This window comes from Mitsuokella sp. UBA4253 (genome assembly GCF_002395285.1).
GTDB classification, from domain to species: domain Bacteria; phylum Bacillota; class Negativicutes; order Selenomonadales; family Selenomonadaceae; genus Mitsuokella; species Mitsuokella jalaludinii.
This window is the reverse complement of sequence record NZ_DGWR01000016.1, coordinates 171,041-268,151: the sequence shown is the minus strand read 5'-3', so window position 1 is coordinate 268,151 and position 97,111 is coordinate 171,041. Positions and strand designations below refer to the sequence as shown.

Below are 97,111 nucleotides of genomic sequence, written 5' to 3'. Positions count from 1 at the left end.
CGTTTCATGTGTATCACACTCCTTTTCTTTTATTATAGCGATATATTGCTTGTTAGGCAATCTCATATGTTGTATAATAGAAGTAGGAAGGAGGCGAATAAAATGGAACATAAGAAGATGGCGGATTATGCCTATCATTACGGCCTGAAAGTCCGCATCTACCCCAGCCAGCAACAGAAAGAGATGATTCGACGCAATGCGGATGCGGCACGCTGCGTCTACAATGAACATGTCGCTGTGAACAAGGAGATCGCACGATTCGGCAGACGGAGCATCTACATCGACTTCATCGAGAAGCGCATCGAGGCACTGCGCGAGCGAATCCGCACGGTAACAGCATTGAAAGACCGCTATCCATGGCTCCGGCATCCCGATATCGATGCGCAGTCCATTGCCAATGCACGGCAGAATTACCAACGTGCTTGGAAGCAGTTCCGTGCCGTCCATCATGCTGGTGTGCCGAACTTCCACAAGAAAACGTCCGTCGAGTCGTATCAGACGAATCCGCATTACAGCAAGGGTACGGAAATTTCTCTGTTTACCAGTAACGCCCGCTTCCTCGACAAGCATCATCTGATGCTGCCCAAGCTCAAACGCATCCGCTGCCAAGGCTCGCGTAAAATACTGGACCGACTTTTTGCCATGAAGGAAGTCCGCATCGGCACGATTACCATCACGAAAGACAGTCGGCACCGCTACTTTGCGTCATTCCAACTCGGCTCCGATGAACCGTTCGTGAAGACCAGCCCGAAAACAAAGGCAGAGATTGGCATCGACCTGAACGTCGAGAACTTCTATGCCGACTCGAATGGCGAGATTGTGGCCAATCCTCGTTATTACCGCAGGCAGAAACGACGGCTGGCCAACGCACAGCGCAAGCTGAGCCGTCGGATTGTCCGTGCCAAGAAAGAGCATCGCCCGCTCCGTGAGGCAAAGAACGTCAAGAAACAGCGCTTGCTCGTCGCCAGGCTCACGGCACAAGTCATGCAACGCCGCAGAGATTTCCTGCACCGCACTTCCGCGACACTGATCAAGAACCACGATCTGGTCGCAGCAGAAGAACTGCGGAGCCGGAACTTGCTGAAGAACCATGCCTTGGCTATGAGCATCCAAGACAATGGCTGGCGGATGTTCCTTAGTATGCTGACTTATAAGGCAGCACTATACGGCAAGAACTTCGTCACCGTCGACCCGCGGAATACGACACAAACCTGCCACGCTTGTGGCCATATCATGAGCGGCAAAGAGAAACTGACGCTCAAGGACCGCGAGTGGATCTGCCCGAAATGTGGGATACACCACATTCGCGACGTGAATGCGGCCAAGAACATCCTGGCGCGAGCCAAAGCAAAGCTCGTATCCATGCATTGATGCAAACCTATCTTGTCCGTTTGGCAACTTGCGGACGCTAATGGCTTTGGTAATTACCGGACCTCTGCTGTACCTCGCAAGACTGCGAATGCAGTAAGCCTGGCCTATCTAAGCAAATTGAGGTATCGAAAGATTCCCTCAAGCTCGCGACTTCAGTCGCGGGTAGTTGACTAAAGTGCATACCGCATAATTTTTCTTAGCGTTCTGTCGCATTTGTGACAGAACACAGCGATGCTCTTTCCTTATAATAAAGGCGAAGAAAAAAGTGATGGTCACTATTGAAAACAAATCTCATCTATGTTATACTGGATTTGTAAATGAGAACGAATATCAGGAGGTAATCCCCATGAAAGCATACTTACAGATCATGCAGGTCATCGGCCGTGAAATCATCGATTCGCGCGGCAATCCGACGGTCGAGGCAGAAGTCACGCTCGAGGACGGCTCCGTCGGCCGCGCCGCTGCTCCGTCGGGCGCTTCGACGGGCGAGTTCGAGGCGCTCGAGCTCCGCGACGGCGACAAGGCGAAGTTCGGCGGCAAGGGCGTCTCGAAAGCTGTCGCGAATATCAACGAAAAAATCGCCCCGGCTCTCATCGGCGCGGATGCGTCGGACATCTATGCGGTCGATGCCATCATGCTCAAGCTCGACGGCACGGAAGACAAGTCGAACCTCGGCGCGAACGCCATCCTCGCCGTCTCGCTCGCAGCGGCAAAGGCCGCGGCCGTATCGCTCGACCTCCCGCTCTACCGCTTCCTCGGCGGCATCAGCGGCAATCACCTGCCGGTGCCGATGATGAACATCTTGAACGGCGGCGCGCATGCGACGAACTCGGTCGACACGCAGGAGTTCATGATCATGCCGGCCGGCGCACCGTCCTTCCGCGAGGGACTGCGCTGGGCGACGGAGGTCTTCCATGCGCTGCAGGCGCTGCTCAAGAAGGAAGGGCAGACGACGGCTGTCGGCGATGAGGGCGGCTTTGCTCCGAACCTCAAGAGCGACGAGGACACGATCGAGCACATCCTGACGGCCATCCGCAATGCGGGTTACGAGCCGGGTCGCGACTTCGTGCTGGCGATGGATGCGGCTTCGTCGGAGTGGAAGAGCGAGAAGGGCAAGGGCTTCTACAAGCAGCCGAAGTCGGGCAAGGAGTTCACGTCGGATGAGCTCATCGCGCACTGGAAGAGCCTCATCGAGAAGTACCCGATCTACTCCATTGAGGACGGCCTCGATGAGGAGGACTGGGAAGGCTGGCAGAAGATGACGAAGGAGCTCGGCGACAAGGTACAGCTCGTCGGCGATGACCTCTTTGTCACGAACACGAAGCGCCTGAAGAAGGGCATCGAGCTCGGCTGCGGCAACAGCATCCTCATCAAGCTCAACCAGATCGGCACGCTGTCGGAGACGCTGGAGGCCATCAAGATGGCGCATGAGGCGGGTTACACGGCAATCGTCTCGCACCGCTCGGGCGAGACGGAGGACACGACGATCGCGGACCTCGCTGTCGCGCTCAACACGAACCAGATCAAGACGGGCGCCCCGTCCCGCTCGGAGCGTGTCGCCAAGTACAACCAGCTGCTGCGCATCGAGGAAGAGCTCGGCGCAAGTGCGGTCTATCCGGGCAAAGCAGCTTTTAGATTCCAGAAGTAAGGTGTAGTACTACTCGCACGAAGGGGCAGGGGGGACAGCGCTGCGCGGCGGCAATCTGCTAAATCGATTTTTTCCCTTTCAATGCATCCTGACAAAAGCGCGAAACGCGCTTCGCTTGGACGATGCTCTTTTGCCAGGGTCTTGGTGGGGAAAAAATCGATTCTTCACGCAGATTGCCGAACGCTTCGCTTATGTCCACCCTGCCCCTTCGTGCGGAAGCTGCTATATCCAATCTTCGCGATGGCAAGTCGCTGGAATGGCGGTTCGCAGGCAGTATCGTCTTGCGGCGCTGCTCTAGCGTTTGAGCGCAGGGAGGTATTTCGCCTGCAAGAGCGGAGCGATTTGCCCGAAGGGCTGTGCCCTGACCAAAAGCAGCTTAGCATGCGATGTCGGAACGCCGTGGCAGGCGGCGAGGCGGCTTCTATGGGAGGCCTGTCATAGGGCACATTCAGCGGAGCGATGAAGCCGAAATACCTCCCTGCGCGCTCATTTTTGCGAAAAAGCGGTAAGCCGCAAGTTCATAGATACTTGCAGCTTACCGCTTTTGTGATGCGATTCTCCTGTGTTTCAGGAGAGTATGCCGGCCATCTTGAGCAGGTAGCGGGCGTTGGTGGTGTGGCAGCGTCCGGGGCGGATCTTGAAGTCAAAGTGGATCTTGTCATCCTGGTACGACTCTTCGAAGTGGAAGTTCTCGATAGGCAGGCCATTTGGCGACTGGAGGTCGCAGAGCTCGAAGTCGTGGGTGGTGACGAGGGTGATGCACCAGTCGCGCGTGAGGCGCTTGATGGCTTCGGCGGCTCCTGTGATGCGGTCGGCGGAGTTCGTGCCCTTGAAGATCTCGTCGATGCAGAGCAGGAGAGGGCGCTCTTCCTGGCTGGCTTCGACCATCTGGCGGATGCGCAGGATCTCGGCGTAGAAGGTCGAGATGCCGCGTGAGAGGTCGTCGCTGACGTGGATGGAGGTGTAGACCGCCATCGGCGTCAAGGCAAAGGCTTTGGCGCAGACGGGGGCGCCGGCGTAGGCGAGGATGGCGGAGGTGGCAAGCGTGCGCATGTACGTCGTCTTGCCGCTCATGTTCGAGCCCGTGATGATGCAGGTGCCGGCCTGGAAGGCGGCGTCGTTCGGCACGGCCTTTGCTTCTTCAATCAGCAGCGGTGTCACTGCCTGTGCCTCGAGGCTCGGGCTGCCGGCGCGCAGTCTAGGCCAGCAGAAGGTTTTGCGCGTGAGTGCGGGCGTGGCAAGGGAGAGCAGGGCTTCGACTTCGGCCCAGGCTGCGAGGTGGCGGCGCAGCTGGCGGCCGCAGGCTTCCTTCCAGGCGAAGGCGCGCGCCGTGCAGTGGAGGTCATAGAGGCAGGCGGCGTTGGCCACGAGAAAGAAGAAGATGTTGCGCCGCATGGCGGCGAGGTCGGCGAGCTTTGCAAGGCGGTGCAGTCCCTCTGAGGCGCGCTGCTCGCGCATGTTCTTCTGGATGGTGAGCAGCAGCGGACTCTTGTAGTCTGTCGCTTCCATCTTGGCGAGCAGCTGCTCGTAGACGCTGAGTTCCTGCGGCAGTGCCATGAGCGGGGCGAGCAAGGCTTGGCTGCGGCGCAGCAGCAGGAAGGTGAGCAGCAGCTGCAGCGAGAAGAGCAGGCCCGGCACGGTGATGTCCAGCTGGCCTGCGAGGGAGAGCGCGAGCGCGATGAAGGAGAGGCCCGGCAGCAGGTAGGAGAGCAGGCGCAGGGCTGTGCTCTTCCTGACGTTATCCTGCTCGAGCATCGTGCAGAAATCCGAGAGGTCGGTGCCGAGCGGCAGCAGGTGGCTGCGGGCTTCGAGGGCCAGGAGCTCCTGTGGAGACTCGCTGAGCTCGCGGACGGCTTGCTGGCGCAGCAGGATTGCGTCGGTGGACTCGGGGAAGGGGGAGAGCCAGCTGGCGAGCTTTTGGCGGCCGGCTTTTGTCCGCGCAGACGTGAGATACTGATAGAGAGAGGCGCGGCCTAGGATGGGCAGGTCGGCTTCCTGTGGGCGGTCTTCACGCATGAGGTCGTGGCCGTCGTCTGCGAAGCCGCGCCACTTGCCCGACTTTCGGTCGAGGAAGGACTGCACGCAGCCGAGATGGCTCTCCGTCAAGAGCTTTTCGAAGGAGGCCTGCTGGTGGCGGCGGACGAGCAGCAGGAAGGCGGCGAGCAGCAGGACGCCGAGGAGTGTGCCGAGGCGGTGCCCGTCAAAGCCCGCGGCAAAGGCGAAGATCATGGCGAGGAAGGAAGCGCTGCGCAGCAGCACGAGGCGCTGCAGGCGTTGCTTCTGCTGCCCGATGGCCTGCAGGTCGCGCTGCTGCAGTTCGTGGAAATCGATCATCATATCACCTCATGTTTTGGATTCTTTGTACATTGACTCCAGTATACCATGATTTGCTGGGGAAAATCTGACCGGCCTTCTCGATTGTCGGCGCCTTTATTTTCCTGTATAATAGGGAACAAGAGCAAATCACGAAAGGAAGTCATACTATGGCAGAGAATGAAGCCGTCCGGCGCCTGCAGGCCAGCATCGACCTGCTCAAGGAGCGCATGCGCATCGACTCGAATGACCTCGAGTACGAGTCGCACCTGCGCCAGAAGCGCCAGCTGCAGCGCATCCTGGACCGCCTGCTGGCAAAAGAAGCGGCGGAAAAGAAGCTCTGACGTCTTGCCGCGTCTCGTGGGATTTCCATTTTTTCAGGAAGTATTCAGCATGGTTCGATAAAATGTAAACATCAAAAAGTCAAAGATAAAAGAGAGGATGACATATATGTCAAAGCGCATGACGATGGATGAGGTACTCAAGGAATACGGCGTCCCGCAGATCAAGCTCGATATCCACGCGACGCGCAGTGAGCTCTTGAAGCTCCGCGAAAAACTCATGGCCATCCGCGACCTGTCGGGCGGCAAGGAGCAGGGCTATCTCGATATTGACTGCAAGCTCTACATCGATGTCGATGACATCGACCGCTATCTGTCGGGCGAGCTCGACACGATCGGCGAGATCTACGCCTTCCCGGAGGACATCAAGTCGTACCGGGAAGAGTGATGGATACAGAAGACATTTTGTATTTTTGTTTGATATAAAGGAGAATCGTTGATGAATATCAAGAAGACACTGTCAGCTCTCATGGTCGGTGCCATGGTTCTTTCCGCTGCACCGGTCCTGCCCGCTTCTGCGTCCTTCGTGAGCATGGCCTATGCGGCCAAGGGCGGCGCGAAGATGAGCATCCCGAAATCGGCTCCGGCGCCGAAGGCTCCGGCCGCTGGCGCGACGAATAATGCTAATACGAGCAAGTCAGTCTCGGGCAATGGCTCTTCGTATGCGCCGTCCAAGGACGCCAAGAGCCTCGACAAGAATGCGCCGGCCGCAAATGCGAAGTCGAACACGGCCGCTGCCAGCACGAACGCGCAGAGCTCGAGCCGCCTCGGCAGCATCATGCGCGGCATCGGCATCTTTGCGGGCGGCATGCTGCTCGGCTCGATGCTCTCGCATCTCTTCGGCATGGGCAGCGGCATGTTTGCCGACATCCTGGGCCTCTTGATGAACGGCCTGCTGATCGTCGTCGCCATCATGGCCGTGCGCTGGCTCTGGAACAAGTTCCGCGGCAATAAGACGAGCGCTAGCAGCCCGCGCGATCACCGCCAGGACCTTGAGATGCGCCAGCAGTCGATGGACGGCCAGCAGATGCGCACGCCAATCCAAGATATCAAGCCGCGCGGCAACGACTACGAGTCGAAGTCCACGGCTGACCGTTACCGCAATCGCTGATATATCGTTCCTACGCATAGAAAGAAGTGTATCTCATGCCCAAAACATCCACACTTGCGAAGGTCGATGACCTCATCGCACGTTATCCTGCCCTCTCCGTTTGCCGCGATGACCTCATCGAGGCCGTCAAGGCCATCTGCGAGAGCTATGCAGCCGGCCACAAGCTCATCGTCTGCGGCAACGGCGGCAGCGCTTCAGACGCCGAGCACATCGTCGGCGAACTCATGAAGGGCTTCCTGCTGCCGCGCAAGCTCGATGACGATATGGAAGCGAAGATGCGTGCCGTCTGCCCGGAGGAGGCGGATTACTTCATGGAGAACCTGCAGGGCGCGCTGCCGGCTCTCTCGATGGTCAACCAGGTCGCGCTCAACACGGCCTTTGCCAACGACCAGGCACCGGACCTCTCCTTTGCCCAGCAGCTCCTGGGCATGGGTGACGCGGGCGATGTCCTGCTCGCCATCTCGACTTCCGGCAACTCGACGAACGTCATCTACGCCCTGCAGATGGCCAAGGTCAAGGGCGTCCGCACGATCGCGCTGACGGGCAAATCGGGCGGCAAGATCAAGAGCCGCGGCCTCGCGGACATCACGATCTGTGTGCCGGACGATGAGACGTTCCGCATCCAGGAACTCCACCTGCCGGTTTACCACATGCTCTGCATCGCCGCAGAGAACGAATTCTTCGGCGACTGACAAGCGCCATGCGCCCTGTTTCCCGCTATTCGGGGAGCAGGGCTTTTTTGCGTGACCGGCTCAGCCATGTGGTGCTATGATAGAGGGAAAAGGGGGAATCTACATGCTGACCGCTTATCTCGTGGGCCTCGAGGCTCATCTGGCACCAGCCTTTGTCATCTTTTTCTCGGCCGTCCTGCAGTCTATCACAGGCTTTGGCCTCGTCATCGTGGCGGCTCCACTGCTGATGATCTTCTACGATCCGAAGCTCACCGTGCCGATCATGCTGCTCCTGGCCTGCTGTGCCAATTTCTGCCAGGGCCTCTTTGCGCTGCGCACGGCGAATCTCCGCCTGGTCTTCTGGCTCTACCTCGGCGTGCTCTGCGGCCAGCCGCTCGGCTTCTGGGCCTTCGACCACGCCTCGAGCGCGATGCTCAAGGTCTTCATCAGCGCTATCGTGCTCTTCTCGCTCGGCACGATGCAGGCCTTGCACCTGCGCATCCGCGAGCGCCCGCGCAACTCGTGGATCACGGGCATCTTCTCGGGTTTCACATCCATCACGGCCGGCATGGGCGGTCCGCCGTTCCTCATCTATCTGGCCCACAGCAGGATGACCGTCGAGGTCATGCGGGCGACCTGCTTCGTATTCTTCTTCCTCTGCAATGTGACTTCCCTGACGAGCTATGAGCTCGGCGGCTTGCCGATTGCGCCGGCCCTCGGCGAGTGCATCTACCTGCTGCCGGCGCTCGTGCTGGGCATCCTCATCGGCCACGCCATCTTCGCCTACGTGCCCAAGGCGCTCATCCGCCGGCTGATCTTTGTCCTGCTCTACATCACCTGCCTCTACACGATCCTCTCGGTACTTGTACATTGAATACATTCCTGTCATCTGAATATTTGATTTACATTGTCAAATATTATGATATAATAGACTTTGTGTTTGTGCGCCCTAGACGTACAAACATAATTTACCGGACTCGTTCCGGATAAGGAGCTATTTACATGAAACAGGAAGAAAATGAGTTCATGCGGCACGAATTGCGGCTGCCGGAGCTCACGGTCCGCGGCATGCTGCTCGGTGCTCTCTTGACGGTCATCTTCACGGCATCGAACGTCTACCTCGGACTCAAGGTCGGACTGACCTTCTCGTCGGCCATCCCGGCAGCTGTCATCTCGATGGCTGTGCTCAAGATGGCCAAGAACTCGAACATCCTCGAGAACAACATGGTGCAGACGCAGGCATCGGCCGCTGGCACGCTGTCTGCCATCATCTTCATCATCCCGGGCATGCTGATGATCGGCTACTGGCAGGGCTTCGAGTTCTGGCAGACATTGCTCGTCTCGGCCTGCGGCGGCTGTCTCGGCGTGCTCTTCACGATCCCTCTGCGCCGCGCGATGGTCGTGCACAGCGACCTCGCCTACCCGGAGGGCGTCGCAGCGGCTGAGATCCTCAAGGTCGGCAGCCACGAAAAGTCGGCCAAGGAGTCGAAGGGCGGTTCGGGCATCAAGGAGATCGGCGCGGGCGGCGTGCTCGCCGGTGTCATCGCCTTCTGCACGAATGCCCTGCAGGTGCTCGGCTCGGAGCTCTCGCTCTGGATACCGGTCGGCCGCGGCATGACGCAGCTGCCGCTCGGTTACTCAACGGCACTCGTCGGCGCTGGCTACCTCATCGGCATTGCGGCGGGCCTCTCGATGCTCGTCGGCATCCTTATTGCCTGGGCCGGCTTTGTGCCGTACTACACGATCACAGGGGCGCTTCCGGACGGCATGACGATGCAGAAGTTTGCGGGCACGGTCTACTAGGAGCGCGTCCGCCTCATCGGTGCCGGCGCCATGGGCGTCGCGGCCGTCTGGACGCTCATCATGCTCGCGAAGCCGGTCGTCGACGGTGTCAAGGAGTCGCTGGCTGCCATGCATGCGCCGGACTCGGATAAGGGCAAGCATCGCATGGACATCGATATGAGCGTCCAGAGCATCGCAATGGTCTTCAGTGTGACGGTCATGGGGCTCCTGGGCATCTTCTATGCATTTGTCAGCCCGGAGGGCCTGCCGGTTTCGGAGAACCTGACGTTCACACTCGTCGGCGTCGGCGTTGCCATCCTCATGGGCTTCTTCGTGGCCGCTGCCTGCGCCTACATGGCCGGCCTCGTCGGCACGAGCTCGAGCCCAATCTCGGGCATCGGCATCCTCGCCATCATCGTGGCCTCGCTCGTCATGTATGCGCTCTGCTCGTCCTTCGGCATCTTCTCCATGCCGGGCGGTGAGAAGTTCGCGACGGCTACGGCCATCTTCACGACATCCATCATCATGGCGATTGCCTGCATCTCGAACGACAACATGCAGGACCTCAAGACAGGCTATCTCGTCGGCGCTACGCCGTGGCGCCAGCAGGTCGCCCTGCTGCTCGGCTGTGTCGTCGGCGCGCTCGTCATCGCGCCGGTCCTCAATCTGCTCTACGAGGCGTACGGCTTCCCGGGCGCCCTGCCGCGTCCTGACATGGACCCGTCGCAGGCACTCGCCGCTCCGCAGGCAGCCCTGATGACGACAATCGCACAGGGCATCTTCTCGAGTACGCTGGCTTGGGAGTACATCTACATGGGCCTCGGCCTCGGCGTCATCCTTGTTGTCGTCGACCAGCTGCTCAAGCGCACGACGCGCAACCTCTGCCTGCCGCCGCTCGCCGTCGGCATGGGCATCTACCTGCCGCCTTCCGTGCAGACCCCGCTCGTCGTCGGCGCCATTCTCGGCTACTTCCTGCGCAAGCACATGAAGGAGAAGCACGGTGAGGAAGAGGCAAAGGCTGGATTCCGCCGCGGCACCTTGTTCGCCTCGGGCCTCATCGTCGGCGAGTCCATCGTCGGTGTCGTGCTCGCCGGTGTCATCGTCGCGTCTGTCACGAACGGCGGCTCGGAAGCGCCGCTGGCCATCGTCGGCAAGGACTTCGCCGGCACGGCCGAATACCTCGGTCTGGCCGTCTTCGCTGCGTCGCTCGCAATCTTCTCCAAGATCGTGCTCGGCAGCAAGAAGGGCTGATTGGCTCTCAAGCATGAAAAAGAGGCCATCACCATGGGTGATGGCCTCTTTTTGCTGTCGGTCTTTCTCCTTTTGCAAGCAGGATTTTGTAGAGTGGCTATGGAATAGAGAGAAGTAGCAATAACATGAAAACAGCAAGAATGAATCTTGCAGGGGGGTAATCATATGCCGATATCCGAAAAGAATCTGCTCAAGCTCGCCAATGGCAGCGATGTGCGCGGTGTTTCTATAGAGGGCGTGGCCGACGAGCCGGTGACGCTCAATGCCGAGGCCGCCAACCGCATCACGAGCGGTTTCCTCGATTTCCTCGCACAGAAGACGGGCAAGAGGGTCAAGGACCTGCGCGTTGCGGTCGGTCACGACTCACGCCTTTCTGCGCCGATGCTCAAGGAAGCCGTGCTCGAGGCGCTGACGTATGCGGGCGTCGTGACGGTCGACTGCGGCCTTGCGTCGACGCCGTCGATGTTCATGTCCATCGTATTCCCCGAGACGAAGATGGACGGCTCCATCATGATCACGGCCAGCCACCTGCCTTACAACCGCAACGGCCTCAAGTTCTTCACGAAGGACGGCGGCGTCGAGCATGAGGACGTCATCGCCATCCTCGAGGCGGCAGCGCGCAATCCAGAGGTCAAGGGCGACCTTTCTAAGGTCCAGAAGTACAACCTCATCGACCGCTACTGCCACCACCTGCGCAAGAAGATCCGCGCGGCGCTCAACATGGGCGACACGCCGCTCAAGGGAATGCACGTCGTCGTCGATGCCGGCAACGGCGCGGGCGGCTTCTTCGCGACGCAGGTGCTCGGCCGTCTCGGTGCTGACACGTCGGGCAGCGTCTTCCTCGAGCCGGATGGCCACTTCCCGAACCACATCCCAAACCCGGAGAACAAGCAGGCCATGGCCGCCATCCGCAAGGCCGTGCTCGACAGCCATGCCGACCTTGGCCTGATCTTCGACACGGATGTCGACCGCATGAGCGCCGTCCTCAAGAACGGCAAGGAGATCAGCCGCAATGCCCTGATCGCCATGATGGCCGCCATCCTCGCGCCGGACTATCCGGGCAGCACGATCGTCACGGACTCTGTCACGAGCGACGAGCTCACCGAATTCCTGCAGGGCGAGCTCGGCCTACGCCATCTGCGCTTCAAGCGCGGCTACAAGAACGTCATCGACGAGTGCATCCGCCTCAACAAGGAAGGCACCATCTCGCCGCTGGCCATCGAGACGAGCGGCCACGGCGCCCTCTCCGAGAACTACTACCTCGATGACGGCGCCTACCTGGCCGTCAAGCTCCTGATTGCCGCCGCCAAGGCCAAGGCACAGGGACGCCATCTCGCAGACCTCGTCAAGAAGCTCGGCGAGCCCGTCGAGAGCCGCGAGTACCGCATGAAGATCATGGGCGAGGACGACTTCCGCAGCTACGGTGAGAACGTGCTCAAAGCCTTCGAGCAGCGCGCCGCCGAGGCCGGCATCCGCGCGGCCAAGCCGTCGTACGAAGGCGTGCGCCTCGTCTTCCCGAATGGCTGGGCCCTGCTGCGCATGAGCCTGCACGACCCGCAGATGCCGCTCAACATCGAGAGCCGCAAGAAGGGCGGCGTCGCCGAGATTGCCGCAAAAGTCCAGGAATTCCTCCAGGGCTTTACGAGCCTCGACATGAGCGTCTTCAAGGACTGACAAACTCATAATAAGCATAAAAAAGCTGCTGCACCCGATGGTGCAGCAGCTTTTTTGCATGTGAAGTTGTGGGGCGTGTGGGACGTTGTTAGGGCAGTGTTAGGAAGTTTTGCAAGGGGGCGAGGGTGCCGAGAACCTGTCCTAGGTACGTCTCGTTCCCGAAGCATATCTGAGGGAGGGGGCATGTATTTCGCCTGCAGGAGCGAAGTGACCGCCCGCAGGGCTGCGCCCCACTCCGTCAGTCTCTTAATAAGCCGATGTCAAAGCGCCGCGGTAGGCGGCGAAACAGCTTGACATTGGCATCCTGTCATGGGGCGCATTTAACGGAGCGACGAAGCCGAAATACATGCCCCCTCCCCTTGAACGATGTAAACCCACACCCTTCTTCGTTGCGCTTCCCCTTAAATAACTCCTGACTTCAAATTACTTCAGCAGCAAATCCTGATGGTCGAGCACGAATTTGCCGTTGGTGCAGGCCGGGCAGAAGCAGGTGTCGCCGCCGGCGGCCTTGACTTCCTGGCCCTTCTTGAGCAGGGCGGCTGCCTGCTCCTCGCCGAAGAGCTCTTTTGCCTTGTCGGAGGCGAAGAACGGCAGGACGTCGTCGATGCCCTCGACGCATTCCTTCAGGGCGGCGATGAGCTTCTCTGCCTTTTCCTTCTCGTCTGCCTTGCCGACAGAAGCGAGGTAGTCCTTGGCGACTTCCTTGAGACCTGCGTAGGCGCTCGGCGCGTCGATGACGCCCTGTACATGCTGCAATACTTCTTTCTTCGTCATGATGATCATCCTTTCTGAATGGTAAATGCTAAAAGGTTCTGTCAAATCCTTACTGAGTCAAGCATAGCACGTGCTAATTGTAAAGTCAATAGTTACATATAATGCAGGGCACAAAAAAAGCAGGCATATGCCTGCTCGATATTCTACTTGGTGGAGACGAAGGGGATTGAACCCTCGACCTCTCGGATGCGAACCGAACGCTCTCCCAGCTGAGCTACGTCCCCAAGACGTATTCCAGTATAGCGCGTTTTATTCCATATTTCAAGTTTTTTTATGATGATTCGAAATATATATCACATCGATTCTGAAAAGGAATGGTAAAGGTAGAAGAATCAAGAATAAACAGCAGGAAATCTGCCTTTTTACAGCGAACAAAAACGTAGTCGACCCAGTAATTATACGTTGGATAATCTCTATTTATTTCTTTATTTATTCAATCTATTGTATTCCAATCATCAATAAAATTTATAATGAATTGATAGGAGAATAGATATAGATATTTTACTCTATTCAGCGTATAATGAAATGAGAAGCCACAATAACGCGTCTGCCTTCTGCCTGTAACGGAAACGAGCCGCCGTTGCCAAAGGAGTCGCACACGATCCGCAAGGATTACATGAGGAGGTAACAAAGTGGACAAACGGGAGAGTATGTGGGATGTATATCTCAGAAAAGGCATGAGCCGCCGCAGCTTCGTCAAGGGCTGCGTTGCACTGACATCTCTGATGGGCCTGAGCACGGACAAGCTCGAGAAGGTCGTCGAGGCTGCCGAGAAGAAGCCGCTTCCAGTCGTCATCTGGATTCACGGACACGAATGCACGGGCTGCGATGAGTCCTTCATCCGTTCCGGTTCTCCGTACGCTTCGGATGTCATCCTGAGCCAGGTCGCACTCGAATACGATCATCTGCTTTCCGCTGCCAGCGGCGAGCCGTTCGAGGCCCATCTCGAGGAAACCATCCAGAAGTACAAGGGCCAGTACATCCTGGCCGTCGAAGGCGCTGCCTGCACGAAGGACAACGGCGTCTACTGCATGAGCGGCGGTCATCCGTTCACGCATACGCTGCAGCGCGCTGCTGAGAATGCCGCAGCTGTCATCGCTTACGGCACCTGCGCTGTTTCGGGCGGCATCCAGGCCGCCAACCCGAACCCGACGGGTTCTTCGGGCATCACGAACTTCACGGGCAAGACGCCGGTCGTCAATGTGCCGGGCTGCCCGCCGATCCCGGAAGTCATGACGGGTGTCATCATGCACGTCGCTCTCTTCGGCACGGTACCGCCGCTCGATGGCGAGGGTCGTCCGAAGCAGTTCTACGGCAACCGCATCCATGATACGTGCTACCGCCGTCCGTTCTTCGATGCCGGCATGTTCGCTGAGAGCTACGACGATGAAGGCTCGAAGGCAGGCTGGTGCCTCTACAAGCTCGGCTGCCGCGGCCCGGAGACGTACAACTCCTGCGGCAACATGCGCTGGTTCCAGGGCATGAGCTATCCGATCCAGTCCGGTGCACCGTGCATCGGCTGCTCGAATGCGCATTTCTGGGATGAAGGTAAGATGAGCGAGCGCCTGCCGAAGTTCGGCCAGCCGATCGGCGACGTCGATAAGATCGGCGCAGCCATCGCCGGCGTCACGGCTGTCGGTGTCGCAGCACACGGCGCAGCCAGCGTCATCCAGAAGAAGAAACGCGATGCAGCGAAAGAGCAGGAAGAGAACGGGGAGCAGGTGAATAAATGAAACACGTAGTAGTAGATCCAATCACAAGAATTGAAGGCCATCTGCGCGTTGAGGTGCAGGTCGATGAAGGTTCGGGCAAGGTAACGGACGCGCTTTCGTCTGGTACGGCATGGCGCGGCCTCGAGCTCGTCATGAAGGACCGCGACCCGCGTGATGCCTGGGCATACATCCAGCGCATCTGCGGCGTCTGCACGAGTGCACACGCCCTGGGCTCCCTGCGCGCTGTCGAGGATGCGCTCGGCATCAAGATCCCGAAGAACGCCAACTACATCCGCAACATCATGGCTGCGACGCTGACAGTACAGGACCACATCGTCCACTTCTACCACCTGCATGCACTCGACTGGGTCAGCCCGGTCGAGGCGCTCGCCGCTGACCCTGTCGCGACGGCCAACCTGCAGGTCGCAGCGCTCAATGCCTACAAGCTGCCGTTCAGCGCACCGGGCACCTCGGTGACGGAAGCATACGACCATGCGTTCCCAGCTGCTACGCCGCAGTACTTCGCTGAGATCAAGAACAAGGTCCAGGCCATCGTCGAGAGCGGCCAGCTCGGCATCTTCTCGGCCAACTGGTGGGATCATCCGGATTACAAGCTGCTGCCGCCTGAGGTTCATCTCATGGCGATTGCACATTACCTCGAGATGCTCGACAAGCACCGCGATCTCGTCACGCCGCAGGTCATCTTCGGCGGCAAGAACCCGCATCCGCATTACTGCGTCGGCGGCATGCCGTGCTCCATCTCGCTGGAAGATGGCAACGCGCCGGTCAACACGGCCCGCCTCGGCATCGTCGACCGCGCCATCAACCTCGGTCGCACGCTCGTCAACAACTTCTACATCCCCGACGTCCTCGCCATCGGCGCTGCCTATGTCAAGGCTGGCCGCGTAGACGGCGGCGGACTCGCCAAGGAGCGCGTGCTCGGCTACGGCTCCTACCCGATTGAGCCGTTCTCCGGCACGGCAAACGGCGACTTCTTCAAGAACCTGCTGGTCCGCACGAACGGCGTTGTCGAGGACTTTGGCAAGGGCATCGATGCAGCGAAGGTCTATGAGATCGACGCAGAAGATCTCACGCAGCCGGAAGTCTTCACGGAAGGCGTCGAGCATTCGTGGTATGAGTACCCGGCAGACGGTGAGCACGACCGCAACCCGTGGGACGGCGTGACGGCACCGAAGTTCACGGCACCGAAGGAAGGCACGCCGACGGACTGGAAGGCACTCAACGAACAGGGCAAGTACTCCTGGCTCAAGACGCCGAAATGGCGCGGCAAGCTCTGCGAGGTCGGTCCTCTGGCACGTTACATCATCATCTACACGAAGGCCAAGAAGGGCATGCTCGGCGAGCCGACCTGGGCTGAGAAGATGATGCTCGATCAGATCGACGCCGTATCGAAGGTCCTCGGCCTCGCACCGGAGGTCTGGCTCCCGACGATGGTCGGCCGCACGGCTGCCCGCGGTCTCGACTGCCAGCTCAATGCAGAGATCAACAAGTTCTTCTTCGACAAGCTCATCGCCAACATCAAGTCGGGCGACACGAAGACGGCCAACATGGAGAAGTGGGATCCGTCGACGTGGCCGAAGACGGCTAAGGGCGTCGGCCTCTACGAGGCTCCGCGCGGTGCGCTCTCGCATTACATCGTCATCAAGGACGGCAAGACGGACAACTATCAGGCTGTCGTCCCGACGACCTGGAATGCATGCCCGCGCGACGACGAAGCTGGCCACGGCGCTTACGAGAAGGCCATGATGGACACGCAGGTCAAGATCGCAGACAAGCCGCTTGAGATCGTCAAGGTTGTCCGCTCCTTTGACCCGTGCATGGCCTGCGCTACGCACATGTTCAATGCGAAGGGCGAGAAGATCAATGTCATCACGACGGACCCGTACTCTGGCACGCGCGTTGAGAAGTGAGCCGGGGTCCTGGTGGAAAGGAAAGGAATAGTAGAATGAAAGAAGAAAAACGGAAAGTCTACTACCTGTTCAGTCCGTTTCTGCGGATCTTCCATTGGATCATGGTGCTGTCGATTGTCACGCTGTTCATCACCGGCCTTCTGATCACGAAGCCGGTGACTGTGATGGGCATTGAGCCGACGTACACATCCATGTCCATGGACTGGGTAAGGAATATACACTTCATCGCGGCCTTTACGTTCTGCGCAGCGTTTATCCTGCGCATCTACGGCTACATCCGCTATCCGGGTGACCGTCTCTTCCCGCGCGTCTGGAAGGGCCACTTCTACCGCGATACGATTGACGTCGCCCTGCACTACATGCTGCTGAAGCCGGGCCACGACCCGTACCTGCGCAACCCGCTGGCACGCACGTCGTACGTCGGCCTCTACGTGATGGTTCTCATCGAGATCCTCACGGGCTTTGCCATGTACTACATGACGGAGCCGAACAACATCGGCGGCATGCTCTTTGGCTGGGTCAATGTCGTGCTCGGCGGCGAGATGGTCACGCACTGGGTGCACCACATCGTTGCCTGGCTCATCATCGTCTTCGCCATCGGCCATGTCTACATGGTCCTGCGCGCAGATCTCATGGAAGCAGAGGGCGAGGCATCCTCGATGTTCTCCGGCGTGAAGTTCCTCGAGCACGTACCGCTCGATGCCCCGGAGATCAATGAGGAAGGCCCGAAGTCCAAGAAGAAGGATTGACAAAGGAGTACTGTAGCAATGTGTAAAGAATGTGGCTGCGGCGAGACGAACGGCAATACGCGTCTCCAGTTCACAGTCAAAGGCTATACGGAAGAGAGTGCGAAGGAAGTAGAGAAGGCGCTGCTCGGCCTGCCGGGCGTGCTCTTCGTCCACATCCATGCGCACGACGGTGAGACGACGGTGGATTACAGTCCCGCAAAGACGAAGCTCATGGACATCCTCGGTGTCCTGCAGGCACGTAATCTCGAAGCCGCGTTATAATCGACCGGTGATTTGATGGAACGCCTTCCCGGCTGTCAGGTAAGATGGCGGGGAAGGCGTTTTTTGATGGAGGAGTATCATGCATGAAATGGCGATTGCCGAGGGCGTGCTCGACATTGCTCTCGACTACGCAAAGCAGAACGATGCGAAGTGCATCCGCGAGATTGGCCTCTTGATCGGGGATATGTCGGGCGTCGTCGTCGACTCCCTGACGTTCTCGTTCGATATGATTGCGAAGGGGACGCTCGCGGAGGGGGCCGAGATCAAGGTCAAGCACGTGCCGCTCGTCGGCCGCTGCACGAAGTGCGGGAAGGACTTCCGCATCGAGCACTACGATTTCTGGTGCCCGGAGTGCAAGGACGGCGTCCTCAAGATCGTATCGGGACGCGAGATGCAGGTAGAATATCTGGAGGTGGATTGAATGGCTGAGATCCAGGTCATGAAGAATATCTTAGGTGAGAATGACCGCGTGGCGGCTGAGAACCAGGCGCTGTTTGCGGAGAAGAATGTGTACGTCATCAACCTCATGGGCTCGCCGGGCGCCGGCAAGACGTCTGTGCTCGAGAAGACGATGGAGAAGCTCAAGGACAAGCTCAAGATGGCTGTCATCGAGGGCGACCTCTTCACGAGCAAGGATGCGGACCGCATCGAGAAGCACGGCGTGCCGGTCATCCAGATCAACACGGCTGGAGGCTGCCACCTCGACGCGCCGATGGTCCAGAAGGTCGCGCAGAAGCTCGACCTCGATGACCTCGACCTGCTCGTCGTCGAGAACGTCGGCAATCTCGTCTGCCCGGCAGAATTCGCTGTCGGCGAGGACGACAAGGGCGTCGTGCTCTCCATTACGGAGGGCGACGATAAGCCGATGAAGTACCCGCTGATCTTCAAGGAGTCGGCCATTGCGCTGCTCAACAAGGCAGACCTCTTGCCTTACTGCAACTTCGACATGGCGGCGGCCAAGGAGGACATCACGACGCTCCATCCGGGCATGGATGTCATCGAGGTCTCGTGCACGAAGGACCAGGGACTCGATGCCTGGTGCCAGTGGCTGATGGACCGCGTCGCGGCGAAGCAGAAAGGCGAATGACATGGCAGACGTATTTGGCAATGGCAGCGCGGTGGACCCGCGCATGGACGATGTGCTCCATCCGGCTGAGGTCACGATCCTCGGCGTCGGCAATGTCATCCTGCGCGACGAGGGCTTCGGCGTGCGCGTCGCAGAATACCTCGATGCGCACTACGACTTCCCCGAGTCGGTGCAGGTCATCGACGGCGGCACGCTCGGCATCGAGCTCACGCAGTACGTGACGGGCACGAAGAAGCTGCTCGTCATCGACTCCATAAACGGCGGGCAGGCGCCCGGCACGCGCTTCTACTTCCACAACGACGATATCATGGCGCACTTCCAGGACAAGCTCAGCGCGCATGAGGTCGGCATCCAGGACGTCCTAGCGCTCCTGACGGTCACGGGCCGCAAGATCCCCGAGGTCGTCGTGCTCGGCGCACAGCCGTATGACCTCGAGGCGGGTGTGGAGCTCAGCCCTGAGATGAAAAAACTCCTGCCGCTCATCGCGCAGGAGGCCATCGATGTGCTCAAGGAGTGGGGCATCGAGGCGAACGAGAAAGAAGCGGGCCGCTCGCTCGACTACGGTGTCGTCGCCGAGGAATGTGTCCGCGAAGAGATGAAATGAGATGGAGGTAACGATATGTGTTTGGCAGTTCCTGCTAAGGTGAAGGAGATCCATGACGCAGTGGGCAAGGTAGATATCTCGGGCGTGACGCGCGATATCAGCCTGATGCTGCTGCCGGAGACGCAGGTCGGCGACTATGTGCTCGTGCATGCCGGCTTTGCCATCCAGAAGGTCACGGAAGAAGAAGTCGCCGAGACGAACGCACTGCTCGCCGAGATGAACGGCGCGCCGCGCACGGTCACCGGCATCGCAGAAGAAGCAGGTGGCACGGAGATATGACAGCTATGACAAAAGAAGAAGAGCGCGAGCTCGCCAAGCGCCTCGTCGCAGAGATTGGCCGCATGGCTGAGGGCGCAGATCACAAGCTGCGCTTCATGGAAGTCTGCGGCACGCACACGGTAGCAATCTTCCGCGCGGGCCTGCGCCAGATGCTCCCTGAGAATGTCGAGCTTGTCTCGGGCCCTGGCTGCCCCGTCTGCGTGACGCCGGACGACTACATGGACAAGGCCATCGCCTACGCCAAGCGCTCGGATACCATCATCACGACGTTCGGCGACATGCTCAAGGTGCCGGGCTCGAAGTCGAGCCTCATGGAGGCCAAGGCAGAGGGAGCGGACATCCGCATCGTCTACTCGCCGCTCGACAGCATCCAGGTGGCGAAGGACAATCCCGAAAAGAAAGTCATCTTCCTCGCCGTCGGCTTCGAGACGACGGCGCCGACGGCTGCTGCGACGGTGCTGGCTGCCAAGCAGCAGGGCATCGTCAACCTCTACATGCTGTCAGCCCAGAAGCTCGTGCCGCCGGCACTGCGTGCGCTGCTCGATGACCCCGATGTCCGCGTCGACGGCTTCATCCTGCCGGGTCACGTTTCCGTCATCACGGGCACAGAGGTCTTCCAGTTCCTCACCGAGGAATATCACATGCCGGGCGTTGTCACGGGCTTCGAGCCGCTGCAGATCCTGCGCTCGCTCTACCGCCTGATGAAGCAGGTGACGGAGGGCGCGGCGCGCATCGAGAACGAGTACGGCAGTGTCGTGCACGCGGGTGGCAGCCCCGCTGCCAAGCACGCGACGGACCTCGTCTACGAGCCGGCTGACGCGGCCTGGCGCGGCATCGGTGTCATCCCGCTGTCAGGCCTGCGCATGTGCGAGCCCTTCAAAGATTACGACATCGAGCGGCTGCTGCCGCTCGACGTGCCGATGGGCAAAAACAAGCCGGGCTGCCGCTGCGGCGAGGTGCTGCGCGGCATCGTGACGCCGAAGGAATGCCCGCTCTTCGGCAAGGCATGCGTGCCGACGCACGCCATCGGCCCCTGCATGGTATCGGTCGAGGGTGTCTGCGCTGCTTGGTATAAATACGGTCAGGGGAGATTTTCATATGGCAGATGAACGCATTACGATGGCGCACGGCGCCGGTGGCAAAATGAGTCAGGAACTCATGCAGGAGGTCATCCTGCCGGAGTTCTCAAACCCGTACCTCAATGAACTGCACGATGGCGCGACCGTGGCGATGAGCGGCAAGGTCGCCTTCACGACGGATTCTTACGTCGTGCAGCCGCTGTTCTTCAACGGCGGCAATATCGGCAAGCTGGCCATCTGCGGCACGGTCAACGACCTCTCGATGACGGGCGCTGTGCCGCGCTACATCTCGGTCGGCATGATCCTCGAGGAGGGCTTCCTCATCGAGGACCTGCGTAGGATAGCGCACACGATGCGCGAGATGGCCGAGGAGGCCGGCGTCGCGATTGTCACGGGTGACACGAAGGTCGTCGAGCGCGGCAAGGCCGACGGCATCTTCATCAACACGGCCGGCATCGGTGACATCATCCCGGGCACTTCCATCTCGCCGCATCACGTGAAGCCCGGCATGAAGGTCCTGCTCTCCGGTTTCATCGGCGACCACGCGGCGACAGTGCTCGCCGGCCGTCACGGCCTCGAGCTGCCGGATACCATCAAGACGGACTGCGCGCCCTTGAATTCGCTGACGCGCGCCATGCTCGAAGCCGCGCCGGACATCGCCGTGCTGCGCGATCCGACGCGCGGCGGCGTGGCGGCCGTGCTCAACGAGATCGCTGAGGCCTCGCACTGCGGCGTCCTCATCGACGAGGACGCGCTGCCCATCCGCGAGGAGGTCCGCGGTGTCTGCGACATCCTGGGCTTTGATCCGCTCTACCTCGCCAACGAGGGCAAGTGCATTGCCTTCGTGCCGGCGGAGGAGGCCGATGAGGTCCTCGCCGTCATGCGCGAGAACCCCTATGGCAAGGACGCCTGCCTCATCGGCGAGGTCACGGCCGAGGCGCCGGGCCAGGTCGGCCTGCGCACGGCCATCGGCGGTATCCGCATCGTCGATATGCCGCTCGGCAACCTCGTGCCGCGCATCTGCTGACGCAATCCAGAGTGCTTGACGATGCAGGCGGATTTTCCTATAATAAGAGAGATAGTGAATCCTGCTTGCAAGAGGTCTCCGTGATGGGGATGAAGAAAGGACGATGAAGGGATGGGAATCCGCAAGATCGGTTGTCTGCTGGCCGTCTGCCTGATGGTGTTCATGAGCCGCGCCTACGCCGAGAACATGCAGTTTGTCGATGCGAATGGCTCGACGGGGTATTACGTCGACACGGATTCGATCTCCTCGGATCAGGTCGTAGAGAACGACGTGCAGAAGACGCTCTGGACGGCGCGCGTCGCCGTCATACGGGCCGACCTCAACCGCCGCTACATCTACCTGATGCAGTTCGACCCCGCGAAGAGGACATATCAGATCTTCGCCTCGGAGGTGCAGCGCTACGACACGAAGGACGTCCTCCAGTCGAGCGACCAGGCAGAGCCAGCGAGGCCCTACCTCGTGACCTCCCCGATGAATGAGATCGTGCAGTTCGTCATGACAGCGAATGCTTCAGGCAGTGAATGACAGGGAAATAAAAAGAGCTTGCCCCTCAGGGGGCAGGCTCTTTCTGCAAAAACGGCAAAAAAAAGAGACACTCGCGTGTCCAAAAAGCAAGAAACAATATGAAATATAAGTGCTTTTGAGTATGTCGATTGCTCGACAGACTCATTATAGCGGGGCAGATCTGCTTTGTCCAGCTTTTTCTCGGAATACCACAACGATTTTTTTAGGGGGCATATTCATGTCAAGGAATGCTGCCTTGAAGCAGCGGACAGCTTACTTGTCCATCATCTCGAATACGACGCTCGTCGTCCTCAAACTCATCGTCGGCATCTACATCGGCGCGGTCAGCCTGATCTCGGAGGCGCTCCATTCAGGCGTCGATCTCATCGCCGCGCTCATCGCCTTCTGGGCCGTGCGCAAGTCGGTGACGCCGCCTGACGTGGAGCACGACTATGGCCACGGCAAGTACGAGAACCTTTCGGCAGCCGTCGAGGCTGTGCTCATCGTGGCGGCCGCGCTCGGCATTGTCTACGAGGCCGTGGACAAGTTCCATGCGTCGGCCGTGCCGGAGTTCTTGAGCTACGGCATCGCGATCATGGTCATCTCGATCGTCATCAACTTCTTCGTCTCGCACCGCCTCATTGTCGTGGCGAAGAAGACGGGCTCGCAGGCACTCGAGGCCGACGGCCTACACCTGCGCGCGGACATCTGGACGTCCGTCGGCGTCCTGACGGGCCTCGTGCTCATGCAGGTCACGGGCTGGGCCTGGCTCGATCCGGTCATCGCCATCTTCGTCGCCGGCATCATCTTCCGCGCGGGCTGGCGCATGATTGTCGATTCGACGATGCAGCTGACGGATGCGAGCCTGCCGGAGACAGAGGAGCAGCGCATCCGCAAGATCATCGAGAGCGTGCCCGAAGTCAAGGGCTGCCACTGCCTCAGGACGCGCCGTTCGGGCTCCTACAAGCTCCTGGACGTGCACGTGCTGTTCGACGGGAACATGCATCTCTCACAGGTCCACGCAATCTGCGATGAACTCGAGCAGCTCATCCGCGAGGAGCTCGGCACGTTCGACATCATGATCCACCCGGAGCCGGCCGGCTACCATGACGTCGAGACGAAGGTCAGCCTCTACGAGGAATCGCAGGCCGAGGGCGCCCACCCAAAAAGATGAGCGGCTTTCCTTGCTATTTCCAAGGATCTATGCCAAAATAATAGACATAGGCAACATTCAAAGACAGAATGCCGGGAGAATCCCGACAATACGGGTCAAGGGGGAACGATACATGAAATTCCGCAAGCTCGTCAGCGCCGTCATGAGCGCTGTATTCTTCGTCTCGTCGATGGGCATCACGGCGGCCGCGACACCGGAGACGGTCCAGGACAAACTCGGCGCGATCGAGAAGGACACATACGGTACCATCCAGACGGGCGCGCTCGTCGACCGCATCAACAAGATCGAGAAGGACTACGACGGCTCGCACCGCAGCGGCAGCATGATGGCGCGCGTCAACGCTATCTACAACGAAGTCTACACGAACAGCACGAAGCCGTCGCTGCTCGCCGACCTCAATGCCGTCGAGTGGAATATCGGCCACGAGGTCAGCATGGAGCCTGTCGATTCCCGCATGGCGGACCTCGAGATGAGCATGATGGGCAAGACGGGGACGGGCACCTACAAGCAGCGCCTCACGGCGCTCTCGAAGGCATCGTTCGGTACGGCCGTCCTGCCGCTCGACCAGGTGCGCGTGCCGGCTGATACGCTCGTCAAGATTGCGCTCGTCACGCCGGTCGACTCAGATAACCTCAAGGTTGGCGACACGATCCGCTACAAGGTCGCGGACGATGTCATCGTCAACGGTAAGCTCGTCTTCGCCAAGGGGCTGCCGGGCGAGGGCACGGTGACGAAGGTCAAGCAGGCGCGCAACTTCGGCCGCAATGCAGAGGTCAACATCGACTTCAACAAGACGAAGTCGATTGATGGCACTTACGTCGACACGCACGTCGGCGAAGCGGCCAAGAAAGAGATGAAGAGCCTCGCGATGGCCGCCGGTGCAAGCCTCGCGGGCATCGCCGTCCTCGGTCCTGTCGGCATCGTGGCCGGTGCCTTCGTGCACGGCAAGGATGTCCGCCTGCCGGCCGGCACGGAGCTCTACATCCAGACAAAGGCCGATACGACGCTCTACGGCGTCGTGACAACGCAGGCACAGTGACCGGTCAAAGCAGTATATTGCTATGGAAAGACCTCGCGCAGCAGCGCGGGGCCTTTTTGCTAGGGGCAGATGCTTTAGTACCTGCTGGCAAGACAGGAACCGGTTCTTCTGATATAATGAAGAATAGTCTTAGTTTTGAAAGGATGAAGACATGACTTCACATAGAATCACGCCGCTCACAGAGAGTGGTCTCTTGTCGGCGCTGACGGTCATCCTGGCCCTCGCGGCAGTCTACCTGCCCGTGGTCGGTGTCGTGGCCTCGCTCGTCTGGGCCATTCCAGTCACCGTGCTCGTCGTGCGCCACGGCCTGCGCTGGGGCGCGATGGCCGTCCTCGTCTCGGGTGTCATCATGGCGCTGTTCATCGAGCCGACCATCTCGCTGCGCATGGTCCTGTCCTTCGGGCCGACTGGCCTCGTGCTCGGCTACGCCTTCCGGCGCAGATGGTCCGGCGCGCAGGCCTTCGGCACGACGCTCGTCGCGTCGGTCGCCGGCAAGCTCCTGACGTTCGGACTGCTGTTTCTCTTGACATCGGTCAACCCGCTCAACATGCAGATGGACGTCATGCAGCAGAGCTTTGACGAGACGTTTGCTGTCTATGAGCAGATGGGCATGGACAAGGCAGCCATCGAGGCGAGCCGCGCGCAGGTGCAGGAGGCGCTGACATACCTCAATCTGCTGCTGCCGTTCGTCGTCGGCGTCATGGGCCTGCTCGACGCGGCCGTCGCCTACATCGTCGGCAGTCGCGTGCTGCGCCGGCTCGGCGAGTCAGTGCCGCAGCTGCCGCCCTTTGCGGAGTGGCGTTTGCCACAGTTCTTCCTGTACCTGCTCGGCTTCGCGCTCGTCGGCATCTACTGGGGCGGCTCGCGCGAGATCCAGCCGCTCTACCAGGCGGCCTTTAACCTCAACATGGTGGCGATGGGCGCCGGTGTCATCCAGGGGCTCTCGCTGATGAGCTATGTGATGGACCGCTTCCGCGTGGGCAAGGTCATGCGCATCTGCCTCTACGCTTTCGTGCTGCTGGGCGGTGTCCTCATGCAGATCCTGGCCTTCACGGGCCTTTTCGATATGCTGTTCGACTATCGGCGCCGCTTCGGCCAGAAGAAGAGCTGACAGCAGGCATATCCGCATACTTGGGAATGAGGTGAAACAATGCCGCGGAATCTCTCGGCATGGATCGATCTTTCGATACATCTGTTCGTAATACTGATGCTCATCGGCATCCTGTCTTGCTACAACTATTTCATCGCTGCGATCGCCTTTGTCATCTGGCTCTGCCTTGCGTTCTTCGTGAAGGAGCGCTGCCACGACAGGTCGCGCCGCTTTGAGCGCTACTGCCGCAATGTCGTGCGCAACCTCAATGAGATGATGAACTACGCCATCGAGGACCTGCCGCAGGGCATCCTGATCGTCAATCAGGAGGGGCGCATCCAGTGGTGCAATGAGCGCATGGCGGAGTACGCCGGCAAGAAGCCGGAGCAGGACACGGATGTCAAGGATATCTGGCCCGCCGTCATCATCGGTCCCGTCTGGGGCACGGTCGGCGAGTACGTCTTTGCCAACGAGGACCGCTACTATCAGGTCCGCTACCGGCCTGTGCCCGTGCCGCCGCACCAGGCGCCCTTGATGGCGCTCTACGTGCAGGATATCACGGGCTTCGAGACGCTGCGCAGCTCGTACAAGCTCAGCCGCACCGTTCTCGCCTACATCCAGATCGACAACTACGATGAGGTCATCCAGGGGCTCGACGAGGCGGCTCGCACGGCGCTCCTGCTCTCGGTCAACCAGCAGCTCGACACCTGGATGAAGAGCCTCGGCGGCTTCATGCGGCGCGTGTCAGATGACCTCTACGTCGTCATCCTCGAGCGCAAGGGGCTCGACAAGGCCATCGCGGCTCGCTTCGACATCCTCGACAAGGTCCGGCAGCTCCACAGCGCGAACCGCCTGCCCGTCACGCTTTCGATGGGCGTGGCGGTGGCGGACTGCCAGAGCATGGCCGACCTCGGCACGCAGGCCCAGGCGGGGCTCGACCTCGCGCTCGGCCGCGGCGGCGACCAGGTCGCCGTGCAGATCGGCGGCAAGACGCAGTTCTTCGGCGGCCGCGCCAAGGCTGTGGAGAAGCACACACGCGTCAAGGCGCGCGTCGTCGCGCACGCCATCCGCGAGATCATGGAGGGGGCCGATGCCGTCTACGTCATGGGCCACCATAACGAGGACTTCGACTGCTTCGGCGCCTCGATGGGCGTGGCCAAGATGGCCCGCCAGCTCGGCAAGCCCGTCAAGATCGTGCTGTCTGACATGAACGAGGGCATCGGCAAGTTCGAGGACATCCTCAAGGACAACGAGGAATACCGGGACATCATCGTGCACGCGGATGATCTCGTGGGCACGACGGCACTCAATCCCGTGCTCGTCGTCGTCGACACGCACATCCCGCACCTCGTCGCGGCGCCGGCGCTCTTGGAGCGCATCCCGCGCGTCATCGTCATCGACCACCACCGCCGCAGCGAGCACTTCATCAAGAACCCGCTGCTCGTCTACATCGAGCCGGCTTCGAGCTCGTCGAGCGAGCTCGTCACAGAGCTCTTGATGTACTTCGGCGACGACCTCGTGCTCTCGCGCGTCGAGGCGACAGCGCTCTACTCCGGCATCGTCGTCGACACGAAGAACTTCGCCGTGCAGACGGGCGTGCGCACCTTCGACGCCGCGGCCTACCTGCGTCGAAGCGGTGCCGACCCCGTCATGGTCCGCCACCTCTTCCGCACGGACTATGAGACGACCGTCGCACTCGCGAAGGCGGAGGCCCGGTCGGAATTCTACGAGGGCGGCCTCATCGTCTCGACATGCCCCGAGCTCATCTCGAATGGCCAGGTCATCGCGGCGCAGGTCGCGGACTCGCTGCTGCGCATCGAGAACGTGCGCATGAGCATCGTCGTCTTCCAGCTCACGGAGGACACGGTGGGCATCAGCGCGCGCTCGACGGGCGAGCTCAATGTCCAGGTCATCATGGAGGCCTTCGGCGGCGGCGGCCACCAGAACGTCGCCGGCGCTCAGGTCAAGGGCGGCGATGTAGAAGATATCAAACAACAGGCAATCGAGATTGCCAAGAAGTACATAGAGGAGAATGATCAAGATGAAAGTAATCTTACAGCAGGACGTTAAGAAACTCGGCAAGAAAGGCGATATCGTAGAGGTATCGGAGGGCTACGGCCGCAACTTCCTGCTGCCGCGCAAGGCAGCAGTGCCGGCCACGTCGCAGAACCTCAATGTAGCCAATGCCCAGGCAGGCTCCAAGGCTCGCAAGGAGGCCATGGCAGCTGACGAGGCCAAGCTCATGGCCAAGCAGCTCGAGAAGGTCGAGGTCAAGATCCCGGTCCGCATCGGCGACGGAGGCAAGCTCTTCGGCAGCGTGACGGGCAAGGATGTCTCGGATGCGCTCAAGAAGCAGCACATCGACATCGACAAGCGCAAGATCACCATCCAGGGTGAAGTGACGGGCACCGGCGTCTATGAGGCGGTCATCAAGGTTCATCCGTCTGTCACGAGCAAGATCAAGGTCAGCGTCGTCGCAGAGTGATTGACACAGAAGAAGCCTCCTCGCAAGAGGGGGCTTTTTGATTCCAGATAGCAGACAGAGGAGGGAATATGTCCTTTTTCAATCGTTTTTTTCACCGCGATGAGCAGAAGGAAGTGGTGCCGCCCGCGGAGCAGCCGGAGGTGCTGCCAATCGACCGCGAGATCGACGCGCTCTACCAGGCGCTCATCGACCTCATCGGCACGGATTCGCTCGTCATACAGGCCGGCCGCATGAACGCGATGAATCTCCTGCGCTCCTCGGGACGCTGCGAGCGCGTGCTGGCCCTGCAGCGCATCCTCGACGAGGATCCGCTCCTGCATCCCGCCCCGCGCGAGGAGGACCTGCCAGAGGTGCTCCAGCGTCTGACGGAGCGCATCGCCGAGAAGCGCGCGCGCAAGGATATCGAGGACCGCATCGAGAAGAAGGTCAACGAGAAGCTTGAGCAGGAGCACCAGGACTACGTCGACGACATCCGCAAGCAGGTCATCAAGGAGGAGAAGCCTGATGCGGAATCGCCGCAGGACGCCGAGAAGCGCAAGAAGCTTGAGCAGCTCGACAGCATCCACCTGACGCAGTCGGTCATGGAACTTTTGCGCCCGCGCGACTTCAGCGAAATCGTCGGGCAGGAGCGCGCCGTGAAATCACTGCTCGCCAAGCTCTCCTCGCCGTACCCGCAGCATCTCCTGCTCTACGGGCCGCCGGGCGTCGGCAAGACGACGGCCGCGCGCCTCGTGCTCGAAGCCGCGTGCAAGAAGCCGTCTTCGCCGTTCCGTGAGGATGCGCCGTTCGTCGAGACGGACGGCACGACATTGCGCTGGGACCCGCGCGATATCACGAATCCGCTCCTGGGCTCTGTCCACGACCCCATCTACCAGGGCGCGCAGAGAACGCTTGCGGACAGCGGCATCCCTGAACCGAAGCCGGGCCTCGTCACAGAGGCGCACGGCGGCATCCTCTTCATCGACGAGATCGGCGAGATGGACGAGATGCTGCAGAACAAGCTCCTGAAGGTCCTCGAGGACAAGCGCGCCTACTTTGAGTCGGCCTACTACGACCCGACTGACCCGAAGGTGCCGCCCTACATCCGCAAGCTCTTCGAGGAGGGCGCGCCGGCTGATTTCGTGCTGATCGGCGCGACGACGCGCGACGCCGGTCACATCAACCCCGCCCTGCGCTCGCGCTGCGCCGAGATCTACTTCGAGCCGCTGACGCCGAAGCACATCGAGACCATCGTGCAGAATGCGGCGGCAAAGCTCGAGGTCGCGCTCGAGCCGGGCGTGGCGGCGCTGATCTCCGAGTACACGACGGAGGGGCGCAAGGCCATCAACATCCTCGCCGACGCCTACAGCCTCGCGCTCGAGAAGGCGAATGGAGAGATGGCAGGACTCACGATCGGCCGCGAGGCCGTCTACGAGGTCGCGCAAGTCTCGCGCCTCTATCAGTTCGTCACGCGCAAAGCGCGCCACACGGCCGTGCAGGGCCACATCTTCGGCCTCGGCGTCGCGGGCTTCCTCGGCTCCGTCATCGAGATCGAGGCCGTGGCCTTCCCTGCGCGAGAGAAGGGCAAGGGCATGGTGCGCTTCAACGAGACGGCCGGCAGCATGGCCAAGGACTCCGTCTTCAACGCGGCGTCCGTCATGCGCCAGCTCACGGGCAAGGATATCCACGACTACGATGTGCACATCAACGTCATCGGCGGCGGCAACATCGACGGGCCGAGCGCCGGCACGGCCATCCTCGCCTGCATCGTCAGCGCCGTGACGGGGAAGAAGATCCGCCAGGATGTGGCCGTGACGGGCGAGATCTCGCTCGCGGGCCGCGTGCGCCCGGTGGGCGGCGTCTTTGAGAAGGCGTACGGCGCGCGCCAGGCCGGTATCAAGACGCTCGTGATCCCGAAGGAGAACGAGCGCGACATCCCAGAAGACCTCTTAGGGCTCGACATCCACGCGGTGGAGACGGCCGAGGAGGCATTCCAGCTGATTTTTGAGGGGGAATGAAGATGGCACTACCAGATCGTGTGCCGCCTCAGAACATCGAAGCTGAGCAGGCAGTGCTCGGCGCGATGATGATCAAGAAAGAGGCGATCATCGAGGCGCAGGAGATCCTGCAGCCGGAGGACTTCTACCGCGAGGCGCACCGCCGCGTCTACGACGCGATGCTGAAGCTCGCGGAGAACGATGAGGCAGTCGACCTCGTCACGCTGACAGAGCAGCTGCGCAAGGACGGCGAGCTCGAGAAAATCGGCGGCATCCCGTTCATCACGACGATCGCCAATATCGTGCCGACGGCGGCCAATGTCACCTATCACGCGAAGATCGTCAAGGAGAAGGCCGAGTTGCGCCGCCTCATCGACGCGGCGACGGAGATCGCCGGCGCCGCCTATGAGGACTCGCAGCCCGTCGAGAACATCATGGACGCGGCCGAGCAGAAGATCCTCGCCGTGGCAGGCTCGCAGACGGCCAACGGCTTCGAGCCGATCAAGAGCATCCTCATGCGCACGTTCGAGCGCATCAACGTGCTCTACGAGTCAAAGGGCGGCATTACGGGCCTGCCGACGGGCTTCAAGGACCTCGACCGCCTGACGAGCGGCCTGCAGGCGTCCGACCTCATCCTCGTCGCCGCGCGCCCGTCAATGGGCAAGACGGCCTTCACGCTCAACATCGCCTCGTACGTCGGCCTGCACGGCGGCAAGGTCGCCTTTTTCTCGCTCGAGATGAGCAAGGAGCAGCTCATGCAGCGCATGCTCTGCTCCGAGGGCAGCATTGACTCGCAGCTCCTACGCACGGGGCAGCTCGGCGACGAGGACTGGACGAATCTCGTCACCGTCGCCGACAAGCTCAATCGCGCGCCAATCTACATCGACGACACAGCGGGCATCACCATCATGGACCTGCGCTCAAAGGCGCGCCGCCTCAAGGCGGAGCACGGTCTCGACCTCATCGTCATCGACTACCTGCAGCTCATGCAGGGACGGCCGGGCAAGAACGGCGACAACCGCCAGCAGGAGATCTCCGAGATCTCGCGCTCCCTCAAGGCGCTCGCGCGCGAGCTCAACGTGCCGGTCATCGCCCTCTCGCAGCTCTCGCGCTCCGTCGAGGCGCGCCAGGTCAAGCGCCCGATGCTCTCTGACCTGCGCGAGTCCGGCTCTCTCGAGCAGGACGCCGATATCGTCATGTTCCTCTACCGCGAGGACTACTACGACAAGGACACGGAGCACAAGAACCAGACGGAAGTCATCATCGCCAAGCACCGCAACGGTCCTGTCGACACGGTCAATCTCTACTTCCAGAAGGAGTACACGAAGTTCCGCGATATGATCCGTGAGTGACGTTTTTTTGCTTGACAAAACGCAGTCTTCGTTATACACTTGGAATATGAAAACGGTCTCATAAAGAGGAATCGAATCGAAATGAGAGGAAAAGAGAAAAGGGGGAAATCTTCATGAAAGAGATTCGCTTGAACAGTCCGCTCAAGGGACAGCTCATCGAATTGAAAGATGTCAAGGACCCGGCTTTTGCCAGCGGCGCTATGGGTAAGGGCGCTGCCGTCAAGGATCCGGAGGGCAAGGTCTTCTCGCCAGTCGACGGCACCGTCACCGTGCTCTTCGGCACGAAGCATGCCATCGGCATCCATTCAGAGGATGGTGCAGATATCCTGATCCACGTCGGCATCGACACGGTCAACCTCGGCGGCAAGTACTTCGACGCCAAGATCGAGCAGGGCGATGCAATCAAGAAGGGCCAGCTCCTGCTCGAGTTCGACTCGGAGGGCATCAAGTCGGCCGGCTACGACACGACGACGCCGGTTCTCGTGACGAATGCCTTCGACTACGACAAGATCACCGTGGCGCTCGGCGACAAGGAAATCACGACGGTCACGGCAGAGCCGGCTGAAGAGGAAGCCCCCGCTGCAGAGGCTTCTGCAGAGCCGGAAGAGGACTACAGCGACCTCCCGAAGGAAGAGCGCGTCGCCAAGCTCATCTGGAAGTACGTTGGCGGCCGCGACAACGTCCGCAGCGCAGAGCACTGCGCGACGCGCCTGCGCCTGATCATCAACGACAAGTCGAAGCTCAATGAGAAGGCCATCGAGAATATCGACGGCGTCAAGGGCCAGTTCTTCGCAGCGGCCCAGTACCAGATCATTCTCGGCACGGGCTTCGTCGACAAGGTATTCGACGCCTTTGTCGCCGGCACGGGCCTCGCCGGTGCCAGCAACAACAAGGCTGAGGCATACGCACAGATGTCGATGGCCCAGAAGATCTCCCGCACGCTCGGCGACGTCTTCGTGCCGATCATCCCGGTCCTCGTCGCGACAGGTCTTTTCATGGGCCTGCGCGGTGCCAGCCTGAGCCTCGGCGTCCAGTTCAGTGACAATGTCCTGCGCATGAGCCAGATCCTCACGGATACGGCCTTTGCCTTCCTGCCGGCACTCGTCTGCTGGTCTACGACGAAGCGCTTCGGCGGCACGCCGGTCATCGGCATCGTCCTCGGCCTCATGCTCGTCGCACCGCAGCTGCCGAACGCCTACGCGATCGCAGCCGGTGAGGCACAGCCAATCATGATGGACATCTTCGGCCTCAGCGTGCCGGTCGTCGGCTACCAGGGCTCCGTCCTGCCGGCCCTCGTCCTCGGCATCTTCGCCGCGAAGCTCCAGAAATGGCTCAAGACCTTCATCCCGGATGTCATCGACCTCATCGTCACGCCGTTCCTGACGCTCTTCATCTCCATGATCCTCGGCCTCCTCATCGTCGGCCCGATCATGCACTGGATTGAGCTCGCCGTCTTTGGTGCCATCCAGACGTTCCTCGCTCTGCCGTACGGCATCGGCGGCTTCATCGTCGGCGGCGTCCATCAGGTCATCGTCGTCTTCGGTGTCCACCACGTCTTCAATGCCCTTGAGGTCCAGCTCCTCGCCACGACGGGCGTCGATCCGTTCAACGCCATCATCACGGGCGCCATCATCGCACAGGGCGGTGCCGCTGCCGCTGTCGCAGCCCGCACAAAGAACAAGAAGAAGCGCGCTCTCTACGTTTCCTCGATCGTGCCGGCCTTCCTCGGCATCACGGAGCCGGTCATCTTCGGTATCAACCTGCGCCTCATGAAGCCGTTCCTCTACGCGCTCGTCGGCGGCGCCTGCGCAGGCGGCATTGCCGGCTTCCTGCACCTTGCCGGCACGGGCATGGGCATCACGGTGCTGCCGGGTACGCTCCTGTACCTCGACCACCTGCCGCAGTACATCCTCGTCAATGTCGTTGGTTTCGCCGTAGCGTTTGCTCTGACGTTCACGCTGTTTAACCCGGAAAAAGAGGACGAAGCGTAAGAACTCTATGAGGGCTGCCGTTACGGCAGCCCTTTTCTTGTTTGTATAGAAGGGAGATCCTTATGGAAAAGTTTGATAAGAAGGCCATCGATGCCAAGGTGGCGGCCGGCTTCCCCCTGACGGACCGCTGGCACAACCGCTTCCATCTCGAGATGCCGTTCGGCCTCATCAACGACCCGAATGGCATGACGTTCGCGAACGGCGAGTACCACATCTTCTACCAGTGGAACCCTCTGGGCTGCGAGCACAAGAACAAGTGCTGGGCACACGTGAAGACGCGCGACTTCGTCCACTACTCGCTGCCGGAGCTCTCGCTCTGGCCGAGCGACGAGCACGACAAGGACGGCTGCTATTCGGGCTGCGGCTTCATGGAGAAGGGCGAGGTCCGCGTCTTCTACACCTGCAACGCCAAGAATGACGGCGTGCGCACGCCGGCACAGCGCCTCGGTACCCTGCAGGCGGACGGCCATGTCGAGAAGGACGAGATCGTCGTGCCGGACAGTCCCGAGGGCATCACGGGCCACTTCCGCGACCCGTACCTCTTCCACCGCCACGGCAAGCGCTACTTCGTCATCGGCGCGCAGGCGGACGAGGAGAAGCCGCGCGGCACGGTCCTCATCTACAAGGAGACGAAGGACGGCTGGCAGAATCTCGGCGAGCTCAAGACGCGCCTCCAGGACTTCGGCTACATGTGGGAGTGCCCGAACATGCTGCACTTCGGCAGCTACGACGCGCTGATCTTCTGCCCGCAGGGGCTCGAGGCGCGCGAGTTCGACCGCCAGAACATCTACCAGGCCGGCTACATCGCAGGTCACCTGTCGCTCGACAGCATGGACATGATGCAGCACACGAAGTTCCAGGAGCTCGACCACGGCTTCGACTTCTACGCGCCGCAGGTCATCCAGCACGAAGGCCGCCACATCCTGCTCGGCTGGATGGGCATGCCGGACAAGGACGCAGAGTACCCGACGAGCGAGAAGGGCTGGATGTACAGCCTGACACTGCCGCGCGTGCTGACGCTGCGCCAGGGCCACATCTTTTCGCGCCCGGCCGCTGAGCTCAAGGCCCTGCGCATCGAGAGCACGGCCATCGACATCGATGCCGACATGGAGAGCAGCATTCTCACGCGCCTCTTCGACGGCTCGGAAGTCCTCTTGGACATCACGCTGGGCAAGGCGCAGAAGGTCACGATGACGCTGGCCTACGGCCTCGAGAAGACAGTCTTCTCGTACGACCGCGCGACGCAGGTCATGACGATCGACCGCACGGGCATGAAGAACGGCGGCCGCGGCGTGCGCCGCTTCAAGATGTTCGTCGACAAGGTGCTCTCGTTGCAGATGTTCGTCGACCGCGCCGCCGTCGAAGCTTTCTTCCAGCACGGTGAGGATGTGGCCAGCTTTCTCGTCTTCCCCGAGAAGAACATCCGCCCCGAGCTGCGCATCGAGGCCGACGCCGCACTAGAGACGGTCACGGGCCGCGTCTGGGAGCTCGACGCCTTCCGCTTCAATCCCTGACAGACGTAACTGCATATAGAGAAAGCCCCGAAGCAGCGGACTGCTTCGGGGCTTTCTGTCTTGCAAACAGGACTGATAGAATCAGTTATTTACAGCACGTTTTTTTGGTGGGGCCGCCAATGCGACTCGGCGGATACGCTCAAATGGAATCTCTGCAAATGCATAGCGGATATCCAGATAAGTATCGGAACGTGTGAATGTGATCTTTTTCAATGTGAATTTCGTGGTAGCTTTGATACGTTCGATATAATACTGTGCGTCTTCCGCGGAGAAGGGACCCTGTTCGATGATAACGCGGATATTGTCGATCATCATGGGAAACACCTCCAACAAAACCGACGGCATGAAAGCAGGAAACCGGGCGGGCCGACTCCTTCTGCCATGCACAGAAAACTTGCGGACTGTTGTAAGCGATGATAGGGATAGGGGCGTATTCCTTCACAACTTACGGCTATTATACTACAGTTTGAATCTGATGTTAAACTGTATTTTACGGCTATAGCGGGGAAAATGGTTCATTTTATGGAATTAATACCATATAGAGAACGTTTTCTATAAAAATTATTGCGAAATAGGCACATTTTCGCTTGAAAGAAGCGGCAGAACCATGAGATAGTCAAAGTTCTGCCGCATTTTGATGCTATGATGCTGTCAATCAGATGAAATACATGAGGCTCTCGGTCGATTTCTCTTTGTCGATGGCCGTGAGGATGTCGTCGAGCGAGACAGAGGAGAGCGTCTTCTGGATGGCTTCGTCGAGCGGAGTGAAGACGCAGGCGGCGAGTGCGCGGTCGAGTTCCGGCATCTTCTCCTGGGCGGCGGGCGCCGTTTCCTCCATCAGAGAGAGTTCGATGGAGGAGAGGATATCGTACGGCGTGATCTCGCGCGGCGCGCGTGAGAGCTGGTAGCCGCCTTGGCTGCCCTTGATGGAATTGACGAGGCGCGCGCGCTTCAGCAGCGAGAATACCTGCTCGAGGTAGATCTTCGAGATGCCGAGCTTCTCCGAGATACTGACGATCGTGACCGGCGAGCCAGAAGCGTAATTGCGGGCCAGGTACGTCATGGCCGCAAGCCCGTAGCGGCCTTTAGCAGAAATCTTCATCGATATTCCCTCATTCCTAAATAATCATATTGAAGATATATGTCATTCTTGTATGCTATATCATATTAGAAATACAGGAAAAAGTCAATCCCTATTGACAAGGCGCTGAGGCTGTGCTAATATATAAACATATTAATCATATATGTTTTAACTCGCACTGAAATGCACATGATATAAATGGAGGTATTCACCATGGGTAAAGTCTACAACAGCGTTACGGAACTGATCGGCGGCACGCCGCTCCTGAAGGCCAACAACTTCATCAAGGCCAATGACATCAAGGCTAACATCTACGTGAAGCTCGAGTACTTCAACCCGGCTGGCTCCGTCAAGGACCGCATCGCGAAGGCCATGATCGAGCAGGCCGAGAAAGACGGCAAACTGAAGCCGGGCGCTACGATCATCGAGCCGACCTCCGGCAACACGGGCATTGGCCTCGCCAGCGTCGCAGCAGCCCGCGGCTACAAGGCCATCCTGACGATGCCGGAGACGATGAGCGTTGAGCGCCGCAACCTGCTCAAGGCATACGGTGCGAAGATCGTCCTGACGGACGGTTCGAAGGGAATGAAGGGCGCCATCGCCAAGGCTGAGGAACTCGCCAAAGAGACGCCGAACTCTTTCATCCCGGAGCAGTTTGCCAACCCGGCCAACCCGGCTGCTCATGAGGCGACGACGGGCCCGGAGATCTACAACGATCTCGACGGCAAGGTCGATGCCTTCATCGCTGGCGTCGGCACGGGCGGCACTCTCTCGGGCGTCGGCCACTACCTCAAGAAGCAGGACAAGGACATCCGCGTCGTCGCTGTAGAGCCGGCCACGAGCCCGGTCCTCTCGAAGGGCCAGGCAGGCCCGCACAAGATCCAGGGCATCGGCGCAGGCTTCGTGCCGGAGACGCTCGACACGAAGGTCTACGATGAAGTCATCGCCGTGCCGAATGAGGATGCCTTCAAGTACGGCCGCCAGTTCTCCCATGTCGAGGGCGTGCTCATCGGCATCTCCTCGGGCGCAGCACTCGCTGCTGCCATCGAGCTCGCCAAGCGTCCGGAGTTCGAGGGCAAGAACATCGTCGCTCTGTTGCCGGATACGGGCGACCGTTACCTCTCGACGGAACTCTTCACCGAGTAATAAAGACACCTCCCACATATCACACGTCAGAGACAGGGGCCAGCGGCCCCTGTCTTTTCTTTGCCCAAAATTTTGTTGGATACGGGCGGAGATGGTATAATGAAAAGTATCATTTAATTTTGTATAGGAGGCTGCCGTCTTGCGTATTGTCGTGGTCGGAGCGGGCAAGCTGGGCTACAGCATCGCCTCGCTCCTCTCAAAAGAACAGTTCGACGTGATCGTCATCGATCACGATGAAGGCCAGTTGGAGGCCGTCAAGAACACACTCGATGTACTGACGATCTTCGCCAACGGTGCGAGCCCCATCACGATGAATGACCCCGATATCCGCGGGGCCGACATCCTCATCGCGGTGACGGCCAGCGACGAGGTCAACATGGTCGCCTGCATCCTCGCGAAGAAGCATGGCATCCGCCACACGATTGCGCGCATCCGCGATATGCAGTTCATGAGCGAGGCTAAGGACTACCTCAAGGAGAATTTCGACATCGACCTCATGCTCAACCCGGAGCTCATCACCGCCAACGAGATCAACCGCATCCTCATGACACCGGCTGCGCTCGATGTCGAGGACTTCGCACACGGCAAGATCCGGCTGTTCGAGACGAAAGTGCGTCGCTCGTCGCCGCTAGCGAATATCCCCCTGAAGGACATCGAGTTCCCGAAGGGCGTGCTGGCCGGCATGATCTTCCGCGACCACCGCATGATCATCCCGCATGGCGACGACTGTCTGCTGCCGCACGACAACGCCTATTTCATCGGCATCCCAGAGGAGATTGAGAAGTTCAGCCAGACCTTCGTGCAGCGCGACGCCCGCAAGCTGCACCGCGTCATCATCATCGGCGCGGGCCGCGCGGGCCGCGCGCTCGCGCCGATGCTCGAGAAGCAGGGCGTGCGCGTCAAGGTCATCGACAAGGATCCGGAGCGCTGCCGACTCATGGCGGACAAGCTCGTCGACGGCATCGCCATCTGCGGCGATGGCACGGACATCGACCTCTTGACAGAGGAAGGCGTGGCGGAGGCGGACGTCGTCGTCTGCCTGACGGAGGATGACAAGCTCAACCTCATGCTGGCGCTGCTCGCGCGCCACATGTCGCACAACAAGACGAAGACGGTCGTGCGCGTCGCGCGCAACGAGTACGTGGAGCTCATGGAGAAAGTCGGTGTCGACATTGTTCTCTCGGCCCGCCTGCTCTCGGCGAGCGAGGTCCTGGCCTTCGCGCGCCGCGGCGGCGTCGTCTCGGTATCGCTGCTCGAGGGCGCCAAGGCGGAGGCCGTCGAGGTCATCGTGCAGGAAGGCGCGCCTGTGGCGGGCAAGCCTCTGATGGAGGCCAAGCTGCCGCGCGCCTGCCTCGTCTGCGCCTATGTGCGCGACGGCGAGGCCGTCATCCCGAACGGCGCGACCGTCCTCCAGCCGGGCGACCGGACGATCCTCTTCATCCAGACGCAGTTCTCCAAGAAGGTCATGCAGTATTTCAAGGGCAGGGAATGAGATGATCAAGCTCCAACAGCGAAAACGCCAGCTGGACATCTTCTGGCTGCTCATGGGCGGCGTCGCGTCTATCGTGGGGCTCGCCCTGCTCGTGCCGTTTGCGGACAGCCTGATCTGGCACGAGGCGAAGAGCTGGGCCTTCCTCGTGCCGGCCGTGCTCTCTCTGGCTCTCGGCCTGGGCTTTGGCTGGCTCGGCCGCGACCACAAGCGCCAGATCAATGTCTGGGAAGGCGCACTCTTCATGGTGCTCGTCTGGCCGCTGCTCTCCGTCCTCGGCATGATGCCCTATGTGCTCTCGGGCGTCCTGACGAGTCCTGTCGACGCGTTCTTCGAGAGCGTGGCCGCCATCACGACGACGGGGCTCTCGTGCCTCGACTACGCGCGCAGCGACATGGCGCGGAGCCTCATCCTCTGGCACAGCATCATGAACTGGCTCGGCGGCCTCAACTTCATCATCATCCTGTCGACCGTCCTGCCGCAGGTCAGCGGCTGTTTCGGCCTGACGCTGTCGGCGCGCCAGAGCATTTTTTTCAGCCCTGTCTGGAACAAGATGGCCGAGTCGGCGCGTCAGGGCTTCGGTGTTTACACTGCGCTGACGGGGCTTTCGTTTGTTCTCTACCTGCTGGCCGGGCTCGACCCCTTCGCGGCCCTGACGCAGTCGATGGTGACGCTGTCGTCGAGCGGCTCGGCTGACCCGGGGTACTTCATCGCCTATGACAGCATCGCGCTGGAGCTCGCGGCCGGCATCTCGATGCTGCTCTCGGGCCTCAATCCGCTGCTCTGCTGGAAGGTCTGGGACAGGCTGAGCTTCCGGCTCATGCTGCGCGATACGGAACTGCAGGCTTACGCGGGGCTCTTTCTCGCGAGCGGTGTGCTCGTCGCCTGGAATCTCTGCCGCTCGGGTGTCTACGATGCGGCGGAGAGCCTGCGCTACGGCCTGTTCCAGACGGCGGCCTTCCTGTCGACGGGCGGCTTTGTCTCCGCGCCGTGCTGGGACTGGCCGGATTTCTCGCGCCTCGTGCTCTTCGTGCTCGTCTTTGTCGGCGGCTGCATCGGCAGCGCGGGCGGTGGCCTCAAGGTCATGCGCCTGCTCGTGCTCATGCGCATGGGCGTGACGGAAGTCCGCCACACCCTGCACCCGCACATGGTCGTCAGCATCAAGATCGACGGGCTGCCCGTGCCGATGAAGATCGTCGGGCGCATCCTGTCGTTCTTTTTCCTGTTTTTGAGCATCTTCATCGTCTCTACGCTCGTCATCTCACTCTCGGGCATCAGCCTCATGCAGGCGATGGGCGTTGCGGCGGGCTGCCTGACGAGCGCAGGCTCGACGGCAGATCTCTTCGGCATCATGAGCTTTGCGGAGGCGCCCGACTGGATGGAGCTCTTCTGCGCTTTCATCATGATCATTGGGCGTATCGAGCTCTTCTCGTTCTTCGTGCTGCTCGACGGAGGCATCCGCTCTGTCGGACGCCATTGGTGATTGGTTTTGTAAGGGAATCGATACAGATAGAAAGGAGGTTAGGGGATGAACTGGGATATCATCTGTTACGTGCTCGGGCGCCTCGTCCTGGCGGAGGCCGTCATCCTCGGCATCCCCTTTCTCATGGCGCTCTACGGCTGGGAGAGGAGTGCGCCGGCCTTTGCTGTCTCCATCTGCATCTGCGTGCTCGTGGGGCTCGCGCTGCGCGTCAACGGCCGCTCCGGCAATGAGCAGCTGACGATGCGCGAGGGTGCGGCCATCACGGGCCTCGGCTGGCTGCTCGCGACCTTCCTCGGCATGCTGCCGTATCTTCTGAGCGGCTCTTTGGGCTTCCTCGACGGCATCTTTGAGAGCATCTCAGGCTTTACGGGCACGGGCGCGACCGTCATGACGAGCATCGAGTCGCAGCCGTTCAGCATCCTGTTCTGGCGCATGATGACGCACTGGTTCGGCGGCCTCGGCATCATCGTCATCTTCATCGCGCTGCTGCCGCAGGCCGGCCAGAGCACGGTCTACATGTACAACGCTGAGACGACGGGGCCGACGCGCGACCGCGTCTTGCCGCGCCTGCGCGAGATGACGCGCTCGCTCTTCCTCATGTACATGGTTTTCACCGTCACGGCCTGCGTCATCTATCTCTTCTGCGGCCTCACCTTCCTCGACGCCATCGCGCACGCGATGAGCACGCTCGGCACGGGCGGCTTCTCGCTCTACGACGACAACGCCATGCACTTCGACAACCCCGCGCTCGAGGGATGGATGACCTTCTTCATGATCCTCGCGGGCGGCAACTTCGGCCTCTACTACCGTGTCTGGAAAAAGGGGCCGCGCGTGCTCAAGAACAACACGGAGTTCAAGGCCTACCTCGTGATCCTCGCAGCGGCCATGCTGCTGATCACCGTGAATCTCATCGATGCGATGGGCATGAAGCCCGTCGAGGCCTTCCGTTACGCGAGCTTCCAGGTCGGCTCGCTCTCGACGACGGGCTTCGTCTCAGCCGACTTCGACCAGTGGCCCGCTTTCTCGAAGGGCGTTTTGATGATGCTCATGATCAGCGGCGGCTGCGCAGGCTCGACGGCCAGTGGCGTCAAAGTCTCGCGCGTCGTCCTGCTCGCCAAGAACGCCTGGGCCGTCGTGCACCAGAAACTCAGCCCGCGCCGCGTCATCCGCGCGCACATGAACGGCATCGAAGTCGGCGGCGACATCCTGCTGCGCGTCGGGCAGTTCTTCTTCCTCTACATCCTTTGCATCGTCCTCTGGGCGCTGCTCCTGACCTTCGACGGCATCGGCGCCTTCGACGCCCTTGGCATCAGCATCACCACCCTCGGCAACGTCGGCCCCGCCTTCGGTATAGCCGGCGCCACCTGCAACTTCGCCGGCCTCTCTGACTTCACCAAGAGCATCCTCTGCATCGAGATGCTCTTAGGCCGCCTTGAACTCTTCACCCTGCTCGTCATGCTGAGCCCGGAATTCTGGAAGATCCGCAATCGCTGGTGAAGGTGGGAAAGTGTTGCGCAACGTTACTTAGGGGAATTCTTACCTGGCGGGGATACCTGTTTCGGCTTCGGCGTGGATCTTCATTTGTGTTTAGCGCTCTCGGGCAGATTGCGTGATGGGCGGCGAATCTTCTTTATGGTACAGGAGCAGCTTGAGGCCCATTCAGCGGAAGTCCGAAGCCGAAACAGGTCCACCCTGCCACGCGAGAAGAGTACTAAGTAACGTAGTAGGACAGTTTATCGCGTATTTGTCAATGATAAATCCCACATCGCCGCTTCCTAAGGCGGCTTTTTCTGTGCTATACTGAAACCATCATGAAAGGTGGAATCATTATGGTCAGTAACCTGATCGTCGCAGTCTGCGCGATTATCCCGTTGTTTTTCCTGATGCTCATCGGTGTAGCCGTCAAGAAGATGAAGCTGCTCACTGAGCTGGAGCTCGCCCATGTCAACCGCATGGTCTTCAAGATCTTCTTTTTCTTCATGATGTTCTACAACATCTACACGACTGACATCGCCGAGACATTCCGGCCGCATCTCATGCTGTTCGGTGTCCTAGGCGTGCTCGCGTCGGCGCTCATTGGCGGCATCATCATCTGCCTGCTCGAGAAGTCGAACAAGCGGCGCGGGGCGATGATCCAGGCCATCTTCCGCAGCAACTTTGTCATCATGGGCATCCCGATCATCAGCAATATCTTCGGCGATGATCAGCTGGCCATCCCGACGATGATGATCGCGATCATCGTGCCGATCTACAACATCGTCTCTGTCTTCATCCTCGAGACGTTCCGCGGCGGCCGCTTTTACCTGCCCGGCATTCTTCTCGGCGTGCTCAAGAACCCGATGATCCTCGGCGCGATTCTCGGCTTCTCCATGCTGCTCCTCGGCATCCCTTTGCCCAAGGTCATCCTCAAGCCGATCAGCCAGCTGGCTGCTGCGACGACGCCGATGGCGCTCATCGTCCTTGGCGCTTCCTTCAAGGCCGGCAGCTACCATGATCACCTGCCGCAGCTCATCGGCTGCGTCGCGGGCAGGCTCGTCATCGTGCCGACGATCATGCTCGGGCTGGCCATTTTCCTGGGATTCCGCGGCATTGAGCTTGTCACGCTCATGGCCATCTTCGCGACGCCGTGTGCCGTTGCCGGCTACGCCATGGCGCAGCAGATGGGCAGTGATGCCGACCTCGCCGGCAACTGCGTCGTCTACACGACGGGTCTCTCGTGCTTCACGATCTTCGGCTGGGTCTTCGTCTTGAAGACGCTCGGCCTGTTCTGATGCTCTTGAGAACATCTTGTCGTATCCTTTCAGGGATGGTATCATTTTGTATTGAAAAGGAATAAGAAATGCATTCGTCAAGGGGGAACGGATATGCGTCTCGATGAAATCATCAACACCCACCGCCAGTCGCTCAACGACACCGACATGGTCATCTGGAAATACATCCTGCAGCACCGGGAGATGGCGCGCCACATCTCCATCCATGAGCTCGCAAAGTCCTGCTGCGTCTCGAGTACGACGATCGTGCGCTTCGCGCAGAAGCTCGGACTCGACGGCTTCGGCGAGCTCAAGGCCATCCTCAAGATGGAGGAGCAGGAGACGCCGCACTACAATTCGAACGTGCTCGAGGACCTCAGCGACTTCTACCTCAAGACAGGCGAGAAGATCTTCAAGCGCAACTTCGACAGCGCGAGCCGACTCGTGCATGAGGCCAACCGCGTCTTCACGTTTGCCTCGGGCTACGTGCAGGCCAACGTCCTGCAGGAGCTCAAGCGGCTGTTCTTCTACGACAACGTCTTCCTCTATGAGATACCGGCCCGCGAGGAATTCTATTCGCTGCTGAACACCTTGACGAAGGATGACCTCTTTATCATCGTCTCGCTGTCGGGCGAGACGCCGACTGTTGTCGAGTTCGCCCGTGAGCTCCAGCTGCGCGACATTCCGCTGATCTCCATCACGAAGCTCCACGACAACACACTCGCGAGCCTCTCGACCGTCAACCTCTACATCTCGCCGGCCGAGTTCCAGCTCTACGATGCCGAGGACGGCAAGCACATCTCCTTCAAGTCGATGATGCCGTACTTCATGCTCATCGAGGTCTGGTATGTCAAGTACCGCATGTACGTGCATCGATTGAAAGAGAAAACTATTCAGTCAACAATATAAAGAAAGACTGCCTGCAAACCCTTGCAGCACCTCGCGTGTACCAAGATACGCCGGATGTACCGTGGTACACGAAAGGGGTGATGTGCCTAAAGGCCGCGAAACTATTGCGTTCGCGGTCTTTTTTTTGTATCCTTTAGGTACAAGATAACCGAGGGGGTGATCGGGGGATTGCAATCACCCAGCTCGGAAACCAAGTCGAATCGATAATAATATCGAATTGGCAAGAACTCATAAGGGTATGTTTAAGAAATAGGGGGTATGAACATGTCGATCAAGAAAGATCGCGTCATGCAAGAATTGCAGCGGTTTGGCGGCGCAATGTACACGCCGGTCATCCTGTTCGCATTCTTCGGTCTCACGGTTGCCATCTCGATTGTCTGCAAGAACACCATGCTTCTCGGCAGCATTGCAGATAAAGGCACAGTCTGGTACGATTTCTGGTTTGTCGTCGAACAGGGTGCCTGGACGGTATTCGCCCAGATGCCAATCCTCTTCGCCATCGCCGTCCCAATCGGTTTCGCGAAAAAGGAACCGGCGCGCTGCGCAATGGAGTCCTTCGTCATCTACATGTGCTTCAACTACTTCATATCCGCATTCCTGACGCTGCACGGCAGCTTCTTCGGAGTGGATTACAGCCAGGCAGCTGGTGCGGGCACAGGCCTTGCGATGATCGCGAACATCAAGACGCTCGACATGGGCATGCTCGGCGCCATCTTCATCGCCTGCTGCTCCTCTTGGATCCACAACCACTTCTATGATACGGAGATCCCGGACTGGCTCGGCATCTTCAAAGGTCCTGCCTTCGTCGTAGCCGTCGGCTTCGCCGTCATGATCCCGATGGCACTCCTCTTCTGCTTCGTATGGCCGGCTGTCCAGCACGCCATCGAGCAGTTCCAGTTCTTCCTCAAGACGAGCGGCATCATCGGCGTATGGTGCTACACCTTCTCTGAACGAATCCTCCTGCCGGCAGGCCTGCATCACTTCATCTACCTGCCGTTCATCTTCGGCCCGGCCGTTTGCGATGGCGGTATCCAGGCTTACTGGCTCCAGCATCTCAATGATTTCGCTACGAGCGCTCATTCCCTGAAAGAGATGTTCCCGGAAGGCGGCTTCGCCCTCCACGGTATGTCCAAGGTCTTCGGCCTGCCGGGTGCCGCACTTGCCATGTACTTCTGCGCAAAGCCGGCGAGACGCAAGAAGGTCGCAACGCTGCTGATCCCGGCTACGATCACGGCAGTCCTCTGCGGTATCACCGAGCCGCTTGAGTTCACCTTCCTCTTCGTCGCACCGCTCCTCTACGCTGTGCATGCTGTCCTCGCGGCAACGCTTTCCGCAACGCTTTACTTTTTCGGCCTTTCCGGTAACTTCGGCGGCGGCCTCATCGACTGCTTCGTCCAGAACTGGATCCCGCTGTTCAAGTATCATGCAGGCACCTACATCATGCAGATCATCGTAGGCCTCTGCTTCACCGCAATCTACTTCTTCGTATTCCGTTACCTCATCCTCAAGAACGACTACAAGACGCCGGGCCGCACGGACGACGACGAAGAGGACAAGCTCTTCTCGAAAGCCGAGTACAAGGCCAAGAAAGAGATGGAGAAGAAGGGCCTCGCCAACAACCCGGAAGCTCTGAAGGCTCAGGTCTTCCTCGACAACCTCGGCGGTCCGTCCAACATCAAGGAAGTCACGAACTGTGCAACGCGCCTGCGTGTCACGGTCGCTGATCCGGATAAAGTTGCATCGGCAGGCAAGTTCACGAAGGCTGGCGCATTCGGCCTCGTCAAGAACGGCCATGCCATCCAGGTCATCGTCGGCCTCTCCGTACCGAATGTCCGCAGCTACTTCGATGCCTTGCTCAAGGGCGACCTCGCTGACGTAGCCGTCGAGGCAAAGGCAGCAGCTGATCCGAGCGAGCCTGTCAAGACGGACCTCTCGATGAAACTCAAGGCATTTGCTTCCGGCAAGCTCATCGACATGACGGAAGTCCCGGACGATGTATTCTCCCAGAAGATGATGGGCGACGGCGTTGCCATCGAGCCGACGACGGAAATGGTCGTAGCTCCGGCTGACGGCGAAGTCACCATGATCATGGAAGGTTCCTATCACGCCATCGGCCTGCGCCTGACGAACGGCGCCGAGATCCTCATCCACATCGGCCTCGATACGGTCAAGATGGGCGGCAAGGGCTTCCGCTGCCTGACGAAGACGGGCGCGAAAGTCAAGGCCGGCGACGAGCTCATCGGCTTCAGCCGCGATGCCATCAAGGCTGCGGGCTACAAGGATACGATCATCCTCGCTGTCACGAACAGCGGTGACTATCCGCAGATGAAGAAAGCTGCAGACGGAGACGTCAAAGTAAACGAAACCCCGATCATCTCCTTCTGATGTCCCATCGATAAGAAATGAGAGTGGAGTGTGGAGTGCTCCACACTCCTCTTTCTTATTTCTCGGAGATCCTCAGAAGAAAGGAGCATATACATGAATGAATTGAAATGGTGGCAGAAATCCATCGTCTATCAGATCTATCCGAAGAGTTTCCAGGATACGACCGGGACGGGCGTGGGTGACATCCCAGGTGTCACGAGCCATCTCGACTACCTGAAGTCCCTCGGCACGGGAGCCATCTGGCTCACGCCGGTCTACCCATCGCCGATGGTCGACAATGGATATGATATTTCCGATTACTGCGGGATCGACCCGTCGTACGGCACGATGGAGGACATGGAAGAGCTCATCGCTGAGGCGAAGAAGCGCGACATCCGCATCGTCATGGACCTCGTATTCAACCACAGCTCCGACCAGCACCCGTGGTTCCTCGAGTCGAAGAAGGACCGCACGAATCCCAAGGCCGACTGGTACATCTGGCGCGACGCCAAGCCGGACGGCTCGGCTCCGACGAACTGGAGAGCCATCTTCGGCGGCTCGGCCTGGACGTGGTGCGAGGAGCGCCAGCAGTACTACCTGCACACGTTTGCCGAGGCGCAGCCGGACCTCAACTGGGAGAACCCAGAGGTGCGCCAGGCCCTCTTTGACGCCGCGAACTTCTGGCTCGACAAGGGCGTCGGCGGCTTCCGCATCGATGCCATCGTCTACATCAAGAAGCCGGCGTTCAAGGACGGCCCGGTCGACGGTGCTGACGGCCTCTCCGGCATCCACGAGATGACGGCCAACACGCCGGGCATCCTCGACTTCCTGCACGAGTTCCGCCGCAACGTCTTCGACGGTCACGACATCTTCACGGTCGGCGAGGCCAACGGCGTCAGCCCGGAGGAACTGCCGCAGTGGGTCGGCAAGGACGGTGTCTTCTCGATGCTCTTCGAGTTCAGCCACCTCGAGCTCTCCTACCCGGAGGGCGAGATCTGGTGCAAGCGCTTCGCCTGGAAGCTCGGCCAGCTCAAGGATGCCCTGTCAGCCAGCCAGGCTGCGACGGCAAAAGAGGGCTGGTATCCGATCTTCTTCGAGAACCACGACCAGAACCGCGCGATGCACCGCTACTTCCCAGAGGGCACCGACCCGAAGGTGGCAGCCAAGGCGCTGGCGACCGTGCTCTTCACGCTGCGCGGCACGCCTTTCGTCTACGAAGGCGAAGAGATCGGCATGACGAATACGGCCTTCCCGAAGATCGAGGACTACAACGATATCTCGACGCATGGCCAGTATGAATACGCCCTCAAAGAGGGCCTCTCGCCAGAAGAAGCACTCAAGGCTGTGCAGTTCCAGAGCCGCGACAACGCGCGCACGCCGATGCAGTGGACGCGCGACACGAACGCAGGCTTCACGACCGGCAAGCCGTGGCTGCCTGTCCACAAGGACTTCATGGACTGCTGTGTCGAGGCGGAGAGCGAGGACGGCACATCCGTGCTGAGCTACTACCGCCAGATGAACCGTGAGCGCACGGAGGGCAAAGCCTCTGAGATCCTGCTGCAGGGCTCCTATGAAGAGTTGCTGCACGAGGATGAGCACGTCTACGCATTCAAACGCGTGCTTGGGGAGCATGCGGCGTACACGGTCGTCAATTTCACGAATGATACTGTTACATACGATAGCAGCGTCCTTGAGGATGCCGACATCCTGATCGGCAACTACGAGAATGCCAAGAAGGGAACTCTTAGACCGGCGGAAGCCGTCGTCTATGTCAAATGAGGAGGAACGATGATGAAAGTAGCCGCTAGTGATTACGATGGAACCCTGTTCCGCGAGGACAGGATCGCCAAGAGCGATGCCGAGGCAATTAAGAAATGGCGTGAAGCCGGGCATAAGTTCGGCGTTGTCTCGGGACGCGACCACGGCATGCTCGTGCCGCAGCTCCAGCACTATGGTGTCGGCTACGATTATCTCGCCTGCAATAACGGCGGCATCATCTGTGCAGCCGACGGCACGGTGCTCTGGGAAGCAGAGATCGCTCCGGAGATGCTGGCCGCGCTGACGCATCTGCCGCTCGTGCGCAAGTCCTTCCATTTTGCCCTGTCCGCCGCGGACCGCACCTACCTCTGCCATGCGTCGGAAGGTACCTGGGTCATCCGCGAGGCGAAGCAGTGGAACTTCCCGATTGTCAACATCGAGGAGAGCGAAGTCGGCCATCTGCCGCAGACCATCCACCAGTTTGCGCTCGGGTTCACGAACCCCGAAGACGCCCTCGCTGCAAGCGAAGAAGTCAATGCCAGATTCGGTGATGTGGTTCACGCCTATCCGAACCGCTGCGCCGTCGACATCACGCCGAAGGAGATCAGCAAAGAACAGGCCATCGATCACACACTCTCTCTGATGGGATGGACCGGTGCCGAAATTTTCGCCATCGGCGACGAGGTCAACGACCTGCCGATGATCGAGGCCTTCCACGGCTACACGGTCACGACGGCACGCGATGCCATCAAGGCCAAGGCCCGCTGCGCCTACGACAGCGTCGGTGCGATGCTGCTCGCCAATCTTTAATCAGCCCCCGCGCGCATGTATTTGCGTGTACATATATTTCTTTTGACCTGTGACATGTTCGCAGGAATTCCCCCTTTGGGTGTGTAACGGTTCTGTCCTCTATCACACACAGAACCGTTATCGCCTGCTTTTTACCGGGAGATATCAGAAAAGTTTATATGATGAGATTTTCATATCGGAACAAGGATAGATAAGGGAATCTCATTCTTATAAAATCCCAATTACCCATTTATCTTAAAAGGGAAAGGAAGTCTATCACATGAAGATCAACACGAAGGCACTTGCTATCCTTGCCGGTCTGACGGTCGGCATGTCCAGTACGGCATTTGCTGCTACGGCGGACAGTTTCACAGATGTCCCGAAGGATCATTGGTCCTATCAGGCACTCGATTACCTCGCCAAAGAGGGCGTCATCGAAGGTATGGGGGATAGTACCTTCCAGGGCAGTCGTGCCATGACGCGTTATGAGATGGCAGCAATCGTCGCAAAGGCAATGCAGAAGAACGACATCAGCTTTGGCGACAAGGCCGTACTCGACAAACTCTCCGCTGAGTATGCCAATGAACTGGGCACGCTGAAAAATCAGGTCAATAAGAATACGAATGACATCAATGACCTCAAGAACAAGACGGATAAATTCAAGGTCTGGGGCATGACGCGTGTACAGGTTGGCGATGACAATGGCTTGGTGAAAGATGGTCATAATGGCACCTATAATAATCGCTTCTACATGGATCTCGAGGGTTCCATGAAGGTCAACGATCATGCAACGGCACGCTTTACGGTTGAGAAAAACGCGCATTATCGCGACAGTGAATACGCGAACAGCAAGATTCCTAAGATGCTCAAGTTGACCCGTAAAGATGGTACGACTGATTTCCTTGAGACGACAAATGTTATTTCTGGTATCGATAAGGATAGTTTGCTCGGCGATGATAACCACAATGGTTCCATCTCGAATATCTGGGTAGAACTCCAGCTCGGCAAGAACCACAACTGGTATACGAACATTGGCCGCAAGTGGAACGGTATTGGTATGCAGAACCTCATGCTTGGTGGTCAGGTCGACGGTATCGCCACGTACCATCCGATTGAAGGTGGTCACGGTTGGTGGATGAGTGCTCAGTACTGGAAACCGTCTGCTGACTGGACGACTGTCTCGGGTACGGACCAGATCAAAGAAACGTTTAATGAAGATGGTTCGCATAAGGGCTGGGATACTTCTTCTGTCAAGATTAACACGCATCGCGCACCGATTGTTGGTTCGTTGGATTTCTGGGGCCCAATCGGTAAATACCTCGATGCAAACATCGCTTACTCTCGTGTCGTCGATCATACATCGGATACGGGGAACTCGGCAGATGGTTATTACACGGGGGCTAAGAACTTCTATGGTGTTGATTTGAAGGCGAAACTTTTCAAAGATTTCTCGGTCACGGGTTCTTATCTGAAATCTGATGCCCTGTTAGAGGACCTGAATTGGCTGAAACCGCATGCAGATCGCACGTGGGCTGTCCGCTTTGATTATCGTGGCACGGATCTCAACAAAGTTGGTTCTTGGGGGGCCTATGCAAAGTGGATGGATATCGGTGCCGTTTCGGATCTCGGACATGATGATGAGTGGGCTACGCGTGAACCGACCTTTGTCAATGGCGTCAAGGGCTGGTTCTACGGCTTCAAGATGGTTCCGTGGCAGAACTGCGAGTGGGAGACGATGTGGGCTCCGCATCTCACCGAAAATAGTGATGCTAACTGGGCTGGTGGTGCCTACACGCGTCACATCCTGCGCAGCTGGCTCGACTTCCACTTCTGATGAAGTGCTCTCCGCTTGATACGCAAATGATTTTCTGACAGTATCGGGATTTCACAGTGGGGGCAACCTCGCACCTGACATGGGCTTTGTGGTTACCACTAAGGTGATAGACGAGTCGTTGCCCTCAGCAGTGAGGTCCCGATTTTATTCCTTTTGTGAAAGGGGCATTCGTAATGAGTCATAAGAAAGCGTTGAAACGTGCCATTGGCATGTCGTTGGCCTTTAGCCTGCTCGGCAGTCCGTTCGTCATGCCGGCAGACGTCATGCCAACCTGCATCACGGCTTCGGTTGCTGAAGCTGCGGCGGCGGTAGGCCCTTCAGATGTTGTTCTCGTCGGCACGGTTCAGTCGAAGCTCGGTGCTGGTGCAGACTGGGCACCGGGAGACGATACGACGATCATGAAGGATGCCGGAAACGGCAAGTACCAGTATACGGGCAAACTGCCGAAGGGCAATTACGAGTATAAGATTGCCATCGGTGGCACGTGGGATACGAATTACGGTGCTGACGGCGCGGCCGATGGTGCCAATATGAAGCTGAAGCTCACGAAGGACACGGAGGTGACCTTCACGTACGATTCCGCTACTCACAAGACGACGGTATCGTATGCTGGACAGGGATCTGCGGAGGAAAAGGCAGCAACTACTGCTGAAGCAGCCCGACCTGGCTCCGTACAGCCGACTGACGTTGTTTTGGTAGGCTCCTTGCAGGATGAGCTTGGTGCGGCCAAGGAGTGGGATCCTGCCGATGGCAAGACCATCATGAAGTCGGACGGCGCTGGCCATCATGTCTTCACGGGCCATCTGCCGAAGGGCAACTACGACTTCAAGATCGCCGTGGGCGGCTCGTGGGATGTCAACTACGGCGCGAACGGTGAGGCGAATGGCAAGAACATCGCGCTGCGCCTGCTCAAGGACCACGATGTCACATTCACCTACGACGATGCGACGCATGCCGTGACGTACGATTACGCGGGCAAGGACGCTGAGGAGAAAGCTCTCGCTGCCGAGGGACGCAGCATCGTGCTGACGGGCACGGTGCAGTCGAAGGCTGGCGCGGCGAAGGACTGGGATCCGTCGGACACGACGACGCGCATGAAGGCCATCGGCCATGATTTCTATTCTTACAAGATAAAGCTGCCTGCCGGCACGTATTACTACAAGATTTCCGTCAACGGCAGCTGGGCCGAGAACTACGGGCTCGGCGGCAACTTCGACGGCGCCAATGTGCAGCTGACGCTGCCGAAGGCGCAGGAGGTCACGTTCTACTACAACGACAAGTCGCACCACATCGCGGACAGCACGAGCTACACATTCCGCGCGGATAAAGACCTGCCGGTGCTCTCGGGCAGCTTTGGCGCGGTCGATGACCCGCTGATGCGCGACCAGATGCTCGACAATCTCTTCCAGAAGACCATCCCGCTCCAGAAGGGCGACTACACGGTCACGGTCAAGATGCCGGGCGAGGATGCGCTGACGCAGCAGGTCAATGTCGCCAAGGATGGCGATGTCACGTTCTACTACGACAGCAAGGCAAAGCGCCTGATCGCCGACGATGGCCGCATCCGCGAGGACAAGGTCTACCACGACAGCTGGAGTACGGATTACCGCGTGCCGTTTGAAGCCGTCAAGGAGGGCACGCCTGTAAAGCTCTCGCTCGCCACGGGCAAGGGCGATGTCACGAGCGCGAAGCTCGTCGTCTACAAGGCCAAGATTACGGCCAATGGCGGCGATGAGTACAATCCGGACTACACGGCCGGCACGGTCACTTCGTATCCGATGACGAAAGCCTCGACCTCTGGCGACCAGGACATCTGGACGGCCTCGTTCACGCCGACGTCGTACGGCCTCTACGGCTACAAGTTCGTGCTCAACGACACGAAGGAGTACGGCGACGATGCGAAGCCCGGCAGCACGGGCGAGCTCAAGCTGCGCGGCGTCAAGCCGTACCAGCTCACGGTCTACAGCAAGGACTACAAGACGCCGGACTGGGCGAAGGACGCCGTCTGCTACCAGATCTTCCCGGACCGCTTCTTCAACGGCGACAAGAGCAACGACAACGCGCGTGCGAATGCGCGCGGCTTCCAGCCGGTGCAGCACCGCAAATGGAGCGACCTGCCGGCTAACTACAGCAAGACGCCGGCTGCTGACGGCGACAAGTGGGAGTGCAACGACTTCTTCGGCGGCGATATCGCCGGCATCACGAAGAAGCTCGACTACCTCAAGGGCCTTGGTGTGACGGCTATCTACGTCAACCCGATCTACGATGCCAGCTCGAATCACCGCTACGATGCCGTCGACTACGGCACAATCGACCCGTTCCTCGGCAACTTCAAGGATCTCGAGAAGCTCTCAGCGGAGATGCAGAAGCGCGGCATGCACCTGATCATGGACGGTGTCTACAACCACATCGGCGATGATTCCATCTACTTCGACCGCTACGGCAAGTACAAGACAGTCGGTGCCTACGAGTACTGGAGCCGCATCTACGACCTCATGAACGACAAGCACATGACGGAGGCGGCGGCCAAGGTCGAGGCCAAGAAAGAACTCGAGGCCGAAGGCCAGGTATTCAGCCCGTGGCATTGGGAGAACTGGTTCGACATCCGCAACGAGAAGACACAGGACATGATGGGCAAGAAGTACGCCTACCACGACTGGCAGGGCTACGACAGCCTCGTGCCGTTCAAGGATGCCGATTATCCGGGCTCGGAGCAGGGCACAGTGAAGTCGGACCTCGGTGACTACCTGCTCTACGGCAATGGCAAGGACAAGGGCGTCATCATGAAGTGGTTCGACGAGGGCCTCGACGGCTGGCGCCTCGACGTCGCCAAGGAGGTGCCGCCGGGATTCTGGGCCAACGTCCGCAAGGAAGTCAAGTCCATCAAGACGAAGGACGGCTCTGAGCCGCTGCTCTTGGGTGAGATCTGGCAGGATGGCTCGCAGTTCTTCACGGGCGACACGTTCGATTCTGTCATGAACTACAAGCTCTCGTTCGCGCTCGGCGACCTCTTCCTCAACAAGGGCGACGCCAAGGCGGCCGACTACGAGCTGACGGTCCTGCGCCAGAACTACCCGAAGGAGGCCTTCTACGACCTCATGAACATCGTCGACAGCCACGACACGGTCCGCGCCATCTACAAGTTCGGCGGCGGCTCCGACAGTGTCGCACAGCCGACGAAGAAGGACTTCGACTACAACCTCGGCAAGGCGCGTCTCAAACTCGCGGCGACCTTCCTCATGGGCTATCCGGGCATGCCGACCATCTACTACGGCGATGAAGCCGGTCAGTACGGCAGCGGCGACCCGGATTGCCGCCGCACCTATCCGTGGGGCAAGGAGGACAAAGACCTCATTGCCCACTACAAGAAAGTCATCGGTGTCCGCAACGCGCACAAGGATATCTTCGCGCGCGGTGATGTCAATACGCTCAAGGCAGAGGGCGACATCTACGCCTTCAGCCGCAAGGCCGACTCCGGCAAACTCGGTATCGTCGCCTTGAACCGCGGCAAAGCACAGCAGGTCACTCTGCCCGTCTCCGCCGCAGATGGTACAACCTTCACCGATGAGTTGACCGGCACCAAAGCTACGGCAAATGGCGGTCAGCTGACACTGGCCCTTGGTGAGAACCAGGGGATGATGCTCGTAGAAGACTGACACGAGCATCCATAACATCCCTCATTTCTCTTAAATTTCCCTTTTTGACCCGCAACAGTTCCCCGCTGTTGCGGGTCTTTTTTGTCTGTATATCATTTACTATTTGACGTCAGAATTTTCGTTCGGTACAATGGATGTAAGAGTATTGTTTTAGTATTATTTTGCCGAAAGGAGAATTTATGAAAAAGATACTGGCAGTGCTGGCACTCGTCTTTGCCTGTCTCTGGGGCACAGCGTTTGCGGCGGATTTCTCGCATCTCGTCATCATGCACACGAATGACACGCATGGCTATGACCAGCGTGCCGATGGTGTCAACGGCATGGCGACGGTCGCGGCGCTCAAAGAAGACTACGAGGCCAAGGGCTACAAGGTCCTGCTCGTCGACGCCGGCGATGCGATCCAGGACAACAATCTCGTCAACTTCAGCAAGGGCAAGACGGCCATTGACTTCATGAATGCCGTGGGCTACGATGCCATGACGCTGGGCAATCATGAGTTCGACTACGGCTCGGATGTGACCACGGAGCGCATCAAGCAGGCGAAGTTCCCGATCGTGTCGGCCAACATCATCGTCGAGGCGACGGGCAAGCCGTTCACGGGCAAGACGCACGCCATCATCCGCAAAGGTGATCTCAAGATCGGCGTCTTCGGCCTGACGACGCCGTCGACCATCACGACGTCGAACCCGAAGAGCACGCGCGGCCTGACCTTCCTCTCGAAAGAGGAAATGTACGCAGCAGCCCAGAAGGAAGTCGCGGCGCTCAAGGCCGCGCACTGTGACCTCATCGTCGCCATCGGCCATCTTGGCAGCGAGCCGGATGCCGTCGGCGACCGCTCAAACGACGTTCTCGCGAACGTCAAGGGCATCGACGTCTTCATCGACGGCCACGATCACACGGTCAAGAATCTCTACATTGACGGCAGTCTGCTGACCGAGACGGGTTCGCACCTCGCGAACATCGGCGTTGTCCGCTATGAAGACGGCAAGTGGCAGGAAGAGCTCCATGCCTATGGCCAGTTCAACAAAGAGGATGCCAAGGTCAAGGCAATCGTCGATAAGGCGCAGGCCGCCATCGACAAGAGACTCGCGACAAAAGTCGGCATGACGCCGTTTGAGCTCAACGGCAGTCGCGACCCGGGCGTGCGCACGGAGGAGACGAACCTCGGCGACTTCCTCGCTGATGCTTACCTCTGGCAGGTCCGTCAGGCTGCGGTGCTCGACCGCGTCACGATTGACGGCGCCCTGATGAACGGCGGCAGCATCCGCGCGGGCATCAAGGCCGGCACAATCACGGAGGCCGACCTGCTGCGCGTCCTGCCGTACCACAACTACCTGCAGTACGTCACCATGAAGGGCTCGGCGCTGCTCGAGATCCTCGAGGCGGCGACGTGCACGACGCCGACAGCGCTCGGCGCTTTCCCGCAGGTTGCAGGAATCGTCTACACGGTCGACACGAAAACGCCGTTCGCAAAAGGCGAGCTTTACCCGCATTCCGTCTATTACCGTCCGGCAGCCCCCGGCTCGCGCGTCACGATCGCGAGCGTCGGCGGCAAGCCGTTCGACCCGGAGGCGACCTACAACATCGCCGTCCCCGACTTCCTGACCTCCGGCGGCGACTCCTACTACTCCATGCAGGACCCCGCTAAAGTCACCATCCACGATGTCGACTACCTCGACACCGACGCCGTCCGCAACTACCTCAAAGAACTCGGCGGCACAGTCAGCGCCGACTACAAGGCACCGCAGGGCCGCATTACCATCCGCTGATCATCACGACAGCGAATACCTTGTTCTGGAAAAAGAAGTCCCACTCGTTTGGGACTTCTTTTTTTCACGCCGTACCCAGTGAAATCGCGATGAATCTGAAAAAAATACGAAAAAATAGTCCCGTCATATGTACTATAGAAGTCATACGGCCTTTTTATCCGCCCCTCTTTACGGTATAATGAAAATGTCTTAGAGAAAAGTCAGAAAACTTTAAATAGAGGTGTAACGAGATACATGTCCGAATTGTTTTCTGATACAGGAGTTCAAGAGAGAATGGAGTCAGGTAATATGAAAAAAACCATCGCAACGGCGCTGACGACGGCTATGGTCATCGGCGCGGCCAGCACCACATTCGCCGCAGCAAACCCGTTTTCGGATGTGCCCGCTGACCACTGGGCCTACGATGCCGTGACGACACTGGCCAATGACGGCGTCATCGAAGGCTACGGCGACGCGACGTTCAAGGGCAGCCAGAAGATCACGCGCTACGAGATGGCGCAGATGGTTGCCAAGGCCATGGCCAAGAAGGATGTCTCGACTTCCGACAAGGCCTTGATCGAGAAGCTCGCTGCTGAGTTCTCCGATGAGCTTGCGAACCTCGGCGTGCGCGTGGCCAAGCTGGAGAAGAACGCCGATAACGTGCAGTGGCACGGCATGCTGCGCTATGATTACGGCAGTGTCCGTTACGATAAGGCGCCGGTAGACATCTATATCAATGGCAAGAAGACCAGCAAGCTTGACGATGTGAAGACGCGCGATAACTCGAACGGCTACACGTTCCGCCTGGAGCCGAAGGCAGAAGTCAACGACCACTGGAAGGTCAGAGCGCGTCTCGATGCGTACGGAGACCTGACGAAGGATACGGCTGGCAGCCTTGGTCTCAAGCGCCTCTGGGCAGAAGGCAACTACGGCGATACGACGTACCGCTTTGGCCGCATGCCGGTCGGCATCGACATGGATATCATGTTCGATACGCAGTTCTCCGGTGCACAGGTCCAGTTCGGCAAGAAGGCTTTCACGACGACGGTCAATGCCGGCCGCTTCAACCTCAACAGCGGCAACCAGTACTACCTGTACGGTGTCAACAAGAATGGCGGTGCAGATGCGACGGCCAACTATCAGGCCATCGGCTTCACGGGCTGGGCTGGCAAGCTCAACTACGGTACGGCTTACCATCACCTCGACAGCAATGTCTTCACGAAGATGCTCGGCTATGGCACCGACAACGACGACATGAACACCTGGACGGCCAAGGGCACGTACCACTTCTCGAAGAACATCGCCCTGCAGGGCAATTACGGCCACAACTTCAGCGCCGATGACTACAATACGTCCTGGAGCGCTGTCATCGGCTACAAGGAATTCGAGAACTTCAACGCGACGAACGCCGGTCAGTGGGGCGCATCGATTGCTTACCGCAACATCGGCCAGAATGTAGGTCCGACGCCGACGTACACGAGTGATGCCGGCACGAAGGGCATCGCGCTGAGCTTCCTCATGAACATCATGCCGCACACCTACACGTGGCTCCAGTATGCACAGGGCAAGACGCTGATCGGCAACGAGAACTACAAAGAGCTCTTCGGCCGTGTCGAGTGGCAGTTCTAAGCAAGCGGGATACGGACGATACAGGAAAGGCGGCTGCTTCTGACAGCCGCCTTTTCTAGAATGACGAGATGAGAAGAACAGGAGGAATCATGGACTTCAAGCACAAGGGCAGGCGCTGCCTGCTGGGCTGCCTGGCAGCAGCTCTGTCGCTTTCTTTTACGACGGCTGTGGCCTTTGCAGCCGCGCCGTCTGCCGACACTGTATCGGTCACGGTCCTCGGGACTTCGGATGTTCACGGACGCTTCATGCCGTGGGATTATTCGACGGACACGGAAGACCGCTCGGGCAGCCTGACGCAGCTCAGCACTGCCATCCGGGAAATCCGGCAGGAAAACCCGAATGTCATCCTCGTCGATGCCGGCGATGCCATTCAGGACAACAGCGTGGAGCAGTTCAACACGGCGAAGCATCAGCCCATGGTAGTCGCCATGAATGCGATGGGCTATGACATCTGGGAGATGGGCAACCACGAATTCAATTTCGGACTCGATGTGCTGCGTCATGTGGCTCGCCAGTTCAAGGGGCAGGTCCTCTGCGGAAATGTCTACTGGGAGGATGGGCGCCGCTTCATGCCGGCCGTGAAGGTCATCACGAAGGGTGGCGTGCGCATCGGCATTATCGGCATGGACACGCCGATGATTGCGGAGTTCGAGAAGGACTCCGACCACCTCAAGGGCGTTGTCGTCAAGGATCCTGTCGCAGAGACGAAGCAGGCCATCCGGGAGCTGAAGGGGAAGGCTGATGTCATCATCGGCGTCATGCACATGGGCGTGATGAACGAGAACGAGCGTCCCAACACGGGCATGACGGATCTTGCGAATGCCTGCCCGGAACTGGCGGCCGTTGTTGCCGGTCACATGCACCAGGATGTCAGCAGCAAGACGGTAAACGGCGTCCTGATCTCGGAGCCGTATAAATACGGCCGCGCGCTGACGCGCATCGACCTGACGTTTCAGCAGAAGGATGGTCGCTATGTGCTGACGGACAAGAAGGCCAGGACCATCCCGATGGCAACGTACGCAGACGACGCGTCGCTCGTCCGGAAGCTCGCACCGTATCACGAACAGGCCCGCCAGGCAGCCAATGAAGTCATCGGCGAGGCGGTCGGCATGAATATGGTTCCGCCGGATTCGATGCCGGGCATCAGCGAGGTGCAGATCGGCGACACGCCGCTGACGCATTTCCTGCAGGAAGTTCAGCTCTACTACAGCGGCGCAGATGTGACGTCGCTGATCATCAGCCGCGACAATGCCCAGCAGCTCGTCGGCCCCATCCGCCGCAAGGACATCGCCTTCAACTACCAGTATACGGGCGGCGAGACGACCGTATATCAGGTGACGGGCAAAGACCTCAGGGATTACATGGAATGGGCCGCTGCCTACTTCAACCAGAAGCAGCCGGGCGACATCGCGCCGAGCTACAACCCCGTGCGTCGCGCTTCGAAGTACAGCACGAACGACATGTTCGGCGGTGTCACGTACACGATTGACCTGACAAAGCCGGCAGGTTCGCGCATCACGGACCTGCGGCTCAAGAAGACAGGCAGGGCCGTCGAGGACGGCGACGTCCTCAAGCTCGGCATGAATGCCTACCGCATGAATCAGCTCGTCGCGAAAGGTGGCGCGCTCGAAGGGCGCGAGTTCCCGCAGGTCTGGTCGTCGCTGGAAGCATTTGGCGAGACAGAGGGCACGATCCGCAACATGACGGCGCGCTACATCCGTGAAGTGAAGAAGGGCAAGGTCGAGGTCGAGCCTGTTGATGACTGGCATGTGACGGGTTTTGACAGGGACTCGGCTGATTACAAGAAGGCAGAGGAGCTCCTGAAGGAAGGAAGGATTTCCCTGCACAACGCAGCAGATGGCAAGTACACGAACATTGCCTCTCTCAATGAACGGGACCTTCAGCAGAAAGGACAGGTAAAGTAAATGAAGACAAAACGCTCTCTGAAAGTCATGGTACTCGCGGCACTGACGGCGGCACTCTCGGCCGGCACGGCTTTTGCCGGTGATCTGACGGTCTTCTCGACGTCGGATGTGCACGGCAGTGTCGTCGGCTGGAATTACTTCACGGCGAAGCCGGCGGATGTCGGCCTGGCGAAGATCAGCACGATCATCAATGAGGCACGCGCGCAGAAGGGCAAGGATGACGCCATCCTCTGCATCGACGGCGGTGATATCCTGCAGGGCACGCCGCTCGATACCTACATGGTCCAGCATCCAAATGAGTGGAAGGCCGGCCAGCATCCGATGTTTGTCGCGTTCAACCAGATCGGCTACGATGCCATCGAGCTCGGCAACCATGAGTTCAACTTCGGCCTCGACTACCTCAAGAAGGCCATCGGCAAGAACAAGAACGTGCTTGGCGCCAATGTCATCGACGATAAGACGGGCAAGACCTGGAGCGCCGTGCGCCCGTACATCATCAAGACGGTCAAGATTGACGGTGAGAAGGTCAAGGTCGGCATCGTCGGCACGGACACGCCGGCTATCCCGAACTTCGAGGATCCATCGCACTTTGCGGGCCTCCACTTTGAGAGTCAGGTGCCCGTCATGCAGAAGTACGTCAAAGAGCTCAAGGAAAAGGGCGCGGACATCATCATCGGCGTCACGCACTCCGGCGTCCCGCGCGGCGACCGCAACGCTTCTGAGAACCAGGTCATTGCAATCGCGGAGGCATGCCCAGAGCTCGACCTGCTCATCTGCGCTCACAACCATGTCGTCATCGACAATAAGTCCGGCATCAAGGGCCCGGACGGCACGGTCTATCCGGATTCCGTCGTCAACGGCGTTCCTGTCGTCGAGTCGGGCAAGGACGGCAAATTCGTCGGCAAGAGCAAGCTGACTCTGCACAAGGTCGACGGCAAGTGGAAGGTGGAAAAGGTCACGACAGAAGCTGTGTCGGTCAAGGGCGTTCCGGACGACCCGGCCATTGCCACGAAGGTCAAGCCATGGCACGAGAAGACGCTTCAGCACCTCCAGACCGTCATCGGCCAGGCGTCAGACGAATTCTCCGGCGCGGAGTCGAATCATCAGGATTCGGCCATCGTCGATCTCGTCAATGAGGTGCAGCGCCACTACGCAGGCACGCAGCTCTCGGCGTCGGCAGCGTTCAACACGAGCCAGAACATCGACAAGGGCGCGATCACTTTGCAGGAAATGTCGGGCCTCTACATCTATGAGAATTACCTCTACGGCATCCGCATCAATGGGGCAGAGCTGCGCAAGTACATGGAGCATGCGGCTTCATTCTACGGCACGACGCCGGATTACAATTACGACATGATCCAGGGTGTCGACTACACGATCGACATGAATCAGCCCGTCGGCCACCGCATCACGAAGCTCCAGTACCAGGGCAAGGACGTCAAGGACACGGACACCTTCACGATGGCCATCAACGATTACCGCATGAACGGCGGCAGCGGCTATATGGCGGCCATGGGCTACACGGATGGCCGGAAGCCTGAGGTCGTCTTCGACTCCATGCGCAAGTACGGCGATGACGGCCAGATGCGCGCGCTGATGATCCAGTACGTCAAGGACAAGGGCACCATCACTCCGACCTGCGACCACAATTGGTCGGTCATCCCCAAGAAATAAACGACAGGATACGACTGCACAAAAATACGCCAGCCTCATTGAGGTCTGGCGTATTTTTATGCGCGTCATCGGCTCAGAAAGCCGGGACGACAGCGCCTTTATACTTGTTGTTGATGAAATCTTTGATTTCCTGGCTGTGCAGGACTTTCATGAGAGCCTGGATCTCAGGGCGGTTCTCATCGCCCTGGCGTACGGCGACAATGTTGACGTACGGGCTCGTGCTGTCCTCGATGAAGAGCGAATCCTTCGTCGGGTCGAGCTGGACCTGCATGGCGAAGTTGGAGTTGATGATGGCGGCATCGACATCATCGAGCGTGCGCGGAACCTGTGCGGCTTCGACTTCCTGGAACTTGAAGTTCTTCGTGTTCTCGGCGATGTCCTGCAGCGTTGCTTTCTCCTTGACGCCGTCCTTGAGCTTCAGCAGGCCAGCTTTCTCGAGAAGGAGCAGGGCGCGGCCGCCATTGGTCGGGTCGTTCGGGATGGAGATTGTAGCGCCGTCTTTGAGATCCTTGAGGTCTTTGACCTTCTTGGAGTAGATGCCCATCGGTTCGATGTGGACGCCGCCGGCGCTGACGAGCTTGACTTCCTTGTGCTCTTCCATGAAGTTCTGGAGGTACGGGTCATGCTGGTAGAAGTTGGCATCGAGTTCCTTGTCGTTGAGGGCGAGGTTCGGCTGGACGTAGTCGTTGAATTCGACGATGTCGAGTTTGATGCCTTCTTTCTCGAGCAGCGGCTTGGCTGCCTCGAGGATCTCGGCGTGCGGCACAGCCGTAGCACCTACCTTGAGCGTCTTCGTGCCGCTCGTCTGAGCTGCGTTCGACGAGGATGAAGAAGAGGACTGGCTGCCGCCGCAGCCGGCGAAAGCCAGCGTTGCGACGACGAGCGCAGCGATGAGTGCGAGTACTTTTTTCATGTGGATTCCTCCCTTTTGTTTATCTCTTGTCCAGACGTTTGGCGAGCGTGTTGCCGACGAACTGGACGAGTTGAACGAGTACGATGAGGATGACGACGGTGGCCAGCATGATTTCCGGGCGGAAGCGCTGGTAGCCGTAGCGGATGGCGAGGTCACCGAGGCCGCCGCCGCCGACGGCACCGGCCATGGCCGACTCGCCGACGAGGCTGATGATGACGGTCGTGAGCTGCGCGACAATCGAGGACATCGATTCCGGAAGCAGGACCTTCCAGATAATCTGGGCCGGCGTTGCGCCCATCGACTGCGCAGCCTCGACGAGGCCGAACGGCACTTCCTTGAGGCTCGTCTCGACCTGGCGTCCGATGAACGGGATTGCAGCGATGACGAGCGGTACCATGGCAGCTGTCGTGCCGATGGCCGAGCCGACGAGCAGGCGCGTGAACGGGATGATGGCGACGAGCAGGATGATGAACGGGATGGAGCGCACGGCATTGACGATGGCGCCGACGATGCGGTTGACGGCCAGTGACTCGAGAATCTGTCCCTTGCTCGTCGTGTGAAGCAGTACGCCGAGCGGCACGCCGATGATGGTGGCGATGACCATCGAGACGACGACCATGTAGACCGTCTCGCCGAGGGCCTTAGTCAGAAGTGGAATCATGTCTGCGGACATAGCCAATCACCTCCTCTTTGAGATCTTGCTGGCGCAGGTACTGGAGCGCTTCCTGGATCCTTGTCTCCGGGCCCGTGATGCCGATGATCATGCGCCCAAAAGGCGTCGACTTGATCTGGTCGAGGTTGCCGAAGAGCATCGTGACCTCGATTTCCGGGAACTTGCGGATCATGCCGGCCAGCACGGGGTCGTCGGCCGATTCGCCGATGAACGTCAGGCGCAGCAAGAGATAGGCGCCGGGCAACGGCGTCTTCGAGACTTCGCCGCCGCGGAACGCCGCGGGCAGCTCGTTCGAGAGCAGGACGCTGATGAAGTCCTTCGTGATGGGCTTCTGCGGGTTCGTGAAGACCTCGAGGACGGTGCCCTGCTCGGCGATGACGCCGTTCGCGATGACGGCGACCTTGTCGCAGATGTCCTTGATGACCTGCATCTCGTGCGTGATGACGACGACCGTCAGCGAGAGCTTGCGGTTGATGTCCTGGATGAGCTCGAGGATCGAGCGCGTCGTCTGCGGGTCGAGGGCGCTTGTCGCCTCGTCGCAGAGCAGGACTTTCGGCTCGCTCGCGAGTGCGCGGGCGATGCCGACGCGCTGCTTCTGGCCGCCAGAGAGCTGTGAGGGGTACTGGTGCGCCTTGTCGGCCAGGCCGACGAGCTCCAAGAGCGGCAGTACCTTTTTCTTGATCTCTGCTTCCGGCGTGTGCGAGAGGCGCAGCGGGAATGCGATGTTGTCGTAGACAGTAGCCGAGCTCAGCAGGTTGAAGTGCTGGAAGATCATGCCGATGTTCTTGCGCGCCTTACGCAGCTCTTTCTCGCTCATGGCCGTCATGTCCTGGCCGTCGACGATGACCTTGCCGGCCGTCGGGCGCTCGAGCATGTTGATGCAGCGGATCAGCGTGGACTTGCCCGCGCCGCTGAGACCGATGATACCGAAGATCTCGCCGCGCTCGATCGTCAGGTCGATACCCTTGAGCGCCTTGACGGGACCGGAGGGGCTGTCGTACGTCTTCTCGATATGAGACAGCTGTATCATAGAATGAGTTACCTCCTAATCATATTAATCTTATATGTTTTGATAGTAGCATAGGAAAGAAATGTTGTCAATACAATCTTACAGACTGCTGCGAGTCCTGGCTATGCTATTGTCCATTATAGCATCAAAGGGGGTTATCTCATAGGAGGACAAAGGCGAAATAGAAAAATTTTATCGGCCGCCTTGTAATTGAGAAACATTTTCGATATAATACAGGCAGAGTAATGATGATAATGATTTTCAACAAGAGGTGATGCATTTTGGGACGAGAGGGTTTCGAACAGCTCATGGGCTTCCACGCCGCTCCGCTGCTCGTCGGGCTGCGGCCCGCAAGTCTGCTCTCCTTCCGCAGGGACCGCTTTGATGATTTCGAAGGGCTGCTGGCCTCGTACAAGGCGTGCTTTTCCTGCAAGGGAATCGAAGTCTTCCGCGTAGCGGAGGGAGAGGCTTACACGCTGCTGCTCTTCTACCGGGCAGCATGCCTTCGCCGCCATCTGGAGCAGGCGGAGGTACGGGATTTGCTGCAGGCGTACGGCTATCCGTGTGACGAAAGGCTCGATGTATGCCTCGCGCATCTGCGCCTGCGCATGCAGCTCCAGAAATCCTTCCCGCATGAGATCGGCCTGTTCCTTGGCTATCCTGTTGCGGATGTTGTCGGTTTTATCACGCACAAAGGGCAGGATTTCTGCTATAGTGGGTATTGGAAGGTATACGCGAACGAAAGAGAGACGCGGGCGCTGTTCGACCGCTATGCGCACTGCACGGAGGACTTCTGCTCGCGCCTCGAGCAGGGCTGTTCGTTCCCGGATCTCGTCAAAGCCGTTTGAGTCAGAAGAAGCAGATATACTTTTATAGAAAGAAAGGTGATTCTCAATGAGCAAGATTGCAATCATTTACTGGACCGGCACGGGCAATACGCTGGAGATGGCCAGGGCCATCGAGAAGGGCGCCAAGGATGTCGGTGCCGATGTCGATGTATTCGAGGTCGAGTCGTTCGGCGGCGTCGAGCGCCTCAAAGAATACGATGGCCTGATGTTCGGCTGCCCGGCCATGGGGGATGAAGTCCTCGAGGAAGGGGCGTTCGAGCCCTTCTTCGCAGAGGCCGAGAGCCATCTGCAGGGCGTGCCTGTCGCACTCTTCGGTTCCTACGGCTGGGGCGGCGGCGCCTGGATGGAGTCCTGGGCTGAGCGCACGCGCAATGCGGGCGCCAAGCTCATAGGCGACGGCCTGGCCATCGAGAACGCCCCTGATGACGACGGCATCGCCGCGTGCAAAGCCCTCGGCAGAGAGTTTGCCGCATCTCTTTGATGTGGATTTGTGCTCCATGTGATACAATAGGCGAGAAGGCATCACACAATTGACTGCGATTGTGATCACAGAGGAGGGCATATCATGATTTTTTCTTCCATCCATGCAAAACAGCAGAGCGTCATGCTGCCGACGGCCGTCGAGAAGGCACTGGATTTCCTGAAGGCGCATGACTTCACGAAGATGGAGCCGGGCCGCTATGCAATCCAGGGCGATGACATCTACGCGCAGGTCTTCGACGCGGAGACGAAGCCGGCAGAGGAGCAGCGTCCCGAAGCCCATGAAAAGTACGCCGATGTCCAGTTCCTCGCCTCGGGCAGAGAGCGCCTTGGCTTCACGCCGGACACAGGCAGCTATGAGGTGGCGGAGCGCTTCGACGACCGCGACCTGATCTTCTACAAGAAGGTGGAGAACGAGTGCTTCATCGAAGCGCGCCCCGGCTGCTTCAGCGTATTCTTCCCCGAGGACATCCATCGTCCCGCCTGCGCCTCCGGCCAGCCCATGACCGTGCGCAAGGTTGTCGTCAAGATCAGCGTGAAGTTGCTCTGAGGTTTGTATGACATAAAAAGGTGATTGACCACAGTTGGTCAATCACCTTTTTTATAGCAGTGTTTTCAGTTGATTGTTCTCATGCTTCGGCTTCTTCGACGCTGACGGCGGCTTTATCGGCTGCGAAGACGTCTTTGCGCTGGCCGTTGAGCTTGTACTGGATGGTCAGGACGAGCAGGCCGGAGACGAGCATGGCGGCACCCATGATGAAGTAGCCGGCATCGAAGGAACCCGTATTGACTTTGACCCAGGCCATCATGTTCGGGCCGACCCAGCCGCCGAGGTTGCCGCAGGAGTTGATGAGGGCAACGGAGCCGGCGGCAGCAGGGCCGGTGAGGAACGTCGTCGGGATGGTCCACCAGACGCCCATGGCGGCGTGGATGCCGATAGCGGAGAGGCAGACGAGCGCGAGAGCGACGGGCAGACTCTGAGCAAAAGGCGAGAGGCCGAGGCCAACAGCGCCGACGAAGAGTGTGCAGGCTACGTGCCAGACCTTATCGCCTGTCATCGTGGCCGTCTTGCTGATGACGAGCTGGACGAGCAGGGCCGCCGTCATCGGGATGGCGATGGCACCGCCGAGCAGCGAGGTCGAGAGACCGGAGAGTTCTTTGAGAACGGTCGGCATCCAGAAGTAGAAGCCCCAGAAACCAACAACCCAGAGGAAGTAGATCAGGCAGAGCTTGAGGACTTTCGGGTCATGGAATGCTTCGAGAACCGTGTATTTCTTGCGGGACTGCATGGCAGCCTGCTCTTTGTTGAAGTTGTCCGTCAGGTATTTTTTCTCGGCGTCCGTGAGCCAGCTGACCTGGTCCGGGCGGTCCTTGACGCAGAAGAAGAAGAAGACAGCGAAGGCGAGGGCCGGGATGGCTTCGAGGATGAAGAGCTCCTGCCAGCCGTGCAGGCCGAAGAAGGAACTCTCGAGCAGCACGCCGGCAATCGGCGCGCCGATGATGTTCGAGAGCAGCAGCGACGTCAGCATGAGGCTCGTGGCGCGGGCGCGCTCACCGGCCGTGAACCAGCGCGGGAAGAGCACGGAGTAGATGACCGGGTAGAGGCTGGCCTCCGATGCGCCCAAGAGGAAGCGGCAGAGGAAGAACTGGAACTCGGTCGAGATGAAGGCCATGAAGACGCAGACGAGGCCCCAGGTGAACATGATGCGCGCGATCCACTTCGTCGCGGAGAAGTGCGAGGCGACGAGCGAGCCCGGGATCTCGAAAATCAGGTAGCCGACGAAGAAGATGCCGGCACCCATGCCGAAGACTTCCGGCGTGATCCACGGCAGGTCTGCTGTCATCGTGAGCTTTGCGTAGGCGATATTGACGCGGTCGATGCAGGCGATGATCGAGACGAGGAAGACCGGCAGGATGATGCGCCAGTCGCGCGCTCGCTTGAGATGGGCAAGATCGACGTTTGCTGCTTGTTCCATGATGATACCTCCAAGATAAATGATAGATGAGATGAAAGCAGTCACAAGATTTCTCAGGGCTGTTCCGAGTGATGGACTAAAAATAAAAAATCCGTCCCTCTGAAAGGGACGGATTGATTTCCGCGTTACCACCCAAGTTCCGTGCCAAAGCACGACGCTCTGACGTACTCAGGCATTCGTAAGGTTCACGACGTACCATCATACGCGGCTCCTGTAACGGGGAGCAGTCGTGGTCGCTTACTCTGGTTCAGCGCCATGCCTCGAGGATGATTTTCGGCTTCCTGCTCATCACCGGCTTTCACCATGCCCGGCTCGCTATGCATCAGCAACAGAAGTCTACTCTTTCCTGTCTTCAGCTGTATTCGTTATGTGAACTGTTGTTTTGATTACGGGTACTATCATAACGCTCGCGTGTAATGTTGTCAATAGCTGCTTCGGAAAAAATTGCAGATTTTTTCGGGCAGCTGGCGGGTGTGCTGGCGGATGATGGCGCTCGGATGATGGCGCCCGGATGATGGCGCTCTTAGAAAATATTTGCCTGAAAGGTTCGGTTTTTACGCGATGAGAGAGGATTTTGGCCGTGTTTTATAGTATAATAATAACAAGCAGAAAGGAACGATGGACATGATTTTTGAACGGGAAGCCGTCATCCACGACGAGGGCGGCATCCATGCGCGCGTCGCGGCGATGATCGTGCAGCGCGCACAGGAACTCTGCAAGCGCTACGACTGCCACCTCTATCTGCGCAGTGCGCGCAGCGAGCGCTGTGAGATGCACAGCCTCATGAAGCTCGTGGCCCTCAAGGTCGCACAGGGCGATTCGGTCTTCGTGTCGGCGGAGGGAGATAACGGGCGGCAGGCCGTCATCGAGATGGTGCGCTTCCTCGAGAGCGACTTCATCATGAACGAGGCTTCGGAGATCCACGGCGTCGACAAGCTGCTGCACGAGAATGCCCTGATGCAGGAACGCCTGCAGATGATCCTCGAGGCGGTGCAGGACGGCATCTGCGTCGTTGACCGCAGCGGCGAGATCACCTACGTCAATCCGTCGTATCTGCGCATTGTCCACAAGACGCCGGAGATGGTCATCGGTCAGAACGTCTTCGAGACGGCTGCTGACGGCAACCGCTGCGCCGTGCTGCGCTCTGGCATCGCGCGCATCGGCAGCATCCGCCACAAGAAGGACGGCACGACGATCGTCGCCAATGTCAACCCAATCTTCGTCGACGGCGAGATTGCCGGCGTCGTCTCGGTCATCAAGGACATCACGGAAATCCAGACGTTGATGGAGCGCCTGTCGCAAGTCTCGGCCAAGGCGGAGTACCTCGAGCAGGAGCTTCTGCGCACCAAGAAGACGGCGCAGGCTTTTGCCAACTACATCGGCAAGAGCGGCAAGGTTGTCGACGTGCTGGCGCTGGCCTCGAAGGCGGCGGACTCCTCGGCCAATGTCCTGATCCGCGGCGAGAGCGGCACGGGCAAGGAGGTCATCGCGGAGGGCATCCACTATGCGAGCGGACGACGTCGCGGCCCCTTCATCCGCGTCAACTGCGGCGCCATCCCCGGTGCCCTGCTCGAGTCAGAGCTCTTTGGCCACGAGAAGGGTGCTTTCACTGGTGCCGTGCGCCGCAAGCTCGGCAAGTTCGAGCTCGCCAACCGCGGCACGATCTTCCTCGACGAGATCGGGGAGCTCGACAAGAACCTGCAGGTCAAGCTCCTGCGCGTCTTGCAGCAGAAGGAATTCGACCGCGTCGGCGGTGAGGAAACCATTCACGTCGATGTGCGCATCATCGCGGCGACGAACCGCGACCTCGAGGCGATGGTCCGCGAGGGCACTTTCCGCGATGACCTCTACTACCGCCTCAACGTCATCCCCATCATCCTGCCGCCGCTGCGCGACCGCCCCGACGATATCCCCTTGCTCGTCGAGCACTTCATCGAGAAGATCAGCAAGGAGAACAAGAAGGCGGTGCGCGGCATCACGCCGGACGCCATGCAGATGTTCATGCACTACCGCTGGCCCGGCAATGTCCGTGAGCTCGAGAATGTCATCGAGCGCGTGATCACGCTGATGGACACGGACCTCATCACGGCAGCCATGCTGCCTTCTTATATAAAAGGCGATATTGCCGGACGCGAGGTGCAGAGCCTTGCCGATGACACCGTCCTCCCGTGGGAAGAGTACGAGAAGCAGATCATTGCAAACGCCCTTCGCCAGGGAACGAGCTTCAACGGCGCGGCCAAGCTGCTGCGCATCAGTCACAAGACCGTGGCGGCCAAGGCGCGGAAATACGGCTTGGTATAATTTACCAAGCGTTGGTAAAAATTACCAAGCAAAATCGCAGTTTTGGTAAAATTTACCAAAACTCATATCGGAGGACGTCATATAGCGGCGGAACAATCCGAAAGCAAAAGACGATATGATCTCGGAAGCCTTGTGTACAAGGCCTGACGGGTCAAGATAAAAAATCCTGCTTGGAGGAAAAAGTTGGCACGCATCTTGCATTATTTATAAGTGCTGATTATGTTCCTGTAACGACAGGGAAAGTAAGATTAATGGTTTTAAGATTGGAGAGGTTCAAATGACTCAGGAAACGCTTACGATTGAAAACAAGACTGGTATCCACGCTCGCCCGGCTTCCATCTTCGTTCAGACGGCTACGAAGTTCAAGTCCAAGATCCAGCTGCAGGCTAAGGGCAAGACGATCGATGCAAAGAGCATCCTCATGATCATGAGCATGGGCCTCGTCAAGGGCACGGAAGTCACGATCATCGCAGATGGCCCGGATGAAGCAGAGGCTGTCAAGGCTCTGAAAGACCTCATCGAGTCCAAGTTCGGCGAGGAATAATCTCGAGGCTCAATCGGGCAAGAGAACAGAAGAGGCAAATGACCTTCCTCCGGCTTCGGCGGGAGGAAGGTCATTTGCTTATGTGCAGGGAATGCACGCGAATGCAGGGAATTTTCAGGGGGAACGAAAAATGGCAGAAATCATTCGTGGTAAAGGCGTCATCTCCGGTATCGCCATGGGCAAGATCATGCTCGCAGGTCAGAATCTCGATGGCTATCTCGTCAATTACGAGCCGGAAGACAAAGAGACGGAGAAGCAGAAGGCAAAGGATGCGCTGACGGCTGTGGCAGAGATCCTGCGCGAGAGCATCGAGAAGCTCAAGAGCAAGGACATGAAGGAACAGGCTGCCATCATGGAAGCACATCGCATGATGGTACAGGATCCGATGATGGCCGACAACATCATGGCCAAGATCGACGAGCTCGGCAATGCGCCGCAGGGCGTCCTCAAGGCTGCGGAAGAGCAGGCCGTCATGTTCGAGCAGATGGAAGATGAGTACTTCGCAGCCCGCGCTGTCGACCTGCGCGATGTCGGCAAGCGCGTTGCCAAGTACATCCTCGGCGTCAAGGAGCCGGAGATCGGTGACGAGAAGGTCATCCTCTGCGGCCGTGAGATCGAGCCGTCCGTCATCGCCGGCATGGAGACGGAGAAGATCGCCGGCGTCCTGCTCGGCTCGGGCAGCACGACGGCCCATGCTGTCATCATCGCCAAGGCTCGCGCAATCCCGACGATCGTCGGCCTCAACAAGGAAGACCGCATCGACCGCATCGCGGATGGCGACCACGTCATCATGGACGGCGAGCGCGGCGAGATCGTCATCAATCCGGCACCTGAAGACATTGCCAGCTACGATGAGAAGATCAAGAAGCAGAAGGAGCTCGCTGCTCATTACGCGGCTCTCAAGGACTTGCCGGCTGTCACGACGGATGGTGTCAAGGTTGACCTCATGGCCAACATCGGCACGCACATGGACGTCGACAACGCGCTGAACTACGGTGCAGAGGGCGTTGGCCTGTTCCGCTCCGAGTTCGTCTTCATGGGCCGTCAGGACATCCCGACGGAGGAAGACCAGTTCAAGGCCTACAAAGAGGCCATCGAGAAGTGCAAGGGCAAGCTCTGCGTCATCCGCACGATGGATATCGGCGGTGACAAGCCGCTGCCGTACCTCAACATCCCGGAGGAGGAGAATCCGTTCCTCGGCTATCGCGCCGTCCGCATCAGCCTGCAGCGCCGTGATCTCTTCCTGCCGCAGCTCAAGGCCATCCTGCGCGCCGGCGTCTACGGCAAGGCAGCCATCATGATCCCGATGATCATCAACGTGGCGGAGTTCAAGAAGGTCAAGGAGTTCATCGAGGAAGCAAAACTCGAGCTCGCGCATGAGGGCAAGGCGTACTCTGACGATGTCCAGGTCGGCATCATGGTCGAGACGCCGGCAGCAGCCATCATGACGCCAATCCTCGCCAAGTACGTCGATTTCTTCTCCATCGGCACGAACGATCTCGTCCAGTACACGCTGGCAGTCGACCGCGGCAATGCGAATATTTCCTATCTCTACAACCACTTCAACCCGGCTGTGCTGCGCCTTGTACAGCGCACGATCACGAGCGCTCGTGAGAACGGCATCTGGGCCGGCATGTGCGGCGAGATGGCGTCGGATCCGAACGCTGCAGTCCTGCTCATGGCCATGGGCATCAGCGAGCTTTCGATGAGCGCACCGTCGATCCCGCGCGTCAAGGAGAAGATCCGCTCCATCAGCTCGGTCAAGGCAAAGGAAATCCTCGCAGACGTCATGACGATGGAAGACGGCGACGAGATCCGCAACTACCTCCAGAAGATCCTCGGCTGATCTGCGCTGAGCAGCTGCCGTGCCAAAAGGTCTCCCCTAGGGGAGGCCTTTTGTGTATCTGGACAAAAAAGATGCCGTAGAGTAAACTGATGTAGTGTGAATCATACAGGAGTGCACTCCTGTAAAAGGGGAATTAGGAGGGATCTTTTTGGAAAAGAGAGGAAGTTTCTCGACACGGCTGGGATTTATCCTGGTCTCAGCGGGCTGCGCCATCGGCCTCGGCAATGTCTGGCGCTTCCCGTACATCACGGGACAGTACGGCGGCGCCTCGTTCGTGCTGATCTATCTCGTGTTTCTGGCTATTCTCGGGCTGCCCATCATGGTCGCGGAATTTGCCGTCGGGCGCGCGAGCGTCCGCAGTGCGGCCATGTCGTTTGACGTGCTCGAGCCGAAGGGGACGAAATGGCATCTCTACAAGTACGGGGCGATTGCAGGCAACCTGTTGCTCATGATGTTCTACACGACCGTCTCGGGCTGGATGTTCTACTACATCTACAAGATGGCGACGGGCGCCTTTGACGGCATGGACGCCGAGGCGGTCGGGGCCGTTTTCGGCGGCCTGCTCGCTGACCCTGTGACGATGGCCGGCTGCATGATCCTCGTCGTCGTGCTCTGCGGTGGCGTCTGCTACCTCGGTGTCGAGGCCGGCGTCGAGCGCATCACGAAGTTGATGATGGCGGCCCTGCTCGTCCTGATGGTCGTGCTGGCCATCAACTCCATCCTGCTGCCGAACAGTGAGATCGGACTCAAGTACTACCTGTATCCGGACTTCAGCAAGGTCGTGGAGTACGGCGTGCAGGAGGTCGTCTTTGCGGCAATGGGGCAGGCCTTCTTCACGCTGAGCCTCGGCATCGGCGCGCTCGCCATCTTCGGCAGCTACATCGGCAAGTCGAAGCGGTTGACGGGTGAGGCTGTCTGGGTCATCGTGCTCGACACCTTCGTCGCCATCATGGCCGGCCTCATCATCTTCCCGGCCTGCTTCAGCTACGGCGTCAATCCGGGCAGCGGCCCGAACCTGCTGTTCGTCACGCTGCCGAATGTCTTCAACCACATGCCGCTTGGCCACTTCTGGGGTGCGATGTTCTTCCTGTTCATGGCCTTTGCCTCGATGTCGACGGTCATCGCCGTGTTCGAGAATCTCATCTGCTGTTTCCTTGAGCTTTTGCGCAAGGACCGCAAGATCATCATCCGCTGGGGCATGCTCGTCATCATCCTGCTCTCGATGCCCTGCGTCCTGGGCTTCAATCTCTGGAGCGGCTTCACGCCGTTCGGCCCGGGGTCGAATGTCCTGAGCCTCGAGGACTTCATCGTCAGCAACAACCTGCTGCCGCTCGGCAGCCTCGTCTACCTGGCCTTCTGCACGAGCCGCTACGGCTGGGGCTGGAATAACTTCATCAAGGAGGCCGACACCGGCAAGGGCATGGCCTTCCCAAAGTGGATCCGCTTCTACGCGACCTGGATCCTGCCGCTGATTGTCCTCTACATCTTTGCCGCCGGTTATTATGCGATGTTTTTCAAATGAGTGAAGTGAGTGGAAGGAGACGTGACGATGCAAAAGCGAATGAGAAGATTCGTGCTCGTGCTGCTCGCTGCATTGGCCGCCGCGACGCTGTCTTTGACGGCAGGATGCGGCCAGCGCAGCGGTGACGGTCAGGGACAGGCAGCGAAGGAGCAGACACTCGACGAGAAGGTCGATGCAATCGTCAGCTCGATGACGACGACGGAGAAGGTCGGCCAGATGGTCATGATCGGCGTCCAGGGGACGGATGTCACGGATGACAGCCTCTACATGCTGCACCAGTACCACATGGGTGGCGTCATCCTGTTTGACCGCAACATGGAGTCGGCCGACCAGACGAAGAAGCTCATCGCGGACCTGCAGGCGAAGGCGGACCAGAAGGTGCCGCTCTTCATCGGCGTCGATGAGGAGGGCGGCCAGGTCGTGCGCGGCAAGTCGTTCCTGACGCCGCCGCCGTCGGAGCAGGAGATCGGCAGGAGCGGTGAGGTAACGCGCGCGGAGGAGTCGGCCCGCCAGACGGCGGAGAAGCTCAAGAAGCTCGGCTTTAACGTCAACTTCGCGCCGGTCGCCGATGTCGGCGAATACGCGCGTTCGTTCAGTGCGGATCCCGAGCAGGCGGCCAAGTTCGTCGAAGCTGCCGCACAGGGCTACGAGCAGCAGCACATGATGTATGCGCTCAAGCACTTCCCGGGCATCGGCCGCGGCACGGTCGACTCGCACGAGGACATCTCCTCCATCACGGCCACGAAGGCGGAGCTCCTGAAGCGCGATATCGTGCCGTTCCAGAAGGTCATCGATGAGCGCCAGAGCGAGGACTACTTCGTGCTCGTCTCGCACCTGCGCTATCCGGCGCTCGACGGAGAGAACCCCGCGAGCCTCTCGAAGGCCATCCAGACGGACTTCCTGCGCGGTGAGCTAGGCTACCGCGGCCTCATCATCACGGATGATGTCGAGATGGGCGCACTCGCGAAGCACTACAGCTTCCGCGAACTCGGCGTCAAGGCTGTCGAAGCCGGCTCAGATATCGTGCTCGTCTGCCACGAGTACCCGCATGAGACGGACGTCTACCTCGGCCTCTTGGACGCCGTCGAGGACGGCACGATCCCGATGGAGCGTGTCGACGAGTCGGTGCGCCGCATCGTCAAGGCAAAGCTGCTGCACGCGCAGTCTTGAGCGATGAGACAATCCAACATCCGATGATAAAAGACGCTCTGACATTTCAGGTCAGAGCGTCTTTTTTGCGCCGTATTCTCTTATCGTGCCGCTCAGCTGCGCCGCACGGGGGCGAACTCGATCTCAGGCACGTGGTCGATGAGGTTCATCTCGTGGGCGAGCTTGTAGAAGGTCCTGAGGCCGTCGAGGTAGTCGTCGGCGAGGTCCCAGCGGATGATCGGGCCGAGATACTCCTCGAGCTGCTCGTAGGTGAAGGCGGGTTTCTTCGGCAGGATCTCGCGGATGGCCGCGTCCTTGTGCGCTTCTGCAGTCTGGAAGGCCGTGTGGATGCGGTCGTAGACGAGCTGCAATGATTCTGGATGGCTCTCGGCGAAGCGGCGGCTCGCGACCCAGAGCGCGTAGACCATCTTCTTGCCTGTCATCTTCTTCCACTCGAGGCCGAGGTCGTAGTAATAGTAGCCCTCGCGCGGGTGGTGGTAGAGCCAGAGCGCGTCGTCGCCGATGAGCAGCGAGGCTGTCGCGTCGTCAGGGATCGGGTCTTCCGGCGTGATGTGACGCACGTAGTAGTTCGGGATGGCGCCGTAGGCGAGGCGCAGGATGATCTTCAAAAGGCAGTGCGATGTCGCCGACTTGGCCGTCAGGATGATCTTGTCGTCCTTCAGGGACTCGATGGGCTTGCGCGAGGCGAGCAGGATGCTCTCGACATCGCCGTCCGTCGAGACACAGACATCCGGTACGACGACGAGTTCCTCACTGTGGCGGGCGTAGACGATGGACGAGACATTGCTGACATCGAGGCGGTGGTTGACGATGTCGCTGTTGAGCTCCGCCGGTACGCCGCGCGTGAGCTGGAGGCCGTCCGCTGCACCGTGCGCATAGCTCCAGGTCAGCGGCAGGACGTTCAGGAAGTTGATGTGTCCAACCCTTGGACAGGTCATAGAATATCCCCTTTCTTGTTTCATAGTCTCTTTCATTATACACGCTGCTTCTGCGAAAATATATGGATTTCTCATGTATACGGTATTTTTCGGGGACGATGTCTGCCGCCTTGAACCTGCTAGCCCAATATGTTACAATTATCGTAATCATAGTTGATTTCATCAACTGGACATTTGCTGATATATATCTGTCAAGGGATAGGCAGATAATGGGAGGGATCACTCATGGATGAGTATATCAACATAGGACGCTGGTTTTCGGTGCTTCATCGCCGCTCACAGATCTTTGTTGTCGAGGCGTGCGAGAAGCTGCATCTGACGTACTCGGAGTACGTCATGCTGCTGCGCATCTACGACCACGAGGGCGCGCGGCAGGATGAGCTCGCCGCGATGCTCTACCTCGACAAGGCCGTCGTGACGCGCACGATGACGATGCTCGAGAATAAGGGGCTCGTCTACCGCGAGCAGGATGCGCGCGACAAGCGCGCCAAGCACGTCTACCTGACGGACTACGGCAAGAAGCAGCATGCCTACTTGCGCAATGTCATCCAGCGCTGGGTCGACTACCTCGTGGAGGACATGGAGCCTGCCGAAGTCGAGGTCATCGTCAAGGGTTTCGACCATCTCGTCGACCGGGCCTGCCGTGCCGACATCCGCAAGCTGGCGCGCGATATACCGGAGGTAGAAATGACAAGGGGGAACGGTCATGCAGAATCGTAAGGGACTGGCGCTCGTGCTCGCGTTCGTTGTCGCGCTCTCGGCCGCCGGCTGCGGCCAGAAGGCGGCGCCTGCAGAGAAGGCGCCGCTCGTCAAGACGCAGCAGGCCGGCAGCGGCATGGAGGCTGACACGGGCACGTACGCTGGCACGGTGCGCGGCCGCTATGAGACGAACCTCGCCTTCCAGGTCGGCGGCCAGATCCTCGCGCGCAATGTGCAGGAGGGTAGCCGCGTCAGGGCGGGCGACACGCTGATGGTCATCAACGCCAAGGACGTCGTGCAGCAGTCGAATGCCGGCGACGCGCAGGTCGCGCAGGCCCGCGCGCAGCTCGACCTGGCACAGCGCAACCTCGCGCGCTACAGCGAGCTCTACCAAGAGGATGCTGTCGCGGCCTCTGTGCTCGACCAGTATCAGGCCAATTACGACGCGGCCTTTGCGACGTACCAGCAGGCGCTCGCCACCGCTGCGCAGGGGCACAACGCACTCGGCTACACGAACTTGACAGCCGGTGCAGACGGCGTCATCTCGAAGATTGACGCGGAGGAAGGGCAGGTCGTCGCAGCCGGCCAGACCGTCATGACGCTCGTGCAGACGGATGAGCTTGAGGTGGAGATCGCCGTCCCGGAGAACCACATCGAGGATGTGGCAGTCGGCACGCCGGTCAAAGTTTCGTTCTGGGCGCTCTCTCAGGAAGTGGACGGCACGGTGCGCGAAGTTGCGCCGATGGCGGACAGCACTTCGCGCACTTACAAAGTGCGCGTCTCCGTTCCGAATCCGCCGCAGGGCATGCAGCTCGGCATGACGGCCAGTGTGGCTGTCCGGCAGTCGGACGGCAACGCCTCGTCCGGCGCCGTCCTGCCGCTCTCGGCCATCTACCAGACGGATGACGCGCCCGAGGTATGGGTCGTCACGGACGACAACACCGTTGCCCTGAAGAGCGTCGAGGTCGAGAACTTCGGCGACAACACGGTCCTCGTGCACGGCCTCGCGCCGACGGATGTCGTCGTGACGGCCGGCGTCCATAAACTCCGTGAAGGCCAGGCCGTGCGGACGGAGGCGGACAAATGAGAAATCTGACAGAAGTCTCCTTGAAGAACAAGGTGCTCGTCTGGTACTTCATCATCGTGACGGCTATCGGCGGCATTTTTGCCTACAACAAGCTCGGCCGCATGGAGGACCCGCAGTTCACGATACGCCAGATGGTCGTCTCGGCCGCCTGGCCGGGCGCGACGGCGCAGGAGATGCAGGAGCAGGTCACGGACAAGCTCGAGAAGAAGCTCCAGGACACGCAGGGACTCGACAACATCAAGAGTGAGACGCGCGCGGGCCAGACCATCATCTACGTCGAGCTCTCCGATGAGGTCGCGAAGGAAAAGGTACGCGACACCTGGAAGGATGTGCGCAATCTCTGCGAGGACGTCAAGCGCGAACTGCCGCAGGGCGTCTACGGCCCGTACTACAACGACCGCTTCGACGATGTCTACGGCTCGATCTACGCCGTGACAGGCGACGGCTACTCGTATGAGGAGATGCGCCAGCAGGCCGAGAAGACGCGGCGACTGCTTCTCAATGTGCCGAGCGTCCAGAAAGTCGAACTCGTCGGCGAACAGGAGGAGAAGGTCTACATCGAGATGGACCGCGCCAAGCTCTCCGAGCTCGGCATCAGCCCGCAGGTCATCATGAACGCGCTCGCACAGCAGAATGACATGACGCCAGGCGGCATGGTCGAGACGGACTCCGACAATGTCTACGTGCGCGTGTCGGGCCAGTTCGACGATGTCGAGGCCATCCGCCAGATGCCCGTGAATGCGGGCGGCAAGGTGCTGCGGCTCGGCGATATCGCCAAGGTCGAGCGCCGCTTTGAGGAGCCGGCTGCGCCGAAGATGTACTACAACGGCGAGCCGGCCATCGGCATCGCCGTCTCGATGGAGGACGGCGGCAATATCCTGAAGCTCGGCGATGATCTCAAGGCGGAGATTGGCAAGATCCAGCAGGACATGCCCGTCGGCCTCGAGATCCACCAGGTATCTGACCAGCCGAGCGTCGTCGCAGAGTCCATCCACGACTTCGTCAAGACGCTCGTCGAGGCCATCGTCATCGTGCTGGCCGTCAGCTTCCTGTCGCTTGGCTTCCGCACGGGCCTCGTCGTCGCGGGCTGCATCCCGCTCGTGCTCTGCGGTACCTTCGTCGTCATGTACGCTGTGGGCATCGACCTGCACAAAGTCTCGCTCGGCTCGCTGATCATCGCGCTCGGCCTGCTCGTCGATGATGCCATCATCGCCGTCGAGATGATGAGCGTCAAGCTCGAGATGGGCAACAGCCGCTTCGACGCGGCCTGCTACGCCTTCCGAGCGACGGCTAAGCCGATGCTGACGGGCACGCTCATTACCTGCTGCGGCTTCATCCCCGTCGCCTTTGCGAAGGGGATGGCCAGCGAGTTCTGCAGCGCGCTCTTCCCGGTCATCGCAACGGCGCTCTTGCTCTCGTGGATCGTCTCTGTCATGGTCGCGCCGCTCTACGGCTACTACCTGATTCGCGTCGAGGTCAAGAAGGATGCTGAGGGGCATATTGACCCGTACCAGAGCCGCTTCTACACGTGGTTCCGCAAGGTGCTCACCATCTTCCTGACGCATCGCAAGGTCGTGCTCATCGCGACGGCCGGCGTATTCTTCCTCTCGCTCTTCATGATGACGTTCATCAAGCAGGAGTTCTTCCCGCCGTCGCTGCGCCCCGAGATCCTCGTAGAGCTCAAGCTGCCGGAGGGCTCCTCGATGGAGGCCTCGCAGGCCGTCTGCGACCGCATGTCGGACTTTTTGCAGGAGCGCAGTGACAAGCTCGAGAACTACTCGTATTACGTCGGCCAGTACGCGCCGCGCTTCGTGCTGACGGTCGACCCGAAGGCCGCAGCTGACAACTGTTCGCAGTTCGTCATCGTCGCGAAGGACACGAAGGCCCGCGAGGCGCTGGCCAAGGATCTCCAGGATGCCTTTGCCGGTGAGTTCTCCGACGTCAGCGGCAACATCCAGTTCATCCAGACGGGCCCGCCGGCCGACCACCCTGTCATGCTGCGCGTCTCTGGCTACACAGTCGACCAGGCGAAGGCGACGGCGGCTGAGGTCGCGGACATCCTCGCCGAGGATCCCAACAACACGAATATCCAGACGGACTGGGGCCAGAAGAGCAAGGTCGTCCACCTCGAGCTCGATCAGGACAAGCTGCGCAGCATGGGCGTGACGACGCAGGCCGTCTCGCAGATGCTCTACACGGAGATCACGGGCGCCAAGGCGGCGGAGTTCTACACGGGTGACCGCACGATCGACATCGACTTGCGGCTCGCCGCCGTCGACCGCCAGAACATCGCGGAGCTCAAGGACCTGCCGATCTACCTCGGCCAGGCCGGCTATGTGACGCTCGACCAGATCGCGAAGATCTCGTACGAAGGTGAGGACGGCCTCATCAAGCGCTACGACCTCATGCCGACCGTCACGGTCAGCGCCGACGTCAAGGCGGGCACGGCCAACGATGCGACGAAGAAAGCGTACGAGGCGACGAAGGACCTGCGCGATGATCTGCCGCTCGGCTGTTCCATCGAAGCGGCCGGCACGCTCGAGGACAGCGACAAGTCAGTCGGCTTCCTCGTCAAGCCGATACCAGTCATGGTATTCCTGATCATGACGCTCCTGATGTTCCAGCTGCGCAGCTTCAAGGACATGGTCCTGACCGTCCTGACGGCGCCGCTCGGCATCATCGGCGTGGCCATCGGCATGCTCGTGCTCGACAAGGCCATGGGCTTCGTCGCCATTCTCGGCGTGCTCGCGCTCTTCGGCATGATCATCCGCAACTCGGTCATCCTCATCGACCAGATCCAGAAGCATCTGGAGGCGGGCGAAACGCCGTGGGATGCCGTCGTCGACTCCGCTGTGCTGCGCTTCCGCCCCATCATGCTGACGGCTGCAGCCGCCATCCTCGGCATGCTGCCCCTGATGACGAGCGCCTTCTGGGGACCGATGGCCGTCGCCATCGCCAGCGGCCTGCTCGTCGCCACGGTCTTGACACTGCTCGTGCTGCCGACGATGTACGCTGCGATGTACAAGATACAGAAGCCGTAATCCCATCAAAAAAGGTTCCACTCATCGGAGTGGAACCTTTTTTGATGGGATTACGGCAGATTGGGGATGCTGCGGCTGATGGCCGTGTGGCGGATGATGTCGTCGACGCGCAGGTCGACGGCGAGCTCCTGCTTGTTGAGCGTCTCGGCCTGGGCGAGCTCATCGGGGTCATCGTTCTTGATGCCCGCGAGGAAGTGCTGCCATGCCTTGAGCGTCAGCTCCGTGGCCTGCTGGCGCTGGTCGGCAAGGTAGCGGGCACCGGGCGGCACCTCGACGCTCGCGAGCTCCTGCTGGCGAGCCTGCAGAGTCGGGATGACTTCCTTCTCGACCAGTGCCTCAAGCCCCGCCTTCTGCTCGGCCGTGAATGTGCCGGAACTCGTCTGGCTCAGTGCGGCAAAGCGGGCCTTGTAGGCGGTGAGCTTCTCGTTGTAGGAGGCGACGATGTTCTTCGTCGCCTCGCTGTACTTGGCGATGTCCTCGTTGTGTAGCGGCGTGATGGCGTCGAGGTAGTCGCGGTAATTCTTGAGATAGGTGACTTGCCAGTGGCCGTCCGTCGCCTGCTCCATGGCGGCCTCGAGCGTGAAGGATGTGCCCGTCCAGTCGTCGCGCACCTCGATCTCAGCCGTTGCCGCCGTGTCGTCGCGCGTGACCTTGCCGATGCCGACAAGCGAGGTGTTGCGCATCTGGCTGCGCGCGAGGAAGCGCTCGTAGTCGATGCCGAGCTGGCGTCCCTTGAGGATGTCCGTGCCTTCAGGCAGGCTCCACTCGCCCGAGCTCACGCGCCGCAGGATCGTGTCCTGCGTGCCGCTCGTGAGCTGCGGCTTGACCGTGATGTAGAACTTCTCGTAGGCGGCCTTGTTGACAGCTGTCAGCGTTGTGTCGTAGGAGAGCAGGTCTGCCGTCAGGTCGTCGTAGCCGCGCGAGGTCACGAGGTCGAGGTTGACGTAGTGCCGGAAGCTGTCGGCATCCTTCTTCTGGACGGCGATCGCCGCCTGCTCGAGCGCGTATTCCGGTGTGCGCTTCTCGGCATACGAATGCCAGCCGAAGAAGGCGCCGAGCGCGAGGATCAGCAGCACGAGGATCAGGAGAGCCTGGCGTCGCCTCCTGATCCTGCGCCTCTGTATGGTCTTTTCCCAAGTATAATCATCCATCTGGCAAATTCCTTTCTGTCTGTGTGATTCTATTATACTATACGAGGCGGTATGCGTCCAAAAAATCGCCAGCACTCATATGTTTTCCTTGTAATATCTGGTAGAATAGTGAGATAGAGAATAGAATCTCATGCGTTTGTGCTTTGGAGGAAATGTTTTTTATGAAATGGGTCAACCACCAGGTCCTGACGGGCGTCATTGTCTATGCGGCCACGGACGATATGCTGCTGACTATCTACAGCATGGCGGGGGCAATCTTCCCCGACAAGGTCGAGGGCAATCCGCATGCGGGCAATTACTGGAGCTGGCGCAGCCGTCACCGCGGCTGGTCGCACTGGCCGCTCTTGTACCTCGGTCTGATCTTTTTCCTGAGCAGGATCGAGGAGGGTCAGCTTACAGCGCTGCCGACGGCCGACCTCACGACGATCGGCATCTACATCTGCATCGGCGCGCTCTTGCACATCGCCGAGGACGCCGTCTGCGGCAAGGTGCCGCTCTTGACGCCGTACCGCAAGGTCGGCATCCGGCTCTTCAAGGTCGGCTCTGTGCCGGAATACCTCTTCACGATTGCAGCTGTGCTGCTCTGCTACGGCCTGCGCACGCATTTTTTCTTTTTTGAGCTGACTGGCGCTGAGATATGAGATTGAGGGATAAGTTAGGAAGGGGAGTCACGATGACGGACTATCGCACACACACGAAGAAGACGAGCAAGATCCTGCGCCTCATGGCTGAGAAATACCCGACAAAAGAAGCCGTTTACGAGAAGCTCATCTACCTGCAGTCGTACCTCTCGCTGCCGAAGGGCATCGAGCACTTCATGAGCGACCTGCACGGCGAGTACGCCTCGTTTTTCCACATCCTCAACAACTGCTCCGGCGTCATCCGCGAGAAGGTCGACTACGTCTTCGGCGTGCGGCTGACGGAGGACGAGAAGGCGGAGTTCTGCACGCTCATCTACTACCCGAAGGAGAAGATTGACCAGCTGCGCACGGAGCGGCGCGCGACACCGTCGTGGTACCGCGAGAACCTATCGCGCCTGCTCGAGCTCGCCAAGCTCATGAGCTACAAGTACCCGGCCTCGAAGGTCAGCGGCTTCATCCCCGGCCGCTACGCATCGGTCATCGTCGAGCTCATGAATACGCGCCCGGAGGCCGACCAAGCACAGTTCCTCTACCTCAAGAAGCTCCTCAATACCATCGTGCAGATCGACAGCGGCGCTGACTTCATCGAGGCCTTCACCGTGCTGATCAAGCGGCTGGCCGTCGACCGGCTCCACATCGTCGGCGATTTCTTCGACCGCGGCAACCGGCCCGACGCCATCCTCAACCTGCTCATGGAGCACCCCGCCGTCGACATCCAGTGGGGCAACCACGATGTGCTCTGGATGGGCGCGGCGCTCGGCAGCGAGGCCTGCATCGCGACGGTCGTGCGCAATTCCCTGCGCTACCAGAATACCGATGTGCTTGAGCGCGGCTACGGCATCAGCCTGCGGCCGCTGACGACGTTCGCCTCGCACATCTACCCCGATGAAGCGCCACTGAAGGCGGCGGAGCGCGCCATCACCATCATGATGTTCAAGCTCGAGGGCCAGCTCATCGCGCGCAATCACGACTTCCAGATGGAGAGCCGCCGGCTGCTCCATCACATCGACTTCCGCTCCTCGTATGCGCGGCTCGGCGACGGCAGGCGCTACGAGCTCGAGAGCGCCTACTTCCCGACGATTGACGAGTCGGGCGAGGATGTCTACGAGCTGACCGCAAAGGAGCAGGAGATCATCGCGGACCTGCGCTCCTACTTCACGGAGAGCGCCGTCCTGCACCGTCACGTCGACTACCTCTACCAGAAGGGCAATCTCTACACCTGCTGCAACGGCAATCTGCTGTTCCACGGCTGCGTGCCGCTCAATGAAGACGGCAGTTTCCGCACGATACGCTTCGAGGGCAAGGAGTACCGCGGCCGCAGCTGGTTCGACTTCTGCGAGCAGCGCGCGCGGGAGGCATGGCTGCACGGCACGCCGCGCGCCCTCGACTTCATGTACTTCCTCTGGTGCGGCAGGCTCTCGCCGACGTCTGGGCGCGAGTTCAAGACGTTTGAGCGCGCGCTGATTCCCGACGAGAGCACCTGGAAGGAGCCGTCTGACCCGTACTACCGCTACATCGACACGGTGGAATGCTGCGAGCATGTCCTGCAGGAATTCGGCCTCGACCCGAAGCGCGGCCACATCATCAACGGCCATGTGCCCGTCAAGGTCAAGAAGGGCGAGAGCCCCATTAAGGCGGGCGGCCGCGCTATCATCATCGACGGCGGCTTCTGCCGCGCCTACCACAAGAAGACGGGCATCTCCGGCTACACGCTCATCTCGAATTCGCGCGGCCTGCGCCTGCTCGAGCACCAGCGCATCGCCGACGTCCGCGAGGCGCTGCGCGCCAACCACGACATCGAGTCTGTCTCCGAGACAGTCGAACTACAGTCGTGCCATAACACGGTCGGCGACACCGACCAGGGCCGAGCCATCCAGGACGAGATCACAGACCTCTACAATCTGCTGCTCGCCTACCAGAACGGCTTGTTGAAGCCCCAGAATTGATTTCCCCTGAAGAAAGGTGATTCCCATGAATTCTATACAGTCTCTCCCTGAGCCCGTGCGCCAGAAGTACGAGAAGCTGCGGGTCATCCTGCAGCAGCTCGGCAGTGTCGCCGTGGCCTTCTCGAGCGGCGTCGACTCGACCTTGCTCGTCAAGGTCGCGCACGATGTGCTCGGCAGCAAAGCGGTGGCGTTCACCGCGGCCTCTGACTTTGTGCCGCAGCGCGATGTCGACGACGCCCGGGCCTTCTGCGAGAAAGAGGGCATCGAGCACCATGCCGTGCCGTTCCCGATCCTCACGGTGCCGCATGTCCGCGAGAACCCCAAAGACCGCTGCTACTACTGCAAGCACGCACTGTTCGCGCACATGAAGGAACTCGCAGCAGAGCATGGCCTCGCCTTTGTTGTCGACGGCTCGAACCTCGACGACGACGGTGACTACCGCCCGGGGCACAGGGCGCTTCGCGAGCTCGCCATCGTGAGCCCGCTGCACGAGGCAGGGCTCCGCAAGGCCGACATCCGCGCGCTCTCCAGGGCGCTCGGCCTGCCGACATGGGACAAGCCGTCCTTTGCCTGCCTGGCCTCGCGCTTCCCGTACGGGAAAGAGCTGACGCCAGAGGGCCTTACGCGCGTCAATTGCGCCGAGGAATTCCTTATAGCGAAGGGCTTCCACCAGCTGCGCGTGCGCGCGCATGGCGAGGTGGCGCGCATCGAGCTCGTGCCAGAGGACATCCCGCGCTTCCTTGAAGAAGGTCTGCGCGAGGAGACGGCGGCTTTTTTCCGGCGCATCGGCTTTGCCTACGCCGCGCTCGACCTTCTCGGCTACCGCACGGGCAGCCTCAATGAGGCACTTGCTGAGAAGCCATGAGATTTGCGCTCCTCGCGGCGATGATGTACTATAGAGGATGTACGATTGCATAGATGCATAGATGCATAGAATGGAGATTTTCTGGATGAAATCAGCAACGAAGATTTTATCAGGCCTGATGATCACGGCCCTCGTCCTGCCGGCAGCAGCGGGCACGGCCAGCGCCGCGACGTATCATTCCGATTCCGATACGAGCCTGGGCCTGCTCGACTACCTTGAGAACGAGCACCGCGCGGCGCGCGCCCAGAAGCCGAATCCCGAGAAAGACCAGCTCAAGGCCGATACGGAGGAGATGCGCAAGCACCTGCGCTACCCGATTGACCCGACGAAGGCCGCACCTGTCGCCTTCGAGGGCGATGACCTCACGTGGAACCAGGTGACGGGTGACTTCACGGCCAAGGGCAAGGTCAAGGTCACACAGCTCGACGAGCACCGCTTCGAGGGCGAGAACGTCGACGGCAACACGATCGAGGAGCGCATTCACATCCCGGGCAAGGGCCATATGCTGCAGTTCACGCCGGGCCAGACTGAGGTCATGCTCGATGGCTTCGAGACGAACTACAACTACCGCACGCGCACGGGTTCGATGGAGAGCGCCAAGGGCAAAGTGGCCGAAAACTACATGACGGGCAAGAAGTTCGAGTTCTATCCCGACAAGATCGTCATCTACGACGGCACGAAGACGAAGTGCAGCGCCATCCACCCCGACTACAGCCTCTTCGCGCGCAAGATCGAGATCTACCCCGACGACAAGATGGTCCTGCACAACGTCAAGTTCAAGATCAAGGGCGCGACCTTCATGTCGAAGTCGCGCTACGAGGTCAACCTCAAGAAAGACACGACTGTCTCCGACTGGTTCCCGCGCGTCGGCTACGACAAGACGAACGGCCTCTGGATCCGCGAGAACCTCAAGCAGCCCATCGCCAAGAATGTCGATGCCAATGCCAAGATCGTCTACACGACGAAGAAGGACTGGCGCAATGAGTTCAACGTGGGCTGGGCCAACGCGGGCAACTACGCGCGCGTGACGCAGGGCTACTTCGACGACAGCGACGACAACTGGATCAAGAAGCAGCCGTCGCTGCTCGTCGGCCATACGGCGCGCATCGGCAATTCGCCGTTCCACTACAGCGTCAACGGCGAGTACGGCCGCTGGAAGCAGGGCGAGGTCAAGAGTAACCACAAGATGTACAATGTGGGCCTGAGCTACGACCCGATCCGCTTCGACGGCTGGAAGCTCAACCTCAGCACGAGCTACGAGGTCACGCACGAGTCGTACAACGATGCGCACTACAACGGCTTCAACTACGACGCGACCTTGACGAAGGACTTCGACGACCGCTGGTCGGGCTACGGCGCCTACCGCTACCAGAAGAACAACCGCGAGCTCTCGCCGTTCGACTTCGACAACGACAGCTACTCGCGCAAAGTAGAGGCCGGCTTCAGCTACCGCATCGACGAGAACAACCGCGTGGCCTTCGGCTCGAAGTACGATGTGGACAACGCGGTCTGGCGCAAATTCGACTACTACTGGTTCCACGACATGCACTGCTCGCAGCTCATCCTGCACTACGAAGGACGCGACAATACCTGGAAGGTCAAGTGGCGCTTCCTGCCGATTTGATGCAGGTCCCGAGATTTGAGATATGAGAAAGGATGAATGCGTTGCAGCAGGAATACCATGATGCCCTGTCCGGCATGCAGGGCAGGAACATCCTCGTCATCGGCGACATGGTCGCCGACATCTACTTAGACGGCCGCATCTCGCGCATCTCGCGCGAGGCCCCTGTACTCGTGCTCGAGCAGGCCGGCGAGAAGATCGTCGCGGGCGGCGCGGCCAACGTCGTCAACAACATCGCGACGCTCGGCGGCGCGGTCCACGCCGTCGGCCTCGTCGGCAGAGATGAGAGCGCCGACGGGCTGCGCGCGATACTCGCCGAGAATGGCGCGGATGTCCGCGGCCTCATCTCTGACGAGTCGCGGCCGACCATCTCCAAGACGCGCATCATCGCGGGCGGCCGCGCGACGGTCAGCCAGCAGATTGTGCGCATCGACAAGGAGAGCAAGGAGCCGGTGCACCCTGTCATCGAGACGGAACTGCGCGCCTACATCGAGTCCGTCCTGCCGACTGTCGAGGGCGTCGTCATCAGCGACTACGGCTCCGGCACCGTCACAGAGGGACTCCAGACCCTGCTCATCGACTACTGCCGAGCTAAGGGCATTCCGAGCATCGTCGACTCGCGCTACGCCGTCCGCCGCTTTTCTGGCATCGGCTACGTCAAGCAGAATGATGCTGAGCTAGCCGCGGCCGTGGGACGCGAACTGGCGACGACCGAGGACATCATCCGAGCAGCCGAGGAGCTTCGCGAGGAGCTCCATGCCAAGGGCGTCCTCGTGACACGCGGCGAGCTCGGCATGGTCCTCGTCGAGAGCAGCGCCGTCCACGAGATCCCCGTCTCCGACAAGAGCGAGGTCTTCGACGTCTCCGGCGCCGGTGACACCTGTGTCGCGACTGTCATCCTGGCGCTGGCCGCCGGTGCAGAGCCGGCGCTCGCCGCGCGCCTCAGCAACATCGCGAGCGGCATCGCCGTGCGCAAGCTCGGCACGAGCACCGTCTCCGTGCGCGAGCTCGCCGAGGCCGTCGAGAAACAACATCCGGAATATCCGTCAAAGTGAGGGAATACCATGCTGATTGACCCAAATGATATTGAGAAGCTCTGCGAGATCCTCCATCGCGCCGGCGAGAAGATCGTCTTCACGAACGGCTGCTTCGATATCCTGCACGCCGGCCACGTCCGCTACCTCGAGACGGCGCGCTCCTTCGGCGACTGCCTCGTGCTCGGCCTCAACACCGACGCGTCCGTGCGCGGCAACAAGGGGCCCTCGCGCCCCATCAACAGCGAGCTCGACCGCGCCGAGGTCGTCGGCGCGCTCAAATCCGTCGACTACGTCGTGCTGTTCGGCGAGAAGACGGCCGAGACAATCATCGCCAAGGTCCGCCCCGACGTCTACGTCAAGGGCGGTGACTACACGCTCGAGACACTGCCCGAGGCCAAGATTGTCCAGAGCTACGGCGGCCGCGTCGAATTCGTCCAGATGGTCGCCGGCCGCTCGACGACAAACGTCATCGAGAAGATAAAGAAGATGGAGGGATGATTGCGCTGTGAAGAATATCCTGATTGTGAAGATGAGCTCCATCGGCGATGTCATCCACGCCCTGCCCGTGAGCTATGCCATCAAGGAGACGTACCCGGAAGCCCACCTGACCTGGGTCGTCGAGCCGCCGGCCTACGACATCGTTGCGATGGCCGCCTGCGTCGACGAGATCATCGTCTTTGAGAAGAAGAAATTCCGCAGCCTCGGCGGCTTCCTGCAGAACTTCGCGCCGCTGCGCAAGAAGATACAGGCGCGCGACTACGACGCCGTGCTCGACCTGCAGGGACTCTTCAAGTCGGCGGCCGTCGCCGCGCTCGCCAAGGCCCCGAAGGGGCAGAAGTACGGCATGTGGAACATGCGCGAGGGCAGCAAATTCGTCTCGAAGCCCGTCATCGGGGCGCACTGCCACGATCACGTCATCGAGCGCTACCTCGACACGGCGCGCGCCATCGGCTGCAAGGTCAGGGAAGTCCGCCTGCCGATCCGCGTGCCCGAGCGCGAACAGCAGCTGACGCGTCAGATTGTAGCCAAGGCCGGTGCCAATATGGACAACGCCTATGTCGTGCTCGTCGTCGGCGCCAGCTGGCCGACAAAGTGCTGGCCGGACGGGCACTTTGCCGTGCTCGGCGACTGGCTCTACGACCACGGCATCATTCCTGTGCTCGTCGGCAGCGGTCCCGTCGAATCGCAGAAGGCCGCCGAGATTGCGGCCAAGATGGACATCCCGCCCATCGACCTCGTCGGCAAACTGAACTTCAAGCAGCTCGCCTACCTCTTCCAGCAGTCGGCTGCCGTCGTCGGCGGCGACACGGGGCCGACGCATCTCGCCGTCGGCATCGGTGCCAAGACCATCATGCTCATGGGCCCGACGTACCCGCGCCGCACCGGTCCTTACGGCCAGATGGAGAATCTGCTCGTCGCGGACCGCGACTGCCGCGAGTGCATGAAGCGCGCCTGCCCGCTCGGCCACGACTGCCTCGCCGTCATTAAGCCCGAACAGGTCGAGGAGAAGCTCAAGGCCCTCGTGCCGGCGCTCGCTGCCGTCTCAATCTGAAGCTGAAGAAGTCAAGAACATCAAGAAGGAAATTTCCATGTACAAGAATATCCTCGTCATCAACACGATGCACATCGGCGATCTCATGCTCGTGACGCCGGCACTGCGGACGCTGCGGACGAACTACCCGGAGGCGCACATTGCGCTCCTCACGGATAAGCCGCTCGGCGACCTCGTGCGCTGCAACGAGAACCTCGACGAGTGCATCCTCATCGACAAGCACGGCAAGGACAAGGGACTCTTCGCCCTCGTGCGCTTCATCCGGAAGATACGCGCGCGCCACTTCGACCTCGTCATCAACTTCCACCGCAACGAGCGCGCCTCCGCCATCGCCGCCTTTTCGGGCGGCAAGCGCATCGTCGGCTACTCGCAGCCCGGCTTCAAGCGCTTCTTCGACAAGGTCATGCCGAACTGCGCGATGGCCGACACGCCGCAGGAGCTCGTCAAGCACCAGGTACTCTGTCACCTCGACGTGCTCAAAGAGGCCGTCGGGGTCAAGACCATCGACGACCGCGGTCTCGAGATGATGCTGCCGCCGGAGGAGGAGGCAAAGGCCGCCGCGCTCTGGCAGCAGGAGTTCGCGCCCGGCGCCAAGGTCATCGCCTTCAACATCGGCGCGAGCTGGAAGACGAAGCGCTGGCTCGACAGCTACTTCGCCGCCTGTGCCGACCGCTTCATCCGCGAGGGATACGACGTCGCCTTCCTCGGCGGTCCGACCGACGTGCCGCTCGTCGAGAAGTGCCGTGCGCAGATGGAAGAGAAGGAGCGCGTGCATGTCTTCACGGGTAAGGTCAGCCTGACCGTACTCGCAGGACTCTTGCGGCGCTGCTCGCTCTTCCTCACGACGGACTCCGGCCCGATGCACGTCGGCGTCGCCATGAACGTGCCCATCGTCACGATGTTCGGCGCGAGCCCCGTGCCGACCTTCTACCCGTACGACGGCAAAGACGTCCTCATCAAGACGCCCGAGCCCTGCCATCCCTGCGGCATCCACGAATGCCCGCGAAAGGGGCAGGATAATATGGCCTGCATGAAGAATATCCCAGTAGACGTCGTCATGAAGTACGCCGAAGAACTGCTCGCGGCGCACGCGGGCGCACCGGCTTACGCGTGGCCGTCCCATCCGGGCGACTACAAGTGCCGCGTCATCGAACTATGAGATAGTTCGACTTTGAGCTAGGGATACATTGAGAGGTGTAAAATGGAAAACGAACAGCTTTATGATTTTGTCGCTCAGCGCACGGCGCGCTGCAAGATCCTCGTCGTCGGCGATGTCATGCTCGACAAGTACTACTACGGCGAGGTCACGCGCATCTCGCCCGAGGCGCCTGTGCCGATCACGCACGTGCTCGAGACGAAGGAGACCTTAGGCGGTGCGGCCAACGTCGCCCACAACCTCGCCCTGCTCGGCTGTGAGACGAGCATCGCGGGCTTCGTCGGCGAGGACTACCACTGCCAGAGCCTGCTCGACAAATTCACGGCCCGCGGCATCGACTACCACGGCCTCATCACGACCGACCGCCCGACGACGACGAAACTCCGCGTCATCGGCGGCCACCAGCAGATGATGCGTCTCGACTTCGAGGAGTCCGCACCGATCACTGGTCCCTATGCCGACCGCTTCCTCCACTACATCAACCAGAAGCTCAACGAGAGCCTCGACTGCGTGATCATCTCCGACTACGGCAAGGGCTCCTGCACCGAGCAGAACTGCCAGAAGATCATCCAGGCCTGCCACGCCCACGGCGTGCCCGTCGTCGTCGACCCGAAGGGCACGAACTGGGCCAAGTATGCGCATGCCGACTACATCACGCCGAACCTCAAGGAGATCAATGCGGTACTCCTCGAGCCCATCCGCAACGAGGACAAGGCCGTCGAGAAAGCCGCACACTACGTCATGCGCAAGTTCAAGCTGCGCAACATCATCGTCACCCGCTCCGAAGAGGGCCTCTCGCTCGTGCGCGAGGCAGAAGTCGTCCACATCCCGACGAAAGCACAGGAAGTCTTCGACGTCTCCGGTGCCGGTGACACCGTCATCGCCGTCTTCGCCATGGCCCTGGCCGGCGGCCTCTCGCCGCGCGACGGCGCCTACATGGCCAACCTCGCCGCCAGCGTCGTCGTCGCCAAGCTCGGCACCTATGCCGTCAGCCGCGACGAACTCATGAAGGTGCTCAAGGGCGAATAAAGAGCAAACAGTCACTTAGTGAACTTATACAGGAGGAATCCACATGATTATCGTAACAGGTGGTGCCGGTTTCATCGGCAGCAACATCGTCAAAGAACTCAACCGCCGCGGCCGCACGGACATCCTGATCGTCGACGACCTCAAGGACGGCCAGAACTACAAGAACCTCCGCGGCCTGCAGTTCATCGACTACCAGTACAAGGACGACTTCCTTCAGAGCATCGAGGACGACGACTTCGACGGCACGGACATCGACGCCGTCTTTCACGAGGGCGCCTGCTCCGACACGATGGAGTACGACGTCAACTTCATGATGCGCACGAACTACGAGTACTCGAAGTCCCTGCTGCACTTCTGCCTGCAGCACCGCATCCCCTTCATGTACGCCTCGTCCGCCTCGACGTACGGCGGCGGCAAGAACGGCTTCCGCGAGGGCGATGCATGTGAGGACGCCCTGAATCCGTACGCCTTCTCGAAGCTCGCCTTCGACCGTTACGTGCGCCAGGTCATGCCAGAGGCCCACAGCCAGATCGTCGGCCTCAAGTACTTCAACGTCTACGGCCCGCAGGAGCACCACAAGGGCAAGATGGCCTCCATCTTCTACCAGCTCTACAACCAGATCAACGAGACGGGCAAGGCGCGCCTGTTCCGCGGCTGGGGTGAGATCGCCGACAAGCCCGTCGAGGACGGCGAGCAGCGCCGCGATTTCGTCTACGTCAAGGACGTCGTGCGCGTCAACCTCTGGTTCTGGGAGAACCACGGCCCGTCCGGCATCTACAACTGCGGCACCGGCCATGCCCACAGCTACAACGAAGTAGCAAAGGCCGTCATCAAGGCCATGGGCAAAGGCGAGATCGCCTACCGCGACTTCCCGGAAGTCCTCAAGGGCAAGTACCAGAACTTCACTGAGTCCGACACGACGCATCTCCTCGCCGCCGGCTACGACCAGGGCTTCACCGACATGGACGAAGCCGTAAAAGAATACGTCGACTTCCTCAACCAGGGCGGTTATTTTGAGTATGGCAAATAAAAAGCCTTCTTCTCTGACAGTGTCTTCGGCGCGTAAAGCCTTCTCCTTTGGGGAAGGTGGCAGCCGCAGGCTGACGGATGAGGTCCCCCGAAGGGCCGTCTTCTTCGACCGCGACGGCACTCTCAACGTCGACATCCACTACCTGCACCGCCCCGAAGACTTCATCTGGATCCCCGGCGCCAAAGAAGCCATCCGCTACGTCAACGACCGCGGCTACCTCGCCATCCTCGTGACGAACCAGTCCGGCGTCGCCCGCGGCTACTATCCCGAGAGCGACGTCCAGCGCGTCTACGACTGGATGAACTGCGAGCTCCAGAAAGTCGGCGCCCACCTTGACGCCCTCTACTACTGCCCGCATCACCCCGAGGCAAAGCTCCCCGCATACCGCAAAGCCTGCCACTGCCGCAAGCCCGCCACCGGCCTCATCGACGCCGCCTGCGCCCGCTTCCACATCGACCGCACCAAGTCCTGCTTCGTCGGCGACAGCGACAGCGACATGCTCTGCGCCAAGAACGCCGGCCTCAAGGGACTGCGCTACGAGGGCGGCAGTCTGCTCGAGCTGGTAGCTCATTCTATATGATCATTACAAGAGCCCTTTTGCTTCTGTCAAAAGGGCTCTTGCTTATTCCGGTTTGACCCATTACAATGTTAGTTGACTTATCCGATATTTTGATATTTTATAGAAGGTAATGTGCATATGTCTTTGGTATGTATATTTGTAGAGGTGTGACTTCGATGTTTTCTATGTTCTTTGCCGGTGTGCAACAGGATTTCAAGCTGGCCGTACTGCCGCCAATCCTCTGTGCGCTATTCCGTTTGGCCTTTATCCTGATCTACCGCGACAAGAAGACGCCTTCTGGTGAATGGCGCAAGTGGCTGACGTGTTTCCGTTATGGTTTCTGGTGGGGCATGGACTTCAATGCCTATGTTTTCCTGTACTCCATGGTGCTCGTCTCGATTCCCGGTGCGTTCTTCGCTTCTTATTACGCGATAGGCGACACGGTACGCCAGGCGGGACTGCTCATCTATGCCGTCGTGTTATATACGGCATTTATTGGACGGCTCATATTCTATTACCATTTTCACGATATCTACAATCATCTCTTGCTGTTGGGACGCCATGCCGACAAGAAGAACTTTGTGGATATCTTCTTCAACCAGAATCACGGCATCTGGATCCTGTTGAGCTACATCCCGTACATCGGACTGTGCTATTTGGCATCCTCGTGGCTGCTCGCGCTACCGTCCGCCCCGTATCCGGCCTTTGACACAGTCGGCGGACAGTATGCGTTCAACACGATATTTTTCCTGACGGCAGTAGCTGTCTTCTACTGGTTCCGTTATGGCGGCACCTTCCGCCATCGCCGCAAGCCGGAATGGGATGAGGTCCCGGCGGTCGTCAAAGACGATGTCTTCATGGGCAAGGCCGTCATCGATGACCTGATTATCCTTGAGAAGCTCTGGCATCAGAAACTCCATCCGTCCTTGCAGCACAGTGATGAAGAAGCACGGAAAATCATGGCGCCAGTCCTGCCGGAGAAAAAGGGGGAAGCGGTACTTCCGTTTGAAGCCTTTGAACATCGCGCAGCTGGTGCGCGCATCCAGAAGCCGAGCCACATATTCCTGCTCTTCTTGGAAAGTCATGCACAGAGTGCGTTTGATCCGCTCTATGAGAAACTCCATCTTATGGAGGCGAGTAAGGCGTTTCGAAGGGACCCGCATACGATATCGATAGAGAATTTCCTGCCGGGCGGAATGGTCTCACAGCCGTCCATTGTCAGTTTATTGTCAGGCATTTTCGATGCCGATATGGAACTCAATGAAAATCAGGAGTTCTGGAAGGGCGCTTTGCCGACATCTCTGCCAAATCAGCTGAAGAAGCTGGGCTATCAGACGAATTTCTGGTATGGCGGCCCACTGACATGGAGCAGCCTCGATCATTTTATCCCGAGCGTCGGCTTTGACCGGAGTTTCGGCGGTCCGGATATCTGCGGCAAGGAGGCACCGCACACTTGGCTTGGTGTTTACGATCATATTTTTCTAGGCGAGGTGGCAAGGTGCATTGAGAAGGACAACGCTGAACAGCCGTCATTCCATTTTATCTACACGACTTCGCATCACGGCCCTTATCTGCTGCCATTCGAAGAACTTGGCTTTGACATCGACAAGGTCATGCCAGAGATGCCCGAAGCACTGCGCCGCGACAAGAAGAACTGGCGCCGCATGGCGTCGGCCTGGTATGCGGATCAGTCCGCGATGAAATTTGTCCGCGCCATGAAAGCGCGGTATCCAGACAGCCTCTTCATCGTGACCGGCGATCATGCTGCCGGTGTCCTGCCGCTTGATTTTGACATCGTGCCGCGCCGTGAACCGAACTTGCGCGAGCGTTTCCTGACCTCATTTGCCATGAGCCATCCTGATTTGACGCCTGAGATGTTTCAAGGCTGTCAGATCGGCAGCCATATGAACATCCTGCCAACACTGATTGAGCTCATTGCTCCACAAGATTTTGCCTATTATGCCATCCAGCCCTCGCTGTTTGAGCCGATGAACCATGTGGTCACGCCGTACTGCTGGATGACGAAGGACGCCATCGGCAGTTACAGCGAGCATATCGAGCAGGCGCTCTTTACGTCGGCAGAGGCCTTGCCGATACATAGAGACTGCGAACGCTTCAAGGAGGAGCAAGAGGCTTGGTGTGAACTGACTGGCTGGACCATCCGCCATATCGAGCAGTTGCGCAGTTGATTCCTGCGATGCGATATCACGAAGCTATATTGCCCTGTCGAAAGACAGGGCTTTGCTTTTTATTTGCACAATGGACTTGTTTAGAGTAAACTTATGATGAGAAGGATGACGAGGTCATCTTGTAGAATATTTAAAAGGAATGGAATGCATGCTGGACTATATAAAAGTAGGAAAGATTTTTTACAATACGAAGCGCTCACGCGGTATGAAGCGCTTGGTCGTCTTTGTGGCAAGGTGCCTCTGCCATAACCAGCGGATGGAGCGGCTGCACCAGTTCTTTTCGCGCAATGCACTCCTTGCTAAGGTGGCTGAGGAGAATCCGTTTGTCTATGAACAGCCGACACGCGCCTTCTTCTACAATAAATCGACATTCGCTGAGCGTGCCAAGCTTGTGGAGCAACATATGGATTATCTGGCAAAGCATCTCAAGGAGGATGTAGTCATCGGCCTCTATAGCGAGACGCCGTACATTCTCTGGGAGAGCCATGATGAAGCCGGACATCTCCGCTTTGAGCTCACCTATCGTCCCGGCCAGCGCAAGGAAGGGCTCCTGTCCGTCGTGCTGCGCCTCGATGATGCGGACCTCTACCAGATGATGTTCTGGATTGCGCCCAACAAGGCCGGTGAGTGGGCACTCTGGATCGGCGCCATGCAGGGGCCGAACATGGAGAATGCCAAGGACATCGTCAAGAAGGTCACAAAGCGCTGCCACGCCTACCGCACGAAGAACTTCATCCTGCACGCAACGCAGGAAGTGGCGAAAGCACTCGGACTCAAACACATCTACGCTGTCACGAACTACGGCTACTATGCGAACAACCACATCCGCCGCGACCGCAAGCTCAAGACGAGCTTCAGCGACTTCTGGAAGGAGTCGGGCGGCCGTCCCTGCGCCGACCAGCGCTTCTACGAGCTGCCGATGACAGAATACCGCAAGACCATGGAAGAAGTCCCCACGCGCAAGCGCGCCAACTACCGCAAGCGCTACGCCCTGCTCGATGAAGTTGACGCATCGATTGCTGAGAAGGTCCGTGCACTGTTGAAATGACGAGAGAATGAGGAAATTATGAGCTCACTGGCAATTTTGATTCTGACGCACAATGAAGAAGAGAATATCGTCCCGGTGGTGGAAAATGCCAAGAAATGCACGAATGAGGTCATCATCATCGACTCAGGTAGCACCGACCAGACCGTTGCCTTGGCAAAGGAACACGGCGCGAAGGTCAGCTTCCGTGCCTGGACGGACGACTTCTCTGCCCAGCGCAATTTTGCACTGAACCAGACAAAAGCCGACTGGGTGCTCTACCTCGATGCAGATGAACGCCTCAACGATGAACTCATACATGAGATTCAGCGCATCGTATCATCTGGAAAGATGGATGGGCAGTATGCCATCACGCGGAAATCCGTCGCCTTCGGCGTGACGTTCAGCTATGGCGTGCTCTATCCCGATCACGTCCTGCGCATGTTCCCGAGGGAAAGCGTCACATGGGTCAACAAAGTCCATGAACGCCCCGAGTGTCAGCTTCCTGCAAAGCGCCTGCCCGGCTACATCGAGCACCATACCTATGAGGACTGGCATGAGTGGGAAGAGAAGCTCTGTCTGTATACGACCATCTGGGCAGAAGATGCCTACAAGAGGGGCAAACGCATATCCATGGCGAGTATTTTCATGCACAGCTTAGGTGGCTTCTTTAAGATGTTCGTCGTACGTCGCGGCTTCCTGGATGGCTGGCTTGGGTCGTACCTGTGTTGTACCCATTTTTTCTACACCATGCTCAAGTATCTGAAGCTCCATGAGCTGCAGCGGAAAGGAGACTGAATATGCGCGTTGCGATTCTAGAGTCCATCGTCATGCCCGCAGGTCATGAAGTCGAATTTGACCGCATCCTGGTGGAAGAGCTCAAGAAGCAGGGGCATGAGCCTGTCTTCTTTGTGCCAGAGCACTTCCCCTTCAAGCTGGACTATCACTGTGATGTCGAGTATCTGGACGGCGGCGAGGCGATATCATATGCAGGAGCAGGGCGTCTCAAGCGGCTCTGGCTGTCATTCCAGCGAGAGCGCCGTCGCCTGGCCTGGTTTAACAGCGCCTGCCGTAAGGCAGAGCAGGGCCGTTGCGATGCCATCGTCGTACCGACGAACAGCTGGCGCGTCATGCGCTCTGTCCGGAACAGTGCAATCAAGAACAGCCCTGTTCCTGTTTTATTTCTGTTTCACGGTATCATGCCGAAGGATAGGGCGCGATTTTGCGATGGCGTCAAGA

At 59.5% G+C, this 97,111-nt stretch carries 79 protein-coding genes, 1 tRNA gene, 1 pseudogene and 1 other annotated feature (1 of these 82 only partly in view); of the genes and pseudogenes, 70 read left to right on the top strand and 11 right to left on the bottom strand.

The window, feature by feature from the left end; all coding sequences use genetic code 11:
- The first annotated feature begins 102 nt into the window (after positions 1–102).
- Positions 103–1,371: an RNA-guided endonuclease InsQ/TnpB family protein gene (locus B2X55_RS09965; protein ID WP_286821980.1), complete on the top strand. Its 1,269-nt coding sequence runs from the start codon at positions 103–105 to the stop codon at positions 1,369–1,371.
- A gap of 346 nt (positions 1,372–1,717) precedes the next feature.
- Positions 1,718–3,019, top strand: coding sequence for a phosphopyruvate hydratase (gene eno / locus B2X55_RS09960; protein ID WP_036378215.1), 1,302 nt, complete (start codon positions 1,718–1,720; stop codon positions 3,017–3,019).
- Positions 3,020–3,586: 567 nt separating this feature from the next.
- Here eno and B2X55_RS09955 read toward each other — a convergent pair.
- Positions 3,587–5,353 carry a MutS-related protein gene (locus B2X55_RS09955; RefSeq protein ID WP_286821979.1) on the bottom strand — a complete coding sequence of 589 codons (1,767 nt, stop codon included), beginning with the start codon at positions 5,351–5,353 and terminating at the stop codon, positions 3,587–3,589.
- 149 nt (positions 5,354–5,502) lie between these two features.
- On the opposite strand from B2X55_RS09955, the gene B2X55_RS09950 reads away from it, so the two are divergent.
- From B2X55_RS09950 to B2X55_RS09920, 7 genes and pseudogenes are all read left to right on the top strand, one after another.
- Complete coding sequence (locus B2X55_RS09950; RefSeq protein ID WP_036378219.1) at positions 5,503–5,676, top strand: hypothetical protein; 174 nt, start codon at positions 5,503–5,505, stop codon at positions 5,674–5,676.
- 106 nt (positions 5,677–5,782) lie between these two features.
- The gene (locus B2X55_RS09945) at positions 5,783–6,061 is read left to right on the top strand and encodes a hypothetical protein (RefSeq protein WP_036378221.1); all 279 of its coding nucleotides are present in this window, start codon (positions 5,783–5,785) and stop codon (positions 6,059–6,061) included.
- A gap of 51 nt (positions 6,062–6,112) precedes the next feature.
- The gene (locus B2X55_RS09940) at positions 6,113–6,784 is read left to right on the top strand and encodes a hypothetical protein (protein WP_286821978.1); all 672 of its coding nucleotides are present in this window, start codon (positions 6,113–6,115) and stop codon (positions 6,782–6,784) included.
- A gap of 35 nt (positions 6,785–6,819) precedes the next feature.
- Positions 6,820–7,476: a D-sedoheptulose-7-phosphate isomerase gene (locus B2X55_RS09935; protein WP_286821977.1), complete on the top strand. Its 657-nt coding sequence runs from the start codon at positions 6,820–6,822 to the stop codon at positions 7,474–7,476.
- 103 nt (positions 7,477–7,579) lie between these two features.
- Complete coding sequence (locus B2X55_RS09930) at positions 7,580–8,329, top strand: sulfite exporter TauE/SafE family protein (RefSeq protein ID WP_226868662.1); 750 nt, start codon at positions 7,580–7,582, stop codon at positions 8,327–8,329.
- Between the two features lie 128 nt (positions 8,330–8,457).
- Positions 8,458–10,488 (top strand): annotated as a pseudogene (locus B2X55_RS09925) (OPT family oligopeptide transporter).
- A gap of 165 nt (positions 10,489–10,653) precedes the next feature.
- Entirely contained in the window at positions 10,654–12,162 is a 1,509-nt protein-coding gene (locus tag B2X55_RS09920; RefSeq protein WP_286821976.1) for a phosphomannomutase/phosphoglucomutase, read from the top strand.
- Between the two features lie 423 nt (positions 12,163–12,585).
- On the opposite strand, the gene B2X55_RS09915 is transcribed toward B2X55_RS09920, so the two are convergent.
- Together B2X55_RS09915 and B2X55_RS09910 are read right to left on the bottom strand one after the other, a co-directional pair.
- Positions 12,586–12,936: a heat-shock protein Hsp90 gene (locus B2X55_RS09915; RefSeq protein ID WP_286821975.1), complete on the bottom strand. Its 351-nt coding sequence runs from the start codon at positions 12,934–12,936 to the stop codon at positions 12,586–12,588.
- A gap of 148 nt (positions 12,937–13,084) precedes the next feature.
- Positions 13,085–13,160 (bottom strand) — tRNA-Ala (locus tag B2X55_RS09910).
- A 408-nt stretch (positions 13,161–13,568) separates the two neighbouring features.
- Here B2X55_RS09910 and B2X55_RS09905 point away from each other — a divergent pair.
- From B2X55_RS09905 to B2X55_RS09810, 20 genes are all read left to right on the top strand, one after another.
- Positions 13,569–14,669: a hydrogenase small subunit gene (locus B2X55_RS09905; RefSeq protein WP_286821973.1), complete on the top strand. Its 1,101-nt coding sequence runs from the start codon at positions 13,569–13,571 to the stop codon at positions 14,667–14,669.
- Positions 14,666–16,579, top strand: a complete 1,914-nt coding sequence (locus tag B2X55_RS09900; RefSeq protein ID WP_279182496.1) for a nickel-dependent hydrogenase large subunit — start codon at positions 14,666–14,668, stop codon at positions 16,577–16,579. Before B2X55_RS09905 ends, B2X55_RS09900 begins: the two co-directional genes overlap by 4 nt.
- A gap of 35 nt (positions 16,580–16,614) precedes the next feature.
- The gene (gene cybH / locus B2X55_RS09895) at positions 16,615–17,328 is read left to right on the top strand and encodes a Ni/Fe-hydrogenase, b-type cytochrome subunit (RefSeq protein ID WP_036378233.1); all 714 of its coding nucleotides are present in this window, start codon (positions 16,615–16,617) and stop codon (positions 17,326–17,328) included.
- A gap of 18 nt (positions 17,329–17,346) precedes the next feature.
- On the top strand, positions 17,347–17,589 hold the full coding sequence (locus B2X55_RS09890; protein WP_005840792.1) for a heavy-metal-associated domain-containing protein: 243 nt from the start codon (positions 17,347–17,349) through the stop codon (positions 17,587–17,589).
- Between the two features lie 79 nt (positions 17,590–17,668).
- Positions 17,669–18,010, top strand: coding sequence for a hydrogenase maturation nickel metallochaperone HypA (hypA, locus tag B2X55_RS09885; RefSeq protein WP_036378234.1), 342 nt, complete (start codon positions 17,669–17,671; stop codon positions 18,008–18,010).
- Positions 18,011–18,676 carry a hydrogenase nickel incorporation protein HypB gene (gene hypB / locus B2X55_RS09880; protein ID WP_286821970.1) on the top strand — a complete coding sequence of 222 codons (666 nt, stop codon included), beginning with the start codon at positions 18,011–18,013 and terminating at the stop codon, positions 18,674–18,676.
- Position 18,677: 1 nt separating this feature from the next.
- Positions 18,678–19,280: a HyaD/HybD family hydrogenase maturation endopeptidase gene (locus B2X55_RS09875; RefSeq protein ID WP_286821969.1), complete on the top strand. Its 603-nt coding sequence runs from the start codon at positions 18,678–18,680 to the stop codon at positions 19,278–19,280.
- A gap of 15 nt (positions 19,281–19,295) precedes the next feature.
- A complete protein-coding gene (locus B2X55_RS09870; RefSeq protein ID WP_036378238.1) occupies positions 19,296–19,559 on the top strand; it encodes a HypC/HybG/HupF family hydrogenase formation chaperone in 264 nt (87 codons plus the stop codon).
- Positions 19,556–20,668 (top strand): hydrogenase formation protein HypD, encoded by a 1,113-nt coding sequence (hypD, locus tag B2X55_RS09865; protein ID WP_286821968.1) that lies wholly within the window; start codon positions 19,556–19,558, stop codon positions 20,666–20,668. The genes B2X55_RS09870 and hypD overlap by 4 nt, the downstream gene beginning before the upstream one ends.
- A complete protein-coding gene (gene hypE, locus B2X55_RS09860) occupies positions 20,658–21,665 on the top strand; it encodes a hydrogenase expression/formation protein HypE (protein WP_270528065.1) in 1,008 nt (335 codons plus the stop codon). The genes hypD and hypE overlap by 11 nt, the downstream gene beginning before the upstream one ends.
- Positions 21,666–21,776: 111 nt before the next feature.
- Positions 21,777–22,190, top strand: a complete 414-nt coding sequence (locus B2X55_RS09855; protein WP_036378241.1) for a hypothetical protein — start codon at positions 21,777–21,779, stop codon at positions 22,188–22,190.
- 217 nt (positions 22,191–22,407) lie between these two features.
- Entirely contained in the window at positions 22,408–23,343 is a 936-nt protein-coding gene (locus B2X55_RS09850; protein ID WP_286821964.1) for a cation diffusion facilitator family transporter, read from the top strand.
- 142 nt (positions 23,344–23,485) lie between these two features.
- The gene (locus B2X55_RS09845) at positions 23,486–24,382 is read left to right on the top strand and encodes a hypothetical protein (RefSeq protein WP_391510237.1); all 897 of its coding nucleotides are present in this window, start codon (positions 23,486–23,488) and stop codon (positions 24,380–24,382) included.
- Positions 24,383–24,533: 151 nt separating this feature from the next.
- On the top strand, positions 24,534–25,493 hold the full coding sequence (locus B2X55_RS09840) for a YybS family protein (RefSeq protein ID WP_286821962.1): 960 nt from the start codon (positions 24,534–24,536) through the stop codon (positions 25,491–25,493).
- 39 nt (positions 25,494–25,532) lie between these two features.
- On the top strand, positions 25,533–27,542 hold the full coding sequence (locus B2X55_RS09835) for a DHH family phosphoesterase (RefSeq protein ID WP_286821961.1): 2,010 nt from the start codon (positions 25,533–25,535) through the stop codon (positions 27,540–27,542).
- The gene (rplI, locus tag B2X55_RS09830) at positions 27,514–27,957 is read left to right on the top strand and encodes a 50S ribosomal protein L9 (RefSeq protein WP_270528062.1); all 444 of its coding nucleotides are present in this window, start codon (positions 27,514–27,516) and stop codon (positions 27,955–27,957) included. Before B2X55_RS09835 ends, rplI begins: the two co-directional genes overlap by 29 nt.
- A 68-nt stretch (positions 27,958–28,025) precedes the next feature.
- Positions 28,026–29,954, top strand: a complete 1,929-nt coding sequence (lonC, locus tag B2X55_RS09825; protein WP_286821960.1) for a Lon family ATP-dependent protease — start codon at positions 28,026–28,028, stop codon at positions 29,952–29,954.
- Positions 29,955–29,956: 2 nt separating this feature from the next.
- The gene (gene dnaB, locus B2X55_RS09820; RefSeq protein ID WP_036377293.1) at positions 29,957–31,285 is read left to right on the top strand and encodes a replicative DNA helicase; all 1,329 of its coding nucleotides are present in this window, start codon (positions 29,957–29,959) and stop codon (positions 31,283–31,285) included.
- A gap of 113 nt (positions 31,286–31,398) precedes the next feature.
- On the top strand, positions 31,399–33,276 hold the full coding sequence (locus tag B2X55_RS09815; protein WP_286821959.1) for a glucose PTS transporter subunit IIA: 1,878 nt from the start codon (positions 31,399–31,401) through the stop codon (positions 33,274–33,276).
- Positions 33,277–33,338: 62 nt separating this feature from the next.
- Positions 33,339–34,790: a glycoside hydrolase family 32 protein gene (locus tag B2X55_RS09810; RefSeq protein ID WP_286821958.1), complete on the top strand. Its 1,452-nt coding sequence runs from the start codon at positions 33,339–33,341 to the stop codon at positions 34,788–34,790.
- Between the two features lie 81 nt (positions 34,791–34,871).
- Here B2X55_RS09810 and B2X55_RS09805 read toward each other — a convergent pair whose 3' ends face one another.
- Together B2X55_RS09805 and B2X55_RS09800 are read right to left on the bottom strand one after the other, a co-directional pair.
- Complete coding sequence (locus B2X55_RS09805; RefSeq protein WP_036377296.1) at positions 34,872–35,105, bottom strand: hypothetical protein; 234 nt, start codon at positions 35,103–35,105, stop codon at positions 34,872–34,874.
- 340 nt (positions 35,106–35,445) lie between these two features.
- A complete protein-coding gene (locus B2X55_RS09800) occupies positions 35,446–35,892 on the bottom strand; it encodes an RrF2 family transcriptional regulator (RefSeq protein ID WP_036377161.1) in 447 nt (148 codons plus the stop codon).
- A 192-nt stretch (positions 35,893–36,084) separates the two neighbouring features.
- Here B2X55_RS09800 and cysK point away from each other — a divergent pair, with 192 nt between their 5' ends.
- The 15 genes from cysK (at position 36,085) to B2X55_RS09725 (ending at position 61,025) form a co-directional block, all read left to right on the top strand.
- Positions 36,085–37,017: a cysteine synthase A gene (gene cysK / locus B2X55_RS09795; RefSeq protein ID WP_036377164.1), complete on the top strand. Its 933-nt coding sequence runs from the start codon at positions 36,085–36,087 to the stop codon at positions 37,015–37,017.
- A gap of 139 nt (positions 37,018–37,156) precedes the next feature.
- A complete protein-coding gene (gene trkA / locus B2X55_RS09790; RefSeq protein ID WP_036377167.1) occupies positions 37,157–38,509 on the top strand; it encodes a Trk system potassium transporter TrkA in 1,353 nt (450 codons plus the stop codon).
- 1 nt (position 38,510) lies between these two features.
- Complete coding sequence (locus B2X55_RS09785) at positions 38,511–39,989, top strand: TrkH family potassium uptake protein (RefSeq protein ID WP_286821956.1); 1,479 nt, start codon at positions 38,511–38,513, stop codon at positions 39,987–39,989.
- Between the two features lie 45 nt (positions 39,990–40,034).
- The gene (locus B2X55_RS09780) at positions 40,035–41,486 is read left to right on the top strand and encodes a TrkH family potassium uptake protein (RefSeq protein WP_036377170.1); all 1,452 of its coding nucleotides are present in this window, start codon (positions 40,035–40,037) and stop codon (positions 41,484–41,486) included.
- A gap of 332 nt (positions 41,487–41,818) precedes the next feature.
- On the top strand, positions 41,819–42,760 hold the full coding sequence (locus tag B2X55_RS09775) for an AEC family transporter (RefSeq protein WP_286821954.1): 942 nt from the start codon (positions 41,819–41,821) through the stop codon (positions 42,758–42,760).
- Between the two features lie 93 nt (positions 42,761–42,853).
- Entirely contained in the window at positions 42,854–43,648 is a 795-nt protein-coding gene (locus B2X55_RS09770; protein WP_036377176.1) for a MurR/RpiR family transcriptional regulator, read from the top strand.
- A gap of 264 nt (positions 43,649–43,912) precedes the next feature.
- Entirely contained in the window at positions 43,913–46,033 is a 2,121-nt protein-coding gene (locus B2X55_RS09765; protein ID WP_286821952.1) for an alpha-glucoside-specific PTS transporter subunit IIBC, read from the top strand.
- 93 nt (positions 46,034–46,126) lie between these two features.
- Positions 46,127–47,791 (top strand): alpha-glucosidase, encoded by a 1,665-nt coding sequence (locus B2X55_RS09760; protein ID WP_270528052.1) that lies wholly within the window; start codon positions 46,127–46,129, stop codon positions 47,789–47,791.
- Between the two features lie 12 nt (positions 47,792–47,803).
- Positions 47,804–48,580, top strand: a complete 777-nt coding sequence (locus tag B2X55_RS09755) for an HAD-IIB family hydrolase (RefSeq protein ID WP_286821990.1) — start codon at positions 47,804–47,806, stop codon at positions 48,578–48,580.
- A gap of 259 nt (positions 48,581–48,839) precedes the next feature.
- A complete protein-coding gene (locus B2X55_RS09750; RefSeq protein ID WP_286821951.1) occupies positions 48,840–50,393 on the top strand; it encodes an S-layer homology domain-containing protein in 1,554 nt (517 codons plus the stop codon).
- A 191-nt stretch (positions 50,394–50,584) separates the two neighbouring features.
- On the top strand, positions 50,585–54,049 hold the full coding sequence (locus B2X55_RS09745) for an alpha-amylase family glycosyl hydrolase (RefSeq protein ID WP_286821950.1): 3,465 nt from the start codon (positions 50,585–50,587) through the stop codon (positions 54,047–54,049).
- Positions 54,050–54,228: 179 nt separating this feature from the next.
- The gene (locus tag B2X55_RS09740) at positions 54,229–55,818 is read left to right on the top strand and encodes a bifunctional metallophosphatase/5'-nucleotidase (protein ID WP_286821949.1); all 1,590 of its coding nucleotides are present in this window, start codon (positions 54,229–54,231) and stop codon (positions 55,816–55,818) included.
- A 288-nt stretch (positions 55,819–56,106) separates the two neighbouring features.
- Positions 56,107–57,426, top strand: a complete 1,320-nt coding sequence (locus B2X55_RS09735) for an S-layer homology domain-containing protein (protein ID WP_286821948.1) — start codon at positions 56,107–56,109, stop codon at positions 57,424–57,426.
- Positions 57,427–57,515: 89 nt separating this feature from the next.
- Positions 57,516–59,351: a bifunctional metallophosphatase/5'-nucleotidase gene (locus tag B2X55_RS09730; RefSeq protein ID WP_286821947.1), complete on the top strand. Its 1,836-nt coding sequence runs from the start codon at positions 57,516–57,518 to the stop codon at positions 59,349–59,351.
- Complete coding sequence (locus tag B2X55_RS09725; protein WP_286821946.1) at positions 59,352–61,025, top strand: bifunctional metallophosphatase/5'-nucleotidase; 1,674 nt, start codon at positions 59,352–59,354, stop codon at positions 61,023–61,025. It begins immediately after the preceding gene.
- 73 nt (positions 61,026–61,098) lie between these two features.
- Here B2X55_RS09725 and B2X55_RS09720 read toward each other — a convergent pair whose 3' ends face one another.
- The 3 genes from B2X55_RS09720 to B2X55_RS09710 are packed head-to-tail and all read right to left on the bottom strand — an operon-like array spanning position 61,099 to position 63,641.
- Positions 61,099–61,938, bottom strand: coding sequence for a MetQ/NlpA family ABC transporter substrate-binding protein (locus B2X55_RS09720; protein ID WP_286821945.1), 840 nt, complete (start codon positions 61,936–61,938; stop codon positions 61,099–61,101).
- 19 nt (positions 61,939–61,957) lie between these two features.
- The gene (locus B2X55_RS09715; protein WP_036377200.1) at positions 61,958–62,611 is read right to left on the bottom strand and encodes a methionine ABC transporter permease; all 654 of its coding nucleotides are present in this window, start codon (positions 62,609–62,611) and stop codon (positions 61,958–61,960) included.
- Positions 62,580–63,641, bottom strand: coding sequence for a methionine ABC transporter ATP-binding protein (locus B2X55_RS09710; RefSeq protein WP_286821944.1), 1,062 nt, complete (start codon positions 63,639–63,641; stop codon positions 62,580–62,582). The genes B2X55_RS09715 and B2X55_RS09710 overlap by 32 nt, the downstream gene beginning before the upstream one ends.
- A 287-nt stretch (positions 63,642–63,928) precedes the next feature.
- On the opposite strand from B2X55_RS09710, the gene B2X55_RS09705 reads away from it, so the two are divergent.
- The 3 genes from B2X55_RS09705 (at position 63,929) to B2X55_RS09695 (ending at position 65,498) form a co-directional block, all read left to right on the top strand.
- Positions 63,929–64,468, top strand: coding sequence for a DUF3793 family protein (locus B2X55_RS09705; RefSeq protein WP_278822891.1), 540 nt, complete (start codon positions 63,929–63,931; stop codon positions 64,466–64,468).
- A 46-nt stretch (positions 64,469–64,514) separates the two neighbouring features.
- On the top strand, positions 64,515–64,949 hold the full coding sequence (locus tag B2X55_RS09700) for a flavodoxin (RefSeq protein ID WP_286821943.1): 435 nt from the start codon (positions 64,515–64,517) through the stop codon (positions 64,947–64,949).
- An 84-nt stretch (positions 64,950–65,033) separates the two neighbouring features.
- Entirely contained in the window at positions 65,034–65,498 is a 465-nt protein-coding gene (locus tag B2X55_RS09695) for a YhcH/YjgK/YiaL family protein (RefSeq protein WP_286821942.1), read from the top strand.
- 79 nt (positions 65,499–65,577) lie between these two features.
- Here the strand turns inward: B2X55_RS09695 and B2X55_RS09690 are convergent, their stop codons facing one another.
- The gene (locus B2X55_RS09690) at positions 65,578–66,924 is read right to left on the bottom strand and encodes an MFS transporter (protein ID WP_286821941.1); all 1,347 of its coding nucleotides are present in this window, start codon (positions 66,922–66,924) and stop codon (positions 65,578–65,580) included.
- Between the two features lie 101 nt (positions 66,925–67,025).
- Positions 67,026–67,286, bottom strand: a binding site (T-box leader).
- 262 nt (positions 67,287–67,548) lie between these two features.
- Here B2X55_RS09690 and B2X55_RS09685 point away from each other — a divergent pair.
- The 5 genes from B2X55_RS09685 to B2X55_RS09665 all read left to right on the top strand — a co-directional run bounded on the left by B2X55_RS09685 (position 67,549) and on the right by B2X55_RS09665 (position 74,307).
- Positions 67,549–69,225, top strand: a complete 1,677-nt coding sequence (locus B2X55_RS09685) for a sigma 54-interacting transcriptional regulator (protein ID WP_286821940.1) — start codon at positions 67,549–67,551, stop codon at positions 69,223–69,225.
- 277 nt (positions 69,226–69,502) lie between these two features.
- The gene (locus B2X55_RS09680) at positions 69,503–69,769 is read left to right on the top strand and encodes an HPr family phosphocarrier protein (protein ID WP_278822868.1); all 267 of its coding nucleotides are present in this window, start codon (positions 69,503–69,505) and stop codon (positions 69,767–69,769) included.
- Between the two features lie 130 nt (positions 69,770–69,899).
- Positions 69,900–71,615, top strand: a complete 1,716-nt coding sequence (gene ptsP, locus B2X55_RS09675; protein WP_286821938.1) for a phosphoenolpyruvate--protein phosphotransferase — start codon at positions 69,900–69,902, stop codon at positions 71,613–71,615.
- A 148-nt stretch (positions 71,616–71,763) separates the two neighbouring features.
- Positions 71,764–73,137, top strand: coding sequence for a sodium-dependent transporter (locus B2X55_RS09670; protein ID WP_286821937.1), 1,374 nt, complete (start codon positions 71,764–71,766; stop codon positions 73,135–73,137).
- A gap of 39 nt (positions 73,138–73,176) precedes the next feature.
- Complete coding sequence (locus tag B2X55_RS09665) at positions 73,177–74,307, top strand: glycoside hydrolase family 3 N-terminal domain-containing protein (protein WP_286821936.1); 1,131 nt, start codon at positions 73,177–73,179, stop codon at positions 74,305–74,307.
- Between the two features lie 92 nt (positions 74,308–74,399).
- Here B2X55_RS09665 and B2X55_RS09660 read toward each other — a convergent pair whose 3' ends face one another.
- Entirely contained in the window at positions 74,400–75,245 is an 846-nt protein-coding gene (locus B2X55_RS09660) for a menaquinone biosynthetic enzyme MqnA/MqnD family protein (RefSeq protein WP_036377231.1), read from the bottom strand.
- Between the two features lie 225 nt (positions 75,246–75,470).
- On the opposite strand from B2X55_RS09660, the gene B2X55_RS09655 reads away from it, so the two are divergent.
- The 3 genes from B2X55_RS09655 to B2X55_RS09645 are packed head-to-tail and all read left to right on the top strand — an operon-like array spanning position 75,471 to position 80,072.
- Positions 75,471–75,965 carry a MarR family winged helix-turn-helix transcriptional regulator gene (locus B2X55_RS09655; RefSeq protein ID WP_036377235.1) on the top strand — a complete coding sequence of 165 codons (495 nt, stop codon included), beginning with the start codon at positions 75,471–75,473 and terminating at the stop codon, positions 75,963–75,965.
- Positions 75,952–77,031 carry an efflux RND transporter periplasmic adaptor subunit gene (locus B2X55_RS09650; protein ID WP_036377238.1) on the top strand — a complete coding sequence of 360 codons (1,080 nt, stop codon included), beginning with the start codon at positions 75,952–75,954 and terminating at the stop codon, positions 77,029–77,031. The genes B2X55_RS09655 and B2X55_RS09650 overlap by 14 nt, the downstream gene beginning before the upstream one ends.
- Positions 77,028–80,072 (top strand): efflux RND transporter permease subunit, encoded by a 3,045-nt coding sequence (locus B2X55_RS09645; RefSeq protein WP_286821934.1) that lies wholly within the window; start codon positions 77,028–77,030, stop codon positions 80,070–80,072. The genes B2X55_RS09650 and B2X55_RS09645 overlap by 4 nt, the downstream gene beginning before the upstream one ends.
- A gap of 50 nt (positions 80,073–80,122) precedes the next feature.
- Here the strand turns inward: B2X55_RS09645 and B2X55_RS09640 are convergent, their stop codons facing one another.
- Complete coding sequence (locus B2X55_RS09640) at positions 80,123–81,223, bottom strand: hypothetical protein (RefSeq protein WP_286821933.1); 1,101 nt, start codon at positions 81,221–81,223, stop codon at positions 80,123–80,125.
- 161 nt (positions 81,224–81,384) lie between these two features.
- On the opposite strand from B2X55_RS09640, the gene B2X55_RS09635 reads away from it, so the two are divergent.
- From B2X55_RS09635 to B2X55_RS09565, 15 genes are all read left to right on the top strand, one after another.
- Complete coding sequence (locus B2X55_RS09635; RefSeq protein WP_286821988.1) at positions 81,385–81,864, top strand: metal-dependent hydrolase; 480 nt, start codon at positions 81,385–81,387, stop codon at positions 81,862–81,864.
- Positions 81,865–81,896: 32 nt separating this feature from the next.
- On the top strand, positions 81,897–83,810 hold the full coding sequence (locus B2X55_RS09630; RefSeq protein ID WP_286821931.1) for a fructose-1,6-bisphosphatase: 1,914 nt from the start codon (positions 81,897–81,899) through the stop codon (positions 83,808–83,810).
- A gap of 25 nt (positions 83,811–83,835) precedes the next feature.
- The gene (gene larE, locus B2X55_RS09625; protein WP_286821930.1) at positions 83,836–84,675 is read left to right on the top strand and encodes an ATP-dependent sacrificial sulfur transferase LarE; all 840 of its coding nucleotides are present in this window, start codon (positions 83,836–83,838) and stop codon (positions 84,673–84,675) included.
- Between the two features lie 85 nt (positions 84,676–84,760).
- Positions 84,761–86,299, top strand: a complete 1,539-nt coding sequence (locus B2X55_RS09620) for an LPS-assembly protein LptD (protein ID WP_286821929.1) — start codon at positions 84,761–84,763, stop codon at positions 86,297–86,299.
- Positions 86,300–86,331: 32 nt separating this feature from the next.
- Positions 86,332–87,351: a bifunctional heptose 7-phosphate kinase/heptose 1-phosphate adenyltransferase gene (locus tag B2X55_RS09615; protein ID WP_286821928.1), complete on the top strand. Its 1,020-nt coding sequence runs from the start codon at positions 86,332–86,334 to the stop codon at positions 87,349–87,351.
- A gap of 9 nt (positions 87,352–87,360) precedes the next feature.
- Positions 87,361–87,831 (top strand): D-glycero-beta-D-manno-heptose 1-phosphate adenylyltransferase, encoded by a 471-nt coding sequence (gene rfaE2, locus B2X55_RS09610; protein WP_286821927.1) that lies wholly within the window; start codon positions 87,361–87,363, stop codon positions 87,829–87,831.
- A gap of 7 nt (positions 87,832–87,838) precedes the next feature.
- Complete coding sequence (gene waaC / locus B2X55_RS09605) at positions 87,839–88,885, top strand: lipopolysaccharide heptosyltransferase I (protein ID WP_286821925.1); 1,047 nt, start codon at positions 87,839–87,841, stop codon at positions 88,883–88,885.
- Between the two features lie 37 nt (positions 88,886–88,922).
- Complete coding sequence (locus tag B2X55_RS09600; RefSeq protein ID WP_286821923.1) at positions 88,923–90,044, top strand: glycosyltransferase family 9 protein; 1,122 nt, start codon at positions 88,923–88,925, stop codon at positions 90,042–90,044.
- Positions 90,045–90,086: 42 nt separating this feature from the next.
- Entirely contained in the window at positions 90,087–91,070 is a 984-nt protein-coding gene (rfaE1, locus tag B2X55_RS09595) for a D-glycero-beta-D-manno-heptose-7-phosphate kinase (RefSeq protein ID WP_286821922.1), read from the top strand.
- Positions 91,071–91,113: 43 nt separating this feature from the next.
- A complete protein-coding gene (gene rfaD, locus B2X55_RS09590) occupies positions 91,114–92,100 on the top strand; it encodes an ADP-glyceromanno-heptose 6-epimerase (RefSeq protein ID WP_286821921.1) in 987 nt (328 codons plus the stop codon).
- Positions 92,090–92,680: a D-glycero-alpha-D-manno-heptose-1,7-bisphosphate 7-phosphatase gene (locus B2X55_RS09585; protein ID WP_286821919.1), complete on the top strand. Its 591-nt coding sequence runs from the start codon at positions 92,090–92,092 to the stop codon at positions 92,678–92,680. The genes rfaD and B2X55_RS09585 overlap by 11 nt, the downstream gene beginning before the upstream one ends.
- 155 nt (positions 92,681–92,835) lie before the next feature.
- A complete protein-coding gene (locus B2X55_RS09580) occupies positions 92,836–94,848 on the top strand; it encodes an LTA synthase family protein (protein ID WP_286821918.1) in 2,013 nt (670 codons plus the stop codon).
- 148 nt (positions 94,849–94,996) lie between these two features.
- The gene (locus B2X55_RS09575; protein ID WP_414683495.1) at positions 94,997–95,896 is read left to right on the top strand and encodes a VirK/YbjX family protein; all 900 of its coding nucleotides are present in this window, start codon (positions 94,997–94,999) and stop codon (positions 95,894–95,896) included.
- A gap of 36 nt (positions 95,897–95,932) precedes the next feature.
- Entirely contained in the window at positions 95,933–96,670 is a 738-nt protein-coding gene (locus B2X55_RS09570) for a glycosyltransferase family 2 protein (RefSeq protein ID WP_286821916.1), read from the top strand.
- Between the two features lie 2 nt (positions 96,671–96,672).
- Positions 96,673–97,111, top strand: the 5' end (the start) of a protein-coding gene (locus B2X55_RS09565; RefSeq protein WP_286821915.1) for a glycosyltransferase family 1 protein. 722 nt of this gene lie beyond the right edge of the window; 439 of the gene's 1,161 nt are visible here — the first part of the coding sequence; it begins with the start codon at positions 96,673–96,675; its stop codon lies off the right edge, out of view.

Bases quoted from the DNA above. Each gene is read 5' to 3' on its own strand.
- B2X55_RS09965 (WP_286821980.1), top strand. From the start codon at position 103: ATGGAACATAAGAAGATGGCGGATTATGCCTATCATTACGGCCTGAAA.
- eno (WP_036378215.1), top strand. From the start codon at position 1,718: ATGAAAGCATACTTACAGATCATGCAGGTCATCGGCCGTGAAATCATC.
- B2X55_RS09955 (WP_286821979.1), bottom strand. From the start codon at position 5,353: ATGATCGATTTCCACGAACTGCAGCAGCGCGACCTGCAGGCCATCGGG.
- B2X55_RS09950 (WP_036378219.1), top strand. From the start codon at position 5,503: ATGGCAGAGAATGAAGCCGTCCGGCGCCTGCAGGCCAGCATCGACCTG.
- B2X55_RS09945 (WP_036378221.1), top strand. From the start codon at position 5,783: ATGTCAAAGCGCATGACGATGGATGAGGTACTCAAGGAATACGGCGTC.
- B2X55_RS09940 (WP_286821978.1), top strand. From the start codon at position 6,113: ATGAATATCAAGAAGACACTGTCAGCTCTCATGGTCGGTGCCATGGTT.
- B2X55_RS09935 (WP_286821977.1), top strand. From the start codon at position 6,820: ATGCCCAAAACATCCACACTTGCGAAGGTCGATGACCTCATCGCACGT.
- B2X55_RS09930 (WP_226868662.1), top strand. From the start codon at position 7,580: ATGCTGACCGCTTATCTCGTGGGCCTCGAGGCTCATCTGGCACCAGCC.
- B2X55_RS09920 (WP_286821976.1), top strand. From the start codon at position 10,654: ATGCCGATATCCGAAAAGAATCTGCTCAAGCTCGCCAATGGCAGCGAT.
- B2X55_RS09915 (WP_286821975.1), bottom strand. From the start codon at position 12,936: ATGACGAAGAAAGAAGTATTGCAGCATGTACAGGGCGTCATCGACGCG.
- B2X55_RS09900 (WP_279182496.1), top strand. From the start codon at position 14,666: ATGAAACACGTAGTAGTAGATCCAATCACAAGAATTGAAGGCCATCTG.
- cybH (WP_036378233.1), top strand. From the start codon at position 16,615: ATGAAAGAAGAAAAACGGAAAGTCTACTACCTGTTCAGTCCGTTTCTG.
- B2X55_RS09890 (WP_005840792.1), top strand. From the start codon at position 17,347: ATGTGTAAAGAATGTGGCTGCGGCGAGACGAACGGCAATACGCGTCTC.
- hypA (WP_036378234.1), top strand. From the start codon at position 17,669: ATGCATGAAATGGCGATTGCCGAGGGCGTGCTCGACATTGCTCTCGAC.
- hypB (WP_286821970.1), top strand. From the start codon at position 18,011: ATGGCTGAGATCCAGGTCATGAAGAATATCTTAGGTGAGAATGACCGC.
- B2X55_RS09875 (WP_286821969.1), top strand. From the start codon at position 18,678: ATGGCAGACGTATTTGGCAATGGCAGCGCGGTGGACCCGCGCATGGAC.
- B2X55_RS09870 (WP_036378238.1), top strand. From the start codon at position 19,296: ATGTGTTTGGCAGTTCCTGCTAAGGTGAAGGAGATCCATGACGCAGTG.
- hypD (WP_286821968.1), top strand. From the start codon at position 19,556: ATGACAGCTATGACAAAAGAAGAAGAGCGCGAGCTCGCCAAGCGCCTC.
- hypE (WP_270528065.1), top strand. From the start codon at position 20,658: ATGGCAGATGAACGCATTACGATGGCGCACGGCGCCGGTGGCAAAATG.
- B2X55_RS09855 (WP_036378241.1), top strand. From the start codon at position 21,777: ATGGGAATCCGCAAGATCGGTTGTCTGCTGGCCGTCTGCCTGATGGTG.
- B2X55_RS09850 (WP_286821964.1), top strand. From the start codon at position 22,408: ATGTCAAGGAATGCTGCCTTGAAGCAGCGGACAGCTTACTTGTCCATC.
- B2X55_RS09845 (WP_391510237.1), top strand. From the start codon at position 23,486: ATGAGCGCTGTATTCTTCGTCTCGTCGATGGGCATCACGGCGGCCGCG.
- B2X55_RS09840 (WP_286821962.1), top strand. From the start codon at position 24,534: ATGACTTCACATAGAATCACGCCGCTCACAGAGAGTGGTCTCTTGTCG.
- B2X55_RS09835 (WP_286821961.1), top strand. From the start codon at position 25,533: ATGCCGCGGAATCTCTCGGCATGGATCGATCTTTCGATACATCTGTTC.
- rplI (WP_270528062.1), top strand. From the start codon at position 27,514: ATGAAAGTAATCTTACAGCAGGACGTTAAGAAACTCGGCAAGAAAGGC.
- lonC (WP_286821960.1), top strand. From the start codon at position 28,026: ATGTCCTTTTTCAATCGTTTTTTTCACCGCGATGAGCAGAAGGAAGTG.
- dnaB (WP_036377293.1), top strand. From the start codon at position 29,957: ATGGCACTACCAGATCGTGTGCCGCCTCAGAACATCGAAGCTGAGCAG.
- B2X55_RS09815 (WP_286821959.1), top strand. From the start codon at position 31,399: ATGAAAGAGATTCGCTTGAACAGTCCGCTCAAGGGACAGCTCATCGAA.
- B2X55_RS09810 (WP_286821958.1), top strand. From the start codon at position 33,339: ATGGAAAAGTTTGATAAGAAGGCCATCGATGCCAAGGTGGCGGCCGGC.
- B2X55_RS09805 (WP_036377296.1), bottom strand. From the start codon at position 35,105: ATGATGATCGACAATATCCGCGTTATCATCGAACAGGGTCCCTTCTCC.
- B2X55_RS09800 (WP_036377161.1), bottom strand. From the start codon at position 35,892: ATGAAGATTTCTGCTAAAGGCCGCTACGGGCTTGCGGCCATGACGTAC.
- cysK (WP_036377164.1), top strand. From the start codon at position 36,085: ATGGGTAAAGTCTACAACAGCGTTACGGAACTGATCGGCGGCACGCCG.
- B2X55_RS09785 (WP_286821956.1), top strand. From the start codon at position 38,511: ATGATCAAGCTCCAACAGCGAAAACGCCAGCTGGACATCTTCTGGCTG.
- B2X55_RS09780 (WP_036377170.1), top strand. From the start codon at position 40,035: ATGAACTGGGATATCATCTGTTACGTGCTCGGGCGCCTCGTCCTGGCG.
- B2X55_RS09775 (WP_286821954.1), top strand. From the start codon at position 41,819: ATGGTCAGTAACCTGATCGTCGCAGTCTGCGCGATTATCCCGTTGTTT.
- B2X55_RS09770 (WP_036377176.1), top strand. From the start codon at position 42,854: ATGCGTCTCGATGAAATCATCAACACCCACCGCCAGTCGCTCAACGAC.
- B2X55_RS09765 (WP_286821952.1), top strand. From the start codon at position 43,913: ATGTCGATCAAGAAAGATCGCGTCATGCAAGAATTGCAGCGGTTTGGC.
- B2X55_RS09760 (WP_270528052.1), top strand. From the start codon at position 46,127: ATGAATGAATTGAAATGGTGGCAGAAATCCATCGTCTATCAGATCTAT.
- B2X55_RS09755 (WP_286821990.1), top strand. From the start codon at position 47,804: ATGAAAGTAGCCGCTAGTGATTACGATGGAACCCTGTTCCGCGAGGAC.
- B2X55_RS09750 (WP_286821951.1), top strand. From the start codon at position 48,840: ATGAAGATCAACACGAAGGCACTTGCTATCCTTGCCGGTCTGACGGTC.
- B2X55_RS09740 (WP_286821949.1), top strand. From the start codon at position 54,229: ATGAAAAAGATACTGGCAGTGCTGGCACTCGTCTTTGCCTGTCTCTGG.
- B2X55_RS09735 (WP_286821948.1), top strand. From the start codon at position 56,107: ATGAAAAAAACCATCGCAACGGCGCTGACGACGGCTATGGTCATCGGC.
- B2X55_RS09730 (WP_286821947.1), top strand. From the start codon at position 57,516: ATGGACTTCAAGCACAAGGGCAGGCGCTGCCTGCTGGGCTGCCTGGCA.
- B2X55_RS09725 (WP_286821946.1), top strand. From the start codon at position 59,352: ATGAAGACAAAACGCTCTCTGAAAGTCATGGTACTCGCGGCACTGACG.
- B2X55_RS09720 (WP_286821945.1), bottom strand. From the start codon at position 61,938: ATGAAAAAAGTACTCGCACTCATCGCTGCGCTCGTCGTCGCAACGCTG.
- B2X55_RS09715 (WP_036377200.1), bottom strand. From the start codon at position 62,611: ATGTCCGCAGACATGATTCCACTTCTGACTAAGGCCCTCGGCGAGACG.
- B2X55_RS09710 (WP_286821944.1), bottom strand. From the start codon at position 63,641: ATGATACAGCTGTCTCATATCGAGAAGACGTACGACAGCCCCTCCGGT.
- B2X55_RS09705 (WP_278822891.1), top strand. From the start codon at position 63,929: ATGGGCTTCCACGCCGCTCCGCTGCTCGTCGGGCTGCGGCCCGCAAGT.
- B2X55_RS09700 (WP_286821943.1), top strand. From the start codon at position 64,515: ATGAGCAAGATTGCAATCATTTACTGGACCGGCACGGGCAATACGCTG.
- B2X55_RS09695 (WP_286821942.1), top strand. From the start codon at position 65,034: ATGATTTTTTCTTCCATCCATGCAAAACAGCAGAGCGTCATGCTGCCG.
- B2X55_RS09690 (WP_286821941.1), bottom strand. From the start codon at position 66,924: ATGGAACAAGCAGCAAACGTCGATCTTGCCCATCTCAAGCGAGCGCGC.
- B2X55_RS09685 (WP_286821940.1), top strand. From the start codon at position 67,549: ATGATTTTTGAACGGGAAGCCGTCATCCACGACGAGGGCGGCATCCAT.
- B2X55_RS09680 (WP_278822868.1), top strand. From the start codon at position 69,503: ATGACTCAGGAAACGCTTACGATTGAAAACAAGACTGGTATCCACGCT.
- ptsP (WP_286821938.1), top strand. From the start codon at position 69,900: ATGGCAGAAATCATTCGTGGTAAAGGCGTCATCTCCGGTATCGCCATG.
- B2X55_RS09665 (WP_286821936.1), top strand. From the start codon at position 73,177: ATGAGAAGATTCGTGCTCGTGCTGCTCGCTGCATTGGCCGCCGCGACG.
- B2X55_RS09660 (WP_036377231.1), bottom strand. From the start codon at position 75,245: ATGACCTGTCCAAGGGTTGGACACATCAACTTCCTGAACGTCCTGCCG.
- B2X55_RS09655 (WP_036377235.1), top strand. From the start codon at position 75,471: ATGGATGAGTATATCAACATAGGACGCTGGTTTTCGGTGCTTCATCGC.
- B2X55_RS09650 (WP_036377238.1), top strand. From the start codon at position 75,952: ATGCAGAATCGTAAGGGACTGGCGCTCGTGCTCGCGTTCGTTGTCGCG.
- B2X55_RS09645 (WP_286821934.1), top strand. From the start codon at position 77,028: ATGAGAAATCTGACAGAAGTCTCCTTGAAGAACAAGGTGCTCGTCTGG.
- B2X55_RS09640 (WP_286821933.1), bottom strand. From the start codon at position 81,223: ATGGATGATTATACTTGGGAAAAGACCATACAGAGGCGCAGGATCAGG.
- B2X55_RS09635 (WP_286821988.1), top strand. From the start codon at position 81,385: ATGAAATGGGTCAACCACCAGGTCCTGACGGGCGTCATTGTCTATGCG.
- B2X55_RS09630 (WP_286821931.1), top strand. From the start codon at position 81,897: ATGACGGACTATCGCACACACACGAAGAAGACGAGCAAGATCCTGCGC.
- larE (WP_286821930.1), top strand. From the start codon at position 83,836: ATGAATTCTATACAGTCTCTCCCTGAGCCCGTGCGCCAGAAGTACGAG.
- B2X55_RS09620 (WP_286821929.1), top strand. From the start codon at position 84,761: ATGAAATCAGCAACGAAGATTTTATCAGGCCTGATGATCACGGCCCTC.
- B2X55_RS09615 (WP_286821928.1), top strand. From the start codon at position 86,332: ATGAATGCGTTGCAGCAGGAATACCATGATGCCCTGTCCGGCATGCAG.
- rfaE2 (WP_286821927.1), top strand. From the start codon at position 87,361: ATGCTGATTGACCCAAATGATATTGAGAAGCTCTGCGAGATCCTCCAT.
- B2X55_RS09600 (WP_286821923.1), top strand. From the start codon at position 88,923: ATGTACAAGAATATCCTCGTCATCAACACGATGCACATCGGCGATCTC.
- rfaE1 (WP_286821922.1), top strand. From the start codon at position 90,087: ATGGAAAACGAACAGCTTTATGATTTTGTCGCTCAGCGCACGGCGCGC.
- rfaD (WP_286821921.1), top strand. From the start codon at position 91,114: ATGATTATCGTAACAGGTGGTGCCGGTTTCATCGGCAGCAACATCGTC.
- B2X55_RS09585 (WP_286821919.1), top strand. From the start codon at position 92,090: ATGGCAAATAAAAAGCCTTCTTCTCTGACAGTGTCTTCGGCGCGTAAA.
- B2X55_RS09580 (WP_286821918.1), top strand. From the start codon at position 92,836: ATGTTTTCTATGTTCTTTGCCGGTGTGCAACAGGATTTCAAGCTGGCC.
- B2X55_RS09575 (WP_414683495.1), top strand. From the start codon at position 94,997: ATGCTGGACTATATAAAAGTAGGAAAGATTTTTTACAATACGAAGCGC.